This window comes from Paraburkholderia sp. J10-1, assembly GCF_905220165.1.
Classification (GTDB): Bacteria; Pseudomonadota; Gammaproteobacteria; order Burkholderiales; family Burkholderiaceae; genus Paraburkholderia.
Window position 1 is genome coordinate 57672 of the sequence record NZ_CAJMYW010000004.1, and the last position, 112601, is coordinate 170272.

Annotated in this window: 103 protein-coding genes, 2 tRNA genes and 2 pseudogenes (2 of these 107 cut by a window edge); 54 read left to right on the forward strand and 53 right to left on the reverse strand. The window is 64.9% G+C overall.

Going from position 1 to position 112601, the window contains the following annotated elements:
- From U5A65_RS15390 to U5A65_RS15405, 4 genes are all read right to left on the reverse strand, one after another.
- Positions 1 to 720 carry the 5' portion of an ABC transporter ATP-binding protein gene (locus U5A65_RS15390; RefSeq protein WP_321907200.1) on the reverse strand. The gene continues 51 nt to the left of window position 1, outside the view, so the window shows 720 of its 771 coding nt (coding positions 1–720); the start codon lies at positions 718 to 720; its stop codon lies off the left edge, out of view.
- Positions 717 to 1496: an ABC transporter ATP-binding protein gene (locus U5A65_RS15395; protein ID WP_028203291.1), complete on the reverse strand. Its 780-nt coding sequence runs from the start codon at positions 1494 to 1496 to the stop codon at positions 717 to 719. The genes U5A65_RS15390 and U5A65_RS15395 overlap by 4 nt, the downstream gene beginning before the upstream one ends.
- Before the next feature lie 370 nt (positions 1497 to 1866).
- Positions 1867 to 3585, reverse strand: coding sequence for a GMC family oxidoreductase (locus U5A65_RS15400; RefSeq protein ID WP_321934487.1), 1719 nt, complete (start codon positions 3583 to 3585; stop codon positions 1867 to 1869).
- 115 nt (positions 3586 to 3700) lie between these two features.
- On the reverse strand, positions 3701 to 5224 hold the full coding sequence (locus U5A65_RS15405) for a CoA-acylating methylmalonate-semialdehyde dehydrogenase (protein WP_321934486.1): 1524 nt from the start codon (positions 5222 to 5224) through the stop codon (positions 3701 to 3703).
- A gap of 112 nt (positions 5225 to 5336) precedes the next feature.
- Here U5A65_RS15405 and U5A65_RS15410 point away from each other — a divergent pair, with 112 nt between their 5' ends.
- Positions 5337 to 6224: a LysR family transcriptional regulator gene (locus tag U5A65_RS15410; protein ID WP_321934485.1), complete on the forward strand. Its 888-nt coding sequence runs from the start codon at positions 5337 to 5339 to the stop codon at positions 6222 to 6224.
- 214 nt (positions 6225 to 6438) lie between these two features.
- Positions 6439 to 6963, forward strand: a complete 525-nt coding sequence (locus U5A65_RS15415) for a class IV adenylate cyclase (protein WP_201698411.1) — start codon at positions 6439 to 6441, stop codon at positions 6961 to 6963.
- Positions 6964 to 7021: 58 nt separating this feature from the next.
- Here U5A65_RS15415 and U5A65_RS15420 read toward each other — a convergent pair whose 3' ends face one another.
- Entirely contained in the window at positions 7022 to 7513 is a 492-nt protein-coding gene (locus U5A65_RS15420; RefSeq protein ID WP_028203286.1) for an Lrp/AsnC family transcriptional regulator, read from the reverse strand.
- Between the two features lie 141 nt (positions 7514 to 7654).
- On the opposite strand from U5A65_RS15420, the gene phhA reads away from it, so the two are divergent.
- Positions 7655 to 8548 carry a phenylalanine 4-monooxygenase gene (gene phhA, locus U5A65_RS15425; protein ID WP_321946754.1) on the forward strand — a complete coding sequence of 298 codons (894 nt, stop codon included), beginning with the start codon at positions 7655 to 7657 and terminating at the stop codon, positions 8546 to 8548.
- Between the two features lie 201 nt (positions 8549 to 8749).
- Positions 8750 to 9064, forward strand: a pseudogene (locus tag U5A65_RS15430) (4a-hydroxytetrahydrobiopterin dehydratase); the annotation flags it as partial.
- A gap of 103 nt (positions 9065 to 9167) precedes the next feature.
- On the opposite strand, the gene U5A65_RS15435 reads toward U5A65_RS15430, so the two are convergent.
- Positions 9168 to 9398, reverse strand: a complete 231-nt coding sequence (locus tag U5A65_RS15435; protein WP_028203283.1) for a DUF3717 domain-containing protein — start codon at positions 9396 to 9398, stop codon at positions 9168 to 9170.
- A gap of 106 nt (positions 9399 to 9504) precedes the next feature.
- Here U5A65_RS15435 and U5A65_RS15440 point away from each other — a divergent pair, with 106 nt between their 5' ends.
- Both U5A65_RS15440 and U5A65_RS15445 read left to right on the forward strand, forming a co-directional pair.
- Positions 9505 to 10191, forward strand: coding sequence for a response regulator transcription factor (locus U5A65_RS15440; protein WP_027815974.1), 687 nt, complete (start codon positions 9505 to 9507; stop codon positions 10189 to 10191).
- Positions 10192 to 10396: 205 nt separating this feature from the next.
- Positions 10397 to 11965, forward strand: a complete 1569-nt coding sequence (locus U5A65_RS15445; RefSeq protein WP_321907208.1) for a sensor histidine kinase — start codon at positions 10397 to 10399, stop codon at positions 11963 to 11965.
- Between the two features lie 81 nt (positions 11966 to 12046).
- On the opposite strand, the gene U5A65_RS15450 is transcribed toward U5A65_RS15445, so the two are convergent.
- The 7 genes from U5A65_RS15450 to mnmC form a co-directional block, all read right to left on the reverse strand.
- On the reverse strand, positions 12047 to 12553 hold the full coding sequence (locus tag U5A65_RS15450; protein WP_321946755.1) for an SET domain-containing protein: 507 nt from the start codon (positions 12551 to 12553) through the stop codon (positions 12047 to 12049).
- A gap of 302 nt (positions 12554 to 12855) precedes the next feature.
- Positions 12856 to 13968, reverse strand: a complete 1113-nt coding sequence (locus tag U5A65_RS15455; RefSeq protein ID WP_321946756.1) for an NADH:flavin oxidoreductase/NADH oxidase — start codon at positions 13966 to 13968, stop codon at positions 12856 to 12858.
- A gap of 117 nt (positions 13969 to 14085) precedes the next feature.
- Positions 14086 to 14814 carry a glutamine amidotransferase gene (locus U5A65_RS15460; protein WP_321946757.1) on the reverse strand — a complete coding sequence of 243 codons (729 nt, stop codon included), beginning with the start codon at positions 14812 to 14814 and terminating at the stop codon, positions 14086 to 14088.
- 250 nt (positions 14815 to 15064) lie between these two features.
- Positions 15065 to 15703 carry a MarR family winged helix-turn-helix transcriptional regulator gene (locus tag U5A65_RS15465; protein ID WP_321946758.1) on the reverse strand — a complete coding sequence of 213 codons (639 nt, stop codon included), beginning with the start codon at positions 15701 to 15703 and terminating at the stop codon, positions 15065 to 15067.
- Between the two features lie 823 nt (positions 15704 to 16526).
- Positions 16527 to 17642, reverse strand: a complete 1116-nt coding sequence (locus U5A65_RS15470) for a YbdK family carboxylate-amine ligase (protein ID WP_321946759.1) — start codon at positions 17640 to 17642, stop codon at positions 16527 to 16529.
- Between the two features lie 55 nt (positions 17643 to 17697).
- Positions 17698 to 18903: a cation:proton antiporter gene (locus tag U5A65_RS15475; protein WP_321907219.1), complete on the reverse strand. Its 1206-nt coding sequence runs from the start codon at positions 18901 to 18903 to the stop codon at positions 17698 to 17700.
- Between the two features lie 987 nt (positions 18904 to 19890).
- Entirely contained in the window at positions 19891 to 21867 is a 1977-nt protein-coding gene (gene mnmC, locus U5A65_RS15480; RefSeq protein WP_321946760.1) for a bifunctional tRNA (5-methylaminomethyl-2-thiouridine)(34)-methyltransferase MnmD/FAD-dependent 5-carboxymethylaminomethyl-2-thiouridine(34) oxidoreductase MnmC, read from the reverse strand.
- A 463-nt stretch (positions 21868 to 22330) separates the two neighbouring features.
- Here mnmC and U5A65_RS15485 point away from each other — a divergent pair, with 463 nt between their 5' ends.
- Complete coding sequence (locus tag U5A65_RS15485) at positions 22331 to 22609, forward strand: HU family DNA-binding protein (protein WP_027815965.1); 279 nt, start codon at positions 22331 to 22333, stop codon at positions 22607 to 22609.
- Positions 22610 to 22755: 146 nt separating this feature from the next.
- Here the strand turns inward: U5A65_RS15485 and U5A65_RS15490 are convergent, their stop codons facing one another.
- Entirely contained in the window at positions 22756 to 24084 is a 1329-nt protein-coding gene (locus U5A65_RS15490; protein WP_321946761.1) for a GTP-binding protein, read from the reverse strand.
- A 200-nt stretch (positions 24085 to 24284) separates the two neighbouring features.
- Positions 24285 to 24731, reverse strand: coding sequence for a lytic transglycosylase domain-containing protein (locus U5A65_RS15495; protein WP_321934479.1), 447 nt, complete (start codon positions 24729 to 24731; stop codon positions 24285 to 24287).
- 497 nt (positions 24732 to 25228) lie between these two features.
- Here U5A65_RS15495 and gspD point away from each other — a divergent pair, with 497 nt between their 5' ends.
- The 3 genes from gspD to gspF are packed head-to-tail and all read left to right on the forward strand — an operon-like array spanning position 25229 to position 30316.
- Positions 25229 to 27547 (forward strand): type II secretion system secretin GspD, encoded by a 2319-nt coding sequence (gene gspD / locus U5A65_RS15500; RefSeq protein WP_321907226.1) that lies wholly within the window; start codon positions 25229 to 25231, stop codon positions 27545 to 27547.
- A complete protein-coding gene (gspE, locus tag U5A65_RS15505; RefSeq protein WP_321907227.1) occupies positions 27544 to 29040 on the forward strand; it encodes a type II secretion system ATPase GspE in 1497 nt (498 codons plus the stop codon). Before gspD ends, gspE begins: the two co-directional genes overlap by 4 nt.
- Before the next feature lie 58 nt (positions 29041 to 29098).
- Positions 29099 to 30316 carry a type II secretion system inner membrane protein GspF gene (gspF, locus tag U5A65_RS15510; protein WP_321907229.1) on the forward strand — a complete coding sequence of 406 codons (1218 nt, stop codon included), beginning with the start codon at positions 29099 to 29101 and terminating at the stop codon, positions 30314 to 30316.
- 49 nt (positions 30317 to 30365) lie between these two features.
- Here gspF and U5A65_RS15515 read toward each other — a convergent pair whose 3' ends face one another.
- A complete protein-coding gene (locus U5A65_RS15515; protein ID WP_321907231.1) occupies positions 30366 to 30779 on the reverse strand; it encodes a hypothetical protein in 414 nt (137 codons plus the stop codon).
- A 251-nt stretch (positions 30780 to 31030) separates the two neighbouring features.
- Between U5A65_RS15515 and gspG the strand changes: the two genes are divergently transcribed.
- Genes gspG through U5A65_RS15555 form a run of 8 tightly spaced genes read left to right on the forward strand, consistent with a single transcriptional unit; the run spans position 31031 to position 37047 of the window.
- Positions 31031 to 31465, forward strand: coding sequence for a type II secretion system major pseudopilin GspG (gene gspG, locus U5A65_RS15520; RefSeq protein ID WP_321907789.1), 435 nt, complete (start codon positions 31031 to 31033; stop codon positions 31463 to 31465).
- Positions 31466 to 31486: 21 nt separating this feature from the next.
- A complete protein-coding gene (locus U5A65_RS15525; protein WP_321934477.1) occupies positions 31487 to 32020 on the forward strand; it encodes a GspH/FimT family pseudopilin in 534 nt (177 codons plus the stop codon).
- A 13-nt stretch (positions 32021 to 32033) separates the two neighbouring features.
- Positions 32034 to 32462, forward strand: coding sequence for a type II secretion system minor pseudopilin GspI (gene gspI / locus U5A65_RS15530; RefSeq protein WP_321907791.1), 429 nt, complete (start codon positions 32034 to 32036; stop codon positions 32460 to 32462).
- Positions 32440 to 33123: a type II secretion system protein J gene (locus tag U5A65_RS15535; protein WP_321907236.1), complete on the forward strand. Its 684-nt coding sequence runs from the start codon at positions 32440 to 32442 to the stop codon at positions 33121 to 33123. The genes gspI and U5A65_RS15535 overlap by 23 nt, the downstream gene beginning before the upstream one ends.
- Positions 33120 to 34259 (forward strand): type II secretion system minor pseudopilin GspK, encoded by a 1140-nt coding sequence (gene gspK / locus U5A65_RS15540; protein ID WP_321934476.1) that lies wholly within the window; start codon positions 33120 to 33122, stop codon positions 34257 to 34259. The genes U5A65_RS15535 and gspK overlap by 4 nt, the downstream gene beginning before the upstream one ends.
- 34 nt (positions 34260 to 34293) lie before the next feature.
- Complete coding sequence (gspL, locus tag U5A65_RS15545; RefSeq protein WP_321946762.1) at positions 34294 to 35697, forward strand: type II secretion system protein GspL; 1404 nt, start codon at positions 34294 to 34296, stop codon at positions 35695 to 35697.
- On the forward strand, positions 35673 to 36212 hold the full coding sequence (locus tag U5A65_RS15550) for a type II secretion system protein M (RefSeq protein WP_415764944.1): 540 nt from the start codon (positions 35673 to 35675) through the stop codon (positions 36210 to 36212). The genes gspL and U5A65_RS15550 overlap by 25 nt, the downstream gene beginning before the upstream one ends.
- Before the next feature lie 55 nt (positions 36213 to 36267).
- Complete coding sequence (locus U5A65_RS15555) at positions 36268 to 37047, forward strand: type II secretion system protein N (protein ID WP_321946763.1); 780 nt, start codon at positions 36268 to 36270, stop codon at positions 37045 to 37047.
- Between the two features lie 45 nt (positions 37048 to 37092).
- On the opposite strand, the gene U5A65_RS15560 is transcribed toward U5A65_RS15555, so the two are convergent.
- Positions 37093 to 38673 (reverse strand): efflux transporter outer membrane subunit, encoded by a 1581-nt coding sequence (locus tag U5A65_RS15560; protein ID WP_321934473.1) that lies wholly within the window; start codon positions 38671 to 38673, stop codon positions 37093 to 37095.
- Positions 38674 to 38834: 161 nt separating this feature from the next.
- Positions 38835 to 39173 carry a hypothetical protein gene (locus tag U5A65_RS15565; protein WP_321934472.1) on the reverse strand — a complete coding sequence of 113 codons (339 nt, stop codon included), beginning with the start codon at positions 39171 to 39173 and terminating at the stop codon, positions 38835 to 38837.
- A 228-nt stretch (positions 39174 to 39401) separates the two neighbouring features.
- Here U5A65_RS15565 and U5A65_RS15570 point away from each other — a divergent pair, with 228 nt between their 5' ends.
- On the forward strand, positions 39402 to 39926 hold the full coding sequence (locus U5A65_RS15570; protein ID WP_321907244.1) for a MarR family transcriptional regulator: 525 nt from the start codon (positions 39402 to 39404) through the stop codon (positions 39924 to 39926).
- A gap of 147 nt (positions 39927 to 40073) precedes the next feature.
- On the forward strand, positions 40074 to 41630 hold the full coding sequence (locus U5A65_RS15575) for a DHA2 family efflux MFS transporter permease subunit (protein WP_321946764.1): 1557 nt from the start codon (positions 40074 to 40076) through the stop codon (positions 41628 to 41630).
- Between the two features lie 77 nt (positions 41631 to 41707).
- Here U5A65_RS15575 and U5A65_RS15580 read toward each other — a convergent pair whose 3' ends face one another.
- From U5A65_RS15580 to ada, 5 genes are all read right to left on the reverse strand, one after another.
- Positions 41708 to 42427, reverse strand: a complete 720-nt coding sequence (locus tag U5A65_RS15580) for an OmpA family protein (RefSeq protein WP_321907247.1) — start codon at positions 42425 to 42427, stop codon at positions 41708 to 41710.
- A gap of 233 nt (positions 42428 to 42660) precedes the next feature.
- Complete coding sequence (locus U5A65_RS15585) at positions 42661 to 43143, reverse strand: hypothetical protein (protein ID WP_321907249.1); 483 nt, start codon at positions 43141 to 43143, stop codon at positions 42661 to 42663.
- Between the two features lie 243 nt (positions 43144 to 43386).
- Positions 43387 to 45009 carry a glutamate--cysteine ligase gene (gshA, locus tag U5A65_RS15590; RefSeq protein WP_321946765.1) on the reverse strand — a complete coding sequence of 541 codons (1623 nt, stop codon included), beginning with the start codon at positions 45007 to 45009 and terminating at the stop codon, positions 43387 to 43389.
- Between the two features lie 189 nt (positions 45010 to 45198).
- Positions 45199 to 46221: a DNA-3-methyladenine glycosylase family protein gene (locus U5A65_RS15595; RefSeq protein WP_321946871.1), complete on the reverse strand. Its 1023-nt coding sequence runs from the start codon at positions 46219 to 46221 to the stop codon at positions 45199 to 45201.
- A 5-nt stretch (positions 46222 to 46226) separates the two neighbouring features.
- The gene (gene ada, locus U5A65_RS15600; RefSeq protein ID WP_321946766.1) at positions 46227 to 47402 is read right to left on the reverse strand and encodes a bifunctional DNA-binding transcriptional regulator/O6-methylguanine-DNA methyltransferase Ada; all 1176 of its coding nucleotides are present in this window, start codon (positions 47400 to 47402) and stop codon (positions 46227 to 46229) included.
- A 486-nt stretch (positions 47403 to 47888) separates the two neighbouring features.
- Here ada and U5A65_RS15605 point away from each other — a divergent pair, with 486 nt between their 5' ends.
- Positions 47889 to 48299 (forward strand): VOC family protein, encoded by a 411-nt coding sequence (locus U5A65_RS15605; RefSeq protein WP_321907797.1) that lies wholly within the window; start codon positions 47889 to 47891, stop codon positions 48297 to 48299.
- A 19-nt stretch (positions 48300 to 48318) separates the two neighbouring features.
- Here U5A65_RS15605 and U5A65_RS15610 read toward each other — a convergent pair whose 3' ends face one another.
- Positions 48319 to 48873 carry a YaeQ family protein gene (locus U5A65_RS15610; RefSeq protein ID WP_321907254.1) on the reverse strand — a complete coding sequence of 185 codons (555 nt, stop codon included), beginning with the start codon at positions 48871 to 48873 and terminating at the stop codon, positions 48319 to 48321.
- A gap of 316 nt (positions 48874 to 49189) precedes the next feature.
- Positions 49190 to 49531: a surface attachment protein Sap1 gene (sap1, locus tag U5A65_RS15615; RefSeq protein WP_321907255.1), complete on the reverse strand. Its 342-nt coding sequence runs from the start codon at positions 49529 to 49531 to the stop codon at positions 49190 to 49192.
- A gap of 495 nt (positions 49532 to 50026) precedes the next feature.
- Here sap1 and U5A65_RS15620 point away from each other — a divergent pair, with 495 nt between their 5' ends.
- The 4 genes from U5A65_RS15620 (at position 50027) to U5A65_RS15635 (ending at position 51784) form a co-directional block, all read left to right on the forward strand.
- On the forward strand, positions 50027 to 50653 hold the full coding sequence (locus tag U5A65_RS15620) for a LysE family translocator (protein WP_321907257.1): 627 nt from the start codon (positions 50027 to 50029) through the stop codon (positions 50651 to 50653).
- Between the two features lie 187 nt (positions 50654 to 50840).
- Positions 50841 to 51005 carry a hypothetical protein gene (locus tag U5A65_RS15625; protein ID WP_176732878.1) on the forward strand — a complete coding sequence of 55 codons (165 nt, stop codon included), beginning with the start codon at positions 50841 to 50843 and terminating at the stop codon, positions 51003 to 51005.
- Positions 51006 to 51048: 43 nt separating this feature from the next.
- Positions 51049 to 51216 (forward strand): hypothetical protein, encoded by a 168-nt coding sequence (locus U5A65_RS15630; RefSeq protein ID WP_321907260.1) that lies wholly within the window; start codon positions 51049 to 51051, stop codon positions 51214 to 51216.
- Positions 51217 to 51352: 136 nt separating this feature from the next.
- Positions 51353 to 51784, forward strand: coding sequence for an ecotin precursor (locus U5A65_RS15635; protein ID WP_321946767.1), 432 nt, complete (start codon positions 51353 to 51355; stop codon positions 51782 to 51784).
- A 59-nt stretch (positions 51785 to 51843) separates the two neighbouring features.
- Here U5A65_RS15635 and U5A65_RS15640 read toward each other — a convergent pair whose 3' ends face one another.
- The 5 genes from U5A65_RS15640 to mnmE form a co-directional block, all read right to left on the reverse strand.
- On the reverse strand, positions 51844 to 52869 hold the full coding sequence (locus U5A65_RS15640; protein ID WP_415764948.1) for a S1C family serine protease: 1026 nt from the start codon (positions 52867 to 52869) through the stop codon (positions 51844 to 51846).
- 332 nt (positions 52870 to 53201) lie between these two features.
- On the reverse strand, positions 53202 to 53438 hold the full coding sequence (locus tag U5A65_RS15645) for a hypothetical protein (RefSeq protein ID WP_321934468.1): 237 nt from the start codon (positions 53436 to 53438) through the stop codon (positions 53202 to 53204).
- Positions 53439 to 53583: 145 nt separating this feature from the next.
- On the reverse strand, positions 53584 to 53778 hold the full coding sequence (locus tag U5A65_RS15650) for a hypothetical protein (RefSeq protein ID WP_321946768.1): 195 nt from the start codon (positions 53776 to 53778) through the stop codon (positions 53584 to 53586).
- A gap of 423 nt (positions 53779 to 54201) precedes the next feature.
- Positions 54202 to 54513, reverse strand: coding sequence for a DUF4148 domain-containing protein (locus tag U5A65_RS15655; protein WP_321946769.1), 312 nt, complete (start codon positions 54511 to 54513; stop codon positions 54202 to 54204).
- A gap of 151 nt (positions 54514 to 54664) precedes the next feature.
- A complete protein-coding gene (gene mnmE, locus U5A65_RS15660; RefSeq protein ID WP_321946770.1) occupies positions 54665 to 56065 on the reverse strand; it encodes a tRNA uridine-5-carboxymethylaminomethyl(34) synthesis GTPase MnmE in 1401 nt (466 codons plus the stop codon).
- A 365-nt stretch (positions 56066 to 56430) separates the two neighbouring features.
- Between mnmE and U5A65_RS15665 the strand changes: the two genes are divergently transcribed.
- Positions 56431 to 56850: a transcriptional regulator gene (locus U5A65_RS15665; protein ID WP_321907272.1), complete on the forward strand. Its 420-nt coding sequence runs from the start codon at positions 56431 to 56433 to the stop codon at positions 56848 to 56850.
- 135 nt (positions 56851 to 56985) lie between these two features.
- Here the strand turns inward: U5A65_RS15665 and yidC are convergent, their stop codons facing one another.
- The 4 genes and pseudogenes from yidC to rpmH form a co-directional block, all read right to left on the reverse strand.
- Complete coding sequence (gene yidC, locus U5A65_RS15670; RefSeq protein WP_321946771.1) at positions 56986 to 58662, reverse strand: membrane protein insertase YidC; 1677 nt, start codon at positions 58660 to 58662, stop codon at positions 56986 to 56988.
- Positions 58663 to 58692: 30 nt separating this feature from the next.
- Entirely contained in the window at positions 58693 to 58923 is a 231-nt protein-coding gene (yidD, locus tag U5A65_RS15675; RefSeq protein ID WP_091999750.1) for a membrane protein insertion efficiency factor YidD, read from the reverse strand.
- Between the two features lie 203 nt (positions 58924 to 59126).
- Positions 59127 to 59549 (reverse strand): annotated as a pseudogene (rnpA, locus tag U5A65_RS15680) (ribonuclease P protein component); the annotation flags it as partial.
- Positions 59550 to 59640: 91 nt separating this feature from the next.
- Positions 59641 to 59775 (reverse strand): 50S ribosomal protein L34, encoded by a 135-nt coding sequence (gene rpmH / locus U5A65_RS15685; protein ID WP_026120950.1) that lies wholly within the window; start codon positions 59773 to 59775, stop codon positions 59641 to 59643.
- Positions 59776 to 60198: 423 nt separating this feature from the next.
- On the opposite strand from rpmH, the gene dnaA reads away from it, so the two are divergent.
- From dnaA to gyrB, 3 genes are all read left to right on the forward strand, one after another.
- Complete coding sequence (gene dnaA, locus U5A65_RS15690) at positions 60199 to 61767, forward strand: chromosomal replication initiator protein DnaA (protein WP_321934466.1); 1569 nt, start codon at positions 60199 to 60201, stop codon at positions 61765 to 61767.
- A 284-nt stretch (positions 61768 to 62051) separates the two neighbouring features.
- The gene (gene dnaN, locus U5A65_RS15695) at positions 62052 to 63155 is read left to right on the forward strand and encodes a DNA polymerase III subunit beta (protein ID WP_028203240.1); all 1104 of its coding nucleotides are present in this window, start codon (positions 62052 to 62054) and stop codon (positions 63153 to 63155) included.
- Between the two features lie 113 nt (positions 63156 to 63268).
- Positions 63269 to 65740, forward strand: a complete 2472-nt coding sequence (gene gyrB, locus U5A65_RS15700; RefSeq protein WP_321946772.1) for a DNA topoisomerase (ATP-hydrolyzing) subunit B — start codon at positions 63269 to 63271, stop codon at positions 65738 to 65740.
- A gap of 488 nt (positions 65741 to 66228) precedes the next feature.
- Here the strand turns inward: gyrB and U5A65_RS15705 are convergent, their stop codons facing one another.
- The 3 genes from U5A65_RS15705 to adh form a co-directional block, all read right to left on the reverse strand.
- Entirely contained in the window at positions 66229 to 66708 is a 480-nt protein-coding gene (locus U5A65_RS15705; RefSeq protein ID WP_321946773.1) for a GyrI-like domain-containing protein, read from the reverse strand.
- Between the two features lie 104 nt (positions 66709 to 66812).
- On the reverse strand, positions 66813 to 67193 hold the full coding sequence (locus U5A65_RS15710) for a DUF779 domain-containing protein (RefSeq protein ID WP_321946774.1): 381 nt from the start codon (positions 67191 to 67193) through the stop codon (positions 66813 to 66815).
- Between the two features lie 113 nt (positions 67194 to 67306).
- Positions 67307 to 68827: an aldehyde dehydrogenase gene (gene adh / locus U5A65_RS15715; protein WP_321907283.1), complete on the reverse strand. Its 1521-nt coding sequence runs from the start codon at positions 68825 to 68827 to the stop codon at positions 67307 to 67309.
- A gap of 329 nt (positions 68828 to 69156) precedes the next feature.
- Here adh and U5A65_RS15720 point away from each other — a divergent pair, with 329 nt between their 5' ends.
- On the forward strand, positions 69157 to 69351 hold the full coding sequence (locus U5A65_RS15720; RefSeq protein ID WP_069264575.1) for a hypothetical protein: 195 nt from the start codon (positions 69157 to 69159) through the stop codon (positions 69349 to 69351).
- Positions 69352 to 69361: 10 nt separating this feature from the next.
- Here the strand turns inward: U5A65_RS15720 and U5A65_RS15725 are convergent, their stop codons facing one another.
- Positions 69362 to 69682, reverse strand: a complete 321-nt coding sequence (locus U5A65_RS15725; RefSeq protein ID WP_321907286.1) for a hypothetical protein — start codon at positions 69680 to 69682, stop codon at positions 69362 to 69364.
- Between the two features lie 353 nt (positions 69683 to 70035).
- Here U5A65_RS15725 and U5A65_RS15730 point away from each other — a divergent pair, with 353 nt between their 5' ends.
- The gene (locus U5A65_RS15730) at positions 70036 to 70293 is read left to right on the forward strand and encodes a hypothetical protein (RefSeq protein WP_158756626.1); all 258 of its coding nucleotides are present in this window, start codon (positions 70036 to 70038) and stop codon (positions 70291 to 70293) included.
- A gap of 70 nt (positions 70294 to 70363) precedes the next feature.
- On the opposite strand, the gene U5A65_RS15735 is transcribed toward U5A65_RS15730, so the two are convergent.
- Positions 70364 to 70439, reverse strand: a tRNA-Lys gene (locus tag U5A65_RS15735).
- Positions 70440 to 70708: 269 nt separating this feature from the next.
- Here U5A65_RS15735 and U5A65_RS15740 point away from each other — a divergent pair.
- Together U5A65_RS15740 and U5A65_RS15745 are read left to right on the forward strand one after the other, a co-directional pair.
- Positions 70709 to 71113, forward strand: a complete 405-nt coding sequence (locus U5A65_RS15740) for a PaaI family thioesterase (protein WP_321907289.1) — start codon at positions 70709 to 70711, stop codon at positions 71111 to 71113.
- A 48-nt stretch (positions 71114 to 71161) separates the two neighbouring features.
- Positions 71162 to 72040 carry a patatin-like phospholipase family protein gene (locus U5A65_RS15745; protein ID WP_321907290.1) on the forward strand — a complete coding sequence of 293 codons (879 nt, stop codon included), beginning with the start codon at positions 71162 to 71164 and terminating at the stop codon, positions 72038 to 72040.
- Between the two features lie 74 nt (positions 72041 to 72114).
- On the opposite strand, the gene U5A65_RS15750 is transcribed toward U5A65_RS15745, so the two are convergent.
- Positions 72115 to 73128, reverse strand: a complete 1014-nt coding sequence (locus U5A65_RS15750; RefSeq protein ID WP_321907291.1) for a D-2-hydroxyacid dehydrogenase family protein — start codon at positions 73126 to 73128, stop codon at positions 72115 to 72117.
- Between the two features lie 427 nt (positions 73129 to 73555).
- Here U5A65_RS15750 and U5A65_RS15755 point away from each other — a divergent pair, with 427 nt between their 5' ends.
- A complete protein-coding gene (locus U5A65_RS15755) occupies positions 73556 to 75406 on the forward strand; it encodes a phosphoenolpyruvate carboxykinase (GTP) (protein WP_321907293.1) in 1851 nt (616 codons plus the stop codon).
- A 315-nt stretch (positions 75407 to 75721) separates the two neighbouring features.
- Positions 75722 to 76831 carry a LysR family transcriptional regulator gene (locus U5A65_RS15760; RefSeq protein ID WP_321907294.1) on the forward strand — a complete coding sequence of 370 codons (1110 nt, stop codon included), beginning with the start codon at positions 75722 to 75724 and terminating at the stop codon, positions 76829 to 76831.
- Between the two features lie 113 nt (positions 76832 to 76944).
- Here U5A65_RS15760 and U5A65_RS15765 read toward each other — a convergent pair whose 3' ends face one another.
- The 3 genes from U5A65_RS15765 to dprA all read right to left on the reverse strand — a co-directional run bounded on the left by U5A65_RS15765 (position 76945) and on the right by dprA (position 81592).
- Complete coding sequence (locus U5A65_RS15765; protein ID WP_321907295.1) at positions 76945 to 79602, reverse strand: DNA topoisomerase III; 2658 nt, start codon at positions 79600 to 79602, stop codon at positions 76945 to 76947.
- Between the two features lie 268 nt (positions 79603 to 79870).
- Positions 79871 to 80248, reverse strand: coding sequence for a thioredoxin family protein (locus U5A65_RS15770; protein ID WP_321907297.1), 378 nt, complete (start codon positions 80246 to 80248; stop codon positions 79871 to 79873).
- 105 nt (positions 80249 to 80353) lie between these two features.
- Complete coding sequence (dprA, locus tag U5A65_RS15775; RefSeq protein WP_321946775.1) at positions 80354 to 81592, reverse strand: DNA-processing protein DprA; 1239 nt, start codon at positions 81590 to 81592, stop codon at positions 80354 to 80356.
- A gap of 284 nt (positions 81593 to 81876) precedes the next feature.
- Here dprA and def point away from each other — a divergent pair, with 284 nt between their 5' ends.
- The 4 genes from def (at position 81877) to htpX (ending at position 85189) form a co-directional block, all read left to right on the forward strand.
- Positions 81877 to 82380, forward strand: a complete 504-nt coding sequence (gene def, locus U5A65_RS15780) for a peptide deformylase (RefSeq protein WP_321946776.1) — start codon at positions 81877 to 81879, stop codon at positions 82378 to 82380.
- Positions 82381 to 82446: 66 nt separating this feature from the next.
- Positions 82447 to 83442 carry a methionyl-tRNA formyltransferase gene (gene fmt / locus U5A65_RS15785; protein WP_321946777.1) on the forward strand — a complete coding sequence of 332 codons (996 nt, stop codon included), beginning with the start codon at positions 82447 to 82449 and terminating at the stop codon, positions 83440 to 83442.
- A 111-nt stretch (positions 83443 to 83553) separates the two neighbouring features.
- Complete coding sequence (locus tag U5A65_RS15790; RefSeq protein WP_321946778.1) at positions 83554 to 84204, forward strand: LysE family translocator; 651 nt, start codon at positions 83554 to 83556, stop codon at positions 84202 to 84204.
- Positions 84205 to 84334: 130 nt separating this feature from the next.
- The gene (htpX, locus tag U5A65_RS15795) at positions 84335 to 85189 is read left to right on the forward strand and encodes a zinc metalloprotease HtpX (protein WP_321907305.1); all 855 of its coding nucleotides are present in this window, start codon (positions 84335 to 84337) and stop codon (positions 85187 to 85189) included.
- Between the two features lie 47 nt (positions 85190 to 85236).
- On the opposite strand, the gene U5A65_RS15800 is transcribed toward htpX, so the two are convergent.
- On the reverse strand, positions 85237 to 86433 hold the full coding sequence (locus U5A65_RS15800) for a hypothetical protein (RefSeq protein WP_321946779.1): 1197 nt from the start codon (positions 86431 to 86433) through the stop codon (positions 85237 to 85239).
- Between the two features lie 231 nt (positions 86434 to 86664).
- Between U5A65_RS15800 and rsmB the strand changes: the two genes are divergently transcribed.
- The 10 genes from rsmB to U5A65_RS15850 all read left to right on the forward strand — a co-directional run bounded on the left by rsmB (position 86665) and on the right by U5A65_RS15850 (position 96139).
- Positions 86665 to 88200 carry a 16S rRNA (cytosine(967)-C(5))-methyltransferase RsmB gene (gene rsmB, locus U5A65_RS15805; protein ID WP_321946780.1) on the forward strand — a complete coding sequence of 512 codons (1536 nt, stop codon included), beginning with the start codon at positions 86665 to 86667 and terminating at the stop codon, positions 88198 to 88200.
- A complete protein-coding gene (locus tag U5A65_RS15810; protein ID WP_321907311.1) occupies positions 88197 to 88790 on the forward strand; it encodes a DUF4390 domain-containing protein in 594 nt (197 codons plus the stop codon). Before rsmB ends, U5A65_RS15810 begins: the two co-directional genes overlap by 4 nt.
- Complete coding sequence (locus tag U5A65_RS15815) at positions 88780 to 91221, forward strand: PAS domain-containing sensor histidine kinase (protein ID WP_321946781.1); 2442 nt, start codon at positions 88780 to 88782, stop codon at positions 91219 to 91221. Before U5A65_RS15810 ends, U5A65_RS15815 begins: the two co-directional genes overlap by 11 nt.
- Entirely contained in the window at positions 91222 to 91926 is a 705-nt protein-coding gene (esaR, locus tag U5A65_RS15820; RefSeq protein WP_321934452.1) for a response regulator transcription factor EsaR, read from the forward strand.
- Between the two features lie 87 nt (positions 91927 to 92013).
- A tRNA-Phe gene (locus U5A65_RS15825) sits at positions 92014 to 92089 on the forward strand.
- A 269-nt stretch (positions 92090 to 92358) separates the two neighbouring features.
- Positions 92359 to 93090, forward strand: a complete 732-nt coding sequence (queC, locus tag U5A65_RS15830; RefSeq protein WP_321934451.1) for a 7-cyano-7-deazaguanine synthase QueC — start codon at positions 92359 to 92361, stop codon at positions 93088 to 93090.
- A gap of 149 nt (positions 93091 to 93239) precedes the next feature.
- A complete protein-coding gene (gene queE, locus U5A65_RS15835; RefSeq protein ID WP_321907317.1) occupies positions 93240 to 93872 on the forward strand; it encodes a 7-carboxy-7-deazaguanine synthase in 633 nt (210 codons plus the stop codon).
- A gap of 31 nt (positions 93873 to 93903) precedes the next feature.
- Positions 93904 to 94347 (forward strand): 6-carboxytetrahydropterin synthase QueD, encoded by a 444-nt coding sequence (gene queD, locus U5A65_RS15840; protein WP_321946873.1) that lies wholly within the window; start codon positions 93904 to 93906, stop codon positions 94345 to 94347.
- A gap of 248 nt (positions 94348 to 94595) precedes the next feature.
- The gene (locus tag U5A65_RS15845; protein WP_321907319.1) at positions 94596 to 95378 is read left to right on the forward strand and encodes an HpcH/HpaI aldolase family protein; all 783 of its coding nucleotides are present in this window, start codon (positions 94596 to 94598) and stop codon (positions 95376 to 95378) included.
- Positions 95375 to 96139 carry a tetratricopeptide repeat protein gene (locus U5A65_RS15850; RefSeq protein WP_321946782.1) on the forward strand — a complete coding sequence of 255 codons (765 nt, stop codon included), beginning with the start codon at positions 95375 to 95377 and terminating at the stop codon, positions 96137 to 96139. The genes U5A65_RS15845 and U5A65_RS15850 overlap by 4 nt, the downstream gene beginning before the upstream one ends.
- 100 nt (positions 96140 to 96239) lie before the next feature.
- Here the strand turns inward: U5A65_RS15850 and rodA are convergent, their stop codons facing one another.
- From rodA to U5A65_RS15875, 5 genes are all read right to left on the reverse strand, one after another.
- Entirely contained in the window at positions 96240 to 97406 is a 1167-nt protein-coding gene (gene rodA, locus U5A65_RS15855) for a rod shape-determining protein RodA (protein ID WP_158756648.1), read from the reverse strand.
- A gap of 9 nt (positions 97407 to 97415) precedes the next feature.
- Positions 97416 to 99881, reverse strand: a complete 2466-nt coding sequence (gene mrdA / locus U5A65_RS15860; RefSeq protein ID WP_321907323.1) for a penicillin-binding protein 2 — start codon at positions 99879 to 99881, stop codon at positions 97416 to 97418.
- Positions 99882 to 99981: 100 nt separating this feature from the next.
- Complete coding sequence (mreD, locus tag U5A65_RS15865) at positions 99982 to 100494, reverse strand: rod shape-determining protein MreD (protein WP_321907324.1); 513 nt, start codon at positions 100492 to 100494, stop codon at positions 99982 to 99984.
- A complete protein-coding gene (mreC, locus tag U5A65_RS15870; protein ID WP_321907326.1) occupies positions 100494 to 101636 on the reverse strand; it encodes a rod shape-determining protein MreC in 1143 nt (380 codons plus the stop codon). Before mreC ends, mreD begins: the two co-directional genes overlap by 1 nt.
- Positions 101637 to 101827: 191 nt before the next feature.
- A complete protein-coding gene (locus U5A65_RS15875) occupies positions 101828 to 102871 on the reverse strand; it encodes a rod shape-determining protein (RefSeq protein WP_004189550.1) in 1044 nt (347 codons plus the stop codon).
- A 430-nt stretch (positions 102872 to 103301) separates the two neighbouring features.
- Here U5A65_RS15875 and gatC point away from each other — a divergent pair, with 430 nt between their 5' ends.
- The 5 genes from gatC to U5A65_RS15900 all read left to right on the forward strand — a co-directional run bounded on the left by gatC (position 103302) and on the right by U5A65_RS15900 (position 108617).
- Positions 103302 to 103601 carry an Asp-tRNA(Asn)/Glu-tRNA(Gln) amidotransferase subunit GatC gene (gene gatC, locus U5A65_RS15880; RefSeq protein WP_028203206.1) on the forward strand — a complete coding sequence of 100 codons (300 nt, stop codon included), beginning with the start codon at positions 103302 to 103304 and terminating at the stop codon, positions 103599 to 103601.
- Positions 103602 to 103794: 193 nt separating this feature from the next.
- Positions 103795 to 105285 (forward strand): Asp-tRNA(Asn)/Glu-tRNA(Gln) amidotransferase subunit GatA, encoded by a 1491-nt coding sequence (gene gatA, locus U5A65_RS15885; protein ID WP_321907328.1) that lies wholly within the window; start codon positions 103795 to 103797, stop codon positions 105283 to 105285.
- Positions 105286 to 105287: 2 nt separating this feature from the next.
- Complete coding sequence (gene gatB / locus U5A65_RS15890; RefSeq protein WP_321907330.1) at positions 105288 to 106763, forward strand: Asp-tRNA(Asn)/Glu-tRNA(Gln) amidotransferase subunit GatB; 1476 nt, start codon at positions 105288 to 105290, stop codon at positions 106761 to 106763.
- A gap of 142 nt (positions 106764 to 106905) precedes the next feature.
- Positions 106906 to 107742, forward strand: a complete 837-nt coding sequence (locus U5A65_RS15895) for a polyphosphate kinase 2 family protein (protein ID WP_321907332.1) — start codon at positions 106906 to 106908, stop codon at positions 107740 to 107742.
- 95 nt (positions 107743 to 107837) lie between these two features.
- Positions 107838 to 108617 carry an exodeoxyribonuclease III gene (locus tag U5A65_RS15900; protein ID WP_321907334.1) on the forward strand — a complete coding sequence of 260 codons (780 nt, stop codon included), beginning with the start codon at positions 107838 to 107840 and terminating at the stop codon, positions 108615 to 108617.
- Between the two features lie 30 nt (positions 108618 to 108647).
- Here U5A65_RS15900 and U5A65_RS15905 read toward each other — a convergent pair whose 3' ends face one another.
- The 4 genes from U5A65_RS15905 to metX form a co-directional block, all read right to left on the reverse strand.
- The gene (locus U5A65_RS15905; RefSeq protein ID WP_321934447.1) at positions 108648 to 109811 is read right to left on the reverse strand and encodes a M48 family metallopeptidase; all 1164 of its coding nucleotides are present in this window, start codon (positions 109809 to 109811) and stop codon (positions 108648 to 108650) included.
- Positions 109808 to 111214 (reverse strand): AmpG family muropeptide MFS transporter, encoded by a 1407-nt coding sequence (locus U5A65_RS15910; protein WP_321934521.1) that lies wholly within the window; start codon positions 111212 to 111214, stop codon positions 109808 to 109810. The genes U5A65_RS15905 and U5A65_RS15910 overlap by 4 nt, the downstream gene beginning before the upstream one ends.
- Before the next feature lie 81 nt (positions 111215 to 111295).
- Positions 111296 to 111904: a methionine biosynthesis protein MetW gene (gene metW, locus U5A65_RS15915; protein WP_321946783.1), complete on the reverse strand. Its 609-nt coding sequence runs from the start codon at positions 111902 to 111904 to the stop codon at positions 111296 to 111298.
- Positions 111901 to 112601 carry the 3' portion of a homoserine O-succinyltransferase MetX gene (gene metX, locus U5A65_RS15920; RefSeq protein WP_321907337.1) on the reverse strand. Its footprint extends 445 nt past the window's final position, so only the last 701 of its 1146 coding nucleotides appear in the window; its start codon lies beyond the right edge, outside the window — the gene reads right to left on this strand; its stop codon occupies positions 111901 to 111903. The genes metW and metX overlap by 4 nt, the downstream gene beginning before the upstream one ends.

The following is a 112601-nucleotide window of genomic DNA, read 5'->3' on the forward strand; positions in this document are numbered from 1 at the left end:
AGTGCCGAAGTGCTCGACGATGCGCCCGTGCTCCATCACGTAAAAGCGGTCCGCGAGCGGCGCCGCAAAGCGGAAGTTCTGCTCGACCATCACGATCGTGTAGCCGCGCGCCTTCAGGGTGAGGATCATGCGCGCGAGCGTTTGAACGATCACCGGCGCGAGACCTTCGGATATCTCGTCGAGCAGCAGCAGATTCGCGCCCGTGCGCAGAATGCGCGCCACAGCCAGCATCTGCTGTTCGCCGCCGGAAAGCCGCGTGCCCTGACTGTGGCGACGTTCAGCGAGATTGGGGAACATCGCGTAGATCTCGTCGAGCGACATGCCCTCGGCCAGCTTCGCGCCTTTAGCGCCGATATGCGGCGGCAGAAGCAGATTTTCTTCGCACGAAAGGCTCGAGAAAATGCCGCGCTCCTCGGGGCAATAGCCCACGCCGCAGTGTGCGATGCGATACGTCGGCATCTGGACAGTCTCTTGGCCGCCAATGCGGATCGACCCCGTGCGCCGCCCGGTGAGTCCCATGATGGCGCGCAGTGTCGTGGTGCGGCCCGCGCCGTTGCGCCCGAGCAGCGTCACGACCTCGCCGCGCCCAACGGACAGATCCACGCCGTGCAGAATGTGCGATTCGCCGTACCACGCCTGCAGCCCCGCGATCTCCAGCGCCTTCGCGCTATCGGCTGCGCCGGCAGTGGCGGCCGCCTCGCGTTCGGTGACCGTGTTCATGCGTGCGCCCCCGTGAGCGCCGCGTCCGCGCTGCCCATATAGGCTTCGGCGACGAGCGGGTTCTTCGAGACTTCGGCGTAGCTGCCTTCGGCGAGCACCTCGCCGCGCTGGAGCACCGTGATGGTGTCGGAGATGCCGGCAATCACGTTCATGTTGTGCTCGACCATGAGGATCGTGCGGCCACTCGAGACTTTCTTGATCAGCGCCGTCACGCGGTCCACGTCTTCGTGGCCCATGCCCTGGGTCGGTTCGTCGAGCAGCATCAGCTCCGGCTCCATGGCGAGCGTCGTGGCGATTTCCAGCGCGCGCTTGCGGCCGTAGGCCAGCTCGACCGTGGGCACATCGGCGAAATCGGTCAGGCCCACTTGCGTGAGCAGATCCATGGCGCGGTCGTTGAGCTCCGCGAGTGTGCGTTCGCTTTTCCAGAAGTGGTAAGCGGTGCCGAGCGAGCGCTGCAGGCCCACGCGCACGTTCTGGAGCGCCGTGAGGTGAGGAAACACGGCGGAGATCTGAAACGAGCGGATAATGCCGCGCCGCGCGATCTGTGCGGGCCGCTCGTGCGTGATGTCGATGCCGTTGAAGACGATGCGCCCCGCGCTGGGCACGAGGAATTTGGTGAGCAGATTGAAGCAGGTGGTCTTGCCTGCGCCGTTCGGTCCGATCAGCGCATGGATCGAGCCGCGGCATACGCGCAGGTTCACGCCGTTCACGGCCGTAAAGCCCTTGAACTGTTTCGTGAGGTCGCGCGTCTCCAGAATCGTGTCGCCGAGAATCATGTCCCCTTCCGAGCGTGGTAAGGCGTAACACTGCAGACCGTCCGTGACTTGTGGTGCACGGTCAGGCCCGGCGCGGACGGTGCGGCGCGCCTCCCGATGCGCGCAACGCGCGCCTGCCGACTTTCGCGTCATTGTCTCGCCAATGATGCAGCGCAATCATTGGGATTTGCACTTAAGGGAGCATCACAAGGACAGTGAACGCTTAAATCGACAATTGACGACAGTTCGATGAAAATTAGCCGCACGTTAGCCGCACAATCAGCGCAAACCCGCCTCTGACAGACGTACAGAAACACGCGCGCGGAAGCGCTTCCGCGCGCGTCTACTATCGCTGCCGGAACGACGCTATCTTGCGCGCCGCTCCATGCCCTCAGGCGGTCGTCAACGTCGCACCGGCGGCGGCCTCCGTTTGCGCACGTGCACCTTCGCGACGATCGGCGCGCAGCATCTCGGCGGCGCGCTCTGCGATCATCAGCGTCGGCGAATTCGTGTTGCCCGAAGTAATGGTCGGCATGACCGAAGCGTCCACCACACGCAGGCCCTCCACCCCGCGCACGCGCAGGCGCGCGTCGACCACGGCGTCCGGATCGTCGGCGCGGCCCATGCGGCACGTGCCGACCGGGTGAAAGATCGTCGTGCCGACGTTGCCCGCTGCCTCGCGCAGTTGCTCCTCGCTCTGAAATGCGAGCCCGGGCAGGATCTCTTGCGGCTCGTAACGCGCAAGCGCTGCGCTGGCCGCGATGCGCCGCGTCAGCCGTATCGAGTTCGCCGCCACGCGCAGGTCGTGATCGGTCGAAAGATAATTGGGCGCGATGGCGGGCGCTTGCGCCGGGTCCGCCGAAACTGCGTGGATACTGCCGCGCGACGTGGGCCGCAAATTGCACACCGACGCCGTGAACGCATTGAAGCGATGCAACGGCTCGCCGAAGCGGTCGAGCGACAGCGGCTGCACGTGATACTGGAGGTCGGGCCGCGTAAGCGCGGGATCGTTCGGGTCCGACTTCGCGAACGCGCCGAGCTGCGAGGGGGCCATCGACATGGGCCCGCTCTGGAAGAACGCGTACTCCATGCCGATCATCAGCTTGCCCCACCAGTGCGCGGAAAGCGTGTTGAGCGTACGCACGCCGTTCACGCGAAACGCCATGCGCAATTGCAGATGATCCTGCAGGTTCTCGCCCACGCCGCGCAGATCCTGCACCACGCCAATGTCGAGCTGCGCGAGCCGCTGTGCGTCGCCGATGCCGGAAAGCTCGAGCAGTTGCGGCGAATTCACGGCGCCGGCGCTCAGGATGACTTCGCAACGCGCGCGCGCCACGTAATCCACATCGCCGCGATACTCCACGCCCACGCAGCGCTTGCCTTCGAAAATCACGCGCTGAGTGAGCGCGCCGGTCACGACCGTCAGGTTGGGTCGCTTCATCGCCGCGCGCAGGAACGCCTTCGACGCGTTCCAGCGCACGCCGCGCTTCTGGTTCACTTCGAAATAGCCCACGCCGCTGTTGTCGCCGCGATTGAAGTCGTCGGTGGCGGCAATGCCCTGCTCCTGCGCCGCGTGCGCGAACGATTCGAGAATCTGCCACTTCAGGCGCTGCTTCTCCACTCGCCATTGGCCGCCCGCGCCGTGAAACTCGCTCGCGCCGCCGTGATGATCTTCGCTGCGGCGGAACACAGGTAGCACACTGTCCCACGACCAGCCGGAGTCGCCCGTCTCGCGCGCCCAGTTGTCGTAGTCTTCGCGCTGACCGCGCATGTAGATCATGCCGTTGATCGACGACGAGCCGCCCAGCACACGCCCGCGCGGATACGAAAGCGCGCGTCCGTTGAGGCCTTTTTCGGCGGCGGTCTTGTAGAGCCAGTCGGTGCGCGGATTGCCGATGCAATACAGGTAGCCGACGGGAATGTGGATCCAGTGATAGTCGTCCGTGCCGCCCGCTTCGATGAGCAGCACGGAAACGTCGGCGTCTTCGGTCAGGCGGTTGGCGAGCACGCAGCCCGCTGTGCCCGCGCCAACGATCACATAGTCGAATTCGCCTTCGAGGCGGCGCGCGGGCGCGCCGCGTGCTCCTTGAGCTTCACTCGGTGCAGGCATGTTGTGTCTCCAGCCACTACGTTTTCTTGGTGTTGTGATTTTCGAACTGCGATTGCGGCGCCGGGCGGCACAGAATACTTCGTCATGCTTGATAAACCACCCGGCTCCTGCCCACCTATTTCGCCACCGGCATCGTGAACTCCGCGCCCTTGGCGATGCTGTCAGGCCAGCGCTGCATGATGCTCTTGTAGCGCGTGTAAAAGCGCACGCCTTCCTCGCCATAAGCATGGTGGTCGCCGAACAGCGAACGCTTCCAGCCGCCGAACGAATGCCACGCCATCGGCACCGGAATCGGCACATTGATGCCCACCATGCCCACCTTGATCTGGCGCGAGAACGCGCGCGCGACGCCGCCGTCCGAGGTGTAGCACGACACGCCGTTGGCGAACTCGTGCGCATTGATCAACTCGACGGCGCTCGCGAAATCGGGCACGCGCACGACCGAAAGCACCGGGCCAAAGATCTCTTCCTTGTAGATCGTCATATTGGTCTTCACATCGTCGAACAGCGTGCCACCGAGGAAGAAGCCGTCCTCATGGCCGTCCACCTTGTGGCCGCGCCCGTCCACCACGAGCCTCGCGCCCGCCGCCACGCCCGCCTCGATATAGCCCTGCACCTTCGCGCGATGCACGCCCGTGACAAGTGGGCCCATTTCCGAGGCGCCGTCCATGCCGCTGCCGATCTGCAGCGCCTTCACGCGCGGCGTGAGGCGCTCGACGAGTTCGTCCGCGATATGGCCCACGGCCACCGCCACCGAAATCGCCATGCAGCGCTCGCCGGCCGACCCGTATGCCGCGCCGATCAGGGCGTCGACGGCCTGGTCGAGATCGGCGTCCGGCATCACGACGAGGTGATTCTTCGCGCCGCCCAGCGCCTGCACGCGCTTGCCGTGCTTCGTGCCTTCCGTGTAGATGTACTCGGCGATCGGCGTCGAGCCGACGAACGACAGCGCCGTGACCTCGGGATGCACGAGCAGCGCGTCCACGGCCACCTTGTCGCCGTGCACGACGTTGAACACGCCGTCGGGCAAACCCGCTTCCTTGAGCAGTTCGGCAAGGCGCACGGAAGCCGAGGGATCGCGCTCCGAAGGCTTGAGCACGAACGTGTTGCCGCACGCGAGCGCGATGGGGAACATCCAGCACGGCACCATCATCGGGAAATTGAACGGCGTGATGCCCGCCACGACGCCAAGCGGCTGGCGCAGATTCCAGTTGTCGATGCCGCCGCCGATCTGGTCGGTAAAGTCAGTCTTCAGCAGGTTGGGAATGCCGCACGCGAATTCGACCACCTCGATGCCGCGCATCACCTCGCCCTTCGCATCTGAGAACACCTTGCCGTGTTCGCGCGTGATCAGTTCGGCGAGTTCGTCGTGATGCTGGTCGAGCAGATCCTTGAACTTGAAGAGAATGCGTGCGCGCTTGATGGGCGCCATCTCCGCCCACTCGGGAAACGCCGCGGCCGCGGCAGCGACGGCCGCGTCCACTTCGGCCACCGTGGCAAGCGGCACGCGCGCGCTCACCTTGCCAAACGCCGGATTGAATACGTTGCCGTAACGCTCGCTCGTGCCGTCCAGCGGCTTGCCGTTGACGAAGTGCGTGAGCGTACGCACGCCTGCATCGCTCTGATGTGTCTCGCCCATGTCTGTGCCTCTTCTGTCGTGAAGCCTCGATCCAGCTAGCGTAATCGGCAGGCCGGGGCGCGATCCAATGATTAATGCTCAACAGCGATATAAGGCGGTTTAATATCAGGATATGGACCTGACCTTGCTCCGAGCGTTCGTCACGGTCGCGCGCGAGGGCAACCTCACGCGCGCGGCCACCCACCTGCATCTCACGCAGCCGGCCGTGAGCCTGCAGATCAAGCATTTGCAGGAGGCCCTTGGCGTCGCGCTCTTCACGCGCACCTCGCACGGCCTCGCGCTCACGCGTGACGGCCAGGCACTGCTGCCGCATGCCGAACGTGCGCTCGCCGCCGCCGGCGACGTGCAGCGCGCCGCTGCCGCGCTGCGGCACGAGGTGCGCGGGCGCTTGCGCATCGGCACCATTCTCGATCCGGCGTTCCTGCGTCTGGGCGGCTTTCTGCGTCAACTCGTCGAAACCTGGCCGCAGATCGAAACGGCGCTGCGCCACGGCATGTCCGGCTGGGTGCTCGACCAGGTGCGCTCGCGCGAACTCGACGTCGGCTACTACATCGGCCAGCCCGCGCCCGACCCCGACATGTTCCATGTCATCACGCTCACACGCTTTCAGTACCGCGTGCTCGCGCCCGCGGGCTGGAAGGACCGCGTGAAGGACGCGCGGGACTGGCGCGCGCTCGCCGCGCTGCCGTGGATCTGGACGCCGCCCGCCTCCGCGCACAATCGCCTGCTCACCACGCTGTTCGAGGCCGCGAATGCGAAACCCGTGAAGGTGGCCGAGGTGGACCAGGAGCCGTCGATGCTCGATCTCGTGAAGTCGGGCGTGGGGCTCACACTCGCGCGCGATTCCACGGCTCTCGCCGAAGCGCACGCGCACGGGCTCACCATCGTCGAAGGCGTGGCGGTGCCCACGGAACTCACCTTTATCACGCTCGCCGCGCGACGCGACGAGCCGACCATTGCGGCGGCGCTCAAGTCGATCGAAACGCAATGGGCGATATGAGCCGCGCTCATGAAGATGCGCGTGCGCCGGTCATGTCCGACGCGAGCGCCGCACGAGCCGCGTAACAGCGCTGTCACACAAGTTTTGATAGATTGGGAATTCGCTCCGCGTTTTCGGCACGCCTGCCGGCGTGCTCACCCTGCGCGGCGCGTTTCCAGCCTCTCCGATCGTTCCGCTTGTTCCCCTTGTTCCCTTCGTTCGACAGGAGCCTTGCATGGCCCGCAACATCGAAATCAAAGCCCGCGCCCGTCAATTCGACGCCCTGCGCGAGCGCGCTTCCCAGCTCGCATCCGATGCGCCCCTGATCTTTCGCCAGCAGGACTTCTTCTACGATGTACCGCGCGGCCGCCTGAAGCTGCGCCAGTTCGACGACGGCACGCCGCCCGAGCTGATCTTTTATCAGCGCGACGATCGCGACGGCCCGAAGGCCTCGTACTACACGCGCAGCCCTGTGACCAATGCCGAGGCCATGCACTCGCTGCTCGCCACGGCGCTCACCACGCGCGGCATCGTCTCGAAGGAGCGCCACGTGTATCTGGCGGGCCGCACGCGCATCCATCTGGACCGCGTGGACGGCCTGGGCGACTTCGTCGAACTGGAAGTGGTGCTCGGCCCCGAGGACGACGAGCAAGGCGGCGAAGCCGAGGCGCACGCGGTGTTCGCGAAGCTCGGCGTGGACGAAAGCGATCTCGTCGCGGTGGCTTACGTCGATCTGCTCAATACGGCAAGTGCGGCCTGATCGGTTTAATCAGCAAACGGGCCCTTGCGGCCCTTATCCACCCTTTGCGGCCCTACGCTCACGCAGCCGGCGCGCCCGGCTCCAGATGACCCAGCGGCAGCGGCCCGTTGCGCTTGAACGTGGTGAGCACGATGTTCGAGCGCACGCTGTCCACGCCGGGCACGCGCATGAGCTTCTTCATGACGAAGGTCGAAAGCGCGTTCAGATCGGGCGCGACGATACGCAGCAAATAGTCGGCGTCACCCACCACGGCATGACATTCGAGCACTTCGGGCAGCACGTCGATCTGCTGCTGGAACTGCTCGATGATCGAATCCCCGTGATGCTTGAGCTTCAGGCTCGTGAACGCGGTCACGCCCAGCCCGAGCTTTTCGGGCCGCAGCACCACGCGATAGCCGTCGATCACCCCCGAGGCCTCGAGACGCTGCAGCCGCCTGCCGATCTGCGAGGGCGAGAGCGGCACCTGCTCGCCAAGCTGCTGGTGCGTAGCGCGGCCAAAGCGCTGCAGCACGTCGAGGAGCGCCAGATCGAAATGATCGAGTTCGAGCATGAATGAAATCCGCATTGATTGACTTGATAACGCTCGATTATTGCATATCAGAGACTAATCTCGTTCAATACGCGCACATGCCGCGCGCCATCCGCTCTAGACTTGCACAACAGCAAGCCTTTTTAGTGGAGCGTTACGAACATGGCCGCCGCCACCGCGAAACTGCAGGAGCAGTTCGACGCGGGTCTCACCACCCGTCCCGATTTCACGATAGACCAGCCGCTCGAGCGCTATGGTGCGGCCGATCACGCCGTATGGGACCAGCTCTACCGGCGTCAGCACGCGCTGCTCGAAGGCCGCGCCTGCGAGGCGTTCCTTGAAGGCGCCACGCGCATCGGCCTGAACGTTTCCCACGTTCCTTCCTTCGAGCAGGTGAGCGAGCGTCTGATGGCGGCAACCGGATGGCGCATCGTGGCGGTGCCGGGCCTCGTGCCGGATCGCATCTTCTTCGAGCACCTTGCGAACCGTCGCTTTCCCGTCACCTGGTGGATGCGCCGTCCCGATCAGCTCGACTATCTGCAGGAACCCGACTGTTTCCATGACCTGTTCGGCCATGTGCCGCTGCTCACCGACCCCACTTTCGCCGATGCGATTCACGCCTATGGCCGCGCGGCGCTTGCCGTCGAGGAGCGCGCGCTGCCGTTGCTCGCGCGGCTCTACTGGTACACGGTGGAGTTCGGTTTGATGCGCGACGCGAGCGCGCCAGACGGCGTGAAGATCTACGGCGCCGGCATCGTGTCGAGCAAGGGCGAGACGCTCTACAGCGTGGAAAGCGCGGCGCCGAACCGGCTGGCGTTCGACCTCGACCGCGTGCTGCGCACGCGCTATCGCATCGACACGTTCCAGAAAACCTACTTCGTGATCGACTCGCTCGCCCAGCTATTCGAAGCGCTGGGTGCGGGCATTGCGTCGCGCCTCGCCGACCCGGCGGCGCTCATCGCGTCGCAGCCTCACGCGGCGGGCGACGTGCTGCACAGCGACACGATCATCACGCGCGGCACGGGCGAAGGCTGGCTCGATGACGGCGATGTCTGAGCGCAAGGCGGCCGGGCAGCGCGACCAGTAGACGCAACTCCCAGCCAACGCCGACGCAAGATCGGACGCAATACGGGACGCAACTGCGCTTTGCGCCGCAACATGCGCACGTTCCTTGACCGGGCCGCTCGCACACGCGTCCCATTAGTGAAAAAATGGCTGATCGGCTAACGGCGCACGCCAGGCCCCAAGCTCAACACAGGTGCAACGATGATCAACCGACTCACATCCGAAGAGCGCGCATCGCAACTCGCCGACCTGCGCGGCTGGCAGGCCGTCGCCGGCCGCGACGCGATCCAGCGCCACTTCCGCTTCGCCGACTTCAATGAAGCATTCGGCTTCATGACGCGCGTGGCCATCAAGGCGCAGGAAATGAACCACCACCCCGAGTGGTTCAATGTGTACAACCGCGTCGAAATCACGCTCTCCACCCACGAAGCCGACGGCCTCACCTCACGCGACATCGAACTCGCGCGCTTCATCGACTCGATCGCGCCTGGACCGCTCAGCGCATAAGCAGCAGTACCAAGCATGGGTACGCTGTGCGCACGGCGAGTGCACACAACGCGCGCGCAGCGTGCCGTGAAAGCATAATGCAGGGTAGCGGGCCTTCAAACCTTCAGCTTTGAAGGCTATTCTTGATGGATACGTAAGACTCCCAGGCAGCGCGGGCAATCGGGTCTAAACGTTCCGGTGATATGGCGTTCTGACGCTGTACAATCAGCAGCGCATAAGGCTTGGAGAGCGCACTCGCCTCCTGGCACAACGCGAGTTCGTCGCCAATCGAAGGCGAGCGGTTGCGCCAGAAGTTGATCGCGGCTTCGAGTTCGGTGATCGAAATATCGGACATGTGGATCGTGATCGCGCAACCGTCGGGCTATGCCGTAATGTCAGCAAGCGACGCTTCGCGAACTGCGTGCCTGAACGCTAAAACCCATTGTACTTGAGCGAATCCCATGCGACTCCTTCTGATCGAAGACGACCGCCCTATCGCACGCGGTATCCAGTCCAGCCTCGAACAAGCCGGCTTCACGGTCGACATGGTCCACGACGGCATCTTCGCCGAACAGGCCCTCACGCAGAATCGCCATGAACTCGTGATCCTCGATCTCGGCCTGCCGGGCATCGACGGCATGACGCTGCTTTCGCGCTTTCGCCAAAGCAACCGGCACACGCCCGTTATCGTGCTCACCGCGCGCGACGAACTGAACGACCGCGTCCAGGGCCTGAATTCCGGCGCCGACGACTACATGCTCAAGCCGTTCGAGCCGGCCGAGCTCGAAGCGCGCATTCGCGCCGTGATGCGCCGCAGCGGCCCGCACGGCGACGTGCCGCGCCCCGAAGTGTCGCTCGGCGGCGTGCGCCTGTCGGGCGTCGATCGCCGCATCTTCAACGACGACAAGCCGCTCGAACTCTCGCCGCGCGAGTTCGCCGTGCTCGAAATGCTGCTGCTGCGTCACGGCCGCGTGGTGAGCAAGGCGCAACTGCAGGACCACCTCACGCACTTCGGCGGCGACCTCGGCGACACCGCGATCGAAGTCTACGTGCACCGCGTGCGCAAGAAGCTCGAGAACTGCCGCGTCGAAATCGTCACGGTGCGCGGCTTCGGCTATCTGCTGCAGGAAATCCGCCAGGCAGCCTGATTCGCCTCGCTTCCTGAGCCAGCCAACGGCGGCGGATCACTCCGCCGCCGTTTGCGCTTGATGGCCCGTCACTGGCACGTCAGTGGCACGCGAATGCCCCATCGATGGGACTTCAGCCGCCGCGCCCGCGGCCCGCGTACAATGGATCGGTCCCGTGCGGCGCACGCCGCCGCACCCACGATCCATCATTCGCCCCGAAGCCATCATGTCCTCACCTGCCGCAACGAGTCTGCGGCGCACGCTGCTAAGGCGCCTGGCCGCCCCGCTTTCGCTGCTCGCGCTGATGAGCGGCCTGATCGCCTATTGGCTCGCCTGGCAGTACACGCAGCACGTAGTGGACCGCTCGCTCGCCGACCTCGCCACGGCCATTTCCCGGCAGATCCAGATCGCCGGCGACGATGCCCCCAATACCGTCCCGCCGCTAGCGCAGGCGATGTTCTCCGACCCCGTCGAGCATCTCATCTATCGCATCAGCAACGGCGAAACGGAAATCGCGGGCGACCACGATCTGCCGCTGCAGGGCACTAACGTGCGCCGCATGCACTACGCGTACGTGTTCGAAACGATCTACAAAGGCGTGACCGTGCGCGTCGCCCAGGTGCGCGTGCCGCAAACACACGGTAATCCGATCGTCGTGGAAGTCGGTCAGCCTGTGCATCATCGCTTTCGCATCGCGGCCGAATTTCTCGTCGCGATCATGATGCCGTTGCTGCTGCTGCTGCTTGCCGGCTGGGTCATCGTGTGGCGCGTCGTCAACCAGCAGCTCAACCCGCTCACCGCGCTCGCCGACTCGCTGAACCGCCAGACGCACACGTCGCTCGAGCCCGTGGACGAGACCTATGTGCCCGTCGAGATCCGTCCGCTCACCGGCGCACTCAACGCGCTGCTCGGCCGCCTGAAGACCGCGCTCGACGCGCAGCGCAAATTCATCGCCGACGCGGCCCACCAGCTGCGCACGCCGCTCACCGCGGTGAAGCTGCATGCCGAGCAGGCCGTGAACGCGCGCGAGCCGCAAAAGGTCAGCGACGCCGTGCGCGAGTTGCGTGCGGCCGCCGATCGCGCGGTGCGTCTGTCCAATCAGCTGCTCTCGCTCGCGCGCGCGGAGCCGGGCGAGCAAGCTGCGCGTTTCGTCGATATCGACATGGCCGCGCTCGCGTTCGAGACCGGCGCCGAATGGGTGCCGCGCGCGCTGGCGAATCACGTCGACCTCGGTTTCCAGCGCCTCGACGACCCCGAGAACGACACGCCGTTGATGGTGCGCGGCAACCCCGTGCTGCTGCACGAGGTCATCGCGAATCTGCTCGACAACGCGCTCAAATATTTGCCGCCTGCGCGGCTGGAAGGCGGTCGCATCACCGTGACTGTTTCGCAGTCCTCCGTTGACGGCACGCCGATGGCCGAGATCGTCGTGGAAGACAACGGCAGCGGCGTGCCCGCTTTGCAACAAGCGGATCTCTTCAAGCGCTTCTTCCGAGGCGACGCTCAAAGCGAGAACGGCGTGGACGGCGGCGCGGGCCTCGGTCTTGCGATCGTTCACGACATCATGGCGCTGCATCGCGGCAGCGTGCATTACGAAGATGCACCGGAAGGCGGTGCGCGCTTCATCGTGCGCGTGCCGCTCGCGACTGTCCGAACGCCGGTACGCACGGACGCCAAAGACAAGCGGGACAGCAAGGAAGGCAGCGCCGCTGAAACCGTGCAGCGCGAGGCGGTCAAGTCAGACGAACCGCCGCGCGAGAAGAAACCGGCTCATCAGGCGAGCATCGATCTCTAACGCTGCGCCTGCCACGAAAACGACAAGGGCCGCTCTCATGCGGCCCTTGTGCTTCATGCGACGCGACGCGCGTTGCGCCGCTTACTTCTTCTTTTTGCCCTTGCCCTTCGAGGTTTTCGCGCCCTTCGCAGACTTGTCGTCGTCGGGCGGCGCGAGCATCGTGCCGCGGCATTTACGGGCGCCGCAACGGCATTCGTATTCGCGCTTGAGCTTCTTCGTCTGCTTTGCGTCGATCACGAGACCGTAGTCGTAGAAGAGTTCCTCGCCCTCTGCGATATCGCGCAGCGCGTGAATATAAACGTGTCCTTCGATTTCCTCGGCTTCGCAGTTCGGCGCGCACGAATGATTGATCCAGCGCGCGCTGTTGCCCTTCACCTTGCCGTCGATCACGTCGCCGTCGTCGAGCGCGAAATAGAACGTGTGATTCGGTTCGTCAGGATTATGCGGATGACGCCGCAGCGCTTCCTTCCAGGAGATGCGCTCGCCCTTGTATTCGATCAGTCGTTCGCCGGTCGCAATGGGGACCGCCGCAAACACGCCCTTGCCGTGCACGCCCGACTGGCGCACGACGATCCTGCGTTCACTCATTGAATGAATCCTTGTGAAGTACTGGGGGAGACTGTCCCGGTCATGACAGGCGGCTTGGAACACATCCTCGCGCGCGCCGCCTGCGGCTCTCTCATGAAGCCGTGCCCGACGGTCTGCCTGGCCTTGCATCGGCCCTTGCATCAAACTTCGCGTCCTGCCTCGCCGCGGTCCGTACGCAAACGCGGCGCCGATTGGGCGCCGCGCTCATGCGACGCCCGGCGCGCCACAGACGGCATCGTACACGCTCGCGCCTCTTTCGTTCAACCCATATGCGCCGTGAGACAAGCGCCGCGCGCAGCGTATCAGCGCTGGCCGAGCGTTGTCTCGCCGAACAGCTTCTTCAACTCGCGCGGCTGCGAGCGCCAGTATTGCGGCGGCGCGTTCACGCTCGCTCCGAGTTGTGCCGCGGCGTGCCACGGCCAGCGCGGATCGTAGAGCATCGCGCGCGCCATCGCGATCATGTCGGCTTCGCCGTCTTCGACGATCTGGTTGGCCTGCAAGGCGTCGGTGATGAGGCCCACCGCAATCGTCGTCATGCCGGTTTCGGCCTTCACCTTGCGTGCGAACGGCACTTGATAGCCAGGTTCGAGCGGAATCTTTTGCAGCGGTGACACACCGCCCGACGACACGTCGATCCAGTCCGCGCCGCGTGCCTTGAGCGCTTGCGCGAAGACGACCGTGTCCTCGGGCGTCCAGCCGCCTTCAACCCAGTCCGTTGCCGAAACGCGCACGCCGATCGGGCGATTGGCGGGAAATTCGGCGCGCACGGCGTCGAACACTTCGAGCGGAAAACGCATGCGGTTCTCGCGCGAGCCGCCGTACTCGTCGCTGCGCTGGTTCGCGATCGGCGAGAGGAACTGGTGCAGCAAATAGCCGTGCGCCGCGTGTACCTCGAGCGCGTCGATACCAAGACGCGCAGCGCGGCGCGCCGTGGCCACGAACGCATCGCGCACGCGATTCAGACCCGCGACGTCGAGTGCGAGCGGCGGCGCCTCGCCCTCCTTGTGCGCGAGCGCCGAAGGCGCGTGCGGCAGCCACCCGCCTTCGGCAACCGGAATCAGTTGGCCGCCCTCCCAGGGCACATGGCTCGACGCCTTGCGCCCCGCGTGCGAGATCTGCATGGCGATGCGGATCGGCGAATGGCGGCGGATAGCGGCGATAACGGGCTCGAGCGCGGCTTCGGTCACGTCATCCCAGAGGCCGAGATCGCCCGGCGTGATACGGCCGTCGGGTTCGACGGACGTCGCTTCGATGCAAAGCATCGCGGCGCCCGACAACGCCAGGTGGCCGAGATGGATCATGTGCCAGTCGTTGGCCTCGCCACGCTCGGCGGAGTACTGGCACATCGGTGAAACGACGATGCGATTGGCGAGCGTCACGCCACGCAGTTCGAGCGGAGTGAAGAGCTTGCTCATGGGAGGTCCACGGACGAATGGCAGAAGCGTCCGAGAATAGCACGCGCTTTTTTCGCGCGTTCGACAGGAAACACAGCGTGCGCGACGTGCGCCCGCGCGAGAAGGATCAGGTCGGGTTCAAGGTTGGCGCGCGGCCATGCGGGCGTCTACGGCATCCAGCCATTCGCCGAACATGCGGCTCGCCTGCGCTTCGAGCGTCGGCCCGTGGCGCGCCGTGTCATCGCGCAGCGCGTTCACGTCCACGCCCGCGGTGGCGATTTCGGCCGCGTTTCCGATCAGCCAGGGCTCGAAGCGGTCGGCGCGCACTTCGGGATGGCATTGCAGCCCGAGCACATGGTTGCCCCACGAAAACGCCTGGTTCTCGCACAGCGGCGTGGAAGCGAGACGCGTCGCGCCCTGCGGGAGATCGAAGGTATCGCCATGCCAATGCAGCATGGAGGTGAGCGCGCCGTCGAGGTGCTGCAGCGGCGAGGCGCGGCCCGCGTCGGTGAGCGTGAGCGGCGTCCAGCCGATTTCGGGCTGCGGCCCGGCATACACGCGCGCACCGAGCACGCGAGCAATGAGTTGCGCGCCGAGGCAGATGCCGAGCGTGGGCAGACCGGCCGCGACGCGCTTTTCGATCATCGCGGCAAGGGGACCGAGGGTGGGATAGCGTGCGTCGTCGCACGCATTGATCGGGCCGCCGAGCACGACCATGAGCGACGCCGACAAGGGATTGAGCGCGCCAACGCGGGCGAAGCCGACGTCGACGTAGCGCACGGGGCGTCCACGGTCGCCGAGCACGCGCTCGAAGCTGCCGAGGTCCTCGAAATAGACATGGCGCACAGCCAATACTTCGCGATTCATCGGCAGATTCCCGGGTCGGCTGTGGACGGCTTGCACGTTAGCGCTTATGTACGGCGCGTGTGAACGTTTGCGCCTGCGGTCGTGACAAAAACGTGTGGCAAATACTTGCGAGAACTACACAAATTACCACGCACACAATACCGGCACGCAATCGACATTGCGGCGCTTTGCATTACCGTAAATTACATGTATGACGCGCGCAGGCGTTAACGCGCGCCGCCCGCTTTGGGGCGGCGGCGCAGCTTTCGCCTTAAACCGCGAAGATCTTCCAGTTTTTCTTCTGGGTCGTCACGTCGGCCTGGTCGTAGACCGAGCAATCGAGACGCAGATCGGTATCAGCCATATCGATGTTCAGAAGCTGGCAGTGATGCGGCGTCTTCTTCGGGTTCTTGCTCGGCTCGAAATGCGAGCAGGTCAGGCACATGCGGTGTTGCGGGCTGGTTTCCTGCGCTTCGAGCAGATAAACCGTCTTCAGCAGCGTGCGATAAAGCGTGGACTGTTCGTCCGCCTTCAGCGTGCCGACCGCCTTCGAGAGGAAGTCAGGCCACTGCGAGGCCTTCTTCGCCGCCGTGCGGCCGCGCGAGGTCAGACGCACCGCGAGTGCGCGGCCGTCGTCGAGCGCGCGACGCTTTTCGACAAGCCCCTTGGTTTCGAGCGTGCTCACCGCATCGCTCGTGGTAGCGGCCGTGAGGGCCGTTTCACGTGCGATCTCGCCGAGGCGCATCGGCCCCTTACGCTGCATCAGCAGCACGAGAATTTCGCCCTGGGTAGGCGTGAGTCCTGCCCCTTCGGCCCAGTCCCACGCCTGGCTCCGCATAGCCGTGCTAAGTCGCAGCAGGCTATGGGTCACCCGCCCGGCTGCCTGCTCTCCGTATACGCCTTCGCTCATAGTCTTTCGCTGGTTATTTGGCAGCTTGCGCTGCATCGTCAGCCGCCGCTTTGACCGACGGCCTGTGGGAACGCTGGCGCCCGGTTCCCGAGCGCCGCACCATCTCAAAAAAACCTGCTACGCGCACGCCAAGGTGTACGTAGCACTGTCATTTTTCTTGCCGCAGACCCCGAAAACATCCTTCAAGTTCCGATGCCAGTGCAGCAAACCGACATTCTATGCGAGAGCGGCAAATCGCACAGCTAACTTATCCAACGCGAATTGTGGATAACCCGTTGATAAGCACGCTATTGCTATGTGCACAGGTTCTTGACCGCTCGCAATCGTCGCTGCATGACCCATGCAGGTTATCGCGGATTTCTGTCTCAAACGCAACAGGAATCTGCCCGATTGTGGCTAACCAATCATTACGTAGTCCATTGAGTTTGCAGGGAAATCGAAGGTTACCCACAGCGGTGTGGGGCCATTTGTCCATGAATATGGACCATGTCGGGACCCAGGTCAAAAAAATAAGAACCCCCAGGTACCTTGAAGCCGGCAAAAAAAATTTTCTCCACCTCGAAAAAAGTGGCGCGCGGAACCAACGCGACCCGTTTTTGGCGTGCTTATCGGCCGGTTTTTGTCCGCTCCCCTTACCTCGCTTTTTACCCGCTTCTTACCCGCGTCTTACCTGCTTCTCACCTGTTTCCCAGCCCCGAAAGCACGAAGGGCAGCCCGAAAGCTGCCCTTGCATCCTGCTTTGCCTGCGCGGAGCGCTTCTGGCACCCCGCGAAAATCGGTCAGTGGTCCTGTGCGTCCGCCGGCTCCCCTTTTTTGATTCCGGTCAGGCGCGCCAGCGCAGGCACTGTTGCCGGACGGCTTCGTGCAGCGACTTTTCCTCGGCCACCACGCTACGCAGCCAGGTGGCGTCGTTGTTCTGCGCGCGGGCGATCGTGCCGATTTCGGTGAGCGCGCGCGTCGAGCCGAGCGCCTCGCCATGCGGCGCGATCCGGTCCAGCGTTTCGAGAATGTCTTCGGAAATCGTGCGCCGCTCGCCCGTCTGCGGATTCACGCAGGTGCCCGCGAGACCAAAACGGCATGCCTGGAAGCGGTTGAACGTGTACACGAGATAGTCGTCCTCGAGCGGCGCGATCGGCCGGTCGGTGAGCAAATGGCGTGCGAGCGTCTGGATGTAGCAGGCGATCGCGGCGGCGCGCTCCACCGAAAGCGGCGTGTCCATCACGCGCACCTCGATCGTGCCGAAACCGGGTTTCGGGCGGATGTCCCAGTAAAAGTCTTTCATGCTGTTGACAACGCCCGTGTGCACCATTTTCGAGAAGTACTCCTTGAACTCCTCCCAGCTCAGCACGAACGGCGCGCGGCCCGACAGCGGAAACGCGAACACGGAATTCAGTCGTGCCGAATGAAATCCGGTGTCCACGCCCTGCACGTAGGGCGACGACGCCGAGAGCGCGATGAAATGCGGAATGAAGCGCGAAAGGGAGTGCAGCAGGAAAAGCGCGCTGTCCGCGTCCGGGCAGCCGATATGCACGTGCTGGCCGAACACCGTGAACTGCTTCGCGAGGTAGCCGTACAACTCGGAAAGATACTGAAAGCGCGGGGTATCGACGATGCGCCGGTCGCTCCATTGCTGGAAGGCGTGTGTGCCGCCGCCGCACAGACCAACATTGAGACGATCGGCCGCGGTGACGAGCACGTCGCGAATCTTGCGCAGATCGGCCACGGCCTGCTCGTGATTCGTGCAGATCCCGGTGGAAAGCTCAATCATGCTTTCGGTGATTTCGGGCGTGATGTTGCCCGGAATCTCCTGATCTTTGACGAGGCGCATGAGGTCGCTACCCGCCTTGGTCAGATCGTAGTCATGCGTGTTGACGATCTGCATTTCGAGTTCGATGCCGAACGTGAACGGCTTCGAATCGACAAATGTTTCGAGTGACATGGCGTCCCCTATCAGGGCGTCGCGCGCAAGCCGCCGGCCGCGCGCGACGCGAGTTTCATGCTTCGCCGCGTTCGCCGACGAGGGCAAGCGCGCGATAGACCAGCCAGGGTCCGAAAAGCTGCAGCACGACGATCGAGCAAAGAATGATCGCGCGCAGGCGCGGATCGAACGTCGGATAAAGCTCGTAGGTGTCCTCGACGAGCAGCAGCGCGAGCGCCGACATTGGCGTCAAGGCAATGCCGAGCGCGATACCCTGCTTCCAGTGCAGCCCGCTCGGTTTGGCGAACATCAGCACGCCGACGAGCTTGGCCACGAGGCGCGCGACGATCAGCCCCGCCGCGGCCGCGCCGCCCACGAGAATGTCGTGCCACTCGAAGGTCGTGAGCGTGAGCACGAACAGAATCACCGTCAGCAGCCATCCGGCCGTGCCGAAATGCTGCGGCCACAGTTGCGGGCGCGGCTCCAGATTCTTCACGATGATGCCGGCGGCAAGCAGGCTCAGGATCGTCGAAAGCTTGAGCAGGTGCGCCATGGCGATCGCCAGCAGCACGAGACCGAAGAGCGCGACAAACGAGTGCTCGTCCTGCGGACTCAACCGCCGGTAAAACAGCGTGCACGCACGGGCGAGCACGAACGCGAGAACCAGCGAGCCGATCAGCAGATAGAGCGGCTGGAGGATCGTCGCGAACACGTTGCCGTAGATTTCCTGGTGCAGCCAGCTTGACGCGAGCTTTTCCACGATCACCGCATACATGCTGTTGAGCGCCGTGAGCGTGAGCAAGCGCTGCGTGACCTGGCCTTCCGCCCGCAACTCGGTCTTGAGCTGGATCACCATGCCAGGCGACGTCGCCATGGAGATCGCGGCCACGACGAGCGCGATCATCGTCGGCACGGAAAGGAACAGCAGCACTCCAAGCACGAGCACGAAGGTCAGCGAGGCCTCGGCGAGACTCGAAAGGATGAGCCAGGGGTTGCGGCGAATCCAGCGCAAGTCGAGCCGGCTGCCCAGTTCGAACAGCAGGAGACCGAGTGCAACGTCGAGCAGCGGCCTCGCGGACGTACCGACATTGGCGTCGACCACGCCAAACCCGGCCGACCCGGCAATGAGCCCGATCACCCCATAGCCCGAGATCCGCGGCAAGCGCCACGCCCGATAGCAAAGCTCGCCGCACAAACCGGCGGCGAGCAGCGCGAGCCCGGCCCAGAAAATACCGTCGAGCGGCAACGGCCAGGCGGGAAAAAACGAAAACGCCGACTTCATCGTGGTGGCTTCTCCTTGGCAACGACATCTTGCGTGGGAACGAATCCGGCTGTCCGACGTTAGATCGACATGCGGCTGACATTCCGGCAGACCGCAGGCAAACCGCGTGCCGCACGAGGCGAACGACACCTCTACTCGCCGTCTGGTGCGTGCCTGCTCTGCGCCTCGCGCGGTTCGCGCCCGCCGATGCAGCCGGCAGGGTCAACGATCTGACGACATGGCGAACTGGCGCGAATTAGCGCTTCCTGCGGCGAGTGCGGGCAAACAGTGCGGCAAACGCGATGGCAAACGCAATGGCGAACGCTACGGCAAAGCAGTGCGCCGGCACATAACGGTGCGGCGAACAGCCGGTACGGGCGCCTTGCGTGTGGTGTGGCTGCGCCCGCGTTGGATGAACGAACGCTGCCGTCTTCCCTGAGCACTCAGATTCAGGATGAGGGGCAACCGTTCCTTGGAAGCGTCAACCGTCTGATGCGGCATGTGACGCGGAAAGAACGGCGATTGTGCCATAGCTTTTTTGCAATTGTCCCCCGCTCTCCGAAAGCATCGACAAAGACGGTAATAGCGTCCGTATTGTGCGCTTTTAGCGGCGTATGCGGAAAAAATGACCGCGTCGGCAGGCGGCATTCGTCGGGGGTTTCACGCTCTGGTTGGGTCGTGCTTGCCGGTAGCGGTGGCGTTAGCTTCGGGTTTACGGTTTACCGTATGTATACGTAGTAGAAGTTAACAAGGGCCTGGGTTTCCTGTGGATAACCCAGGTTTACCGAAAGGAATCCGTGAGTTGGCGCTCGCACAACCGCGCGCAAAGTGTGTGCGGTCCGCGAGCGCTTCGAAGAACAACTTTTTGGCCTGGAACGGGACGTGCCGAGTTACCCCGTTTACGTCCACACCGGTTCCACACTCCATTCGCCGGCAATTCGCGCGGTTATCCACAGATTCGCGTGGATAACGTGGGCCCCCTTTTCCACCCTGTTCCGTGCGGCGCGCTCAAAGACTGCGCTGGCGCAAGGCACGCTGGAGAAAGCGCGCCGGATCCAGCTGGTCGGCAAGTTCGCGCTCCAGTGGCCACGGCTCGCCTTCGAGCTGCGACGCGATCAGCTCCGCTCCCAGCCCCGCCCACACGAGTCCGCGCGAGCCGAACGCGTACGCGCCATAAAGGCCGCTTGCGCGCGGCAGGTCGAGCGGCCACGCGCCGGCCAGACGCTGCGCGTCGCGGCGGGCGGCTTCTTCGTCGGCGAGCGGGCCGAGCATCGGCATGCGGTCGCTGGTCACGCAGCGAAACGCCACGCGGCCGGCGAAATCGCGCTCGCCTTGTGCAGCCGCAAGCTCCGGGAGCATGTGCGCGACGCGTTCGATATTCTCGACGTGGCCGGCGGCGCGCAGCGCGTCGTCGGCGTCGTCGACTTCGTACGTGGCGCCGGCGAGCGTCACGCCGCCGTCGAGCGGCACCGCATAGCCTTCGCCGATCACGGGCACGCGCAGGTTCGCGAGCGGGCTGGGGTCGACGAGCGTGAGCTGGCCACGCACGATGCGCGTGGGCGCATAGGCGAGCGCCGCGGCCCGCGAGGCATCCTGAGCGTTGGCGAAGATCACCGCGGCCGCCTGGGCGACGAGCCGTCCGGTGTCGTCGAACACCTGCCATTCGTCGGATTCTCGATCGCCTGCGCGAGCGATGTGACCGATACGCACACCGAAACGTGTTTCGACCTGGGCGCCTGGCAACGCGGCGGCGAAAGCGCATTGCGCGCGGCAAAGCGATGCCGGATCGATCGCGCCGCCTTGCGGATAGAACCACCCGCCCTGATTGAGCGCGACGCCGGCCAACGCCTGCGCTTGCTCGCGCGTGACGGCCCTCACGTATTCTTCGGGATAGCCGAACGAATCCAGGGCGGCGGCGACGGCGCGCGATTCGTCGTCGGTGGCGAGGTGGAGCAAGCCGGCGTGCGAGCGCAGCGGCGCATGGCCAGCGGCTTCGAGCGCGGCCCAGCGTTGCAGCGCGTAGAGAAACCCCGCGCGCGTGATGCGTGACGCGCTGCTGTCGTCACGGGAAATCAGCGGATGAAACACGCCGGCCGGATTGCCCGATGCTTCGAGCGCGGGCGCGGCGTTGCGTTCGATGAGCGTCACGCGCCAGCCGCGCACGGCCAGCCGCTCGACGAGCGCGCAGCCGGCGAGTCCCGCTCCCACGACAACGGCGTGCCGCTCGCGCAGCGCAAGCGGCAGCGGCGGCTCATAGCGGCGCACGCGCCAGCGCGGCGCGAAGCGCCCGACCAGCATCGCCCACTTGCCGTTGAAGCCTGGCACCTTGCGGTATTCGAAGCCGCTTTGCTCGAGCGCGCGCTTCACCTCCCCGGAACTGCTCCACGTCGCGAAGGTGGCGTCCTCGCCGGCAATGCGTGCAAGCGCCTTGAAAATGGCGGGAGACCAGAGCTCGGGATTCTTCGAAGGGGCGAAGCCGTCGAGGTAGATCGCATCGGCGCGCATCCACATTTTGGGAAATACCTCGAGCGCATCGCCGAAAACGAGCGTGAGCGTGACGCGTCCGCCGTCGAATTCCAGGCGGTGCGTGCCGGGCACGAGCATCGGCCAGGCGTTCACGAGTTCGCGCGCGAGCGGCGCTTCGCGTGCGTGCGCAACGACTGCGTCGAGTGCGCGTTGCAGGTCGTTGCGCGCGAACGGATGTTTTTCCACCGAGACGAAATGCAGGCGTTCGCAGCGCGCCGGATCGTCGCGCCATGCCGCCCACGTGGCGAGAAAGTTCACGCCCATGCCGAAGCCGGTTTCGACCACGGTGAAGATCCGCCGGTTTTGCCAGCGCTGTGGCAACGCGTTGCCGTTCAGAAAGACGGCTTGGGCCTGCGCGAATGCGCCTCCGGTGCTGTGATAGATGTCGCCATAGACAGGCGAAAACGGCATGCCGTCTTCCCGAAAAACGAGCGTGGCGGGTGTCAGGGTGGCGGTCATGAGGAACGCGAAGCCAGAGATGAGGAAGAAACGAGAACGGAGCGAGGCTGGAAAAAGCGTGTGGCGAAGCCTGGTCGCATCGCCGCAAACGCTTGCCAGGCAGGCGTTTGCGCGCATGCTGCGTTGGCGCGGCGCAACGCGTGCGCCGGCAAAAACGCCGCAGCCGGAGGGATTTGCGGGGGTGGATACCCTTAAAACGTCTGCAAGCCCCAAAAAACCGGCATATCCTGCGCGAAATCTTCGAAACCCTTGTCGTTATTGGGTTTGCGCTGCGCTATCATAGCAAGCGCCGCCCAGGGAAGCGGCAGCACGGACGTTGCGGCAGCAGACACACGCTAGCCGCCGCAACGCGAAAACGCCGGGGTGCTCCGGGTCCGTCGCTGCTCGACGGCGCGGCACGCGTCCGTATAATCGGCGCGTTCGCGCTGTTCGTGTCAACCTAAACACAGAAAGGAACTTCTCAATGAATAAACAGGAACTGATCGACGCCGTCGCAGCACAGACGGGCGCTAGCAAGGCACAAACCGGCGAGACGCTGGACACGCTCCTCGAAGTGGTCAAGAAGGCTGTGTCGAAGGGTGACGCGGTCCAGCTGATCGGCTTCGGCAGCTTCGGTTCGGGCAAGCGCGCAGCCCGTACGGGCCGTAACCCGAAGACCGGCGAAACCATCAAGATTCCCGCAGCCAAGACCGTCAAGTTCACGGCTGGCAAGGCGTTCAAGGACGCCGTCAACAAGCGCTAAGGTATTGCCGCTTTAAGTTGACACCCGCCCCTGGCGGGTTTTTTTTCGCCTGCGCGGTTCACGCGGCGCGGGCGAAAAAGCAAACGGCGCCGCAATCATGCGGCGCCGTTGTTCATTGAGCGCGTCGCTCTCGTGACTCGGGACGACTAGGGGCGATGGACGATTTCGCCGTGATCGCCGTGATCATGATCGTGGTCATCGTCGTCCAGCTCCCACGACGGGAACGGGTCGGCGTAGTGCAGCCAAGCTTCGGGGCCTGCTGCGTACTCCGCATCGGTGAGAAGGCAAGCATCGAGCTTTGCGCGCCAGGCTTCGGGCTCGAGATCCACACCGATCATCACCAGTTCCTGGCGACGGTCGCCGACGCTCGGGTCGTCGAGATCGCCCTGCCAGTCGGCGGCGATTTCCTGTTCGAGTTCGGCGTCCTGCGGCCATTCCTCGCGCGGCAGTGCCGCCCACCACGTGCCGGCCGGACCGTGGCGGCACACGCCGCCTGCCTGCGAGAGCGTGCCCGTCACGTCGTTACGCGTGGCGAGCCAGAAGAAGCCCTTCGAGCGCAGTACGCCCTTCCACTCCTGGTTAAGCAGCGCCCAGAAGCGCTCGGGATGAAACGGACGGCGCGCGCGGTAAACGAAGTTGCTGATGCCGTACTCGTCCGCGTCGCTGCGCGGCGCATGCGTGTGCGCCGGATCGTGGCAATGCGCCGGGTCGTCGCAATGGTCATGGTCGTGCAGCGACGCGAGCCAGCCCGGCGCGCTCGACGCCGCATCGAAATCGAAGCGGCCGGTATTGATGACCTCCTCGAGCGGCACATCGCCGAAGCGGCTCACCACCTGCACGGCGCGCGGATTGATGCGCGCGAGAATGTGCTGCAGGCGCGCCAGTTCGTCGCCGCTCACGAGGTCGGCCTTGTTGAGCACGAGCACGTCGCAGAACTCCACCTGATCGACGAGCAGTTCCACGATCGCGCGGTCGTCTTGCTCGCTCGCCGCCACGCCCCGCTCAGCGAGCTGGTCGGCGCTCGCGTAGTCGCGCAGGAAGTTGAATGCGTCGACGACCGTGACCATCGTGTCGAGGCGCGCGAACGCGTCGAGCGCGACGCCGTCCTCGCCCGCGAACGTGAAGGTTTCCGCGATCGGCATGGGCTCGGCCACGCCGGTCGATTCGATCACGATGGCGTCGAAGCGCTGGCCGGCGCGTGCCGGGTCGGCGAGGCGCTGGATCTCGGTGAGCAGGTCGTCGCGCAGCGTGCAGCAAATGCAGCCGTTCGACATTTCGACCACGCGCTCTTCCACGCGCGAGAGCGCCGAGGCGTCGCGCACGAGCGCGGCGTCGATGTTGACGGAGGCGAGGTCGTTGACGATCACCGCCACGCGCAGGCCCGCGCGGTTCGAAAGGATATGGTTGAGCAGCGTGGTCTTGCCCGCGCCCAGAAAACCCGAGAGCACGGTGACGGGCAGTGGCGGCTGGTTCATCGCAGTTGGGGTGCAGAAAGTGAGTCGGGAGGTCCGCCGCGCGAAAGGATCGAAATCCTCGTAAGGGTGCGGCGCCAGCCAGCATTTTGCACCATGCACGCGAGAGGCGCAGGCGCACGCGTGCCGCCGCTTTCAGGGCGCGAGCAGGCGGTACGCGCGCAAGCGAGCTACTGCACGGCTACGGGATGACTACGGGATGACTACTGCATGAGATGCCACTTGCGCAGAATGTCGGCGATTTGCTGCGCGTACTGGTCGCGCAGCGTTGGCGTTTCGGAATGGTATGCGCCAACGGCGGCCCACGTGTTGCCGTACTTGTTCATCTTCTGGCGCAGATGCCACGCGGCGATATAGACGTTCTTGCACGGCTCCATGAGCGTGCTTTGCGAGATGCCGTACTGCGAGAGCACGGGCAGATGCACCGAATTGATCTGCATGACGCCGTAATCGATCGAACCGTTCGCATTCCTGTGTACCGCGTCGGGCCGGTTGTGCGACTCCTGCCAGGCGATGGCGCGCAGGATCAGCGGATTGACCTTCTGGTAGCGCGCGGCCTCGTCGAAACAGTCCGCATGCGCGAGCGTGCCGGCGCTCGCGGTGACGAGCACCACAGCGGCGGCAAGCGTAGCGGACCAGATGTTTTGCATGGCGACTCGCGCGGAAGCTGACAAAAGGGCAAACGAAGAGGCGAACGTTGCTGCCTGAAGGATGACGCAATCTCTCGCTGGCCGCCCTGTTTTCTGGCGAACAATGCGGGAATTCCCACATAAAGAAGGCGGGAAAGTGCGTTGGCCATCGTTCGGGCCGCTCGTATGATACCGGTCACCGATGACGCGTCAAGCTGGCCGCACGGACAAGACGCCCGCATGCTTACAAATAGCTTGGGATTGAAGGCTGGCGCGGCTCGGGGATTAGAAGAATTCCCCGGAGACCCATTTTTTGTGACAAATTCGACATGAAAAACTGCTACTGTTCCATCTTTTGTTGACTAACGGACGTCCGGGCTGAGGAGAGCCGGCGCCGGCACTAGTCGGAAGTTAGTCAGAAAAGCACAGGCGAGTCGGCCCCACAGCCGTACGTCGAGGACGAATAGCCGCGCGCGTCTGCCGCTGGCTTCGATAAGACACCCATGAGAAGAAATCGTATGGCTTTGCGTCGCGTCGCCACGGCGCTGCTCGTGAGCGGACTCATTACCGCACAGCTTGCCTATGCGCAGGTCACGCTCAATTTCGTCAACGCCGACATCGACCAGGTGGCGAAGGCAATTGGCGCCGCCACCGGCAAAACCATCATCGTCGACCCCCGCGTGAAGGGGCAGCTCAATCTCGTCTCCGAGAATCCCGTACCCGAGGACCAGGCCCTCAAGACCCTGCAGTCGGCGCTGCGCATGCAAGGCTTCGCGCTCGTGCAGGATCACGGCGTACTGAAGGTCGTGCCGGAAGCCGACGCCAAGCTGCAGGGCGTGCCGACTTATGTCGGCAATGCGCCTACCGCGCGTGGCGATCAGGTGGTGACCCAGGTGTTCACGCTGCGGCACGAGTCGGCGAACAACCTGCTGCCCGTGCTGCGCCCGCTCATCTCGCCGAACAACACGATTGCCGCCTACCCGGGCAACAACACGCTGATCGTGACCGACTATGCGGACAACGTGCGCCGCATCGCTTCGATCATCGCGGGTGTGGACTCGGCCGCCGGCCAGCAGGTGCAGGTCGTGCCGCTGCACAACGCCAATGCGCTCGACATCGCGCCGCAAATCGCGAAGATGCTCGACCCCGGCGCGATCGGCGCCACGGACCCGTCGCTGAAGGTTTCGGTTGTCGCCGACCCGCGCACCAACTCGCTGATGCTGCGCGCCTCGAACGCGCAGCGCTTGGCCTCCGCCGTCCAGCTCTCGAAGCAGCTCGACGCGCCGACCAGCATGCCCGGCAACATTCACGTCGTCCCGCTGCGCAACGCCGACGCCACGCAGCTCGCCAAGACGCTGCGCGGCATGCTCGGCAAGGGCGGCAACGATACGTCGTCGTCGGGCAATGCGAACGGCTTCAACCAGAGCGGCAACAGCGGCGGCGGCAGCACGTCGACGGGCACCTCCGGCACGCCGCCGCTGCCGTCGAGTTCGCTCGGCGGCGGCACGTCGTCGGGCAGCTCGCTCGGGGGCAGTTCATACGGCAGCAGCGGCGGCAGCAACGAAGCGCCGTTCCTCGGCGGCGACAAGGACAAGGGCGACGACAATCAGCCGGGCGGCATGATCCAGGCAGACCCGGCGACGAACTCGCTGATCATCACGGCGCCGGACGCGGTGTACCGCAATCTGCGCTCCGTCATCAACCAGCTCGATGCGCGCCGCGCACAGGTCTACATCGAGGCGCTGATCGTCGAGCTGAACTCGACGACCAACGCCAACCTGGGCATTCAGTGGCAGGTCGCGAGCGGCAATGTGTACGCAGGCACCAATCTGGCCACCGGCAGCGGCAACAGCATTGTCAACCTGACGGCGCAAGCGGCAGCGGACGCCACCACGGGCGGTCTCGCCAGCGCGCTCGCGGGTCAGAGCCTGCAGCAGGGCCTGAATGTGGGCTGGATCAAGAACATCTTCGGCGTGCAGGGGCTTGGCGCATTGCTGCAGGCGCTCTCGCAAACGGCCGACGCGAACGTGCTGTCTACGCCTAACCTCATCACGCTCGACAACCAGGAAGCGAAGATCGTCGTGGGTACGAACGTGCCGATCCAGACGGGTTCCTATTCGAACCTGACGAGCGGTACGGCGAGCACGGCGTTCAACACCTTCGACCGTGTGGACGTCGGCTTGACGCTGCACATCAAGCCGCAGATCACCGACGGCGGCATCCTCAAGCTGCAGCTCTACACGGAAGACTCGGCGATCGTGACGGGCACAACCAACGCGACGACCAATCCGGCCGGCCCCGAGTTCACCAAGCGTTCGATCCAGTCGACCGTGCTGGCCGACAACGGCGAAATCATAGTGCTCGGCGGCCTGATGCAGGACAACTACCAGGTCGCCAACAGCAAGGTGCCGCTGCTCGGCGACATTCCGTGGATCGGCCAGTTGTTCCGCTCGGAAAACAAGACGCGCGAGAAGACGAACCTGATGGTGTTCCTGCGTCCGGTGATCATCAACGATCGCGACACGGCGCAAGCGGTCACGTCGAACCGCTACGACTATATCCAGGGCGTGACGGGCGCATATAAGTCCGACAACAACCTGATCAAGGATAAGGACGACCCGGTCGTGCCGCCGATGCCGCTCGGCCCGAGCCAGGGCGGATCGGCGCTGAACCTGTTCGATCTCGACCAGATGCGGCGTCAGCAGGCGGTGGGCGTGCAGCCCGCGAAGCCGGCCAGCGCCGTGCAGATGCAGCCAGCCGAACCGGTGCAAACCATGCCCGTGGAAACCACGCCGGTGCAACAGGCGGCGCCTGCCACGACGCGGGTGCAGCCGTGAGCACGCCTCACGCGCCTGCGGCCACCAGCGGGGCGGACCGCGAGCCGCCCTCGCCGCTCGCCGCGCGCCTCGTGCCGTACGGCTTCGCGCGCAGCGGTCAGATTCTCGTGGCCCAGCAGCGCGCAGAAGGCCTCGAAGTGTGGATCAGCGAGCGCACGTCGCAGGCCGCCATCGCCGAAGTCGCGCGCAACTTCGGCGCGTTCGCGCTCGTGCGCGTGCCGGCCGACGAACTCGCGCAGGCCATCAATCAGGCTTACGCGCGCCAGGACGGCAGCGCCGCGCAGGTGGTGGGCGAAGTGGAAGGCGAAGTCGATCTCTCGCGCCTCATGCAGGACATTCCCGAAGTGGAAGACCTGCTGGAGTCCGAAGACGACGCGCCGATCATCCGCATGATCAACGCGCTCCTCACGCAGGCCGCGCGCGAGCAGGCATCGGACATTCACATCGAGCCGTTCGAGAATGCCTCGGTGGTGCGCTTTCGCGTGGACGGCACGCTGCGCGATGTCGTGCGCCCGAAGAAGGCGCTGCATGGCGCGCTCATCTCGCGTATCAAGATCATGGCGCAGCTCGACATCGCCGAGAAACGCCTGCCGCAGGACGGCCGCATCACGCTGCGCGTGGGCGGGCGTCCGGTGGACGTGCGCGTCTCCACGCTGCCCACGGGTCACGGCGAGCGCGCGGTGCTGCGTCTGCTCGAAAAAGACGCGCAGCGCCTGAACCTCGAAGCGCTCGGCATGGCGAGCGACACGCTCGGCAAGTTCGACCAGCTGATCGCGAAGCCGCACGGCATCGTGCTCGTGACCGGCCCGACGGGCTCGGGCAAGACGACCACGCTCTACGCATCGATGTCGCGGCTCGAAACGGCCACGACCAACATCATGACTGTGGAAGACCCGATCGAGTACGACCTCTCGGGCATCGGGCAGACCCAGGTGAACGAGCGCATCGGCATGACGTTCGCGCGCGCGTTGCGCTCGATCCTGCGCCAGGACCCGGACATCATCATGATCGGTGAAATACGCGACCTCGAAACCGCGCAGATCGCCGTGCAGGCCTCGCTCACGGGCCACCTCGTGCTCGCCACGCTGCACACCAACGACGCCGCTTCGGCGGTGACGCGTTTGACCGACATGGGTGTCGAGCCGTATCTGCTCGCCTCCTCCCTGCTCGGCGTGCTCGCGCAGCGCCTCGTGCGCCAGCTCTGCCCCGTGTGCAAAGAAGAGCGCGTGGAAGACGACGGCAGAAAGCGCTGGCATCCGGTGGGCTGCGATCGCTGCGGTCATTCGGGCTACTCGGGGCGGCGCGGCGTGTACGAACTGCTGCTCATCGACGAGCCGATTCGCGCGCTCATCCACCGCAATGCCGCCGATGCGGAGATCTTCGAGGCCGGCCGCGCGCAAGGCATGCGCACGCTGCGCGAAGACGGCGAGCGCTGGATCGACGCGGGCAGGACTTCGCTCGAAGAAGTATTGCGCGTGACGGGCGGCGCATGATGGGCCGCAAGATGAACCACCAGATGGACGCTCATTAAAAGCGAGGGCGATCAGCAACATGCCGGCATTTCGCTTCGAAGCCATCGACGCCACGGGCAAAGCGCAAAAAGGCGTGCTCGACGCGGACAGCGCGCGCGGCGCGCGCGCGCTGCTGCGCGGCCAGGGTCTCACGCCGCTCGTGGTCGAAGCCGCCGCGAGCCGCACGCGCGGCGCGCGAGCGCAGCGGCTCGCGCTCGGGCGCAAGCTCTCGCAGCGCGAGCAGGCCATCCTCACGCGCCAGCTCGCCAGTCTGCTGGTAGCGGGCTTGCCGCTCGGCGAGGCGCTTGCGGTGCTCACCGAGCAGTCCGAGCGCGACTACATCCGGGAACTGATGGCGGCCATTCGCGCCGAGGTGCTCGGCGGCCATTCGCTTGCCAGCGCGCTCGAGCAGCATCCGCGCGACTTCCCGGACATCTACCGCGCGCTCGTGGCCGCGGGCGAACACACCGGCAAGCTCGGCATCGTGCTTTCGCGTCTGGCCGACTACATCGAGCAGCGCAACGCGCTCAAGCAGAAGATCGTGCTCGCCTTCACGTACCCGACGATCGTCACGATCATCGCGTTCGGCATCGTCACGTTCCTGTTGAGTTATGTGGTGCCGCAAGTGGTGAACGTGTTTGCGAGCACCAAGCAGCAACTGCCCTTCCTCACCGTCGTGATGATGGCGCTTTCGGGCTTTGTGCGGCAGTGGTGGTGGGCAGTGCTGATCGCCGTGGCCGTGGTGGCGTGGATCGTGCGCGCGACCTTGCGCAGGCCTGGCCCGCGTCTCGCGTTCGACCGCTGGATGCTCACTGCGCCGCTCGCGGGCAAGCTCGTGCGCGGCTACAACACCGTGCGCTTCGCGAGCACGCTCGGCATTCTCTCCGCCGCGGGCGTGCCGATCCTGCGCGCGCTGCAGGCGGCCGGAGAGACGCTTTCGAACAAGGCGATGCGCACGAACATCGACGAAGCCATCGTGCGTGTACGCGAAGGCACGTCGCTTTCTCGCGCGCTGGGCAATACGAAGACGTTTCCGCCCGTGCTCGTGCACCTGATCCGCTCGGGTGAGGCGACCGGCGACGTGACGACCATGCTCGACCGCGCAGCCGAAGGTGAAGCGCGCGAACTGGAGCGGCGCACGATGTTCCTCACGAGCCTGCTCGAACCGCTCCTGATTCTGGCGATGGGGGGCGTGGTGCTCGTGATCGTGCTAGCGGTGATGCTGCCGATCATCGAGCTGAACAACCTTGTGCAGTAAGGCGTACGAACTGCGCGAGACGCCCGGCAAGAAGCCCGGCGCGCGCAACTCAGCGCACGTAGATGGTGGGACCGGCTGCGTTGGGCGGCAGGAAGATTTCGGAGTGCACGCCGTGGCGGTCGATGACGATCGAGCGGGGGCGCACTTCGAAGAGTTTCGAGTTCTGGTCGATCGGGCCGCCGAGCGAGATGGCTCGCGGGGGTTCGCCGCCGACGCTCACGATGGCCGCCGCGCCCTGCGCGAGCGCGAGGATGCCGAACAGGTGAATGTCCTGCACCGGGTTGCGTTCGAGCCTGCCGCCGAACAGCGTGCCGGCCTGATCGAGCGAGACCGGCGGCTGGGCGGCGGCGGCCTGCACCGGCGCCGCGCGGTTCGTGGCGAGGGTGATCGTCCACCACGTGGCCGTGGCGCAGAACACCGCAAACGCGGCGAGGGAAAGAAGGCGGATTTGCAGTGGGTTCATGAGCCCATTGTACGAAGGTTTATGGAATTTTTGATGTACGCGTTTGCCATGCCCGCGAGGCGTCGGAAAGGCGTCATCGTGTGACATTACAATGACCCGTCATGCGAGCGAGGGACCCGCCGGTTCAAGCGGCGGGTTCGATTGCAGGCAGGACGAAGCGCGGCGCACAAGTGCACCGCAACCCTATCTAGCGAGAGAGGAAAGAACTCATGTCCATGTGGGCGAAATTGTGCACCAAGCGCCGTGCCGAAATGGAAGTCACGCGCGCGCGCCGCCAAGGCGGCTTCACGCTCATCGAAATCATGGTCGTGATCGCGATTCTCGGCATTCTTGCCGCGTTGATCGTGCCGAAGATCATGAGTCGTCCCGATGAAGCGCGCCGCGTCGCCGCGCGCCAGGACATCGGCACGATCATGCAGGCAATGAAGCTCTATCGCCTCGACAACGGCCGCTATCCGACCCAGGACCAGGGGCTGCAGGCGCTCGTGCAAAAGCCGACCACCGACCCCGTGCCGAACAACTGGAAAGACGGCGGCTATCTGGAGCGCCTGCCCAATGACCCATGGGGCAGTGCGTACCAGTACCTGAACCCGGGCGTGCACGGCGAGATCGACGTATTCAGCTATGGCGCCGACGGCAAACCCGGCGGCGAAGGCAACGACGCCGACGTCGGGTCCTGGCAATAAGTCATCCGCCACGCAGCATCCATGCAAACGAGCCGCCCTTCCCCTTGCGGGGACCGCCGATCGTCACGCACCTCGCGCGCGTCACGCGCGGGTACGCGTGCGCGCGCGGCGGGCTTCACGCTGCTCGAGATGCTCGTGGTGCTGCTGATCGCGGGGATTCTCATCTCGCTCGCTTCGCTCACGCTCACGCGCAATCCGCGCACCGACCTGAATGAAGAAGCGCAGCGGCTCGCGCTCCTGTTCGAGTCGGCGGGCGACGAGGCGCAGGTGCGCGCGCGCGCCATTGCATGGCAGCCACTCGCGGGCGGCTTCCGCTTCGATGTGCACACGGAAGACGGCTGGCGTCCGCTGCGCGACGATCTGCTCGGACCGCGCCAATGGGAAGGCGGCGTGACCGGCGTGGCGATCACCTACCCCGGCGGCAACGACACGCAGGCAAACCGGCTCATCTTCGGCACGGAGGCCGTGGACGTGCCGGTGCAGGTCACGCTCTTTTCGGCCGCCGGCAGCGCGACGATCGTCGGCACCGGCACTGGCCGCTTCGAGGTGCGCTGAGATGCGGTTCTCGATGCGTGGGGGAAAGCGCGGCCACGGCGCTCGCCTGGATCGACAGCGTGGTCCGGTGCGCGAGCGCGGCTTCACGATGATCGAAGTATTGGTTGCGCTCGCAATCATCGCGATTGCGCTGGCCGCTTCGTTGCGCGCCGTGGGCAGCCTCGCCGCGAGCGAAGCCGACCTGCACGACCGCCTGCTTGCGGGCTGGAGTGCGGACAACACGCTTGCGCAACTGCGTCTCGTGCATGCGTGGCCGGACCTTGGCGAGAGCAGTTTCGACTGCTCGCAGGGCAATCTGCGGCTGACTTGCACGCAGCACGTCGCGGCGACGCCCAACCCCGTTTTTCGGCGCGTGGAGGTGTCGGTTGCGACGCCCGGCCGCTCCGGCAATCTCGCGCAACTCGTCACGGTGCTCGCCAATGAGACGAACCGCTCGTTGTGACCGCGTGCGCGTCGCCTCGTCAGCGCGCGGCTTCACGCTGATCGAGCTGCTCGTTGCGATCGCCATCATGGCCGTCGTGGCCATCCTCTCGTGGCGCGGCCTCGACGAGATCGTGCGCGGGCGCGAGACCATCACGCGCTCGATGGCGCAGGAGCGCGTGTTCGCGCAGATGTTCGACCAGATGCGCATCGACTTGCGCGAAGCCGCCTCCGACGACGAAGCGGGCGGCGTCGCTATCTCGCTCGACGGCGGCGCGCTGCAGATCGTGCGCGCGTTCGCGATGCCGCCGGGCGCGGCGCCCCGCCTGCAAGTGGTGCGTTACCGCGTGTCGGGCGGCCAGGTGGTGCGCTATGCGTCGCCGCCTCTCGCCGATCTCGGAGCGTTACGGCGTGCGCTGCGCGGCGGCGAAGGCGACAACTGGGGCGCGTTGCCGATGATGAGCGGCGTGGACGTTATCAACGCGCGCCTGTACGTGCCGAAGACGGGCTGGACCGCGAACATGCAGGACGTGCGCTCGCAGGTCACGGGCAACAACAACGATCTCAAGGTGCCGCAACTCGGCAACGCGCCGCTGCCGCGCGCGGTGACGGGGGTGCAGGTGAGCGTGGGCTCGCATGCGCTCCAGCAGCCGGTGACCCGCGTGTTTCTGGTGGGGGAATGACGTTGCGCACACAACGAACCTCCGCACGGCACACCCGGCAAGGTAGACGATCCAGCCGTTCCACGCGCGCACGGCGCGGGGCGGCCATCATCAGCGCGCTGCTCGTCGTCGCGCTTTCGGCGATCATCGTCTCGGGCATGTTGTGGCGCCAGCAGGTGCAGTTGCGGCGCATCGAGAATCAACGTCTGCTCGCGCAGGCGCAATGGATCTCGCGCGCCTCGCTCGACTGGACGCGCCTCGTGCTGCGCTCCGAAGCGGACACGTCGGCGGGCATTACGTATCTCGGCGGCGCGTGGGGCGTGCCGCTCGCGCGAACGCGGCTGTCCGACTTTCTCGGCCAGATCGGCGAAGCGCACGCGCAACAGGGCGCGGACACCTGGCTTTCGGGTTCGATAGAAGACGCCCAGGCGCGCTTCAATCTGCGCAATCTCGTGGCGACCAGCGCGCCGGGCTCGTTGCAGCTGAACGTGACGGAGATCGAGGCATTCGCGCGCCTGTTGCAGATTCTCGGCCTCGACCAGTCGCTTGCGAAGAACACTGCGGTGTACCTGCGCTCAGGGCTTGCCTACTCGGCAACGCGCTTCCAGACGCAAACCACCACGACGAACACCGGTTCGCAAACCGAGGTGCTCGCAGGGGGCGGGACGACTGGCGGCGGCAACTACACCGACAACCCCGGCCTCTCGGAGTCCGACAACGACAGCGGCGTCGCCCCGCTCATGATGACGAGCGTCGATTCGCTGCTCGACGTGCCCGGCTTCACGGCCGACGCCGTTGCGCGGCTGCGCCCGTTCGTGACGATCCTGCCCACCGTGACGCCCGTGAACATGAACACGGCGAGCGCAGAGGTGATCGCTTCCGTCGTGACGGGCATGAGCCTTTCGAACGCGCAGGCCCTCGTCGCGCATCGCCAGAGCGTGTTTTTCCGCAACGTGAGCGACGTGCAACTCGCGCTCGAAGGCGTGGGAGTGAAGCAAGTCTCGATCGACACCACGCAAATCGACGTCAACACGAGTTACTTTCTGGTACATGGGCGCGTGCAGCACGAGCGCGCCGAGGTGGACCGCACGACGCTTGTCTGGCGCGATCCGCTCACCCATACGACGCGCATCGTGCGCGTTAGCGACGAACCATGAATCCGTCCCCGACCAACATCGAAAAGAGGTGCGTTTGAGCACGCTGATCGTTCTCATGCCGCCCCGCGACCCGGCGGTCCACTCGCAGGAATGGCAGCTGCCGGAACTGCCGTTCGTGCTGCTCGACAAGACGGGCAACACGCAACGCGCGGGCCGTTCGGCGCTCGGGCTGTTGCCGAAGGCCTCGACCACCATTCTGCTGATCGCCGCGCGCGACCTGCTCATGCTCGCCGCCACCGTGCCGCCGCTCAGGGGGCCGCGGCTGCGTCAGGCGCTGCCGAACGTGGTCGAGGATCATCTGATCCAGGATGCACAGACCTGCCATCTCGCACTCGACCCAAAGCGCCTGGCCGATGGCCGCCAGGTCGTGGCCGCCATCGATCGGGGCTGGTTCCGTTTTCTCCTGGAAGGCTTCACCGCCGCAGGGCACCGCAATCTGCGCGCGGTGCCAGTGGCGCGCTGCCTGCCTGCTGCGCAGGCGGTGGAGGCTGTGGAGTCGGTGGAGGTGGCCCAAGAGGCTCGAGCCGCTGTGCCTGCCGGGCGCGCGGAGCCGGGTGGCACGTCCGATGCCGCGGCTCCCGCCGCGCCTGTGATCGAACCCGTGACGGCATGCGTGCTCGGCCATGTCGTCGCGACCGCCCCCGCGCTGCTACCCGGCGTTGCGCCGGAGCCCGCGGCCGCCACGTCGGAAGCGCCGCTCGAACTCGCGATCGTGCGCGGCGTGCTCGCCGACGGCTTCGCAGTGCCCGCCGCGAGCGTGGCCGCCACCGTCACGGCGCTCGCCGGCGGCGCGCCGGTTTCGGGCTACGTCCTCACCAACCTGCCGGGCGAGCCCGCGAGCGCGGCCGCACGCGCGTCGCTGGCCGCCGCGTTGCCGGGCGCGCAGACGCTCACGTTCGAGGCGCTCGCGCGGCGCGCGCTTGCCTGCCGCTTCGACCTCTGCCAGTTCGAGTTCGCCTCGCAGCCGTGGCGGCTCGATCGCGCGACGCTGCGCCGTCTGCGCGTGCCGATCGGGCTCGTGGCCGCGTCGCTCGTCGTCGCGGTCGTCGGCGCGAATATCGAGTGGCTCATGATGGCGCGCCAGCGCGACGCCATCAGCGCGCAGATGACCGAGCTGCTCCTCAACGCGTTCCCGAAGACGACCGTCGTGCTCGACCCCGCGGGACAAATGGCGCGGCAGTTGCAGCAGTTGCGCCTCGCCGCGGGCGAACCCTCGCGCGACGACTTCCTCGCGCTCTCCGACGGCCTCGCGCGCGCGCTCGGTCCGGTGCCCGCGAACGGCATCGCGGCACTCGACTATCACGACCGGCGTCTGGACGTGACCTTCAAGCCAGGCGTCAACGTCGACACCGATCTCGCGAAACGCCTCGCGGGCAACGGCCTTGCGGGCACGGTGGATGCCAGCACGGGCAAATGGACCATCAGGAGCGCATCGTGAAGACAACGGCTATGAGCGGCGCCTGGGCCGAGGCCTGGGCGACCTTCTGGGAAGCGCGCACCACGCGCGAAAAGGCGCTGCTCACGTGGGGTGGCGCGGTGCTTGCGCTGGCGATCGGCTGGTCGGTACTGTGGCAGCCGGCCGCCGACGGCCGCGCGCGCCTGCGCGAGAGCCTGCCCGGCATGCAGCGCCAGCTCGCGCAGATGACGGCCGAGGCCGACGAGGCGCGCTCGCTTGCGGGGGCTGCTGCGAGCGTGGCGCCGGGCGGCCAGGCGCTCAAGGACGCGGTCACTGCTTCGCTTGCCGATCACGCGCTCACGGGGGCGCAGATTCAGTTGATCGGCACGACGGTGCAGGTGCAGATGAAGAATGCGTCGTTTCCGGCGTGGGCCGCGTGGCTCGACGACGTGCGCAAGCAGTTCAAGGTGCAGGTGGTCGAGGCGCACATCACCGCGCTGAAGACCGATGGTCAGGTCGACTTGACGGCCTCGCTGCAACCGGCGAATACGCACTAAAAAGAAAAAGCGCGCATTGACCAGCGCGCACTGAGAATCGCCGGAGAAACAAGCAATGAGTTACTGGATGCGGCGCTTGCGCGCCGTGTTGCCCTGGCTGATCGTGGGCCTGCTGTCGAGCGCAGCCGTGTTGCTCGCCCGCCTGCCCGCGGCCTGGATCGCGCCGCAGTTCGCGTGCGCGACTCAGGGGCACGTGAATCTGATCGATCCGGAAGGCTCGCTCTGGCACGGCTCCGCCACGTTGATGCTCGCCGCGGGCCAGGACGCGCGCGGCGCGACGCTGCTGCCGGGTCGCATTGTGTGGCGCACGGCGTTCTGGCCGCTTTTCGTCGCGCGTGTGCGCATGGAAATGCTGCAGACCGAGGCGATGCCCGACGCCGTTACCGTGGATGCGACGTTGCGCGGCGCGAACGTGAGCGCGGGCACGATTGCCGTGCCGGCCTCGCTGCTAGCGGGTCTCGGCGCGCCCTTCAACACGCTCGATCTGGACGGCAAGGTGCGGCTTGCGTGGAGCCCGTGGCGCGTGTTCGGCACGGATGCGTTCGGACGGCTGACCGTGTCGCTCGCCGACATGAGTTCGCGCGTTTCGCTCGTGAAGCCTCTCGGCACGTATCAGGTCGTGTTGCAGGCGCAAGGGGCGACGTCGACGCTCGATCTCTCGACGCAAAAAGGCCCGCTCATGCTCGAGGGACGCGGCTCGTTCTCGCGCGCGTTCGCCTCGTTCCAGGGCACCGCGAGCGCGGCGCCGGATCAGCGCGACAACCTGGCAGGCCTCTTGAATCTGCTGGGCCGCCCGATCGGGCCGGGAACCGTCGCGCTGACCTTCATGCGCTGACGTTCGCGGCTTGAGCGTGCGCCCGCCTGAGCGGGCGCGTACGCATTACTGCGGCTGGGCGGCCGCAACCGCCGGCGCGGACGCTGCTGAAGCCGCGACCGGCGCGGCCACGCTGCCCGTCTCGCGATCCATCTGCGCAGCATCCCAGCCGCCGCCCAGCGCCTTCACGAGCCCCACCGACGACACCATGCGCTGCCCGCCGAGGCTCACGAGCTTTTGCTGCGCGGTGAAGGCCGTGGCCTGCGCGGAAAGCACGTTCTGGAAATCGGTTGTGCCGGCTTTGTATTCGTTCGTGACGATCGAGAGTGCATGCTGCGCCGAATCCACCGCCTGCTGCTGCACGACGATTTCTTGCCCCAGGATGCGCTGCGAAGCGAGGTTGTCCTCCACGTCCTGGAACGCGGCCAGCACGGTTTGCCGGTAGGTGGCCACCTGCTGATCGTAGGCGGCGCGCGCGGCCTCGGTCTGCGCTTTACGCAGCCCGGCGTCGAAGATCGTGCCAGCAAGCGACGGCCCGAGGGTCCAGAAGCGCGACGGCAACTGCAGCAACTGTGACATCACCGAGCTTTCAAAACCGCCGCTTGCGGAAAGCGTGAGCGTCGGGAAGTACGCCGCGATGGCGACGCCGATCTGCTCATTGGCGGAGGCCGCCTTGCGCTCTGCCGAGGCGATGTCGGGCCTGCGCTCGAGCAACGCAGACGGCATGGCGAGCGGCACCGTGGGCGGCGTGGCGGTGAGCGGCGACGGCGGGATCGAGAACGTGGAGGCGGGCTGGCCGACCAGCACGGCGATCGCGTGCTCGTCCTGCGCGCGCGCCACGCCGTTGTCGATTGCCGAAGCCTGGGCAGACTGCAATTGCGTTTGCGCCTGGATCACATCGGCGCGGCCCGCCACGCCCTGGGCATACTGATTTTGCGTGAGCTGCAGCGACTTCTGGTACGCCACAACCGTGTCGTCGAGCAGCTTCTGCTGCGCGTCGAGCGAGCGCAACGTGAAGTAAGTCTGCGCAAGCGTGGCCTGCGCCGATAGACGCGCGTTTGCGAGATCGGCGGCGGCGCCCTGCTGGCTTGCCTCCTGCGAGCTGACGGTGCGGCTCACCTTGCCCCAGAGGTCGGGTTCCCAGGTGGCGTCGAGCCCCAGGCTGACGTTGTTGTTGATGGTGCCGCTCGACAAGCCGCCGCTCGAGTTGGCTACGCGCGTGGGCGTGTACGAGCGTGTGCCCGAGAACGTACCGCTGATCACCGGAAAGTACGCTGCGCGTGCCTCGCCCACGAGCGCACGCGCCTGGCGATACGCGGCAGCGTATTGCGCAACGGTCTGATTGCTGGTGTTGAGCTGGTCCATCAGCGCATTGAGCTGCGCATCGTCGTAGATCAGCCACCAGGCGCCGCGGTCGGCGGTATCGGCGGGTTGCGCGACCTTCCATCCCTCGGGCGCTTCCTTGAACGAAGCGGGTACGGCGGCGCTGGGCCGGTGATAGTCGGGGCCGACTGCGCAGCCTGCCAACTGGAACGCGAGCGCGGCGGCTGCGCACAGCGCCAACGTGGAAAGCGACGTGGGCGCGCGGCGCGCCAAGGACCCGGCGGATCCCGTGGAGGCGCCGGGGCGGACGAAACGGCAATGCATGCAAGGATTCCTGTCGATGCAACCGGCGCGCAGTCGGGCGGCCGGGCGCGCACGGGGTTGTCGCGTTGCGGCAATGGTAGCGTACGCGCGAGTGATTACACGGAATCCGAAAGCTTACGCGTTGGAAGGGTTGGCGGGTGTTACGGCGTGCGACGCGCAGGTTACGCGTCGTTACGGCGGCGCTTCGGTGCGCGGCAGGCGAGCTGGGTGCCTGCGCACGCGGGTGCGGCACTCGCCGCTGTCGCCGCTGTTGCCTTCGCGGGCGTGGCCGGCACGACCGCCCCCGCCGCTGCGGGTTCTTGCCGCGTGCGCCGACGCTGCGCCCACACCACGGCCACAACCGCGATCGAGCCGCCCGGCAGCGCAAACATGGCCGCGTACAACGCGAGCTTGCGCGAGCGCGCCCACCACGAACCCGCGCTAGCCTTCGTGAAAGCCAGGCGGGCGGTGTCGGTGACGGAACGGCCAAGGCCGCCAAGCGCGTTGATCAGGTAAAGCATGATGCCCAAACGGGTGAACGTAGAAGAATGAAACTGGTTGCCTGTCATAATATTGACTATGCAACCAAATCACAACATACTTTGCAGCGCATCAATGCAACTGTTGTTTTTACGCGCCGATCACTGCGGCAGAGACGGTTGCGGTGCGCTACGAGATTTATCTGCCTGAGCAGCGAAGTAACCCGTTATAATTCGCTCGTTTTTTGAGAGGCTGCAAAGCGAACTGCGATGAGCGACGGTCCTTTCGTCCCGACAAGGCTGGGCGTCGAGCCAAGTCTCGGCTATTTCCTCTCGACTGCGCGCAATGTGCTGGCCGGGCGCATCGACCGGGCGGTTGCGCCGCTCGGGCTCACATCGTCGCAAATCGGTGTGATTCTTTTATTGTGGTTCGAGCGCGCCAGCACGCCGAACGAGATGTCGCGCGCGCTCTCGTACGACACCGGCTCCATGACGCGCATGCTCGACAGGCTGGAGAAGAAGGGCTTTCTCGAGCGGCGGCGCAGCCAGGCGGATCGCCGGGTCGTGGAGCTGGCACTGACGGATCAGGGGCGCACGGCGGCGCAGCAATTGCCCGACCTGATCGCCGCGGAGATGTCCGAGCAGTTGCGCGGCTTCGCACCCGAAGAAGTCGCGACGCTCGTCCATTTGCTGCAGCGCTTCATCGCGAATGACGGTTCGACCACGCCGCTATGCGCATCGACGAACGACAGCGGTAAAGACGCGCAAGCGCCGACGCAGGAACGCGGCGACTAGCAACGTTGTACGACGCGCCGCAGTGCAGCATTGGGTGTAGTTTGATCCAATCACTGTCTGGGCAGAAAATGCACAGACACGGAATAGCAAGCCGGTGTGCGCTGCGCTTCGGGTGCAGAACCGGCCGACCCAACAAGGACACGCAACATGGCAGCTCCCTCCGCGGTGCCCGCGCAGGCCGGACCCGCACCGTTTTCCGGCGGCACGCTCGCGCTCCTCACGGTCGGGCTCGCGCTCGGGACCTTCATGGAGGTGCTGGACACCTCGATCGCCAACGTGGCGGTGCCGACCATCTCGGGCAACCTGGGGGTCGCCAACAGCGAAGGCACGTGGGTCATCTCGTCGTATTCGGTTGCCTCGGCGATTGCCGTGCCGCTCACCGGATGGCTCGCGCGCCGCGTGGGCGAAGTCCGCCTTTTCACGATCTCCGTGCTGCTGTTCACGCTGGCCTCGGCCGCGTGCGGCTTTGCGACGAACTTCGAGACGCTCATTGCATTCCGTCTCGTGCAAGGGCTCGTTTCCGGGCCGATGGTCCCGCTGTCGCAGACCATCCTCATGCGCTCCTACCCGCCTGCCAAACGCGGGCTCGCGCTCGGGCTCTGGGCGATGACCGTGATCGTCGCGCCTATCTTCGGACCGGTCATGGGCGGCTGGATCACCGACAACTACACGTGGCCGTGGATCTTCTACATCAACGTGCCGATTGGCCTGTTCTCGGGCATCTGTGCCTACTTGCTGCTGCGCGGACGCGAGACGAAGACGACGAAGCAGCGCATCGACGCCGTGGGCCTCGCGCTGCTCGTGATCGGCGTGTCGTGCCTGCAGATGATGCTCGACCTCGGCAAGGACCGCGACTGGTTCAACTCAACGTTCATCGTCACGCTCGCGATCATCGCGGTGGTTGCGCTCGCGTTCATGCTTGTGTGGGAGGCGACGGAAAAGGAGCCCGTGGTCGATCTATCGCTCTTTCGCGACCGCAATTTCGCGCTCGGCGCGATGATCATCTCGTTCGGCTTCATGGCGTTCTTCGGCTCGGTGGTGATCTTCCCGCTCTGGCTGCAAACAGTCATGGGCTATACCGCGGGCCTCGCGGGTCTGGCCACCGCGCCGGTGGGCCTGCTCGCGCTCGTGCTTTCGCCGCTCATCGGACGCAACATGCATCGGCTCGATCTGCGCATGGTCGCGAGCTTCGCATTCGTCGTGTTCGCGCTCGTTTCGCTCTGGAACTCGACGTTCACACTCGATGTGCCGTTCAATCACGTGATCCTGCCGCGTCTCGTGCAGGGTATCGGCGTGGCCTGCTTCTTCGTGCCGATGACGACCATCACGCTTTCGAGCGTTCCTGACGAGCGGCTCGCGAGCGCCTCGGGCCTTTCGAACTTTCTACGCACGCTTTCGGGCGCGATCGGCACGGCGGTGAGCACGACGTTCTGGGAAGACGCGGCGATTTATCACCATGCCGTGCTCTCGGAATCGGTGAGCCAGTATTCGCCGAACACCATCGCCTACAAGGACGCGCTCGCCAGCCTGGGTTTTGCAGGCCAAAGCCTGACCGCCAAGCTCAACGACGTCGTGACGACGCAGGGCTACATGATGGCCACCAACGACTTCTTCCGCATCTCCTGTGCGATGTTTGTCGTGCTGGCCCTGCTGGTGTGGGTGACGAAGCCGAAAAAAGGCGCGGGACCGGCAATGGGTCATTGACGGTCCCACGAAAGGCCGCCCGCACGAAGCTGCGGGCAACTGGGTGCGCGTTGCGCGCGGCGTTACCGACGCCCCATTTATTGACGCTGCGTAATGCCGCTCGTTTCGATCTCGACGCGACGGTTCTTCGCGCGGCCCTCAGGCGTGGCGTTCGACGCGACCGGCTTCGCGAAGCCGTAGCCGTGCACTTCGTACTGGCTCGCGTGCAGGCCGTGCGACTGCAGATAGTTGCGCACCGTCTGCGCGCGGCGCAGCGAGAGGCGGTCGTTATAAGCCTTCGAGCCGACCGAGTCGGTGTAGCCGCTGATCACGATTGCGCCGATGTTCACATTGCTGCTTTCCTGGATGAACTGGTCGAGCGTCTGCTTGCCGCCGGGCAGCAGATCGGCCTTGTCGAACGCGAAGTTGGCGTCGGCATTGAGCGTGATCGTGCGCGGCTGGACCTGCGGAGCCGGAGGCGGCGTTTCGACGACCGGCGCCGGCGGCGGGGCCGGCGGCTGCGGCGTCTGACAGATGAACGTGATTTCGCGCGGATCGTCTTCCGGCTTGAACCCGGCAGCGGCGCGGTCCACCGACGAGACGCGCAGCGGCGTCTTGGTGCCGCAGACCTCGTTGACCTTCGCCATGCAGGTCTTGGAGCTTTCGAGCAAGCCGAGACACTGCACGCGGTACGCCTGTGAGCCGTTGGCCAGGGTGACGACGTCGAGATTGTGGGTGGGACCTGAGGCGGTAGTGCAGCCTGCGGCGGCGACGATTACGGCAGCCGCGGCACTGGTGGACAGAAGGCGCAGTTTCATTGTCGATTCGAGTTGTGGATGAGGATGAACGGCCCAGACCACGCAGGCCGAAGCCAGCCCAAGATACGGGCTCCCCAATCCCTCGCTCAATCAGACAATGCCTAAATCCGCAATAGACGCCATTCGAAAGTCATCGTCGTGAAGCGACCGCTCTGAGCGCGCGCCAGCGCTGCCTACGCCTCGCGCGACCAGAGCCATATGCAGCGATCGACACAGAGGTCAATGCGCAGAGGTCAATGCGCGCTCGAAGCCGGCTCGGCCACCGCCGCGCCAGTCACGCCGGCCGTGTCGCCGCCTGCGCCGGTGGTCGTGTCGCCGGGAATGGGCGCGTCGACGCCCGTGCGCACGTACTGCTTGAACGCCGCGCCCGCCGACCACGGGTTGGGCTTGCAGCCGAGCGAGCTGTCGCAGTGCGCGGCGAAGCCGATCGTGGCCGTGCCGTCGGGGTTGGCCGACTTCGTGATTTCATAGGCGAGCAGGCGCCGGCCGCCGCCCGGGCCCGAGGTCTGGATCAGCGTGTCGGTCACGGTCTGCACTTCGTACTTCGAATGACTGCGCACCCAGCCCTCTGCGCGTTGCCACCAGAGATCGCATTCCGCCTTGTTCGAGCAGGTGAGCGGCGCGGTCGCGATCTGCATGACGTCGGGATCGACCTGCCCGCGCGACGCGCAGGCCGCAGCCGTTGCGCACAGCAGGATCGCAAGCGTTCGTTTCATGGTGTGGATTCCTCCCGGAGTGAGCCGCATGGCGCGCGACCCGTGCATTTTTGGTGTTTTCAGTATCACTCGCCCGGCGCGCCCGTCGTCCGCGCAGGCCGGTAATGCGGCGCCTACCCTGGTTGGACCGCATCTGCACGCTGGTGTTGCGAGCAAATGCGGTGCCCGAGGCAAACTGCGAGGGGATGGCTACGCCGCAACGGCGCACTGGCTTGCCGCTCGAACGCGGCCTCGACGCTCTACTCAGACGCTGAAGCGATTGAGCGTATATGCGCGATACGCGGCGACGAACGCGTCGAACGATCCGACTTCGTCGCGCTCGAGTTGCGCCTGCTCCGCGAGCGATTCGCGCGCTAGCGTTTCGAACTCAGCCGTGACTGCCGTGTCGAGCGGATGCGCGAGGAATTGCGCGGCGTGACGCTCGCTTTGTGCGAGTGCGAATTGCAGGAAGGACTGCTTGTTATCGCGCATGGTTTGCAGCACGCGCGCCGAAGGCGTGAGCGACGGGTCGGCCAGCTTCACGCGTTGTGCCGCGAGCGAGCGGGTATGCTCGTCGCTGCCGTGCGCCGCGTCGAGCACGGCGGCTGCGTGGCCGATTTTCTCGAACAGCTCCTGCGCCCACTCGTGCAGCGAGACGTCCTTGTTCTCGCGCTTGAGCGCGAGACCCGGGCGGCGCCCTTCTTTCGTTACGAGGCCAAAGTTTTCATTCGATTCGGCGTAAGCGTCGGCAGGCAGGAGCGGGCTTTCGTCCAGTGCGCACGCGAGCAGGTAGGCGTCGAGAAACCGTGCGGTTTCGAGTGAAATGCCGATGGGTTCGAACGGATCGATGTCCATGCAGCGTACCTCGACGTACTGCACGCCACGCGCGGCGAGCGCATGCAGCGGCCGCTCGCCCGGATGCGTCACGCGCTTGGGGCGAATCGTCGAGTAGAACTCGTTCTCGATCTGCAGCACGTTCGTGTTGATCTGCACCCATTCGCCGTCGCGATGCGTGCCGATCGCCTCGTAAGGCGGATACGGCTGGCTCACGGCTTGCGCGAGCGCGTCGAGGTAGCCTGCCAGCGTGTCGTAGTCGGCGCGCAAGGCGGACTGGCCCGTCGTGTTCGAGTAGCCGAGATCGCTCATGCGCAGGCTCGTTGCGTACGGCAGATAGAGCGTGTCGGCGTCGAACGCTTCGAGCTTGTGCTCGCGGCCGCGCAGGAAGCGCGCGTCGAGCGCGGGCGAAGCGCCGAACAGATACATGAGCAGCCAGTTCGTGCGGCGGAAATTGCGGATCAGCGCGAGGTAGCGCTCGGACTGATAGTCGGTGAGCGACGCCGTGGACTGATGATGCGCGTGCAGCACGCGCCACACTTCGTCGCTCAGCGAGTAGTTGTAGTGGATGCCGGCGATGCACTGCATGGTGCGGCCGTAGCGCAGCGCAAGACCCATGCGATACACGTACTTCAGGCGGCCGATGTTCGAGCTGCCGTAGCGCGCGATGGGAATGCCGTCGTCGGTGTCGGGCAAGAGGCCCGGCATCGATTCGTTCCAGAGCATTTCGCCGTCACGCGCAAGCACGGCGTAGACGTAGCGATGCAACTCGTCGAGCTTCGCGAGCGTGATCGACGCATCGGTCTCGGCAGGCGTGATGATCTCGATCAACGCTTCCGAATAGTCGGTGGTCAGCGACGGATGCGTGAGCGCCGAACCGAGCGCCGCGGCGTGCGGCGTCATGGCGAGGCGGCCGTCGCGCGTTACGCGCAGGCTTTCCTTCTCGATGCCGCGCAGACCGCGCGTGAGCGCGCCGCGATGTGGCCCGTCGCCCAGCACGGAAAGGCGCTGTGCGAGAACGTCGTTCGTGCGTGTTGAGATCGTGTCTGACATTGAGGCAAGTCGGGCTCGGGCCGGCTGCGCGGTGCTGCGAGCGCTCGCCGGCCGGGATTCTTTTCGGTAGCGGGCACTTTAACATCTCGCCGAAAGACCTGCTTGGGCCTGCCTCGGTTGGGGTTTTGACCCGCCGGCACGCGCTTCCCCGGGGGCGGCGCCCGGTCCCTTGCCCTTCCTTGCCTCGCCCTAGCCGCCGCGCGCCGCACCCGCTCGATCGGCGATTTCGTTCCACAAATGCATGGCGGCGTACGCGCGCCAAGGGCGCCATGTGTCGGTGCGGGTGCGCTGTTGGGTCGCGCGCACGAGCGCCGGATCGCGCGCCGCGATGGCCTGCATCAGCACGAGATCGGTCGCGGGCCACGCGTTTGCGTCGCGCCACGCGCGCATTGCGACGTATTCCACGGTCCACGGCCCGATGCCAGGCAACGCGAGCAGCGCGGCGCGCATCGCGTCGAGGTCGGCGGCCTCTGGCGCGATAGTGTCGATTTGTCTGTTTTGGCGCTTGGTGCGCGGCTTTTCCTGATCTTTTTCTGCTTTCTCTGCGTAGGCGCGTTCGATTTTCACCACACCGCTCGCCACGGCCTGCGCGAAGCCCTGCAGCGCGGCCACGCGCTTGCCCGGCATGCCGATGCCCGCAAGATCGGCGGCGGCGAGCGCAGCGGGCGTGGGAAAGCGCCACGCTGTGCGCGCGTGCGCGTGGCCGTCGATGCGCTTGCCCACGCGTTCGACGAGGCGCCCGACAATGGTCGTGGCCGCTTTCACGCTGACTTGCTGCCCGACGATCGCGCGCACCACGAGTTCGAAGCCCGACCACGCGCCGGGTACGCGAAGCCCCGGCACGGCCGCGACGAGCGGCGCAAGCCATGGATCGCAGCTCAGATGCGCGGCGACTGCAGCAGGATCGGCGTGCACGTCGAACATGCGTGAGAGCGGCGCGGCAAGCGCCGCCGCGTGTGCGCTGACGGGCCCATCGACCTGCACGACGAGGCAATGCTTGCGCGCGTGACGGCGTACGGCGAGCGTGCCGCTCGCGCCGTTGAAGTCGATCGCGCGCAGCCACGCGCCGTCCTCCACCGCTTCGACGCCCGGCGTTGCGCGGCCGCTGAAAAAGCGCAGGGCGCGCGGCCAGTCGTAGGGCGCGCGAAACGGCAGTTCGAGTGTGGCGCTCGGTGTCTGCGACTCGGTTTGTGCTTCGGGTTGTGGGGCGATGACACTCAAGCAGCGGTCTCCGGTGTTTTGGCGCGGTTCGAGGTCGAACGGTTGTCTTTCGCGCTTTTTGTTGATCGCGTGGTTCCCTGCGATGTACGGATCTCGCCGGCGCGCGATTCAGCGTCGATCAGCGCCGCCTTGCGCTCGAGCCCCCAGCGATAACCCGCGAGCGAGCCGCCCTTCTGCACGACGCGATGGCACGGAATCGCCAGCGCCACCGGATTCGACGCGCACGCGCTAGCCACGGCCCGCACCGCGCGCGGTGCGCCGAGCGTTTCGGCGATCTGCGTGTAGCTGCGCGTCTCGCCGTAGGGAATGCGCTGGAGCGCGTCCCACACGCGCTGCTGGAACGCCGTCGCGGCAATGTCGAGCGGCAGATCGAAACGCTCGCGCCGGCCATGCAGATACGCGTCGATCTGCGCGGCGAACGGCGCGACCGTGGCCTTGTCCTCAATGCACTGCGCGTTCGCGAAATCGGCCGTGAGCGCGGCGGTGAGCGTCGTGGCATCGTCGCCGAACGCAATCCGGCAAATGCCCTTTGCCGTTGCCGCGATCAGCACGAAGCCGATCGGTGTGGGCGTGGCGGCGTAGTGAATCGTCAATCCCGCGCCCTTGCGGCGATACGCGGAAGGCGCCATGCCCAGCTCGCCCGGCACGCTGTGATAGAGCCGCGACGACGAGCCGAAGCCGGCGTCGGCGCTTGCGCGCGTGACGTCGGCGCCCTCGCCCAGCGCGTCGCGCAGCACGGCCCCGCGGCGCGCCGCCTGATATTGGCGCGGCGAGACGCCCAGCACGCGCTTGAAGAGGCGCTGCAGATGAAATGGGCTCAAATGCACGGCTTCGCCCAACTGCGCGAGCGTGAGCCGTTCTTGCGGGTCGGCGTCGAGCGCCGCACAGGCGCGCCGCACGATTTCCAGCTCGCGCGGCAGGCCGCCCGGGCGGCAGCGCTTGCATTCGCGATAGCCAGCGGCGCGTGCGTCGTCGGCCTCGACGAAGAATTCGATGTTCTCGCGCCGCGGCAGCCGCGACGCGCACGACGGGCGGCAGAACACGCCGGTCGTGCGCACGGCGTAGAAGAATGCGCCGTCGGCGCGGGCGTCGCGCGACGTGACGGCTTGCCAGCGGTCGGTGTCGTTCGTCCACTCGCGCGCTGGCGTGTCCTTGGCTTTTGCAGGTTTCATCGCTGGTTTCATTTCAGGGACGGCGCTCATTTGAGGGCTCCTCGTGGTGCCTGTCTGTATGCCCCCACTCTAGCTTCGCGTACGGACGATAGCGCGCCGGATCTTGCGCTGTCATTGCGGTCGGCATGGGCCATGAGCGTGCCCTTGCCGGGTACTTATCTGGCACTTTTATGGCCCTCGGTGAATCCCTGGTGGCGCGTTGCCGATTCCCGTGCGACAAAATAGTAACTTTGCGGGTTTTCCCTTAAAAAGTTGTTGCATCGCGTCAGCCGACTCGGTATAGTGGTTCCTGTCTCCTCCATGTCTCCTCCTGATATGGATTAAGCCCGCTCACAGCAGCGGGCTTTTTTTCGTCCAGCGTTTCCCCTCCCTCGCCCGCTATTCTCCGCCGATTGCCGTTCGCGAGGCCCGCTGCCATGCGCGCATTCTGCGCAGCCCTGCGTCCACAGGTTCATCATGGAAGCCCTGCACGACCTCGAGGACGCCATGCGGATAAAGATTCGTGAGATCGACCACGTCGTCATTCGAACAGCCGATCTGGCCGCCATGACGCGTTTCTATTGCGAAGTGCTCGGCTGCGAGCCGGAGCGTGAGCAGCGCGATCTCGGGCTCACGCAGTTGCGCGCAGGACGCTCGCTCATCGACCTCGTGACGATCGGCGGTCCGCTCGACCGGGGCGCCGGCGCGCCGCCTGCTGGCGCAAGCGGCAACATGGATCATCTCTGTTTGCGTGTGGAGCCGTTCGATGCCGAGGCGCTCACGTCACATCTGGCGCAGCATGGTGCGCGCCCCGGCAATGCCGTCGAGCGCTATGGGGCGGAGGGTTTGGGGCCGTCGCTGTATCTGTTCGACCCGGAAGGCAACATGGTGGAACTCAAGGGGCCGCCGCACGCCTGAACGCGCGCGCAGCCGGCTTTCACACGTTTTCGGGGGCCTTGAACACGCTCCATTCGACCGCCACGGGCTCGGCGCTCGTATTGCCGATCCAGGCCGCGCCGTCCTGCACCGTGCATTGCAGGCGCATGGTGCGCTCGGCCAGCGCGCCAAGCGACGCGGCAACGCCCTCGCCCAGCGACCAGACCGTGACGTTGCGCAGGCGCTCGACCTTGTTGCGCACGCCTTGCCACCAGATGTCGGAGGTCCGCCCGCCGTAGGCGATCACGATGACCTCGTCCGCGCGGCCGCTTGCCTTGGCAATACGGCGTTCGTCGGGCTGGCCCACCTCGATCCACGTTTCGATCGCGCCCGTGTAGTCCTTGCACCAGAGGTCGGGTTCGTCCGTATCGGAGAGGCCTTTGCAGAACTCGAGCCGCTCGCCCGCAAAGAGCGCAAACGCGGCGATGCGGACCATCATGCGGTCGTCGGTTTCGGAAGGATGGCGCGCGATCGTGAGCGCATGGTCGGCGTAATAGTGCCGGTCCATGTCCGCGATCTGCAGTTCTGCCTTGTAGATGGTTGATTTGAGTGCCATACCGAATTCCGGGCGCGCGAAAGCCGCACATGATAGCGAAGTTTCAAGCAAGCGACGTGCCGGTCGAGTCGACATGCAGCGTGTGTCGAACGCGACGACGCAATGCGGATGGTCTGAGGAGAACGTGACGGGGGTTTGACAGCGGCGCGCGACGCGTTGGATCACGTCACGGCAGCGTGCCCCTCAATCACGATGGCCCGGCGCACGTGCGTCGGGCCACCTTGCGAGGGGCGCGTTGACACTTCACGAATATCTTCCGGGTGCGACTCGCACGCTTCGCGGGTGAGCGCAATCTCCGGCAGATGGGGATGCGAGCTTATTGCTTGATGAAGCGGTCGCTGGTCCAGAGACCTTGCTCATCGGCGTTCGCCGCGTTGACGAATTCGACGTCATGACCCACCACCTGTACGACGCGGAACGACTGGTTGTCGGGCGTGGACAGACACTGGAATCCGGTGAAGTACTCCTGCATCTGCTGACGCTCGCCGGCCTGCTCGTGCTGCGCGACGGCGTCGAGCTTGTCCTTCGAGAGGCAGCCATAGGAACCCGGCTTGAGCTGCACCGTTTGCTGCGGCTTCACGCCGACATCCTGAGCCTGAACCGCAAAGGCGCAAGCAAAGCTGGCCGCCACGGCGGCGATACCGGATAGCATTTTCATGTTTGCCTCCTGCGGGATTTTAGTCAGGTTAGCTATGTATTTAACTCTCATGCCGGACCCGCGTCTTTAAACATAGAAAACGGTTGAAAGACTGCAAGACCGACTTGTGTGCGCTTGCAACAGGCGTGGATGCTTGCAGCATGAAGTCGAGCGGCGCGATGGCATTCGGCTCGACGTCAAAGGGCGTCAAGCCGCACTCCGAAGCGTTGATTACAAGGCACCGTGCCTTATCCAACAAGCCGCAGCTGGTTATAGCCGGGATAGGACAATCGAACCGGCTTTGATTTAAGCGGTTTAGTAGACGCTTGAATGCGTAATGACGCGGCGCACCCAAAGTCGCCTGAGCGCCAATTGCTAGCGGGCGCATTAATGGATTGGCGACAGAATAAAATCGATGCCAGGGCGCGCCTGAAGCTATCGAAAAAAGGTCGCACGCCCTGCTTGCGTACCGCAAAAGTTCGTGGATAAATCGGGCTTCCCAACGGAGGAACCCCCATGACTTTCGCTCACTGGCTGCCGTTCGCGATTGCGTCGGCCATTCTCGTTGCCATTCCCGGCCCCACCGTGCTGCTGGTCGTTTCCTACGCGCTCGGTCACGGCCGACGCTACGCGCTCGCCACCACGGCTGGCGTTGCGCTCGGCGACTTCACGGCGATGACCGCGTCCATGCTCGGGCTTGGCGTGGTCCTGGCAGCCTCCGCCACGCTGTTCTCGGTGCTGAAATGGGTGGGCGCGGCCTATCTGATCTACCTCGGCGTGAAGCTCTGGCGCGCGCCGGTTGGCGAAGGCGCCGCGCCGGACACGTCCGAGACGCGCACTGGCCGCATCTTCGCGCACGCGTATGCGGTCACCGCGCTCAACCCGAAGAGCATCATTTTCTTCGTCGCCTTCGTGCCGCAGTTCATCGACCCGCATGCGGCCATGACGCCGCAGATCGTCGTGTTCGAGGCCACGTTCCTCGTGCTCGCAACGCTCAACGCCGTCTTCTACGCACTGCTCGCAGCGGCCGCGCGCAAGGTCGTGCGCAGCCCGCGCGTGCAGCGCGCGATCAATCGCACCGGCGGCACGCTGCTCATCGGCGCTGGGCTCTTTGCCGCCGCGTGGAGAAAGTCGGCGGCATAACGGCCTCCTTTTTTGGCGCGATTGCGGCCGTGACGCGGGCCAGGTTTGGAGGCCCGCGAACCGGGCACGCAGGCTGCTCAGGCTGGCTTGTGATGGTTGGCGAACATTGTTTTGCGCACTGGATGTGCAAACTGTCGCGTCCCGGCTACAATGCAGTTGCAAACCGCTTGACAACCAGGAGGTTATCGTGATCGAACACGTAATACTGGGCGCGTTTCTGGTGATTCCCCTCGTCATTGTCGTCTTCCTGTTTTCCGACGAAATTCTCGAGGAGCATCGACAGCGCGTGGAAGCGGGCGACGGACACCATATGGACTGGCGTCATCCGTTGCGCAGCCTTTTGCATCACTGAGCGGGCGTACGCATCGCGCGGATGAACGCGCCGAAGCCTATGGGTGGCACTCGTGGAATTCGAGTTCTCCTGGATGGCGTACTTCGTCGCATTGTTCGTGCTGATGGTGCTATCCATCGCGCTCACCCTTCTCTGTCCGTCTGCTGGGCAGCGCGGTAGCACACCGCGCTCGCAGGAGGCCGACGCGCACGACGGCGAGCACGCACGCTGACGGGACTCGCTCCCGGCCAGCGCGCGCTGCCAGGCCACATCTTCCCGTAATTCGGCGTTACCACTTGCAGCACCTGTATCCAGTATTCGGGCTGACAATCGGCCGCATGTTTTCAAAGGTTCTCAGGGAGAACGACATGCGAAAGATGGCGGCCGTTTTGGTGCTGGCGGGGTGTGCGGTGGCGGCAGGCCCCGCGAGCGCGCACGATCACGGCGGTGATGTGGTGGGTGCGCTGGTGGGCGGTGCGTTGATTGGCGCCGCGGTCGGCGCCGTGCTGAACAGCGGCCCGGCGGTGGTGTACCCGGCTCAGCCGGCCTATGTGCAGCCCGCGCCAGTGTATGCGCAGCCCGCGCCAGTGTATGCGCAGCCCGCGCCAGTGTATGCGCAGCCCGCGCCGGTCTATGCCGCCGTTCCGGCCGGCGCGGCATGCTACGACCAGTATTCGGGCCGCTATGTACCCTGCGCGCCGGCGCAACCCGCGCCGCCTCCGCCGCAATACGACGACGGCTACGTGCAGTCCGGCTATGGACAACAGCCGGTTTATGCGCAGCCCGGCGGCGGCTGGTAATTCAGGCAGCGGCGCGTGTACCAAGGCGCGCCGCGCTTCACGCGGATCGTTGCCTGCGCTTAGCCCGTTTGCTCGACGGGCGTGACCCTCAGGTCAAGCCGCTGCGTCAAGCGGATCACACCGATATCCACGGCGCGATCAATGCGCGAAACGTCGAAGAGACGCTGCAGCGTGTCGATGCCGTCCACGGGCAGGCCGTCGATCGTCACGATCGTGTCGTCCACGCGCAGGCCGCCGAGCGCGGCTGGACTGCCCTTGACGATCTCCATCACCCGCACGCCGGTCGTTGCGCTCAGGTCAAAATAGCGCTGCACCCTGCGCGCGATCGGCACCGTGGTGCCGGCAATGCCGATATAGGCCCGGCGCACCCGGCCGTGCGCGAAGAGCTGCGTGATGACCCACTTTGCCGTGTCGATGGCCGTGGCGAAGCAAATGGCCTGCGCACCCGGAATGATCGCCGTATTCACGCCAATCACCTGTCCCGCCGAATCGATCAGCGGTCCACCCGAGTTGCCCGGATTGAGCGCGGCATCGGTCTGGATTACGTCGTAGATCATGCGGCCGGACTCGGAGCGTAGCGAGCGGCCGAGAGCCGACACGACGCCCGTCGTCACCGTTTGCGCGAGGCCCAGCGGGCTGCCCACGGCGATCGCGATCTGTCCGACGCGCAGGCCCGCCGAATCGCCCAGCTGCGCATGCGGCAGCGCCTCTGGCGCGCCGATGCGCAACACGGCGAGGTCTGTGCTCGGGTCGTCGCCGACCAGGTCTGCACTCTGCGTCGAGCCGTCCGCGAGCGTGACGCTGAGCTTGCTTGCTCCGTGCACCACGTGGCTATTCGTCAGCAAGTAGCCGTCCGGGGTGAACAGGAAGCCCGAGCCGCTGCCGCCGCGTGCGGGCGCTTGGCCCGATGCGCGCCGCTCGACAGCAATGTGCGCGACGGCCGGCTGCACGCGCTCCAGCGCGCCGATCACAGTGCGCGAATAGGCGTCGAGGAGCGCGCCGTCGTCGATGCCCGCACGCTGGCCCGCGCCGTCGGGAGGGACGCCGCGAGCCAGATCGTCAATGAAGGAAGGTCGTCTGCCCACGATTCTCAATCTCCGAAAAAAGTGGGCTGTACATGCAGGGGGCGCGCGGCGTTTTCAAGAGCGCGAGCCGGACCCGTCAAAAGGTTAAGGATTGTTAAATCGGGGCGCAAACCGTTGCTGTGCAAGGGGCTGGCCGCGAGAATGGTGAGGCGGCGACAACCCCTCGGCGGCGCGTAGGATGCCTAATGGCAAGCTCTTGACCGCGGCCCCTGCCGCGGTCTTTTTTGTGCCTGCCGTCCCGGAAAAGAAAAAAGCCCGCTTGCGCGGGCTAATCCATGCTCGGGTGACATGGCGAGGTTAAGCGGGGCGAAGCAAAGTCGTGAACCGACGAGTCATGCGGCCAGCGCCTCTCGTGCCTTCGTGCCGAAGGCAGCCTGGCGCGTTTCGAGCTCGAGCATGAGCGCGTCGACCGCCCGGAACTGGGATGGCGTGATCTGGGCGCGGTCGAGCAACGCGGAGAGGCGCTCGTACCAATAATCGAATGAAAAGACGGCCGGTGTCGTGCCAGCGGATAACGAGGGCGCCATTGCGCGCGTGATGTGCGCGATCTCGTCGTCGATGAATCTCATGGTTGCCCCCGTGTGCCGGCCCAGCGTCTTGTAAAAGCGTGTCTCGCCACTTTAGTTCGGCGGTGGCGCGTGTACAGCTATCACATCGGATAGGTCAAGTTCAGAGATCAGACATCAACCTTTCAAGGGCCTTGTTATGGTCCCCTTAATGTCGCCAGCCGTGGCCGTAATAGCCGCCCACGCCAACCCCGATATCCACCGAAGGCGCCGCATAGTAGCCCGGCGCATAACCGTAGCCATAGGCTGGCGCAGGCGCGTACGCGTATGGCGGCGCCACCACACAACCCGTGAGGCCAGCCGACAAGGCAACCAGAGCCATTGCGCAGAAGAGTGTTTTCATAGTCGTTCTCCTATGGCACCGATTGTCGACGAGGCACGCCGGGGCAATGGTTTGGAAAAGCAACGATGTGTGTCCACAAATTACAGCCGCCCGCAATGGACGCCGTGGTTTGATGGGGGAAGAGAGTCGTGTTGGCGAGCGGAAGAGACGGGGCGCGCCCGTTAAAGAATCGATTGTCAGTGAATCGCCAAATGAATCGCACTACGAAGTAAATGACGTTGCAGTTAGCTCGTAGTGCGCAAAGGAGAGGCTGAACAAGCGTTGCTTATGAGCGCGTCGCCAGGTTGCCTGACGGTCGCCGGAAAAAGCGCCCAGGCCGTGAGGCCCGAGCGAAGCCGTCGAGTCAACGACGGCGGAGGTATTCATTCAGGTATGCGAAGTGATTGCCGTGGATCATGCAAGCGTCTTAGCGGTATTGCTGTGTTACGGATGGTTATACATTGCGTTCCAGTCGGACTTGGGCACCGCCGGGCGGCCCGCATCCGAGTTGCCTGCTGCCGCGCCGCCATAGCCGCTCGTTGCGCCGTTCGCGGCGGACACCTTGGCTTCGGCGGCGAGAAGGTCGTCGGGGTAGTGCGGGTCGGCCCCTGCGCCCGGACGCCAGCCTGCCTTCTCGAGCTGCACGAGCTCGGCGCGCACCTGGGCGCGGGTAATGGGCGCATTCGACTGCGCGAACGATGCCACCGGCACGACGAGGGCAACGGCAACGGCTACGGTCTGGATCAGGGACTTCATGCTAACTACCTCCTTTGGCTTTTGGTTCGGCGCGACAACATGTCTGCATCCGATGAGCGAAAGTCTAGGAGGATTGCCGCCGAGGGTTAACCCTCGTGTTTCGAAGGGATTGTTCCAGGCGGCGGAAGAATGGGTGGGGCGCGATGCGGGGTTACTTCCCGATACAAAACCGGCTGAAGATCACACCCAGCAGGTCATCGGACGTGAATTCACCGGTGATCGAATTCAGCGACTCCTGCGCGAGGCGCAGCTCTTCGGCGAACAGATCGAGCAATTGCGAATTCTGGTCGGCGTGCGCCGCCGCATGCGCGAGATGCTCGCGCGCAGCGCGCAGCGCGATGAGATGCCGCTCGCGTGCGAGATAGACGCTCTGCGCGTCCGCCTGCCAGCCTGCAATGCGCAGCAGCTCCGCGCGCAGCAGCCCGATGCCGTCGCCCTGTTTCGCCGAAAGACGCAACTCGCAGACTTCACTACCGCTAACCGCGCGACGCATCGCCACTTCGGGCGCTACGCCCGTCAGGTCGGTCTTGTTGAGCACGCGGACGACCGGCACACCGGCAGGAAAGCGCGCGGCGATCGCCTCGTCTTCGGCGTTCATGCCCGTGCGCGCATCGAGCAGATGCAGCACCACATCCGCGCGGCCGATTTCGCTCCACGTGCGCTCGATGCCGATCTTCTCGACCTCGTCCTCGGTGTCGCGCAAACCTGCTGTGTCGATCACATGCAGCGGAATGCCTTCGACCTGGATGGTTTGGGAAATCTTGTCGCGCGTCGTGCCGGCAACGGGCGTCACGATCGCGAGTTCTGCGCCTGCCAGCGCGTTCAGCAGCGACGACTTGCCCACGTTGGGCTGTCCCGCGAGCACGACGGAAAGTCCTTCGCGCAGCAAAGCACCCTGGCGCGCCTCGGAGAGCACGTGGTCGAGTTGTGCGCGAATGCGCGTGAGCTTGCCACGCGCGTCGGCAGCCTCGAGGAAGTCGATCTCCTCTTCGGGGAAATCGAGCGTCGCCTCAACGAGCATGCGCAACGTGACGACGTCGTCCACGAGCGCGTGGATGTCACGCGAGAATGCGCCGTCGAGCGAGCGGCCGGCCGAGCGCGCGGCCGCTTCCGTACTCGCCTCGATCAGGTCGGCCACGGCTTCCGCCTGGGCCAGATCGAGTTTGTCGTTGAGGAACGCGCGCCGCGTGAATTCGCCAGGCTCGGCGAGGCGTAGTCCGAACTCGCGGCCGGCTTCGATACAGCGCTGCAAAACGAGCTGCAGCACGATCGGGCCGCCGTGCCCCTGCAGTTCGAGCACATGCTCGCCAGTGTACGAATGCGGCGCGGGAAAGGACAACGCGATACCGCGATCGAGCACGGTGCCAGCGCCGTCGAGGAAGGGCACGTAGCTCGCATGGCGCGCAACCAGGTTCTGGCCGGTGAGGGCCTGCATCAACGCTGCGGTCGCCGCCGCGCCCGCGCGGCCGGCCGAAACCCGCACGACGCCGATCCCGCCGCGTCCGGGCGCAGTTGCGATGGCGACGATGGGATCGGTATCGGTGGCGAGCATGATGGGTGTGGACCGTGGAGCAGGGCTGAAATCAGGACTAAGTGCGGGGACCGACTACGGTCGCGTGAGCACTCTCAAAACGCGAGGCATTGTAACGCGCCAGACAAAGCGCTTTCCGGCTGGGCAGCTAGCCGAGACTTCTCTGTTTTTATCTTGAATTAGATAAGATTGATCTCAACAAATTCTGTCAGAATTTGGATAACTGGAGCGGCAGAAGCCACCAATGCCATGCGCATAAGGGAATTTGCGAGGATCTCGACCGAAATCATAAGGCCGTCAGAAGCAGGCGAATTATCCCTTAATTACGCTAAATATAGCCTAACTGGTTGTCATCTTCGCCGATTTCGGGCTGCACAATCTGGCCCATGCCGACATCCGACGAAAAAGCCGCCTTTGCCGAACGTCTCAAGTTCGCCATGAAGCGCGCGCCCGAAAAACTGCGCGGCAGTACCGACCTGGCTAACCGGTTCAACCTGCGCCATCACGGCGAGCATCCGGTTTCGCCGCAAACCGCTCACAAGTGGCTCAGCGGCCGCACGATACCCACGCACGACAAACTGGAGACGCTGGCGAAGTGGTTCGACGTGGATATTCACTGGCTGCACTATGGTCCGCCGGGCAACTCGGGTTCGACCGTGCCGCGGCCCCGCAAGCCTGACGACAAGTATCCGGTTTCCGAGGAAACGCTCGAACTGGCCTCGAAGATCGAGTCGCTCAGCGCCCATCACCGCTATCTCGTGCAGGAACTGGTCGCCCAATTTTATGGCGACGCGGAGAAGAACTAACGCGCGAGCACGAACGCTGCGCTTTGCGGCGTCAAGGAAACGGCAATCCACTCAAGCAAAAAGCCGTCCGGTTCACACCGGACGGCTTTTTTTCGAGCCTTGATTCAAGTGGCGGCGTCACCGCCGCCACTGCACTCAGGCTGCCTTCTTCTTGTTTTTGCCCATCATGCGCGTGATGTAGTACTGCTGCGCGATCGAGAGCACGTTGTTCACGACGTAGTACAGCACGAGGCCCGCCGGGAAGAAGAAGAACATGACCGAGAACGCGATCGGCATGAACATCATCATCTTGGCCTGGACGGGGTCCGGCGGCGTCGGGTTCAGCTTCGTCTGCACGAACATCGAGACGGCCATCAGCACCGGCAGGATGAAGAACGGGTCTTGCTGCGAAAGGTCGTGAATCCAGAGAATCCACGGCGCGCCGCGCATTTCCACCGACGAGAGCAGCACCCAGTACAGCGAGATGAACACCGGAATCTGGATCACCACCGGCAGACAGCCGCCGAACGGATTCACCTTCTCGGTCTTGTAGAGCTCCATGAGCGCCGCATTCATCTTCTGCGGGTCGCTCTTGAAGCGCTCGCGCAGCGCCTGCATGCGCGGCGTGATTTCCTTCATGCGCGCCATCGACTTGTAGCTGGCGGCGGAGAGCGGGAAGAACACGGCCTTGATGAGCAGCGTGAGCAACACGATCGACCAGCCCCAGTTGCCCACGTAGCTGTGGATCTTCTCGAGCAGCCAGAAGAGCGGCTTGGCGATGATCGTCACCCAGCCGTAGTCCTTCACGAGTTCCAGACCCGGTGCGATGCCTTCGAGCATGCGCTCTTCCTGCGGGCCCGCGAAGAGGCGCGCCTGCACGTTGTCCGTCGCACCCGGTGCGATCGTGCCGAGCGGCTGCTTCACACCCACGCGGTAGAGCGAGTTGTCGAACTTCTCGACGTAGATGCTGCGCTTGGCGCCTTGCTGCGGAATCCACGCGGTCGCGAAGTAGTGCTGCACCATCGCGATCCAGCCGTTGTCGGCCTGGGTCACGAAGTCAGCCTTGTTCTTGTCGATGTCGCCGAACGTGATCTTCTGGAAGTGATGCTCGTTCGAGTACACCGCCGGGCCGATGAAGGTATGCGAGAAGCGCGGCGTTTCGACCGGCTCGCTGTCACGCACGATTTCCATGTACAGCGTCGGCGAAACCGGCGCGCCGCTCACGTTCTGCACCTTCCAGTCCACGCCGATCACGTAGCTGCCGCGCGTGAACGTGTAGGTCTTGGTGACCTTCACGCCGCCTTTCTCGGGCGACTGAAGCGCGATCTGGAAGGAGTTGGCGTCGCCGGTCAGCTCGCGCGGGCCGTCGACTGCCGTGAACACGTCGTTGTGGTTCGGGAAGTCGCCGCCGAGCAGGCCCGTGCGTGCCAGGTACGTGTGGTCGTTCGTGTGGTCGAACAGCGTGATGTACTGGTCCGGACCCTTGCCGTCGGCGCTTTCCTTCACGAGCGACAGCTTCACGAGCGAACCGCCGCGCGTGTCGATCACGCCGTCGTAGACGTCGGTGCGGAAATGGACGAGCTGGGCTGCAACTGCAGCCGGCTGGGCGGTGTTCGTCGGCGCCTGGCCCTCGGCGGCCGCGGCCGCCGGCAGGTCGGACGCGCCGTTGGCGGCGCTAGCGGGCGCGGGGCCGCCGGCGGCGGTTTGCGTCTGCGTTTGCGTCGCGTTCGGGAAGAACATCGACTGGCGTCCATGGTCGCGCTGCCAGTTGTCGTACAGCATGACAGCTGACATGAAGAAGATGACCCATAGGACGGTGCGTTTGATATCCATGCGTTGTCTCAGTGTCGATGGAATGGCGCGTCAGCGCTTTTTCGGAGATACAGGCGGGACGAGATCGATGCCGCCCGCCGAAAACGGATGGCAGCGGCACAGCCGCCGCGCGGCGAGGTAAGTCCCGCGCGCGGCGCCATGATACTGGATTGCCTCGCGCGCGTAATCCGAACAGGAAGGATAAAAACGGCACCGGCTGCCGAGGAGGGGACTCACGGCAAGCTTGTAGAAACGCAGCAGTGCGATCAATACCGTTTGCATGGCGTTGCGGCCTGACTGCGCCGCGCTCGATGACGAACCACGTGCCGCTTGCGCGGCGTCTACGTCGGATAAGCCGGACTCGCGCGCCCCGCTCATGATGTGCGGGAACTGCCGTGGTCCGGCGGCGGAACGCTACCGGCCTGGGCACGCGCCGGCTCCTCCGCTGGTTGCCCACTTGGTGCCGCGGCCTGCGCCGCGCAAGGGGTGCGCGCAGATGTCGCAGGCGTAGCACTGCCACGCCGCGTGACTTCGCGCGCGGCCTTTTCGAGCAGCGTCTCAATCTCGCCGCGGCACAAAGCTTTGAGCCCCGGCGAAGACGCGCCCGGCAGCGCCTTGCGGTCGAACTTCGTATGCAGGCGCAGCAGCAGGTCGAAACCTTCGAACTGCGCACGGCGCACACGAAACGCTTCGCGGGCAATCCGTCGCACCAGGTTGCGCGTTACCGCGCGCGGTGCGTACTTCTTGCCGATCACGAGTCCGAGCCGCGCCTCGTTGCCGGTGGGCCGGCCGTACACGACGAAGTGTTCGGTGCGGCGCCAGGGGCGCAAACGAAAAACGGATGAGAACTCATCCGTTTTCAGTAGCCTTGCGGCTTTCGGAAAAGCGGCTTGCGTTCGCGACGGCATGACGCCCCGATCAGTTACCAGGTTCGTCCTGTTCGCCGTGCTCGCGAGCGGGCCGCTACCCGTGATTTCGCTGATAGCGATGCTGCCCGACTTAGACGGCGAGGCGCTTGCGACCCTTCGCACGGCGTGCGTTGATCACTTTGCGGCCACCAGCGGTCTTCATGCGCACGCGGAAACCGTGGGTACGCTTGCGACGGGTAACGGAAGGTTGGAAAGTACGTTTCATGTTGCTCTCACTGTTGAGTTTTGACCGCGGCGAGCATCGCGGAAAAAGGCAATGGCCGGTGGTACTAGGGATTGGTTTTCGAGGAACCCGCTATTTAAGCCGGTTTTTCGTTGGCCGTCAATAGGTTAGGCGATCGAACCTTTTCAAGCCACCGCATCGCACCTGTAGTGACTGCTGTAAGGGAACGAACGAACGTGCGTTGATCCGTCCCTGTGGATAACTTCCTGGCGAGGGGATTTCGGCGTTAGAATCTCGCCTATCCCAAGAATCCTGCATGCCGCTCCGGCCCGCCTGCTTGCCGCAAGACCCTTGCCGCGCGGGCTTCCGGAGCAATTGCCGTCGCCTCGTCAGGGCCTCGTCGCGTGTGTGCGACAAGAGCGGAGCGACTGCAACGCATGCAAACAAAACGACCACAGCAACTCGATGAACGAATTCTGGCAACACTGTTCCGCACTACTGGAGCGTGAGCTAACGCCCCAGCAGTACGTGACGTGGATTAAACCGTTGGCCCCGGTTGCCTTCGATGCTGCGGCGAACACGCTGCAGATAGCCGCTCCCAACCGCTTCAAGCTCGACTGGGTCAAGAGCCAGTTCTCGGGCCGGATCACCGATCTGGCACGCGACTTCTGGCAGACCCCGGTCGACGTGCAGTTCGTCCTCGACCCGAAGGCGGGCATGCGCGCGCCTCACGTCGCGCCCGCTGCCGCACCGCGTGCGCCTCTGGCCAGTGCGCCTGCATCGGCTGTCGCCGCCGCCGCGCCGCAACCGGCCGCCGTCACTGGCGGTACGGGCCTCGCCGGCATGGTGCAAGCCGCGTCGGCCGCCGTCGCGCAGGCTAGCGCTGAAGACGCCGCCGATCTCGATCTGCCCAGCCTCGACGCCAACGAAGCCGCCGCCGGCCGCCGTACCTGGCGTCCGGGCCAGGGCGCGGCCGCGGCTGCCTCGAACGGCGAACCCGACCCGACCTACGAGCGCTCGAAGCTCAACCCGGTGCTCACGTTCGACAACTTCGTGACGGGTAAGGCGAACCAGCTCGCACGCGCCGCCGCCATTCAGGTGGCCGACAACCCGGGCATCTCGTACAACCCGCTGTTCCTGTACGGCGGCGTAGGCCTTGGCAAGACCCACTTGATCCACGCGATCGGCAACCAGCTGCTGCTCGACAAGCCGGGTGCGCGCATCCGCTACATCCACGCCGAACAGTATGTGTCCGACGTGGTGAAGGCCTACCAGCGCAAGGCGTTCGACGACTTCAAGCGTTACTACCACTCGCTCGACCTGCTGCTGATCGACGATATTCAGTTCTTCTCGGGCAAGTCGCGCACGCAGGAAGAGTTCTTCTACGCGTTCGAGGCGCTCGTCGCCAACAAGGCGCAGGTGATCATCACGAGCGATACGTATCCGAAGGAAATCTCGGGTATCGACGACCGTCTGATCTCGCGCTTCGACTCGGGCCTGACCGTGGCGATCGAGCCGCCCGAGCTGGAAATGCGCGTGGCCATTCTGATGCGCAAGGCGCAGTCGGAAGGCGTGAGCCTGAACGAGGACGTGGCGTTCTTCGTCGCGAAGCATCTGCGCTCGAACGTGCGCGAACTCGAAGGCGCGCTGCGCAAGATCCTCGCGTACTCGAAGTTCCACGGCCGCGAGATCTCGATCGAGCTGACCAAGGAAGCGCTCAAGGACCTGCTGACGGTTCAGAACCGCCAGATTTCTGTCGAAAACATCCAGAAGACGGTGGCTGACTTCTACAGCATCAAGGTCGCCGACATGTATTCGAAGAAGCGCCCGGCCAATATCGCGCGCCCGCGCCAGATCGCCATGTATCTGGCCAAGGAGCTGACGCAGAAGAGCCTGCCGGAAATTGGCGAGCTGTTCGGCGGCCGCGATCACACCACGGTGCTGCACGCCGTGCGCAAGATCGCCGACGAACGCACCAAGGACGCTCAGCTCAATCACGAGCTGCACGTGCTCGAGCAGACGCTGAAGGGGTAACACGCAGACAAGCAGCACCTGAACGGCGGGGCGGACGGTCGCATCCCGAGGGTTTGCCCTGTTTATTTCGCGGATCGCCCCCAATTTAGGGAAGTGGTCCGTTTTCAGGCACAATATGGGTTTAACCGCCCGGCGGTCCGGGGCGGGAAACACGCCGCGGCCTGTGCTGCATCAACCGTCTGAGCGGCGCCGAAGCCGCCGCCCACACATGCGATTCGTGGGGTCGCGTCGGCAAAACCGGCGCCAGGCGGGCGCGCAGACCGTCACATCAACGAAGGAACTCTATGCAACTGGTCAAGACCGAACGCGATAACCTGCTGAGGCCGCTGCAAACGGTGAGCGGCATTGTCGAACGCCGCCACACGTTGCCGATCCTCGCCAATCTGCTGATCACCAAAACCGGTTCCGACGTCTCGTTCCTGTCGACCGACCTCGAGTTGCAGATCACCACGACCGCCGACTTCGGCGTAGGCAACGACCAGGTGGCCACGACGGTCGCCGCGCGCAAGCTGCTCGACATCCTGCGCGCCATGCCCGACGGCCAGGTCACGCTCACGCTCGCCGACAAGCGCCTCACGGTGCAGTCGGGCAAGAGCCGCTTCGCCTTGCAAACGCTCGCCGCGGACGAGTTCCCCACGGTGGCGCAGGCCAAGGACTTCGGCGCGAACCTCGCGGTGCCGCAGAAAACGTTCCGCCAGTTGCTCGGCATGGTGTATTTCGCCATGGCGCAGCAGGACATCCGCTACTACCTGAACGGCATGCTGCTCGTCGTGGACGGCGACCAGCTCATGGCGGTCGCAACCGACGGCCACCGCCTCGCGTTCTCGTCGATGAAGATCGAAGGCTCGTTCGCGCGCCAGGAAGTCATCATCCCGCGCAAGACCATTCTCGAACTGCAGCGCCTGCTCGAAGACATCGACGACGTGCTGAAGATCGACATCGGTTCGACGCAGGTGAAGTTCACGTTCGGCCAGGTCGAACTGGTTTCGAAGCTCGTGGAGGGCAAGTTCCCCGACTTCCAGCGCGTGATCCCGAAGGCGCACAAGAACACCTTCCAGATCGGCCGCGAAGAACTGCAGCGCTCGCTGCAGCGCGCGGCGATTCTCACGTCCGACAAGTTCAAGGGCGTGCGCTGCATCATCGAGCCTGGCCAGCTCAAGATCATGTCGACCAACGCCGACCAGGAAGAGGCGCAGGAAGAACTGGAAATCGCCTACCAGGGCGACACCATCGACATCGGGTTCAACGTCACGTATCTGCTCGACGTCCTCGCGAACCTGAAGGTCGACACGCTGGAAGTGAGCCTCGGCGACGCCAGCTCCAGCGCGCTCATCACGATTCCCGAGAACGAGGAATTCAAGTACGTGGTGATGCCGATGCGCATCTAAAAAGCGCGACAGAAGAAGAACACCAGGGGGCGCTGCGCCCCTTTGGCGTTTTTATGGCTTTTTGAAAAAGTCTCGAGCAGTAACACAGGCAGTACGCAGAACCGGAAAATTCCATGACTGATACGAACAACTCGCAACCCGACAACAGCTACGGCGCCTCGTCGATCCAGATCCTCGAAGGTCTGGAGGCAGTGCGCAAGCGGCCCGGGATGTACATCGGCGACACGTCGGACGGCACCGGTCTGCACCATCTCGTCTTCGAAGTGCTGGACAACTCGATCGACGAAGCCCTCGCCGGCTACTGTAACGACATCCACGTGGTGATTCACGCGGACAACTCCATCTCGATCACCGATAACGGCCGCGGCATTCCCACGGACGTGAAGATGGACGACAAGCACGATCCGAAGCGCAGCGCCGCCGAAATCGTGATGACCGAGCTGCACGCGGGCGGCAAGTTCGACCAGAACAGCTACAAGGTCTCGGGCGGCCTGCACGGCGTGGGCGTGTCGTGCGTGAACGCACTCTCGAGCTTTCTGCGTCTGACCGTGCGCCGGGACGGCAAGAAGCACTTCATGGAATTTCACCGTGGCGTGCCGCAGAACCGCGTGCTCGAAGAGCGTGACGGCCACACGGTCTCGCCCATGCAACTGCTTGGCGACACCGAAAATCGTGGCACCGAAGTGCACTTCATGGCCGACGAAACCATCTTCGGCAGCGTGGAGTACCACTACGACATTCTCGCCAAGCGTATTCGCGAACTCTCGTTCCTGAACAACGGCGTGCGCATTCGCCTGACCGACCAACGCTCGGGCAAGGAAGACGATTTCGCCTTCGGTGGCGGCGTGAAGGGCTTTGTCGAGTACATCAACAAGGCGAAGACCGTCCTGCACCCGAACATCTTCTACGTGCAAAGCGAGAAGGACGGCGTGGGCGTCGAAGTGGCGATGCAGTGGAACGACAGCTACAACGAAAGCGTGCTGTGCTTCACGAACAACATCCCGCAGCGCGACGGCGGCACGCACTTGACCGGCCTGCGCGCGGCGATGACGCGCGTGATCAACAAGTACATCGCCGACAACGAAATCGCGAAGAAGGCCAAGGTCGAAACCTCCGGCGACGACATGCGCGAAGGGTTGTCGTGCGTGCTTTCCGTGAAGGTGCCGGAGCCGAAGTTCAGCTCGCAGACGAAGGACAAGCTGGTTTCCTCGGAAGTGCGCGCGCCGGTCGAAGATGTCGTGGCGAAGGCGCTCGAAGAGTTTCTGCTCGAAACGCCGAACGACGCGAAGACCATTTGCAGCAAGATCGTCGACGCCGCACGCGCACGCGACGCCGCGCGCAAGGCGCGCGAGATGACGCGCCGCAAGGGCGTGCTCGACGGCGTGGGCCTGCCGGGCAAGCTCGCGGACTGCCAGGAGAAAGATCCGGCGAAGTCGGAAGTCTATATCGTCGAGGGCGACTCGGCAGGCGGCTCGGCCAAGCAAGGCCGTGACCGCAAGTTCCAGGCAATCCTGCCGCTGCGCGGCAAGGTGCTGAACGTCGAAAAGGCCCGCTACGACAAGCTGCTGTCTTCCGAGCAGATCGTCACGCTGATCACCGCGCTGGGCTGCGGTATCGGCAAGGACGATTACAACCTCGACAAGCTGCGTTATCACCGCATCATCATCATGACCGACGCGGACGTGGACGGCGCGCACATCCGCACGCTGCTGCTCACGTTCTTCTATCGCCAGATGCCCGAGATGATCGAGCGCGGCTACGTGTATATTGCACAGCCGCCGCTGTACAAGCTGAAGGCGGGCAAGGACGAGCGCTATCTCAAGGACGATTCGGAGCTGAATGCGCATATGCTGCGTCTCGCGCTGCAGGGCTCGGAGCTCGTGCCGAACGAAGGCGCAACGCCAATCTCCGGTGACGCGCTTGGCGAGCTAGCACGCTCGTATCAGCTTGCACGCGGCGTGGTGGATCGTCTCTCGCGTCTGTACGACGAGCGCGCGCTCGAAGCAATCATGGACGGCGTGGCGATCGATTTGTCGAGTGAAGAATCGACCGAGGCTTCGGCGCGTGCACTCGAAGCGCAACTGCGCGACGATCCGCTCAAGCCGGAAGTGAGCGTGGTGCCGATGTACGACCAGGTGCGCGAGCAACGTTCGCTGCGCGTGGAGCGTCGCCATCACGGCAACGTGAAGGTCTCAGTGATCGACGAGGAGTTCCAGCTCACCGCCGACTATCAGCAGCTCGTGAACACGGCCAATACGTTCAAGGGCTTGATCGGCAAGAACGCCGTGATCAAGCGAGGCGAACGCAGCATGGCCGTGAACGACTTCAAGAGCGCGATGAAGTGGCTGATCGCCGATGCCGAGCGCAACGTGTCGAAGCAGCGCTATAAGGGGCTTGGCGAGATGAACCCCGGGCAGCTCTGGGAAACGACGATGGATCCGACTGTGCGACGTTTGCTGCGCGTGCAGATCGAGGACGCGATCGCCGCCGATGGCATCTTTACGACGCTCATGGGTGACGATGTCGAGCCGCGCCGTGCGTTCATTGAAAGCAATGCGCTGCGGGCGGGGAATATCGACGTTTGATCGTCCGATGCTGCCATTGAAAAGCAAACGCCCGGGGAACCGGGCGTTTTTATTTGATGCCGCAGTTCGTGCCGCAAAGCCCACCGCGATGCGATGAAAGCGCCCCGGGAGGCGCTATTTTTTTGTCTGGAAGACAGCAAGAACTCGCGCCCGGAAGTATCCACAGCCCTCAGCGGATAACCCTCGGAAAACCCCAGGAAATCACTGTGCATGAATCGGGGATAACTTCGGCAGCGCAAAAAATGTGGAAAAGTTGCCAGCAGCTGCCTGGCGTTGTCCCGTTAACACCCGCAAGGTTATGTTTTTTCCACAGCCTTGTTTACTCAATGGTTTTCCACGGTTATCCACAGAATACCCAGGGCCTTGTTAACTATTACTACGTTTACGTATACATACGTTATTAAAACCTTAGAACCCTCGCATCGGAAACGACGATGCCGCCGTAAACCGTCCCGGCGGCATCGTCCTTACCCTGCAAATCGCACGGCTCAAGCCAGCGGGATATAAAGCTCCGTCTTCAGGTCCTCCGGCGCCGCCTCGTCAGGCGTATTCAGATAAACCTCGAACGAAGGCGCCGAAAAGTCCGGCTTGCGCCCGAGCTTCTGCAAGCCTTCGTTGTAAAGCCACATCCACGCTTGCTGCAGCCCCTCATACGGCCCCTTGTGAAGCACCATCGCGTGTTCGCCGCCACGCAGCTGAACCTTCTCGACAGGCGCCAGGATCTCCACATCGGTTTCTTGCCCCAGATGCAGTGCCGCTTTCGAGCGCAGCTTCGATTCTTCGACCGTCTTGGGATCGTCGTAAAAGATGCCAACCATCTTCGAACCGGACGTGCGCACGTTGCGCTCGCCAAGCCATTGCGCGAGCGTGTAGAACGCGTCGCTGATCTTCATGTACGGACCCACGTGGCTGACGGCGAGCAGATCCGTTGGCTCGAGGGTGAGGAGCTTCACGTCGCGGTTTTGCATGATGGCGTCTCCAGGTGCACTGGCCACGCGAATGCGCGGCTGCATGCGCCCGAAGATAGCACCGTGCTCCGGTAGACGCCCTCGGCGTGCCGAGGACTCGAGCGTCACAAACTCACACGTGTTACCGGATGCGCCTCGAGCCACGCGTTCTCTTCGTCGTCGTAGAGCCGCGAGCGCGTGAGAAAGCGCAGGCCCGTGGGTCGTTCGAGCGAAAACATGCCGCCGTTGCCTGGCACGGCGTCGATGATGAGCTGGGTGTGCTGCCAGTACTCAAACTGCGCCTCCGTCATATAGAACGGCATCCTGCCGATTTCTCCCAACTGCACGTCGGCATTGCCGACCATGAACTCGCCGACGGGAAAGCACATGGGCGCGCTGCCGTCGCAGCAGCCGCCCGACTGGTGAAAGAGCACCGGGCCATGTTCGCGCGTTAGCTGCTCGATCAGCGCGAGTGCGGCCGGCGTGGCGGTAACACGTTCGACCATCTCGTGACGCTCCTCTCAAAGTGCAACGAAGCAGGCCCAAGCAGGCGTCGCGCGCAGTGGCGGCTTCCGGGCCGCAAAAACACCGCGCGCGACGCGCAGGGCACGCAGTGGGATCAGAAGAACCCGAGCGGCTGCTCGCTATAGCTCACGAGCAGGTTCTTCGTTTGCTGGTAGTGGTCGAGCATCATCTTGTGGTTCTCGCGCCCGATGCCCGATTGCTTGTAGCCGCCAAATGCCGCGTGCGCCGGATACGCGTGGTAGCAGTTGGTCCACACACGCCCCGCCTGGATCGCGCGGCCGAAGCGGTAGGCACGCGTACCGTCGCGCGTCCACACACCCGCGCCGAGGCCGTAGAGCGTGTCGTTGGCGATTTCCAGCGCTTCTTCTTCAGTCTTGAAGGTCGTGACGGACACGACGGGCCCAAAGATTTCCTCCTGGAAGATGCGCATCTTGTTGTGGCCGCGGAAGACGGTGGGCTTCACGTAGTAGCCGTCGCCGAGTTCGCCGGTGAGTGTGTTGCGCTCGCCGCCAATCAGGCATTGCGCGCCTTCCTGCTTCCCGAGGTCGATATACGAGAGGATCTTCTCGAGCTGCTCCTGTGAGGCCTGTGCGCCGATCATCGTCTTCGTATCGAGCGGGTGGCCTTGCTGGATCGCCGCCACGCGCTTGAGCGCGCGCTCCATGAAGCGGTCATAGATCTTTTCGTCGATGAGCACGCGCGACGGGCACGTGCACACTTCGCCCTGGTTGAGCGCGAACATCGCGAAGCCTTCGAGCGCCTTGTCGAAGTAGCTGTCGTCGTGGTCGAGCACGTCGGCGAAGAAGATGTTCGGGCTCTTGCCGCCCAGCTCCAGCGTCACCGGAATGATGTTCTGGCTCGCGTACTGCATGATGAGGCGGCCCGTGGTGGTTTCGCCGGTAAAGGCGATCTTCGCGATGCGCTTGTTCGAAGCGAGCGGCTTGCCGGCTTCGAGACCGAAGCCGTTCACCACGTTGAGCACGCCGGCCGGCAGCAGGTCCTGGATCAATTCGGTCAGCACGAGAAACGAAGCGGGCGTCTGCTCGGCGGGCTTGAGCACCACGCAGTTGCCGGCCGCGAGAGCGGGCGCGAGCTTCCACGCGGCCATGAGGATCGGGAAGTTCCACGGAATGATCTGGCCGACCACGCCGAGCGGCTCATGGAAGTGATACGCAACCGTGTCGTGGTCGATCTCGGAGATGCCGCCTTCCTGCGCACGCACACAGCCCGCGAAATAGCGGAAGTGGTCCGCGGCGAGCGGAATATCGGCGGCGAGCGTTTCACGCAGCGGCTTGCCGTTATCGATGGTCTCGGCCACGGCGAGCTTGTGGAGGTTCTGCTCGATGCGATCGGCGATGCGGTTCAGAATATTGGCGCGGTCGGTGGGCGAGGTCTTGCCCCATGCGGCTTTCGCTTTGTGTGCGGCGTCGAGTGCGAGTTCGACGTCGGCCTCGCGCGAGCGCGGAATGGACGTGAACGCGTGACCCGTGATGGGCGAGATGTCGTCGAAATACTCGCCGCCGAGCGGCGCCACCCACTCGCCGCCGATGAAGTTGCCATACTGCTTCTTGTACGGGAATTCGGTGGTCAGGAATTGCATGTCCGCGTGATTCATCTCCGTGCTCCTCTGTGTTCTCGATCTCGATATGGACGGGCGCAGCGAGGCCGCGCTACCGCGGGACGCTAACGCGAGAACCATGCCAGCGCGGCGGCGCAGCCGCGTCGCGCCATGCGGTAGCGGCTCGGCGCACGCGTACCCTGAAAATGCGTGATCTGCGGGCCATGCAGGCAATCGGCGGATTGCGTCAGCCCGGAACAGAGGGGCATTCAACTGCTCAAGAAGTGAACAGCCGGGAAGCGCAATATCGACGGGAGTTGGAGATTTGCGGCGCGCGGGCCGCACTTGAGGTAGGCTTTGCACCCGTAACAGTCAGGAGAGTCTGCATGTCGAGTACATTCGTTTGCCGCAACCAGTCGTGCGGCACCCCGTGGGAACAGAGCGAGGTCGTGATCAAGAACGAAGGGCAGGGGCCCTTGTTCCGGTGTCCGCTGTGCGGTGCCCGCAACTACCTTGAGCAGTTCGAAGACGACGATGGCAACGTCGTCTATGAGCAGGTGGACGGCAAGCCCTTCCTCTGAGCGCTGGCGGCTAGAGGATCTGCGTCGCGAGCGTGATGCCGAAGAAGAAGCCGCCAACCAGGCCAAGCGCACGGCCGACCAGTAGCTGGTTCAGATCCTCGTCCAGCATCATGGGGTCGCGCCGGTCGCGCAGCACCGTTTTCAGCAGCAAGGGGCGGATCAGGAGTGCGCAAGCGGCGATCACGACCGGCACTGCAAGGCGGATAGCCAGGCTGACGTGCTTCTCGGGCGGAATATCCAGCCAGACCAGGAGCAGGACCAGAAGCGTTGTGACGAGCGCACCGATGATTGCGCCTGCCACGAGCCGGTCGACAGGATGACCGTGCATCATGATTTACCTCGTTGGAACAGTTGACCTGACTATGATCAGCATTTAGTCAGAAAATCCCTATAGGAAGAGTCCGAAAGTGAGATAGGCTATTCGGGATCAAATCATTCGGATTCCGAAGTTTCTTGCCGCCGATGCCGTTGCGGACCCGGCAAATGTGGAAAGCGAATGGGCGGCTTGCGGGCGAACGAAGAAGCGTGAGAGCCGGGCGGCGAGGCGCCGGTTTCAGCGGCTACCATCCCCAATTTAGTCGGACGATTTGTTACCTATCCATACGGGTAGGCTGGCGAGCGCCCCGGAGCGTCCTACAGTACTTCATACGATAAGAAACCACGGCAGGACCAACGGGGAAAGCCATGACATTCGTCGAACAGGAAATCGCGCACATCGCGCGCGTGATGCCGCCGTCGCTGGCCGGCGATTTCGAGATGCCGGTGATGGGGGTCGCCTACTGGCGCAAGCGTCTGCACGCGCTTCTCAAGCAGAACCACCTGACTCACGTTCAGCTTTCGACCGTCGACACGCTGCTTCGCCAGCTCGACGGCTTCGAGGCGCTCAGCCGCTGGCTGCCGCGTCCGAAGCAGGCGTCGCGTCACGTGAGGCGGGTGAAGTAGCCCAAGAAAGTGCCCGGGGAGAAATGCAAAAAGCCCGATCGCAAGGATCGGGCTTTTTGACTGAATTGGCTGGTGGGGCGTGAGTGACTCGAACACTCGACCTACGGATTAAGAGTCCGCTGCTCTACCAACTGAGCTAACGCCCCCAACAGAAAAAAGATTATGCAGGACTTTTTGGGACTTGGCAAGACCTTTTCGCAAAATTCCTGAGAATAGTGTGTCGACGCGGCGCAAGCCCTGTCTGCGTGTGCGTTTGCGCCGTCACCGCCGGGGCCGTGCTGTCCCGGTATGATGTCGCCACCCCTGGCGTCAAACCAGGTCTCAAGCCAGTCGCTGTGCGCCGCCTGTTCACCGAGCTTGGCTGGTTGGCTGTAATCGGCCGCAATCGTCGCACGGCAATCCACAAAGGCAAACGATGGACGACAACGCAATCGACGCGCTGCTGGAGCGCGTACTGGCCCCGTGGGTGCGCGCGCTCGGGATGAAGCCCGTCGAGGTCTCCGAAGAGAGCGCCACCTTGCGCCTGCCGTTTTCGGGCGAGCTGCGCCACTCGGGCGGCGTGATCTGCGGTCAGGTTTTCATGGCGGCGGCGGATACGGCCATGATCGTCGCGATCACGGCCGCGCTCGGCGGCTTCAAGCCCATGACGACCGTTGCGCTGAACACGAACTTCATGCGCGCGGTGCGCAAGGGCGACGTGCTCGTCACAGCTCGCGTGCTGCGCATGGGCCGCAATCTGGTGTTCGGTGAAATAGAACTCTACGACGAAGATGGCCGGATGGCGGTTCACGCGACCTCGACTTACGCGCTGCTCGATTAAGCTTGGCGCTTCCGATCGTTTTCGGTCGCTTCGAAGGACGTAGAAGGCATGTTCGATCAGGTGGTTTTCGCCGGCGGCGGCAATCGCTGCTGGTGGCAGGCAGGGTTCTGGGACATCGTCCAGCCCGAGCTGCGCATTCGCCCGCGCGTCATTACGGGCATTTCGGCGGGCGCGGCCACCGCGTGCATGCTCTACACGCGCGACGCCGACTGGGTCATGCGCTATTACGAGGAAGCGCTGCGCCACAACAAGCGCAACGCCTACTGGGGCAATCTGCTGCGCGGCGAATCGGTGTTCCCGCATTACCGCATTTATCGGCAGGCGCTGCTCGACATCTACGGCGAGCCGTTCACGCAGCTCCAGAACGCGCCTGAGATCCGCATCGGCGTGTCGCATGTGCCGCGCTGGCTCGGCGCGCGCAGCGCCGTGGCGGCGGGTCTCATCGCGTACAACATCGAAAAGCACATTCGCAAGACGCTGCATCCCACGCTCGGGCGCAAGCTCGGGTTTCATCCGGAGTTCGTGACGGCGCAGGAATGCGCGAGCGTGGAGGATCTGGCTGATCTCATCCTGCAGTCGTCGTGCACGCCGCCGTTCACGCCGGTGCTGCGGCGCGACGGCCGTCCGGTGCTCGACGGCGGCATGGTCGACAACGTGCCGGTCGGCGCGCTCGACGAGACGCCCGGCCGTGTGCTGGTGATGGTGACGCGGCTTTATCCGCGTCCGCAGATGTTCGTGGTGCGGCACCAGGCGGCGCAGGGCGTGCAGCAGCGCCTGTACGTGCAGCCATCGGCGAAGGTGCCGATCTCGAGCTGGGACTACACGAGCCCGCAGCAGATGCAGCACGCCTACAACCTCGGCCGCGTGGACGGCGAGCGTTTCCTCACGCGTTTGCCAGACGTCATGGAATCGGCCGCGCACGCCTGAGCGCACGCGGCCGGATCAAAAGCAGCCGGAAAGATGCAGGAAGGGCGGCGCGCGCCGCCCGCGTGCGGTCGCGCTTACTTGCGGCGGCCGCCTTGCAGCGCTTCGGGGTTCGCGACGTTTGCGTGGTCGCCCGCATCGAACGCGAGGATGTTGCGGAACGCCGCGCCGAAGTACAGCTCGTAGCTCTCGCGCTCCACATAGCCGATGTGCGGCGTGCAGATCACGTTTTCCATGCGCAGCAGGCTGTAGCCCTGCAGGATCGGCTCGCTTTCGTACACGTCGATCGCGACCATGCCCGGCCGGTTTTGCGAGAGCGCGCCGAGCAGCGCGTTTTCTTCCATCAGCTCCGCGCGGCTCGTGTTGACGAGCAGCGACGTGGGCTTCATGCGCAGCAGGTCTTCCTGCTTCACGATCCCGCGAGTGTCATCGTGCAGGCGTAGATGTAGCGACAGCACGTCGCTCTCTTCGAAAATCGCCTCGCGGCTTGCGGCGGCTTCGTAGCCGTCGGCGCGCGCCGCTTCGAGCGAATGCTCGCGGCCCCACACCAGCACGCGCATGCCAAAGGCCTTGCCGTAGCCGGCCACGAGACGGCCGATCTTGCCGTAGCCCCAGATGCCGAGCGTCTGGCCGCGCATCACCGTGCCGAGGCCAAAGTTGGGCGGCATGGCCGACGTCTTGAGGCCCGACTGTTGCCATGCGCCCTGCTTGAGGTTGGCGACGTACTGCGGAATGCGCCGTTGCGCGGCCATGATGAGCGCCCACGTGAGTTCGGCGGGCGCGACGGGCGAGCCGGTGCCTTCAAGGACGGCGATGCCGCGCTCGGTGCAGGCGGGGATGTCGATGTGCGGACCGGCCTTGCCCGTCTGGCTGATCATGCGCAGATGCGGGAGCTTGTCCAGCAGTTGCGAGGTGATGCGGGTGCGTTCGCGAATCAGAACGAGCGCGTCGACTTCGGCGAGACGGCTGGCGAGCTGGCCGAGGCCTCGCACCGTGTTGTTGAAAACCTTGACCTCGTGGTCGGCGAGCAATTGAAAGCAGTCGAGCTTGCGGACGGCGTCCTGGTAGTCGTCAAGGATGGCAATTTTCATGGCGGCGGGTTGTTTTGCGTGTTTTGTATCGCGCCATGCGTGGCGCGACTTCGGTGTTCATCTGGTGGTTATCCCACTATGCAGCGCCGCGAAGGCTGGTATGAATATGGGGAGCCTTCACGTCGCTCGCCGCGTGCAGCATCGGGCATTGCAATTGCACCACCTCAAGGCTACGCACGCAGGATTTTTGACGCGGCAATCAGCCGCGAATTTGCAACTTTTAACAGCTTGTCGGGCTCCGATGCAAGCCGCTTTACAGACGGTTTCGAACCCCAGGCTAAAGGACCTTGACGACCTGCCCAACTGCGCGGACCGATTCGCATGTTGATCTGCCATCAACATCCGGTTCGCATGAGTTGCGCCTCTCGCGTGCAGCGTCTACAAGGGCCGATCCCCTTTTTACAGCCCTAAAAATGGAGACAGCTCGATGAACCATCCCGATTACCAAGCCCAGGCCGCCGCGCAGGTGCCCGCCTGGGTCCGGCACCGGAAATTGATCGATTGGGTGCATAAAATCGCTGCGCATACCCAGCCGGACCACATTGTCTGGTGCGACGGTTCGCAGGAGGAATACGACCGCCTGTGTGCGCAGATGGTCGAGGCGGGCACGATGCGCCGCCTCAATCCGCTCAAGCGCCCGAATTCGTATCTCGCCTGCTCCGATCCCTCGGACGTCGCGCGCGTGGAAGACCGCACCTTCATTTGCTCGCCCAACAAGGAAGACGTCGGCCCCACCAACAACTGGGTCGCGCCTGCAGAAATGCGCACGACGCTCGACGGCCTGTTCGCGGGCTCGATGCGCGGCCGCACGATGTACGTCGTGCCGTTCTCGATGGGCCCGCTCGGCTCGCCTATTGCGCATATCGGCGTGGAGCTTTCCGATAGTCCCTACGTGGCCGTGAACATGCGCATCATGACGCGCATGGGCCGCGCGGTGTACGACGTGCTCGGCGAAGACGGCGCGTTCGTGCCGTGCGTGCACAGCGTGGGCGCGCCGCTCGCGGCGGGCGAGAAGGACGTGCCGTGGCCGTGCAACCAGACGAAGTACATCGTCCACTTTCCGGAAACGCGCGAGATCTGGAGCTATGGCTCGGGTTACGGCGGCAATGCGCTGCTCGGCAAGAAATGCTTCGCGCTGCGCATCGCCTCGACGATGGGCCGTGACGAAGGCTGGCTCGCCGAACACATGCTGATTCTCGGCGTGCGCTCGCCGGAAGGCCGCAAGTACCACGTCGCGGCGGCGTTCCCTTCGGCGTGCGGCAAGACGAACTTCGCCATGCTGATTCCGCCGCCTGCCATGAACGGCTGGGAAATCACCACGATCGGCGACGATATCGCGTGGATCAAGCCCGGCGCCGACGGCCGCCTCTATGCGATCAATCCGGAGGCGGGTTACTTCGGCGTGGCGCCGGGCACCGGTGAAAAGACCAACTTCAACGCCATGGCGACGCTCAAGGAGAACGTGATCTTCACGAACGTCGCACTCACCGACGACGGCGACGTCTGGTGGGAAGGCATGACCGACGAGCCGCCCGCACACGCAATCGACTGGATGGGCAACGACTGGACGCCTGCCATCGGCAAGGAAACCGGCCGTAAGGCCGCGCATCCGAACGCACGCTTCACGGCGCCGGCTTCCCAGTGCCCGTCGATCGATCCCGAATGGGAGAACCCGAAAGGCGTGGCCATCGACGCGTTCATCTTTGGCGGCCGCCGCTCGACCACGGTGCCGCTCGTGACCGAGGCGCGCGACTGGACCGAGGGCGTCTACATGGCCGCGACCATGGGCTCGGAAACCACGGCCGCTGCGGCGGGGCAGCAGGGCGTGGTGCGCCGCGATCCTTTCGCGATGCTGCCGTTCTGCGGCTACAACATGGCCGAGTATTTCGGCCATTGGCTCGACGTGGGCGAGCGCCTCGCCACGACCGGCGCGACGCTGCCGCGCATTTTCTGCGTGAACTGGTTCCGCAAGGGGCCGGATGGCAAGTTCGTGTGGCCGGGCTTCGGCGAGAACATGCGCGTGCTCGAATGGATGGTGCGCCGTATCGAAGGCAAGGCCACGGGCGACGAGCACGCATTCGGCGTGTCGCCGCGCTACGGCGATCTCGACTGGAGCGGTCTGAACTTCACGCAGGCGCAGTTCGAACAGGTGATCTCAGTGGACGCCAACGACTGGCGTGCCGAACTCGCGCTGCACGCCGAGCTGTTCGACAAACTCGCTCATGGTTTGCCGGAAGTGTTGAAGGACGCTCGCAAGACGCTGGAAGCACGCCTCTAATCATGTGACGTGAGCGCTCACTAACTGAGTGGCCGCCTTCGGGCGGCCATTTCTATTTCCGGGGTCGAATGCATTGGTGCAGTGCAGAGGCCCGTCTGTTCGGCATCTGACTGGTTATCTCGCTGCGATGCGCAAAATTGTTTCGTTCGAGGTAACAATTGGACCTCTGTTAATGCATTTTGGGGCGCAGTCGCAGAATTCGTAAAGAAAATAAGGGCTTCGGAGGCAACTTCTGCACGATTTCTGCTGTCGTAGGAGAATTCGCGGTTTCCTCCGCTGATTAACAGCGGGGTAGTAACAGGCAGGAGTTGTCTCATGGATCATTTGCAGTCGATGCGAGTATTCGTCAAAGTGGCCGACCTCGGCAGTTTCGCCCGGGCCGCCTCCGCGATGGATATCTCCAACGCGGTTGCGACGCGGCACGTTGCCGACCTCGAAGGTCGGCTCGGCACGCGTTTGCTCAATCGCACGACCCGCAGTCTCTCCCTGACCGAATCGGGTCAGGTCTATCTCGAGCGCGCCCGCCAGATTCTCGATGAGCTCGAGGATGTCGAACAGATGGTCGTCGCGCGCAATCACGAACCCGTCGGCACGCTGCGTATCGTCGCGCCGGTCGTTTTCGGGCTCCACAATCTCGCTCCGGTGCTGCAGACGTACACGCAGCGTTATCCGCAAGTCATTCCCGACGTCACGCTGGTCGACCGTCAGGTGGATCTCGTCGAAGAAGGTTTCGATCTGGGCGTCGTGACCGCGCGCCAGATGCGTAGCGCGAGCATTGTCACGCGACGCCTCACGACCGGCTGCATGACGGTATGCGCGACGCCGGCGTACCTCGAAAAGCACGGTACGCCCACGCGCCCCGAGCACCTCATGGAGCACCCGAGCCTCTCGCTGCCCTCCGAGTACTGGGGCGACGAGCGCGTCTTCACGGGGCCTGAAGGCGAAGTCCGCGTGCGCCCGACCAATGTGATCGTGGCGAACAACACCGAGATGCTGCGCCAGTTCGCGCTGCTCGGCATGGGCATTGCGATCCTGCCGAGCTACCTGATTGGCCGCGACATGACGCGCGGGCGTCTCGTGCGGCTGCTTGGCGACTATCGTCTGCCGCAGGTGGAAATCAACGTCGCGTATCCGAGCCGCCGTCACCTGCCGGCCAAGGTGCGCACGTTCATCGACCACCTTGTCGAGCACTTCAGCCAGACGCCGAACAGCCAGCTTGGCGAGCAGTGGGTCAAGGACGGCCTTGCGCGCCCGGCCGTGGCGGGTCGCAATGGCGTGGCGAGCGACGACTACGACGGCGCGCAGCCCGTGCCGGGTGGGAGCCTGCACGACGGCGAGCACAACGGCGTGGAAGCCGATCGCGCACCGAAGGCGGCGCGCGCTTCGGCGGCGCGTACGCGGACGTCGGCGATCTCGCCGCTATAAGCTCGATATCGCCGGTCATCGGGCGATAAAAAAGGCGCAGCTTCGTGAGAAGCTGCGCCTTTTTGTTTGGCTGCGCCTTGGTCGAGGGCGGCCCCGGCCCTTGAACGGATCGCTTAGGAGCCCGTCTTGCGCGCCGGCGTCTTGCGGGCAGCCGTCTTGCGTGCCGGTGCGGCTTTGGCGGCCGCCGTTTTGCGTGCGGGCTTGGCCTTGCCTTCTTCTGCCGAATCCGCCGCGTCGTTCGCGGCATCGTCCTTAGCCTCAGCCGATGCGGCCGACTTCTTCGCGGCCGTCTTGGCCGCCGTCTTCGCGCTCGGCTCCTTCTTCTCGAACTCGAAGCCGATCTTGCCATCCGGCTGTTTGACGAGGAAAGCCTTGAAGTTGCGGCCCGTACGCGACGACTTGAAGTTGGTCAGCAAGTCGGTCCGGCCTTCGGCCAGCAGCTTCGCCATCTGGTCACGCGTGATTTCCTGCTGGAGGATCACCTTGCCCGAGCGGAAGTCGCAGGTCTTCGGATTCGCAACCGAGTGCTCGCACACATAGCTCATGCCGTGCTCGAACACGTGACCCTTGCACTTCGGGCAGGCACCCACCGGCTCCTGCTGCGAGAAGTCGGGCGCTTCGCCATCTTCGGTCCCCTGGTCCTGGCCGAAATCGAACTCGAGCTTGTAGTTCTTGATTTCGTCGTCGAACGAGAGCTTGAGGATGGCCGAGAACGGCCGGCCCATCTTGCTGCGGAAGCCCGAGAGCGGGCCGATCGTCTTGTTCTGCAGCAGCTCTTCCACTTCGGGGATTTCGAACTGGCGGCCACCCGGAATCTTCGAGATCGAGAACTCGCACTTCGTGCATGCGAAACGGCGATAGTTTTCCTTCACCTGGCCGCCGCAATTCGGGCACGGCGTGGTCAACGTCGCGTAGTCGCCGGGGATCGTGTCCGAGTCGTATTCCTTCGCGCGCTTCACGATGGTCTGCGTCATGCGGGCGATTTCCTGCATGAACGCGTCGCGCGGCAGCTTGCCGCGCTCCATCTGCGAAAGCTTGTACTCCCATTCGCCGGTGAGTTCCGGCGCGGTGAGTTCTTCCACGCCCAAGCCGCGCAGCAGTGTCATGAGCTGGAACGCCTTGGCCGTGGGAATCAGCTCTCGCCCTTCGCGCACGAGATACTTTTCGCCCAGCAGACCTTCGATGATGGCCGCGCGCGTGGCCGGCGTGCCAAGACCCTTGGCGGCCATGGCCTCGCGCAGCTCTTCGTCGTCCACGAGCTTGCCCGCGCCTTCCATCGCCGAAAGCAGCGTCGCTTCGTTGTAGCGCGCAGGTGGCTTGGTCACGAGTTGATGCGCTGCGATCTTGTCGGTCTTGACCTTCTCGTCCTTCTTCACCGGCACGAGGTTGGCGTCGTCGCCGGCCGCGTCGCGGCCATAGACCTGCAGCCAGCCCGGCTCGACCAGCACCTTGCCTTCAGTCTTGAAGTGATGACCGGCGACTTCGGTAATGCGCGTGGTGACGCGATATTCCGCGGCCGGGAAGAACACGGCGAGGAAGCGCTTCACCACGAGGTCGTAGAGCTTCTGCTCAGGCTCGGAAAGCGACTTCGGCGCCTGCAGCGTGGGGATGATGGCGAAGTGATCGCTGATCTTCGAGTTGTCGAAAATGCGCTTGTTCGGCTTCACCCAGCCCTTGTCGAGCACCTGCTTGGCGTGCGGCAGGTAGTTGTTGCTCTCCTTGAGCATCTCGAGCGTTTCTTTCACGGTGCCGAGGTAGTCCTCGGGCAGCGCGCGCGAATCGGTACGCGGGTAAGTGAGCACCTTGTGCTTTTCGTACAGCGCCTGGGCAAGACCCAGCGTGTTCTTGGCCGAAAAGCCGAAGCGGCCGTTGGCTTCGCGCTGCAGGCTCGTCAGGTCGAAGAGCGCGGGCGAGAGCTGCGTGGACGGCTTCGATTCTTCGGTGACCGTGCCTTCACGGCCGTGGCAGGCCGCGACGATGGTTTCGGCGGCCGGCAGGCTCCAGAGGCGCGAGTCGCGCTTTTCCGGATCGAACTCGTCCTTCTTGAATTTCGGGTCGTACCAGCGGCCTTCGTAGAAGCCGCCCGCACAGACGAACTCCGCGCGCACTTCCCAATAGTCGCGCGGAATGAAGCGGCGGATTTTCTCTTCACGTTCGACGACGATCGACAACGTTGGTGTCTGAACGCGGCCAACTGTCGTGAGGAAGAAGCCGCCGCCCTTGCTGTTGAAGGCGGTCATCGCGCGCGTGCCGTTGATGCCGACGAGCCAGTCGGCTTCCGAGCGGCAGCGGGCGGCGTCGGCAAGCGGCTGCATGTCGTGGTCGCTGCGCAGGTTCGCGAAACCGTCGCGAATCGCCTGCGGCGTCATCGACTGGAGCCACAAGCGCTGGACCGGCTGCTTCGCCTTCGCGTGCTGGGCGATGAGGCGGAAGATCAGCTCGCCCTCGCGCCCCGCGTCGCAGGCGTTGATGAGCTGCGTGACATCCTTGCGCTTCATCAGCTTGTTGAGCACCTTGAGCCGCGATTCGCTCTTGGCGATCGGGTTCAGGTCGAAGTGCGGCGGGATCACGGGCAGGTGGGCGAAGCTCCACTTGCCGCGCTTGACCTCGTATTCCTCGGGCGCTGCGATTTCCAGCAGATGGCCGACCGCCGACGAGAGCACGTAGTCGTCGCTCTCGTAGTACTCGTCATGCTTGGTAAAACCGCCCAGAGCGCGCGCGATGTCGTTCGCGACGGATGGCTTCTCGGCGATGATCAGAGCTTTGGACATGACTGGTTGCTTGTGGGTGTATCCGGTTGGCGCCCCGGGGCCGATGCCGCCTGAATGGGCGCTTGGGCGCGATGCCCTGCGTTGCCGCCCCGCTCGGGGGGCCGTTCTCGACCGCTTTATAGCACATGGCGCGGCGGCGTCGATTTTTGCGTCATCTCTTGACGACACCTGCGCACGCGCCAGGGCGCCCAATCATAAGGGCGCGCCTGGTCGTGCGGCAAGCGGGGCGTCTGATCGGGGTCAGATGTTGGGTGCGCTCAAACGGCGCTCAAACGGCGCTCAGGGCGGGGCGCAGCTTGGGCGCGTCGGCCACGCCCGGTAGCGCCCTGAGGTCCGAGAGCATGCGCTCGACCACGGCGGCATGCGGCAGGACCGTGCCGAAAAAGCGCGTGGCGTGGCCGTCTTCGATCAGGATCGTCGGGAAGTTCTCGACGTCGAGATCGTCGAAGCGGTCGGCATGAGTTTCGATGTCGATGTACGCGAAGCAGACATCGGGATGCGCATCGGCGATACGGTCGAACGTGGCCCGGTAGTCGCGGCACGTCCCGCACCACTGCGCGCACAGGCACGCGACGAACAGCGTGTCCTGATTGCTGACGCGCTCTGCGATCTTGTCGGCGTCGGTGTCGAGGTCTAGCGCGGGCATGGTCGTTCCTTGCGTTCTCTTATATATAGAGCGGGGTATTTGGCGCGAATGTATCACGGCGGCGCGCGGGCGGTGATGCTCCCTCAATCCACAGCATGAGCCGGCTCAGTTCTCGCGACTGGCCCGCACGAACCAGCCGCCGGGCAGGGCGTCGAGTTGCCCCGCGAGTTCGAGTTGCAGCAGCGTGCCTTGCAGCACCGCTTCAGCCATGTCGGTGCGTTGGGCAAGGATTTCAACCGTGGCTGGCGCGTGTCCGAGCGCGTGGAGCAGGCGCCGGGCCTCGGCCCCCAAGCTGGCGGGTGGTTTTCGTGCGCCCGCGCGCGGACGTTCGAGCGGCAGCGGCAGAGTCTCACCCGTGTTGCGCCGTGGGCGATCGAACGGAACCGAGACTTTCTGGCGGCGCGGCTCACGCCGTGACGCGAGCGCGCGCCCGGCACCAGAGGGTTGCCCGATGTTCAGCGCATCGAGCACTTCCTCGGGCGATTCGACCAGCTGCGCGCCCTGCTTGATGAGCCCGTGGCAGCCGCGCGTGAGCGGCGCGTGAATCGAGCCGGGCAGCGCGAATACGTCGCGCCCCATCTCGTTGGCGAGCCTTGCCGTGATGAGCGAGCCCGAACGTTGCGCGGCCTCGATCACCACGACGCCCTCCACGAGCGCGGCAATCACGCGATTGCGCTGCGGAAAGTTCGCGGAACGCGCCGGAGTGCCGAGCGGCCATTCGGAGACGAGCGCGCCGTGCGAGGCGATCTCCGTGGCGAGCGGATGATGGGCCGGGGGGTAGACGAGATCAGCGCCTGTGCCGATCACGGCGACGGTGCCGCCATGCTCGTGGAGCGCGCCGCGATGCGCGGCGCCGTCCACGCCGAGCGCGAGCCCCGAGACGACCGTGAGACCCGCCGCGGCGAGTGTGCGCGCGAAGCGCGCTGCGTCGTCGATGGCCTGCGGCGTGGCGCTGCGGCTGCCCACCACGGCTACTGCGCGCGCGTGAAGCAGCTCGAGCCGGCCCTTTGCGTAGAGCAGCGGCGGTGGATCGGGCATGTCGAGCAGGCGAGGCGGATAGGCCGGGTCGGCGAGCGTGACGAGCGCGTTGCCAGGCGCCGCGCGCCAGGCCTGCAGCGCTTCTAGCTGTGCTGCGAAATCCGGGCGGGGCCCGGCCAGTGCGGCGTGCGCGGCTTGTGCTCCAGCCACTGCGGCGAGTGCGGCGAACGGCTGGGCCAGCACGTTTTGAGGCAGGCCGAACGCGCCGAGCAGCGCACGCAGCGCAACGGGCCTCAGGCCAGGCGCGAGGGCGAGGCGCAGCCAGGCGGCCAGTTCCTCGGGAGACAGCGGCAAGGTCGTCGGCATTGCGTTCCCCGGGCGCGGACGGTTTGCCGCACCTCGTGATAAAATTTTCACCATCCGAAATACACCGTGGCGTCTTTACCCGTGGCACTGCGCGCACGCCTTCTGGCGCGGCGCACTCGCACGGGCGAGCGCGCGTTCAACGTTGAATTGCGGCCGTTTCGTCCGAATATGTGTGCATATCCTCCGTATCCGGCATGGGACCCGCAAGCTGGCCGAATGGCCAGGCCGCGCATCGTTCCCTGTTCCTGGCTTTTTCAGGCGCCCAACGAGAAACCCGTCAAATCATGGCTCTACTGAACATTCTTCATTACCCGGACAAGCGTCTGCACAAGGTCGCGAAGCCGGTCGAGGTGGTCAACGACCGCATCCGCAAACTGGTCGCCGACATGGCCGAAACGATGTACGCCGCGCCGGGCGTCGGCCTCGCGGCCACCCAGGTCGACGTGCACGAGCGCGTCGTGGTGATCGACGTGTCCGACGCGCACGACGAGCTGCGCGTGTTCATCAACCCGGAAATCATCTGGTCGAGCGCGGAGCGTGAAGTGCATGAGGAAGGCTGTCTTTCCGTGCCGGGCATCTACGACGAAGTCGAGCGCGCGGAAAAGGTGCGCGTGCGCGCGACGAACGAAAAGGGCGAGACCTACGAGGTGGACTGTGAAGGGCTGCTCGCGGTCTGCATCCAGCACGAAATGGATCACCTGATGGGCAAGGTGTTCGTCGAATACCTTTCTTCGCTCAAGCAAACGCGCATCCGCAGCAAGATGAAGAAGCTCGAACGCGCGATGTAATCGCGATTTGATTGCGTTACGTCGCGCCGTCTCTTTCTTCATCAACCAGCCACGCACCGAGCGCCCATGAGCCACACCCTTCGCGTTATCTTCGCCGGCACGCCGGAATTCGCCGCCGCGGCGCTCGCTGCGATTCACGAAGCGGGCTTTGCCGTGCCGCTCGTCCTCACCCAGCCGGACCGTCCCGCGGGCCGTGGCATGAAGCTCCAGGCAAGCCCGGTCAAGCGCTACGCGCAGGAGCACGGCATCGCCGTTGCCCAGCCGCCGTCGCTGCGCCGCACGGGCAAGTATCCGGAGGAAGCGGCCGCAGCGCTGGAGCTGCTGCGCGCCACGCCGCACGACGTGATGGTGGTCGCAGCCTACGGGCTGCTGCTGCCGCAGGAAGTGCTGGACATCCCGCCGCGCGGCTGCATCAACATTCATGGGTCTATCCTGCCGCGCTGGCGCGGCGCCGCGCCGATTCACCGCGCGATCGAAGCCGGCGACGACGAGACCGGCATCACGCTCATGCAGATGGACGCGGGGCTCGACACCGGCCCGATGATCTCCGAGGTGCGCACGCCGATCGCGCCGGGCGACACCACGGCGACGCTGCACGACCGCCTGGCGCAACTCGGCGCGAAGCTGATCGTGGATGGGCTCATCGCACTCGAGCGCGACGGCGCGCTGTCCAGCACGCCGCAGCCGGCAGAGGGCGCGACTTACGCCGAAAAGATCGGCAAGCAGGAAGCGGCGCTCGACTGGCGCCGGCCGGCCGTGGCGCTCGCGCGCCAGATTCGCGCGTTCGACCCGTTCCCGGGCGGCGCCGCCACGCTGGACGGCGCGCAACTGAAGCTGTGGGCCGGCGAGCCTGTGGAGCATTCGGCCAGCGCGAGCGCCGAGCCGGGCGAGATTCTCGATGTGAGCCCGGCGGGCGTGGTGGTGGCCTGCGGCGAGGGCGCGCTGCGCCTCACGCAGCTGCAAAAGCCGGGCGGCAAGCGCCTGCCCGCGCGCGAATTCCTGGCCGGCATGCCGCTTGTTGCGGGCCAGCGTTTCCAGTTGCCCGAGGCCCCGGCGGCCTGAACCCGGGCTCGCTCCAGCGCCCGAAAATGGCCGTTAGGCCAAACGCCGCGCGGTTACCAGCGCGCTAGAATCAATGGCGTTTGAAGCGTGTGTTTCGATTTTGAGGTTGTCATGTTCGGCATCACCCATTTCGGTTTTTTCCTCGTCGCCGTGTTTCTCCTGAACGTGACGCCGGGGCCCGATACGGCCTATATCGTCGGCCGCAGCGTGGCGCAGGGGCGCGGCGCGGGCCTTGTCTCCGCACTGGGTATCTCGGCGGGCTGCTGCGTGCACACGCTCGCGTGTGCGTTCGGTTTGACGGCGCTGCTGGCGGCATCGGCCACGGCGTTTACGGTCATCAAGATCGTCGGCGCGATCTATCTCGTGTACCTGGGCGTGCGGCTCGTCCTCACGAAACACGACGTCAAGACGGCCGAAGGCGCCGCGCAAGCCACGCCGCCTGCCGCTGCCGCGCGGCCGCTGCGCCAGCTCTTCATTTCGGGTTTCTGCACCAACGTGCTCAACCCGAAGGTGGTGCTGTTCTTCGTTTCGTTCTTCCCGCAGTTCGTCACGACGGGAACTGAGCACAAGGCGCTCGCTTTCCTGACGCTCGGTGCCGTGTTCGTGCTGATGAGCACGGTCTGGAACGGCTTTGTCGCGTGGGTGGCGGGCAGTGTTACGCGGCGTTTTTCGGGCAAGGCTGGCGTGAAGAAGTGGCTCGACCGTACAGTCGGCTCGGCGTTCGTCGGCCTGGGCCTGAAGCTCGCGACGGCCACGCGCTGAGATTGAATTTTTCGCATCTGCCCATATCTAACAAATCGCTTACAATGCGCTCGCCCGCATATGGCTGACTGGCTGGCGGCGGGCGTTCAACGATCGATTGGATCCCCTGGTGGGTGAAGGAGCACAGCACATGTTCAACTGGGTCAAAACCGCGATGTTGATGGCCGCGATTACGGCCCTTTTCATCGTGATTGGCGGGCTGATCGGCGGGCATCGCGGGATGATGCTGGCGCTGTTCTTCGCGCTCGCCATGAACTTCTTCTCGTACTGGTATTCGGACAAGATGGTCCTGCGCATGTACAACGCGCAGGAAGTCGACGAGACCACGGCGCCGCAGTTCTATCGCATGGTCCGCGATCTGGCCACGCGTGCGGGCTTGCCGATGCCGCGCGTCTACCTCATCAACGAAGACGCGCCCAACGCCTTCGCTACCGGCCGCAACCCCGAGCACGCGGCGGTCGCGGCAACCACGGGTATCCTGCGCGTGCTGTCCGAGCGCGAAATGCGCGGTGTCATGGCGCACGAGCTGGCGCACGTGAAGCACCGCGACATTCTGATCTCTACGATTTCGGCCACCATGGCCGGCGCGATCTCGGCGCTCGCCAACTTTGCGATGATCTTCGGAGGGCGCGACGAAAACGGTCGTCCGGCGAACCCCATCGCGAGCATTGCGGTGGCGCTGCTCGCACCGATCGCGGGCGCGCTGATCCAGATGGCGATTTCGCGTGCGCGCGAGTTCGAAGCGGACCGTGGCGGCGCCGAGATTTCCGGCGATCCGCAGGCGCTCGCCTCGGCGCTCGACAAGATCCATCGCTATGCGCAGGGCATTCCGTTCCCGGCGGCCGAACAGCATCCGGCCACGGCGCAGATGATGATCATGAATCCGCTTTCGGGCGGCGGCTTGCAGAACCTCTTCAGCACGCACCCGTCCACGGAAGAGCGCATTCGCCGGTTGATGGAGATGGCCGCGGGCGGCAGACGCTAGTGCGCCAGGCAGTCACAAAAAACGCCTCTTCGGAGGCGTTTTTTTATTCAGCCCGTCGCCGCGGCGTCGCCGTCTACGTGTCGCATCTCTGTTCGAGCCGAAACCCGCAGTGTCCGTTGACGCAAGGAAACCACGAAGAACACGAAGTAGACGCCAACGAACCAGGACACATCGAGCGCGTAGTACACGTGTCCAAACTTGACGACGACCCACGCGGCGATGAACGCCAACGGTACGGCATAGAAGAACACGCGATCCATCCGGTTATCGCGGGTGCTGCTCTGGAATAGCGAAACGTAGCAGCACGCGAAAAACGGCGCGATGTCGTATTCCTTCATTCTTGGATTCAGCGCGAGACAGAATGCGAGGGCATAGAACAGCCGGCCAGGTAGGTTGGCGTTTTCGAGAACCATGAGTCGCCGCCCGCGCAACGGGTTGACCGCGTACACGAATAGCGCGACGACAACCCCTTCGTAGAACAGCACGTCCTCCAGCGTCGACAGCGTGCGGACGTGCTGTTCGAGTATCCCGAACAGCACGAGCCCGGAATCGTTCTGGGCGAGCATCTGCCAGCGCAGCAGGGTTTCGAAGTCGGTCCACAGACGCGGTTCCAGCACGAGCTGCGCGATGGTTGCGAGCGCAACACACAAAGGCACGGCGAAGAAATAGCGCATGCCCTTGGGGATAAAAAAGAACACGAGGGCGTACGTCAGAAAGTAGATCTTGATGGAGGCGAAAAGGGCGATGAAAAACGCCAGCGCGCAATACTTCGCTGTCGCGCTAACGCTCGGCTGCGAGGTGTGCTGCGAACTACGCGGCGGTGCGTCCCCGGAAGCCGAATAAAAAAGCGCAATGATCAGCAAGTGACCGAAGATCGCGAAGTTTCCTGTCAGCATGCCTCCTACACCCGCGCCGCCGGTCAGAAAACCCAGCGCACCCGCGACGACGAAATCCGCATGCCTGGCGCTCCAGGCGAGACAGATCAGCGACGCCAAAACGAACGCCAGATAGAGCCAGTGAAACGGAATGCGCGAGAAGAGGTTCAGGAAGATGGGCGGATACACGAACGGAAATCCGTGCGGGATATACGGATTCGCACCGCGCTTGAACTGGTCCAGCGCGTACGCGTACACCTTGTAGTCCCAGAAAGGCGCGAACAGCTTTCCCCGCCCCTGCTGGTACACGGAAAAGAGCGCAACGAAGGCCAGGAACGCGAAGTCGTGTTTCTTCCCGAGTGGTTTCATGATGGCCGCGACGAAGCTTAAGGAGGCGTTTTCTGTCGCCATCATGCGGCGGGCCATTAGTCGGCATCCGCCAATATGTATCCAGACGAATTCATCGCCGCCGCCCTGCGCGCGCGGTGCGCCCAACCCGAATCGAACAGGGCAGGCAGTGTTGCGCGCTCGCCACGCTACAATGGCTCGCTTGTGCATCATTGACGCCGCGATTCACCGCGGCCCGCATCCGGTTTCTTCATGACAGCCAGCCCATCCCGGCGACCCAGCAAGCCGTCTCACGGCAAAAAGAGTTCCGCATCGTCTGCGCGCCAGGGCGCGGCGCCGGCACGCAGCCACGCTGTGCACCTGGCCCCCGATTCGCTCGGCTTCGCGCTCGACCAGGCTGCGCACGCGGTCGGCGCGGTGCGCGCCGGTGCGGCGCTGCCCGCCGCGCTTGCGAGCGCCTTCGCCGCCTTGCCCGCCGACTTCTCGCCGCAGGCTCGCGGCGCCGTGCAGGACGTCGCGTATCGCACGATGCGGCGCCTGGGCATGGTCGACTGGCTGATCCGGCAGCGCGTGAGCAAGGCGCCCGCGCCGCACGTTGCGAATCTGCTCGCCTGCTCGCTGGCGTTGCTCGTGGAAGACGAGGCGAGCGCCGCCTACACGCCGTTTACGGTCGTCGATCAGGCCGTGCGCGCCGTGGGCGCGCGCCGCGAGATCGCCTTCGCGAAGGGGCTCGTCAATGCAGTGCTGCGCGGCTTTCTGCGCGAGCGCGACACGGCGCTGGCCGCCGCTCAGGCCGATGAAACCGCGCAGTGGAACTATCCGCGCTGGTGGATCGACGCGGTCCGCGCCGCGTGGCCCACGCAGTGGCAGGCAATTCTCACCGCTGGCAACACGCAAGGCCCGCTCACGCTGCGCGTGAACGCGCGCCGCTCGAGCGCCGCCGAATACGTCCAGCGGCTCGCCGCCGAAAACATCGCCGCCACGCAGATCGGCGAACACGCCGTGCGTCTCGCCGCGCCGCTGCCGGTGGATCGCATTCCCGGCTTCATGGCGGGCGACGTGTCCGTGCAGGACGCCGGCGCACAGGTGGCCGCGCAAATTCTCGGCGTGCGCGACGGCATGCGCGTGCTCGACGCGTGCGCGGCGCCCGGCGGCAAGAGCGGTCATCTGCTCGAACTCGCCGACATCGATCTGATCGCGCTGGAGAGCGATGCCACACGCGCCGCGCGTATCGGCGAGAACTTCGCGCGCCTTGGCTTCGCGCAAGACGATCCCGCACATCCGGCGCGCCACGCAAGGATCGTGGTCGGCGACGCGGGCAATCCCGCCGCGTGGCACGACGGCGAGCTGTTCGATCGCATCCTCGCCGACGTGCCGTGCTCGGCCTCTGGCATCGTGCGCCGCCATCCGGACATCCGCTGGCTGCGCCGCGAGAGCGACATCGCGGCGCTGGCCGCCGAGCAGCGCCGCATCGTCGATGCGCTGTGGCCGCTCGTGAAGCCGGGCGGCGAGCTGCTCTACGTGACCTGCTCGATCTTCCCCGAGGAAGGCGAAGCGCAGGCGCGCTGGTTTGAAAGCACCCATGCGGATGCGGTACGATTGGACGCCCCGGGGCAACTGCTGCCCGAGGCGCTCGGCGCGCCGGCCCGGGGGCCGGGACGCGGCGCAGCCAAAGAGGCACGGCACGATGCCGATGCAAAGGCCGAAGTGACGGCAACCGGCTGCCCCGCTCCCGATCGCACCGCAGATCACGACGGATTCTTCTACGCGCGCTTTCAGAAACGGTGACCATCAAACGCTTCTTCCCGCTGCGGTTCGCGGCCCTGATCTGGCTGGTGCTCGCCGTCGTCGGCTTCGTGGCCGCAACGCCGGCGCGTGCCGACTCGATCGCGGTGCAGCGCGCGTCGCTCCAGGCCGACAGCAACGGCTGGAGCCTCGACGCCCGCTTCGACTTCGACCTCAACAGCAGCCTGGAAGACGCGGTCAACAAGGGCATTCCGCTCTACTTCACCACCGACTTCGAGCTCACGCGCGCGCGCTGGTACTGGTTCGACGAACAGCCGGTGAGCGTTTCGCAAAGCATTCGCCTGTCGTTCCAGCCGCTCACGCGCGAGTACCGCGTCTCGAGCGGCGGCCTGCAGCTCGGCTTCTCGTCGCTCGCGGAAGCGCTCGCGGTCATCAAGCACGTCACTTCGTGGCACGTGATCGACCCCAAAGACGTGCATGCCGGCGAAACGTACACGGCCTCGGTGCGCATGCAGCTCGACGTCGCGCTGATGCCCAAGCCGTTCCAGATCGACGCCGTGAACAACCGCGACTGGAACCTCGCTTCCGACTGGAAGCGCTTTAACTTCACGGTGACCGAACGTGCTAAATAAAGTGCGCCGCGCCACCAGCTTCAGCAGCGTCGTCGTCAAGCTGCTCGTTTCCACCGTCGCGTTCACCGCGACGCTGCTGCTCGTCCTGCTCGCCGCGGCGAGCGCGAACACCGAGTTCTTCGACCGCTACTACGGCTGGCTCTACGCGGCCAATATCGTCGTCGCGCTGATCTTCCTGTCGGTGGTCACGGCGCTGATGATCGTGATCGTCGTGCGCTTGAGGCGCGGCAAGTTCGGCACGCGCCTGCTGGCCAAGCTCGCGTTCTTCTTCGCGCTCGTGGGCGTGGTGCCGGGCGGCATCATCTATATCGTTTCGTATCAGTTCGTCTCGCGCTCGATCGAGTCCTGGTTCGACGTGAACGTGGAAACCGCGCTCACGGCAGGCCTGAATCTCGGGCGCGGCATGCTCGACGCCTCGCTGTCCGATCTGCAAACCAAGGGCCGTCTGATGGCCGAGCAGATCGCGAGCGGCGACGCCGCGGGCACGACGCTCACGCTGCTGCGCGCGCGCGACCAGTTCGGCGTGCAGGACGCGATGATCGTCGAGCCGGTGCGCAGCATGTCGGGCGCTGCGCCGGAAATGCACGTGGTGGCGCAGGCGTCGAGCAACTTCTCGTCGCTCATGCCCGCCGATATGCCCACCTCGCTGATGATCGATCAGGCGCGCGGGCGCGGCTATGCGGCGATCGAAGGCGAAGTGGACGGTGACCCGCATCAGCTTGGCTCGAAAGGCGCGCTGCGCTTGCGCGTGGTCACGCGCATTCCCGATGCGAACACAACGGATCTGCAGCCGGTCGAGCGCTTCCTGCAACTGGAGCAACCGGTGCCGGCCGCGCTCGCGCGTAACGCCGACGCCGTGCAGCGCGCGTATCGCGAATATCAGGAGAAGGCGCTCGGCCGCACCGGCCTGCGCAAGATGTATATCGGCACGCTCACGCTGGCGCTCTTTCTCGCCACGTTCGTCGCGATGATGCTGGCGCTCGCGCTCGGCAACCAGCTTGCGAGACCGCTCTTCCTGCTCGCGCAGGGCACGAAGGAAGTGACCGAGGGCGACTACACACCGAAGCGCGAGATCAAGTCGCGCGACGAACTGGGCTTTCTCACCCAGTCGTTCAATGCGATGACGCGCCAGCTTTCCGAAGCGCGCCAGGCCGTGGAGAAGAACCGCATCGCGCTCGAGCATTCGAAGGCGTATCTCGAGAGCATTCTCGCGAACCTCACGGCGGGCGTGTTCGTGTTCGACCGGCAGTTCCGCCTCACGACGGCGAATCCCGGCGCGGAGCGCATCTTCCGTCAGCCGTTCCAGACGCAGCTCGGCGTCGCGCTCGACCATATCGGCGCGCTCACCGAGTTCGGCGCAATGGTGCGCAAGGCCTTCGCCGACCAGGAAGCTTCACGCACGGACCGCGAAGGCGACGATCAAGATCGCGGGCACTGGCAGCAGCAGTTCTCCGTGCCGATTCCGGGCGAGACCGATCCGCTCACGCTGCTCGTGCGCGGCGCGCGCCTCGTGTCCGATACGGGCCGCGACGCCGGCGACATGCAAACCTCGGGCTACGTCGTGGTGTTCGACGACATCTCCGACGTGATCTCGGCGCAGCGCTCGGTGGCGTGGGGCGAAGTCGCGCGGCGTCTTGCGCACGAGATCAAGAATCCGCTCACGCCGATCCAGCTCTCGGCCGAACGCCTGCAGATGAAGCTCTCCGACAAGCTCGCGCCAACCGACGCCGAAGTGCTCAAGCGCGGCGCGACCACCATTGTCAATCAGGTCGCGGCGATGAAGCAGATGGTCGACAACTTCCGCGATTACGCGCGCACGCCGCCTGCGGTGCTCGCGAACCTGCAGCTCAATGAACTCGTGAGCGAAGTGCTCACGCTCTACGGTGCGGGAGAAGGCAAGAGCGCGATCAAGGTCGAGCTCTCCGACTTGCCGGTCATACGGGGCGACGCCACGCAGTTGCGCCAGGTGATCCACAACCTGCTGCAAAACGCGCAGGACGCCGTGGCCGACACGCAGAATCCTCACGTGACGCTCGAGACCCGCGCCGTAGAATACGGAGACCCCGACGCGCAAGGCCGCACGCACGTGGCGGTGCGTCTCACGGTTTCGGACAACGGCCCGGGCTTCCCGGCGCGCATCCTCACGCGCGCGTTCGAACCCTATGTGACGACCAAGGCCAAAGGAACAGGACTCGGGCTTGCGATGGTCAAGAAGATCGTCGACGAGCACGGCGCGCGCATCGACATCCGCAATCGAATGAAAGCGGGCGATGTGATCGAGGGCGCGCAGATCTCGATTCTCTTTCTCCAGTTGGCAGACGACATCCCCCCGGATGCCGCCACGCCAGGTCCCGGCCGAGCCGTGACGGGGCAGGCGCGTGCCGACGCGGAGCAGGGATCAAAAGCAACAGTGCAGACAAGGGCAGCGTAAATGGCAACCATCCTGGTGGTAGATGATGAAATGGGCATCCGGGAATTGCTCTCGGAGATCCTCAGCGACGAAGGGCACGTCGTGGAGCTTGCGGAAGATGCGCAGCAGGCGCGCGACTTCCGGCAGCGCCAGGTGCCGGACCTCGTGCTGCTCGATATCTGGATGCCGGACACCGACGGCGTGACGCTGCTCAAGGAATGGGCCGCGCAGGGGCATCTCACGATGCCGGTCATCATGATGTCGGGGCACGCGACGATCGACACGGCGGTCGAGGCGACGAAAATCGGCGCGCTCAACTTCCTCGAAAAGCCGATCGCGCTGCAAAAGCTGTTGAAGGCGGTCGAGCAGGGGCTCGCGCGCGGCACGGCGGCGCCGGTCGCGCCGGCCACGGCGGCGGCAGCGGGGAAATCGGCGGCGGGCGGCCCGGCGGTCGTGGCATCGGCGGCGGCATTGCCGGTGCTGGGCGCCGACGGCGTGCATGGCATGCAGGCGGGCACGACGGCCACGCAAACGGCTTCGATCTCGTTCGACATTCCGCTGCGCGACGCGCGCGACGCGTTCGAGCGCGCGTACTTCGAGTACCACCTCGCGCGCGAGAACGGCAGCATGACGCGTGTGGCCGAAAAAACGGGGCTTGAGCGCACGCACCTGTATCGCAAGCTCAAGCAGCTCGGCGTGGATCTCGGCAAGAGCAAGGGCGAGTGAGGGCCCGAGCGGCGTGGCCCGGCTAACGAATTTCGCGAAAGCACTTGGCAAACGCGGAATAGATCGCTATACTCTTCTTTCTTCGTTGGCCCGGTAGCTCAGTTGGTAGAGCAGCGGATTGAAAATCCGCGTGTCGATGGTTCGATTCCGTCCCAGGCCACCAGAATGCAGCCCCAGGAGATCGTTCGATTCCTGGGGCTTTTTCGTTGTGCGCGCGTTGGGTTCATTGTCTTGCGGTTCGAATTCCCGACGTCGACGGTATCCAGGGTATAAGGGTGCGCCAATGCCCGTGCTGGGACCCCGGCCTATACTGCATGAGCCGGCGCGGGGTTGTCCCTGCCGGTCCGCCCGGACGCATCGAGCAACGCAGGCAAGCAGCGCTGGCAAGCAACGAAAGCATTCGCGCGGAAACCTCATACACGGAGTTTCACGGTGACTCGAACTGAAGCCAAGGGCGCGCTCGTACTGTTTTCCGGCGGCCAGGATTCGGCCACGTGCCTCGCATGGGCGCTCGACCGCTACGAGAGCGTCGAGACGCTCGGCTTCGATTATGGCCAGCGTCATCGCGTCGAACTGGAGTGCCGCGAAGGCTTTCGCGCGGCGATCGCCAGCACGTTCCCCGAGTGGGGCAAGCGTCTCGGCGACGATCACATGATCGATCTTTCGGTGCTCGGCTCGATCAGCGACACGGCCATGACGCGCGAGATCGAGATCGAAACGGCGGCGAGCGGCTTGCCGAACACCTTTGTGCCGGGCCGCAACCTGATGTTCATGCAGATCGCCGCGGCGATCGCGTATCGTCGCGGGCTCAAGGTGCTCGTGGGCGGGATGTGCGAGACCGACTTCTCGGGCTACCCCGACTGCCGCGACGACACCATGAAGGCGCTGCAAGTGACGCTCAATCTCGGCATGGACACGCGTTTCGTGCTGGAAACACCGCTCATGTGGCTCGACAAGGCCGACACGTGGCGCCTTGCCGAAAAGCTGGGTGGCGAAGCGCTGGTGGACATGGTGCGCGTGGAAACGCACACCTGCTACGTGGGCGAGCGCGCCGAGCTTCACCCATGGGGCTTCGGCTGCGGCGAGTGCCCGGCGTGCAAGCTGCGCAAGCGCGGGTATGAAGCGTATCTCGCTGGCGAGAACGTGACGGAAGCACCGGTCTGAGCGTAGGGCTCGGGCCGCGCACGACTTTCGCAGTGAAAATGCTCAGGGCCGCGCACGGGCGGCGCACCCTGCCAGCACGTTGAACACGCGCCCGAGACCAACCGGCTTTGTACGCGCGCTGCGCGCATGAGCCAGAACCAGGCTGCACCATGACTTACGCGGTAAAGGAAATTTTCTACACGTTGCAGGGCGAGGGCGCGAACGCCGGGCGTCCGGCCGTGTTCTGCCGGTTCGCCGGCTGCAATCTCTGGTCGGGCCGCGAGGAGGATCGCGAGGAAGCCGTTTGCCGCTTCTGCGACACCGACTTCGTCGGCACCGATGGCGAGAACGGCGGCAAATTCCGCACGCCTGAAGAACTCGTCGCGAAGATCGCATCGCTGTGGCCTGAAGGTGAAGGCAACCGCTTCGTGGTCTGCACGGGCGGCGAGCCCATGCTGCAGATCGACCCGCCGTTCGTCGACGCGCTGCACGCGGCCGGCTTCGAGATCGCGATCGAAACGAACGGCTCGCTGCCGGTGCTCGACACCATCGACTGGATCTGCGTGAGCCCGAAGGCCGACGCGCCGCTCGTCGTCACGAAGGGCAACGAGCTGAAGGTCGTCGTGCCGCAGGAAAACCAGCGCCTCGCCGAGTACGCGAAGCTCGATTTCGAGTATTTTCTCGTGCAGCCCATGGACGGCCCGTCGCGCGACCTGAACACGAAGCTCGCTATCGACTGGTGCAAGCGCCATCCGCAGTGGCGCCTGTCGATGCAGACCCACAAATACCTGAACATTCCCTGATTCACGCGAATTTTTCTGAAGAAGCGCCGTGCTGACGATCACCCGAAAACTCGAATTCGACGCGGGCCACCGCATCCCCGACCACCGCAGCCAGTGCCGTAACCTGCACGGCCATCGTTACGTGCTCGAAATCACGCTGGAAGGCGACCTCGTTGAAACCGAAGGCGCGCCCGACCGCGGCATGGTGATGGACTTCGCCGACGTGAAGTCGCTCGCGAACCAGCATCTCGTCGATCTGTGGGATCACGCGTTCCTCGTTTTTTCGGGCGACACGCAGGTGCGCTGCTTTCTCGAAACGCTGCCGGGCCACAAGACGGTCGTGATCGACCGCATTCCGACCGTGGAGAACCTCGCGGCCATCGCGTTCGATATTCTCGCGAACGTGTACGACGCGCACTACGGCGTGAACCTGCGCCTGCACAAGCTGCGCCTGTACGAGACGCCGAACTGCTGGGCCGAAGTCACGCGCAACTGACGCCCGCCAGTTCCGCCTAAGCCGCCTCACCGGCGGTCTCACCCTCGCTCCGACGACCCGCGCAAGGCGGGTTTTCCGCGCCGTCCGGCAAGTTTTTGTCGCGGTATGATCATTGCCGCAAGGCCTGCGCATCCCCGCGTGCGGCCCGACAAACACATAACGGAGCGAGACCTGCCGGCTGCTGCGCTGCCGGGCGACACACCGCCCGCGCCTCGCGCGCGCCCCGCAGCCTCGCCGGGAGCACGGCGATGAGCACCTTCACCAATCCCCTCAAGGAACGCCTCAAGGAGGCGGAGCCGCTATTCGGTCTATGGCTTTCGATGGGCAGCGAAACCGCTGCCGAGGCGCTCGCGCACGCCGGTTTCGACTGGCTATTGATCGACATGGAGCACACCCCGAACGACAGCGGCGACACGATCGCCCAACTGCGCGCCATTGCCGCCGCGCATATGCCCACCGAGCCCGTGGTGCGTGTGCCCGACAGCGAGCCGTGGCTCGTGAAGCATGTGCTCGACGCGGGCGCGCGCACGGTGATGTTCCCCAATGTGGCCTCGGCTGAAGAGGCCGCGCGCGCCGTGAGCCTCACGCAGTACCCCGACGCGAGCACCCCCGGCGGCCAGCGCGGCGTGGCGGGTGTGGTGCGCGCGGCGGCCTACGGCATGCGGCGCGATTATCTCCAGGGCGCGAACGCGCAGATCGCGACGATCGTGCAGATCGAATCGGCTGCGGCGCTGGCCGAAGTCGAGAAGATCGCGAAGGTGCCGGGCGTCGACTGTCTGTTCGTGGGGCCTGCCGATCTTGCGGCGAGCCTGGGCCATCTCGGCGACTCGAAGCATCCCGACGTGCTCGCCGCGATGCGGCGCATTGTGGCCGCCGCACGCGACGCGGGGGTGGCTGCGGGCATTTTCGCCATGGATCCGGCTGGCGCGAAGCAGTATCGCGAGATGGGTTTCAGCTTCATCGCTCTTGCCGCCGACGTGATCTGGCTCGTGCGCGCGACGCGCCAGGCGCTCCAGGAGGCGAGATCATGAGGCGTCCGGAAGCCCTTTTTGAGCGGCTGCTTGCGCGGTTTTTTGCGCCGCGTTTTGGACGCGCGGCGCGCGCGGTCGCCATCGGCTGTCTGGCGGGCGCAGCGCTCGGCGTGAGCGGCTTCGCCGCAGCGGCCGACGGCGCTAGCGCCACGCCTGGCGCCGAATCCGATCCGCAAACGGCCAACGCCGTTGCCGACTACAACGCGGGCAATCTGAGCGCGGCGCGCGCCGAGTTCCAGGCGGCGGCCGAGCGCGGCAACCGGCTGGCGGAGTTCAACTACGCGATGATGCTGGTGAACGGCGAAGGCGGCGCCGCCGACGTGGGCGAGGGCCGCAAGTGGCTGCGCAAGGCGGCGGACGCAAACATGTCGCACGCGCAGTATGTGTACGGGAAGATGTACGACGACGGCGACTTCGTCGAGCGCGATCCGGTCCAGGCGCACCAGTGGTTCCTCAAGGCGGCGAAGCAGGGCCATGTGCAGGCGGAGCTAGCGCTTGCGAATCAGTACCTGGACGGGCGCGGGACCACGCGCGACAACAAGCAGGCGTTCTACTGGTACAAGAAGGCCGCCGAGGGTGGCGACATGACGGCGCAATACGTGACCGGCTCGTTCTACGAGCGCGGCGGCGACGGCGTGCCGAAGAACCTCAACGTCGCGCGCGCGTACTATGCGGCGGCGGCCGCGCAGGGCGATCCCGTCGCGCGACTGAAGTATCAGCAGTTGAGCGCGCAACTGATGAAGTCGGCGCCCACGCAATAAGCACTCAAAAATCGCACGCTGAAACGACAACGCGCCGGACTCTGCCGGCGCGTTGTCATTTGGCGCATCGAAAACGCGGGCGAGGCGGCCCGCTGCACCACTAACTCTGCATCAACCGCTTCTGGCGTCCCACGCTCATGATGAGCCCGATCGCCACGCCGAGTGTCGTGAGCGCCGTGCCGCCATAGCTCATGAACGGCAGCGGCACGCCCACCACGGGCAGGATGCCGCTCACCATGCCGATGTTGACGAACGCGTAGGTGAAGAACGCCATCGTGAGCGATCCGGCCAGTAATCGCCCGAAGAGCGTCGCGCCATTTGCGGCGATATAGAGCCCGCGCGCGATCAGACACATATAGAGCGTGAGCAGCACGAGGCCGCCCGCCATGCCGAACTCTTCGGAGAAGACCGCGAAGATGAAGTCGGTGTGCTTTTCGGGGATGAATTCCAGATGCGACTGCGTACCCTTCAACCAGCCCTTGCCGAGCGGGCCGCCCGAGCCAATCGCGATCACCGCCTGGATGGTGTGGAAGCCCTTGCCGAGCGGATCGGACGTCGGGTCGAGCAGCGTGCAGATGCGGTGCTTCTGGTAGTCGTGCATGAGCGGCCAGTTCACCTGCGGCTGGCAGATCTTGTCCTGGAACGCGGCGATCGAGGCCACCGCGATCACGCCTGCGATCAGCACCGGCACGATCAGCTTGAACGAGAGCCCCGCGAAATAGATGACGAAGAGGCCCGACGCGAACACGAGCACGGCGGTGCCGAGATCGGGCTGCTTGGCGATCAGGCCGACCGGCACGAGCAGAATCACGAAACCGACGACGAAGTCGTACCAGCGCATCACGCCTTCGCGGCGCTGGTAGTACCACGCGAGCATGAGCGGCGTGGCGATCTTGAGGATTTCCGAGGGCTGAATCACCACACCCACGTTGATCCAGCGCTTCGCGCCCTTGCGCGTGAGGCCGAATAGCGCCACGGCAATCAGTAGCGCGATGCCGAAGGTATAGATCGGCACGGCGAAGCGCATGAGCGTATTGGGCGGCACATTGGCGAGCGCCCACATCAGCACGAAGGTGAGCATGATGTTGCGCAGCTGGTCTTCCACGCGGCCCGGCACGTCGAGGCTCGCGCTGTACAGCGTGACGATGCCCACGCACAGCAGCAGGAACACGGTGAGCGCGAGCGGGCGGTCGAAGCCGAGAAACATTTTGCGCAGCGTGTCGAGCACGGCGCGCTTGTCGATCTTGTCGAGCTGGAAGAAAGGCATGGTGACTCCTTACTCGTCGATGCCGCCCGTTGCGGGCTTGGGCGGCGGTGCGAGCGTGGCCGCGTCGCTCGCGCTGGCGGGGCGGCGCGGGCGATGGGGGCCAGGGCCGAAGTGGCGGGGCACGGAGGCGGGCGCGGGGCGGGCGGCGCCCATGCCGTCCGCGCTGGCGGTGCCGCCGTTCACGGCGTCGGTTGCAGAGGGCGCATCGGGGCTGACGTTCTGGCTGGGCTTGCGCGTCTTGCCGGCTGTGCTGCTGGCGGGCATGGGCCGCGCCGCTGCGCCGGCGGCCGAAGCCGGACCCGCAGCGGCCGCGCCCGAGGCTTCAGAGGCAGCCGCTGCAGCCGCTGCAGCCGAAGCCGCCTCGGCCGCCGATGCCGCGCCGGGAATCGGCAACGGCGTGAAACCGGCGGCGACCCGCACAGGCTGGACGACGGGCGTCGCGGGCGTGCCCGGCGCCGCGCCGGATGCCGCGCCGGACGCTGCAGCAGACGCAGCCTCGGGCGGCGCGCCGATCACCGGCGCGGATGCATCCTCCGTGGCCGAAGCCGCCGCAGCCACGGCCGCCTGCTGGACGCCCGGCTTCAGGCGGTCGACGAGATAGTAGTCGAGCACGCGGCGCGCGATCGGGCCTGCGGCCTGTGCGCCCCAGCCGCCGTTTTCGACGATCAGGGCGAGCGCGATCTGCGGCTTTTCGGCCGGTGCGAACGCGATGAAGAGCGCGTGGTCGCGCAGGTTTTCGGCCAGCGCATGCGCCTTGTACTTGCCGCCTTGCAGCGAAAACACCTGCGCCGTGCCGGTCTTGCCCGCCGACGTGTAGGGCGCGTTGCGGAAGACCTGGAACGCGGTGCCCGACTGGTTCATCGTCACGTTTTCCATGCCGCGCTTCACGACGTCGATGTCGGCCTGGCTCACGTTCAGGCGGCCGCTTTGGCTCGGCACCGTGAGACGCTCCTGCTTCGTGATCGGATTCTCGATCTCCTTCACGAGGTGGGGCTTCATGAGCACGCCGTTGTCGGCGAGCGTGGCCGTGGCGTGCGCGAGCTGCAGGATCGTGAACGAGTTGTAGCCCTGGCCGATGCCCAGACTGATCGTCTCGCCCTCGTACCACCTCTGCTGCTCGGGCTTGCGATACGCCTTGCGCTTCCATTCGGTGGAGGGCAGGATGCCGCGCGCCTCGCCCGCGATATCGATACCGGTGAGCTGGCCGAAGCCGAGCGGCTTCATGAAGTTCGCGATGTTGTCCACGCCCAGGTCGTGCGCGAGCATGAAGAAGTAGGTGTCGTTCGACACCATGATCGCGCGGTTCATGTCGACCCAGCCCTGGCCCGAGCGCACGTCGTTGTTGAAGCGGTGGCCGCCGAACATGTAGTAGCCGGGGTCCGAGAAGCCCCACTGCGGCGTGCGCTTGTGCAGCGTGAGCGCGGCGAGCGCCATGAACGGCTTGTAGGTCGAGCCCGGCGGATAGGTGCCGTGCAGCGGGCGGTTCAGCAGCGGGTGATCGGGCGAGTTGTTGAGCTCGTCCCAGGTCTGCTGGTCGATGCCGTCCACGAACGAGTTCGGGTCGAAGCTCGGCGCGGAGACGAACGCGAGAATGTCGCCGGTGGAAGGCTCGATCGCGACGAGCGCGCCGCGTTTGCCCGCGAAAGCCTGCTCCGCCACCTGCTGCAGGGCGATGTCGATCGAAAGCACGAGGTTGTTGCCAGGCGTTGCCTGGGTGCGCGAAAGCGTGCGCACGGGGCGGCCGCCCGCCGTCACTTCCACTTCCTCGAAGCCGGTCAGGCCGTGCAGCTCGGTTTCGTAGCTCTGCTCGACGCCGATCTTGCCGATGTAGTCGGTGCCGTTGTAGTTGTTCGCGTCGAGACGCGGATCGTAGTGCTCCTGATCGTTGTCGTTCTGGTCGCTGGCGTCGTCGATGCGCTCCTGATCGCGCTGCGAAATACGGCCGATATAGCCGATCACGTGCGCGGCCGTCGGACCGAGCGGGTATTGGCGGAACAGGCGCGCGCGCACTTCCACGCCGGGGAAGCGGAAGCGCTGGGCAGTGAAGCGCGCGACCTCGTCGTCGGTCAGGCGCGTGCGGATCGGCAGGCTCTCGAAATTCTTCGAGTCTTCGAGCAGCTTCTTGAAGCGGCGGCGGTCGCGCGCATCGATCGGGATCACGGTCGACAGCTGGTCGATCGTGTTGTCGAGCGTGTCGGTGAGCTTCGAGGGCGTGATTTCGAGCGTGTACGCGGAGTAGTTCTTCGCGAGCACGACGCCGTTGCGGTCCGTGATGATGCCGCGGTTCGGCACGATCGGCGCAACGGAAATGCGGTTTTCGTCCGCCTGCAGCGAGTATTTGCTGTGGTTCCAGACCTGCAGGTAGAGGAAGCGGAACGCGATCAGCCCGAAGCAGACGAACACGAACAGCCCCGCCGCCGCGACGCGCAGGCGGAACTTCGTGAGCTGCTGCTGGGTGTCCTTGAATTCGGTCATGCTGTCAGACCCAGGCCCCACTGTTCCATGCGCGAGGAACGGCGGGCCGGGGTGCGTAAGAGGTAGTCAAGCGAGTCGTCCAGCGGCGAGCGCGCGCCGCTCAAATGGGCCGGGTGTCGTCGGGATCGACGGGGCGGCGCTGCGGCAGGAGCAGCAGCACGCTCGCGACCGGCCAGAGGAGGGCCTCGACGAAGCCGCTGATGAGGTAACCCCAGCCGGGAAACGACGCGCCCATCAGCAGGCGGATCACGAACGGCACGACTTGCGCGCCGACCAGCATGGGCGTGACGGCGAACATTTGCAGGCCGATCGACATCCACAGCACGCGGCGGTGAATGGTGATCGCGCCATACGAAAGCAACGTGTACGCGAGCGCGTGCTCGCCGAGCAGGTTCGCGTTGTGGACGTCCATGAGGAGCCCGAGGAAGAACGCGACGCCCATGCCGACCTTGCGCGGCTGGTGAATGTTCCAGAACAGCAGCACGAGCACGACGAAATCCGGCACGCCGGGCATCTTGCCCCAAGGCAGCAGGTTCAGCAGGAACGCCGCCGCAAGGCTGAAAACGATGAAGTACGGATTGACCGGCTGGAGAATGTATTGCGGACGCGGCATCAATGGCCCCCTTGCTCAACGGCCTTCGCTGCCTCTTCCCGCAGGCTCTCCTTGGGCCTTTTCTCGGGCTGTTTCTTATCCGCCGGCTTCTTGTCGGCGGTGGGTGCGTTTGCTGCGGGCTTTGCCTGCTGCGCGGGGGCGGCCGGCGCCGCGGCGCCCGACGCGCCTGCCGCCGCGGCAGGCTTCGCCTTCGCGTCGTCGGCTTTCTTGTCGGCCTTCTTGTCTGCGGCCTTGGCGGGCTTCTTCTTCGCGTCCTTCGCCTCGGCGGCTGCCGCGGCTTCTTCGGCGATGATCGGGTTGGGCGGCACCTGCGGGACATAGTGCAGCACGAGCACCTGGCGCGCCCCGCGCACCGCGGCGAGCGGCAGGCAGACCACGCGGGCGAATGCCGTATCGGCCTGCTTGTCCACGCGCAGCACCTTCGCGACCGGCAGCCCTTGCGGATACACGCCGTCGAGCCCGCTCGTCACGAGTTCGTCGCCCACTTGCAGATCGGCGCTGATCGGCACGAAGCGCAGGTCGAGCAGGTCGCCCTTCGCCGTGCCGTAGATCACGCTGCGCAGGCCCGTGCGCACGACTTCGACCGGCACGGCCTGGTCTTTGTCGGTGACGAGCGTGACTTCGGATTGCATGGGGAACACGCGCGTGACCTGGCCGATCACGCCGTCTTCGCTCAATACCGGCGAGCCGTTCTGGATACCCTGCTGCGAACCGCCGCCGATCACGACCTTCTGCGTGAACGGGTCGCGCGTGTCGTACTGGATGTCGGCAGGCGTGGTTTGCGCGCCAATGCGCTGCGAGAGCTGCAGCAGCGCGCGCAGGTGCGCGTTTTCGGCTGCGAGCGAAGCGGCCGCGTTGGCCTGCTGCGAAAGCTGGAGATTGCGCACGTGCAGCTGCGTATTCTCGGTGCGCAGCGAGGAACTCGTCACGGCCAGATCGGCGGCGCCCATAAAGAAGTCGCGCGGCACGAGGGCCGCGCGTTGCAGCGGGTACAGGCCCGCGCCGAGCACGCCGCGCACGATCTCGAGCGTCTTGAAGCGCGCGTCTGAGACGAGGAGCGCGAGCGACAGCACGACGAAGAAGATCAGCCGTGCGAGTGCCGATGGGCCCTGTTTAAAGAGGGGCGGCGGACTGTATTCCATGGTCGGCGCCGGGGGCGTGTGCGGTTCGGTGAAACAGAGGGTGTAACGGAGGGCGCAACGAAGTGTGAAACATCGGCGCCCCGAAGGCCGCCCCGTTGCGGGCCCCGTGGCGGCGCGCGCGCCGCCACGCCATCAGTGGCGCAGCGACGCCGAAACCGCGCCGCGGGCGAGCGCAGCGGTGCGCGGCGCGCTTACTCGTACGAGAAGATGCTGCCAAGCTTGTCCATGCGCTCGAGCGCCATGCCCGAGCCGCGCACCACACAGGTGAGCGGGTCTTCGGCCACGAGCACCGGCAGACCGGTTTCTTCGGCGAGCAGGCGATCCAGGTCGCGCAGCAGCGCGCCGCCGCCCGTGAGCATCATGCCGCGCTCGGCGATGTCGGCGCCCAGTTCCGGCGGCGTTTGTTCGAGCGCGATCTTCACCGACGAGACGATCTGGTTCAGCGGGTCGGTGAGCGCTTCGAGAATTTCGTTGCTCGAAATCGTGAAGCTGCGCGGAATGCCTTCCGACAGGTTGCGGCCCTTCACTTCCATTTCCTTGACTTCGGAACCCGGGAAGGCCGAACCGATTTCCTTCTTGATGGCTTCGGCGGTTTGTTCGCCGATCAGCATGCCGTAGTTGCGGCGGATGTAGTTGACGATCGCTTCGTCGAACTTGTCGCCGCCCACGCGCACCGAGCCCTTGTAGACGATGCCGCCGAGCGAGATCACACCCACTTCGGTCGTGCCGCCGCCGATGTCGACGACCATCGAGCCCGTGGCTTCCGAAACCGGCAGGCCTGCGCCGATTGCGGCGGCCATCGGCTCTTCGATCAGGTAGACCTGCGAGGCGCCCGCGCCGTGCGCGGCTTCCTTGATCGCGCGGCGCTCGACCTGGGTCGAGCCGCACGGCACGCAGATGATGATGCGCGGCGACGGCGAGAACATGCGCGACTCGTGCGCCGTCTTGATGAACTGCTTGATCATCTGCTCGGTGACGGTGAAGTCGGCGATCACGCCGTCCTTCATCGGGCGGATGGCTTCGATGTTGCCCGGGACCTTGCCGAGCATCTGCTTGGCTTCCTTGCCGACTGCCTGAATCGTCTTCTTGCCGTTCGGGCCGCCTTCCTGGCGAATGGAGACGACCGAGGGTTCGTCGAGGACGATGCCCTTGCCGCGCATGTAGATCAGGGTGTTGGCGGTGCCGAGGTCGATCGCCAGGTCGTTGGAGAAGTAGCTACGCAGAAAACCGAACATTCAAAAATCCTGTCTCGCTTGTGGCCGACCTTCCAGCTTCGTGGGCGAGGGCGGCAGCGGATAAATTAACAGCCTCAGGGCGTCGTGCTCCGCCGCGAGAGCACTCCGGCATCGCTGCGGAGGGCGTCGCAAGGGGCGCCACGAGGGGCCTGAAACTGCGGGGATGGTTACCGGAGGCAGCCAGGCTGCACCGCCCGTTTGATCTTGTCTGGCCGCATTGTGCTGCGGTCAGAACTGAAAGGCGGATGCAAGGCGGTCCGGGTTTGGGTCGAACGCGTAATGATACCTTATAATTTTGCCTGTTTTGCAGGATCCGGAAGGCAGTTTTTGACCTCATCGAAGCTTTCCTCCAGAGCCGGATCCGGCGCGATAAACCGCTGTTGCAGCACCGAATTTCCGCACTGCCGCAGCTTCTTTTTCCGGTGACCGCATGGCCCTGACCCTGAACGATGTGAAGCGCATCGCGCATCTTGCGCGCCTCGAACTGGCCGACGCCGAAGCCGGCAATACGCTCGAACGCCTGAACGACTTCTTCGGCCTCGTCGAGCAGATGCAGGCCGTGGACACGACTGGCATTGCGCCGCTCGCCCACCCGATCGAGCAGATCGAGGATGTTGCGCTGCGCCTGCGCGAGGACGCCGTGACCGAAATCGTCGATCGCGAAGCGCTCCAACGTCCCGCGCCCGCGGTGCAGGACGGACTTTACCTCGTACCGCGCGTGATTGAGTAAACGCGCAGCATTTTTTCGCCATTTTCGAATTCCTACGAGTCATCAGAACAGTTCGAAAAGGCACGGACGCCCGAGTTTTCGCGGGTTTTCCGAGAAGCGGCCCGCACGTTTGTCAACGTCCGTCGAGCCGCTTTTCGGACGGCGCAACGATCTGATTTCGACCACGCCGTGACGTTCTTCCAGGAATCACGCAATGCATGACAAAAGCTTGACCGAACTGCGCGCCGCGCTGGCTGCGAAGGAGTGCTCCGCAGTCGAGCTGGCCCAGCATTTTCTGGGCCGGATTGAGGCGCATCAAGACCTGAACGCTTTCGTCGACGTCAATCCCGAATTGACGCTCGCCCAGGCCAAAGCCGCCGACGCGCTGCTGCACTCGGGCCACGCGGGTCCGCTCGCGGGCATTCCGCTCGCGCACAAGGACGTGTTCGTCACGCGCGGCTGGCGCTCGACCGCCGGCTCGAAGATGCTCGCAAACTACGTGAGCCCGTTCGACGCGACTGTCGTCGAGCGGCTCGAGCGCGCGGGCATGGTCTGCCTCGGCAAGACCAACATGGACGAATTCGCGATGGGCTCGTCCAACGAGAACTCGCATTTCGGCGCCGTGAAGAACCCGTGGGACACCAAGGCCGTGCCGGGCGGCTCGTCGGGCGGTTCCGCCGCGGCCGTCGCCGCGCGCCTCGCGCCCGCCGCCACCGGCACCGACACCGGCGGCTCGATTCGCCAGCCGGCGTCGTTCACGGGCGTGACGGGCATCAAGCCCACGTACGGCCGCGTGTCGCGCTACGGCATGATCGCGTTCGCCTCGTCGCTCGACCAGGGCGGCCCGTTCGCGCAGAACGCCACCGATTGCGCGCTGCTCCTGAACGCCATGGGCGGTTTCGACGAGCGCGACTCCACGAGCCTCACGCACGAGCACGAGGACTACACGCGCTTCATCGGCCAGACGTGGAGCGCCGGCGCGAGCGCCGACAAGCCGCTCGCGGGCCTGCGCATCGGCCTGCCAAAGGAATATTTCGGCGCGGGCCTCGCCGACGACGTGCGCGCCGCCATCGACGCCGCGCTCAAGACGTACGAGTCGCTCGGTGCGACGCTCGTGGAAGTCACGCTGCCGAAGACCGAGCTGTCGATTCCCGTGTATTACGTGATCGCTCCGGCGGAAGCCTCGTCGAACCTCTCGCGCTTCGACGGCGTGCGTTTCGGCCACCGTGCGGCCGAATATCGCGATCTGCTCGACATGTACAAGAAGTCGCGCGCCGAGGGCTTCGGCCCTGAGGTGAAACGCCGCATTCTGGTGGGCACCTACGTGCTTTCGCACGGCTACTACGACGCGTACTACCTGCAGGCGCAGAAAATCCGCCGCATCATTGCGCAAGATTTCCAGGAAGCGTTCAAGCAGTGCGACGTGATCATGGGTCCGGTGGCCCCGAGCGTGGCATGGGACCTCGGCGCGAAGGGCGACGATCCGCTGCAGATGTACCTCGCGGACATCTACACGCTTTCCACGAGCCTCGCGGGCCTGCCCGGCATGAGCGTGCCGTGCGGCTTCGGCGCGGGTGCGAACGCGCAGCGACCCGTCGGTCTGCAGATCGTCGGCAACTATTTCAACGAGGCCCGCATGCTGCAGGTCGCCGACGCTTTCCAGCGCGCGACCGACTGGCATCGCAAGGCGCCGGCAGGGGTGTGAACATGGCAACACAGTGGGAAGTCGTTATCGGTCTCGAAACGCACGCGCAATTGTCGACGGCGTCGAAGATCTTCTCGGGCGCATCGACGCAGTTCGGCGCCGCGCCCAACACGCAGGCCTGCCCCGTCGATCTCGCGCTGCCGGGCGTGCTGCCGGTCATGAACCGCGGCGCCGTTGAGCGCGCGATCCAGTTCGGCCTCGCGATCGGCTCGACGATCGCGCCGCGCAGCATCTTCGCGCGCAAGAACTACTTCTATCCGGATCTGCCGAAGGGCTATCAGATCAGCCAGTACGAGATTCCGGTCGTGCAGGGCGGTCAAATTACCATCCAGGTGCCGGCCAACGAAAAGGCAGGCACCGAGGCGTACGAGAAGACCGTCAATCTCACGCGCGCCCACCTGGAAGAAGACGCGGGCAAGTCGCTGCACGAGGACTTCGCGGGCATGACGGGCATCGACCTGAACCGCGCGGGCACGCCGCTGCTCGAAATCGTTACGGAACCCGAAATGCGCAGCGCGGCGGAAGCTGTGGCCTACGCGAAGTCGCTGCACACGCTCGTCGTGTGGCTCGGCATTTGCGACGGCAACATGCAGGAGGGCTCGTTCCGTTGCGACGCGAACGTCTCCGTGCGCCCGGTCGGCCAGAAGGAATTCGGCACGCGCGCCGAGATCAAGAACCTGAACTCGTTCCGCTTCCTCGAGGAAGCCATCCAGTACGAAGTGCGCCGCCAGATCGAGCTGATCGAAGACGGCGGCACGGTGGTGCAGGAAACGCGCCTCTACGATCCGGACAAGCGCGAGACGCGTTCGATGCGCAGCAAGGAAGACGCGCACGATTACCGCTATTTCCCCGACCCCGACCTCATGCCGCTCGTGATCGACGCAGCGTGGGTCGAGCGCGTGAAGGGCGGGATGCCCGAGCTGCCCGCGACGATGCAAACGCGCTTCGTCGAACAGTACGGTGTGACGCCGTATGACGCGAACGTGCTCACGTCGAGCAAGGCGATGGCGGTGTATTTCGAAGCCGTTGTCGCGAAGGCCGGCGCCGCGCAGGCCAAGGCCGCCGCCAACTGGCTGATGGGCGAAGTCTCGTCGCAGCTCAATCGCGAAGGCCTCGACATCGAAGCCTCGCCGGTCTCGGCTGCGCAGTTCGCCGTGCTGCTTGCGCGCATCGCCGACGGCACGATCTCGAACAAGATCGCCAAGGAAGTGTTCCAGGCGATGTGGGACGAGAAGGCAGCAGACGAAGGCGCCGCCGACCGCATCATCGAAGCGAAGGGCCTCAAGCAGATTTCGGATACCGGCGCGCTCGAAGCGATCATCGACGAGGTGCTCGCGGCGAACCAGAAGTCGGTGGAAGAATTCCGCGCCGGCAAGGAAAAGGCCTTCAACGCGCTGATCGGCCAGGCCATGAAGGCGACGAAGGGCAAGGCGAATCCGCAGCAGGTCAACGAACTGCTGAAGAAGAAGCTGGGCTGAGTCTGGGTGCGGCCCGCCTGATTCGGGCATGCTAGCGAGGCGGCGTCGTGCGTAGCAGTGCGGCGCCGCCTTGCCGCTTCAGGCGCGCGCAAGGGCACTAAGCTGTTTTGCCATCTGTATTCACGAGAGAGGAGAACAACGCATGTCCAAGGTCCCGAGTCTCGACGATTACCGCGTGCCGTACTTCGGCGACAAGAAGGCGCCGACGTTCTCGCTCAGCGCGCTCGACCCCGCCGCGAAGCCGTTTTCGAGCGGCAGCAAGGACGGCGACCGCGATCGTCTCTCTGAAGTCGGCAAGCAGCTCGACGTGCTGCAGGAGCGTTTGCACGCCCAGCGCCACCAGCGCGTGCTGCTCGTGCTGCAAGGCATGGACACGAGCGGCAAGGACGGCACGATCCGCGGCGTATTCCGCGAGGTCGACCCGCTCGGCCTGCGCATCGTGCCGTTTCGCGCGCCCACGCCGATCGAGGCCGCGCACGACTTTCTCTGGCGCGTGCACATGCAGGTGCCCGCTTCGGGGGAACTCGCGATCTTCAACCGCAGCCACTACGAAGACGTGCTCGTGCCGCGCGTGATCGGCCAGATCGACTCGGCCGAATGCGAGCGCCGTTACCGCCAGATCCGCGATTTCGAGGCGCTGCTGGCCGAGAGCGGCACGTCGATCATCAAGTGCATGCTGCATATCTCGAAGGACGAACAGAAGAGCCGCATCCAGGCGCGTATCGACGATCCGACCAAGCACTGGAAGTTCGACGTATCGGATCTCGAAGCGCGCAAGCACTGGGACGCCTACCAGGCCTCGTACCAGGACGCGCTCGCGGCCACGTCCACGGAATACGCGCCGTGGTTCGTGATTCCCGCCGATTCGAAGACGCATCGCAACGTCATGGTGGGCGAGTTGCTGCTGCGCCTGATGGAAAGCCTGAAGCTCGAATTCCCGCCGGCCAAGGCCGAGCTCAAGGGTGTCAAGATCGACTGAGCCCGATCGAATCCCCTCGCGCGGCGCAGTTCGGCGCGGCGCGAGAAAACGTAAAAACAGCGTAAAAGCAGCGCAAAACCAAGAGGAAAGAAGACATGTTGCGTGTGATCACCGCGAATCTGAACGGCATCCGCTCGGCGGCGAAGAAGGGCTTTTTCGAATGGTTCGGCGAACAGAAGGCCGACGTGCTCTGCGTGCAGGAAATCAAGTGCTCGCAGGACGACATGACGCCCGAGTTTCTCGCGCCGCATGACTTCACGGGCTACTTCCAGCATGCGGTGAAGAAGGGCTATAGCGGCGCGGGCGTCTACTCGCGCCACGAGCCCGACGACGTCATCATCGGCTTTGGCAGCGAAGAGTTCGACCCGGAAGGGCGCTATGTGGAAACGCGCTACGGCAATCTCTCGGTGATTTCGGTGTACGTACCTTCAGGCTCGAGCGGCGAAGAACGCCAGGCCGCGAAGTACCGCTTCATGGACGAATTCATGCCGCATCTCGCGGAACTCAAGCGCGAGCGCGAAGTGATCGTGTGCGGCGACGTGAACATCGTCCACAAGGAAATCGACATCAAGAACTGGAAGGGCAACCAGAAGAACTCCGGTTGCCTGCCCGAAGAACGCGCATGGCTCACAAGCCTCTTCGACGATGTGGGCTACGTGGACGTGTTCCGCACGCTCGACCCGCGCCCCGAGCAATACACGTGGTGGAGCAACCGCGGCCAGGCGTATGCGAAGAACGTAGGGTGGCGTATCGATTATCAGATCGCGACGCCCGGCATTGCGCACAAGGCGAAGAACACGTCGATCTTCAGGGACATCAAGTTCAGCGACCACGCGCCGCTGACCATCGACTACGACTACAAGGTCAAGCGCTGACGCTCACCCCGGCGCGCCGAAGTACCGCTTTCAGGGCGCCGAAACCACCTTGCGCTTCTGCACGGCCGGGATGCCTTGGTAGTCGGGCAACTCGGCGAGCGGCTTGCCGATCGCCTTCGCATAGAGCGGCATCATGTCGGCGAGGCGCTTGGCAATATCGGCGCGCCGCGCCGGCGTGTACGGATGCACGTAGATGAAGCCCTGATCGCGGTCGGCGCGCGTCGCCGCCGCGAGCTTGTCCCAGAGCGTGAGCGCCGCGCGCGGATCGAAGCCCGCACGCGAGGCGATATCGCTGCCGATCACGTCGGCTTCGGTTTCGTCGGCGCGGCCATAGTGCATCTCCACGAGCTGCGAGCCGATGCCGAGCGGAAACACCCCGAGATCCGCGAGCCCGAAGAGTTGCGGCACGCTGCCCGATTCGATTTGCGCGGCTTGCTGCTCGCCCAGGCGCTCGCGCACGTGCTCGCGCACCGCATGCGCGATCTCGTGGCCGAGCAGCATGCCGAACTCGTTGTCGTTGAGCTTCACGCGGTCGAGCAGGCCGCCGTACACGACGATCTTGCCGCCCGGCAGCGCGTACATGCGAATGTCGTTCGAGCGGATCACCGCCACTTCCCACTTCCAGTTCTTGACGCGATCGCTCCACTTCAGCGCGTAAGGCGCGAGCCGGTCGACGAACGCGCGCACGCGCTGGACGTGCGGATCGCTTTCGGCATAGAGGCGGTTCGAATGGGCCGCGCCGCGCACGATCTCGTTGAATTCCGCAGTGGCCTGCGCTTCGAGCATCGGTGAGGGAATCAGGTTGCGGTACACCGCGGCATTGCCGAATCGCACCACGCGGCCGGTGTTCGGCACACCGGGGGAGAGGGTGCCCTGCGTCGCGTTCGCATTCGCATTCGCAGTGCTGTTTGCTGCGTTGTTTCCCGCGCTGTTCACCGCGCTGTTCACCGTACCGTTTGCGTTACTCGTTGGATTGACTGCGCCGTTGCTTGCACTCGCGGCGCTGCCCGTTGGCGGCGTTGCGGCGTTGCCCGGCACGGCCGCCGGGGCGCTCGTGGCGCCCGGGCTGTCGGCAGCCCACGCATGCCATGCGCCGAGGGCCGGCCAGGCCGCGGCAAGGGCCATCGCGAGCGCGCGCACACCGCGGCGCTGCGGCGCGCGCTGGCGTTGCACGGCGGTCTCATGCGTGCTCACGACCGGACTCTCCACGGGGCAATACGAATGAGCAGGAGCATACCCGGTACCGCGAGCACCGTGCAGACGATGAAATAGTCGAACCAGCCGATTCGCGCGACCACGTAGCCGCTCGCGGCGGAGGCGAGCGTACGCGGCACGGAGGCGAGACTCGTAAAGAGTGCGAACTGCGTGGCGGTGTAACGCGGATCGGTCGTGCTTGCGATATAGGCAGTGAACGCGGCGAGCGTGAGGCCTGTCGCAAAGGTCTCGAAACCATACACGAGCGCGAGCGCTACCGCGCGCGGGTCGAGTGTGAATTGCACGTTCGCGCCGAAGAGACCTGCTGCCCACGAGACCGCGTGGCTCACGGCGATCACCGCATCGTAGATCGCCGCGAGCGAGGGCGAGCCTGCGCCGAGCTGCGCGAGCCACGCGAAGCCGAGCGTCGAAATCATCTGCAGGAAACCGAAGATCCAGAGCCCGCGCCCAATGCCGATCTTCACCAGCGCCACGCCGCCGATAATGCCGCCCGCGAGGCTCGCGCCAAACGCGGTCATCTTGGCGATCACGCCGATCTCGGTGCGCGAATAGCCGATGTCGAGGAAGAACGATGTGGACAGCGTGGTCGCCATCGTGTCGCCAAGCTTGTAGAGGAAGATGAAGGCGAGCACGAACAAGGCTGCGGCGAGGCCGTCGCGGTGCACGAACTCGGCGAACGGCTGCACGATCGCTTCACGCAGGTTCTTCGGCGGCGCGCCATGCACTTCGGGCTCTTTCACCACGAGCGTCATGATCATGCCGGGAATCATGAACGCCGCCGTGACCACGAACACGGTGCTCCACGGCAGGTGGTCGGAGAGGATCAGCGCGAGCGAGCCCGGCACGAGCGCCGCGATCTTGTACGCGTTCACATGTACTGCGTTGCCGAGACCCTGCTGCGTGTCGGTGAGCAGTTCGCGCCGGTAGGCGTCGATGGAGATGTCCTGGCTCGCGCCGAAGAACGCCACGAGCGCGGTGAGCGCGGCCACGGTCCAGATCGAATCTTTCGGCGAAACGTAGCCAAGTGTGCCGATGGCGAGCGCCACGAGAATTTGCGTGACGAGCATCCAGCCGCGCCGCCGCCCCGGGCGCCAGCCCGGCAGGCGCGGCACGTAGCGGTCCATGAGCGGCGCCCAGACGAACTTCCAGGTGTACGGGAACTGGATCAGCGCGAAGAGGCCGATCTCCTTGAGATTGACGCCTTCGGAGCGCAGCCACGCCTGCACCAGATAGACGAGCGTGAAGAGCGGTAGCCCGGAGGTAAAGCCGAGGAACACGCAGATCAGCATGTGCGTATTCAGATACGCACGCCAGCCGGGGTGGGATTCGTGAGCGGCGAGGTGATCGTTGCGGGCGGGTGCCTCGTGGGGCGGATTCTGCATGTCGTCGTTAGCGGCGGCGGTGTTGGGTGCGGTCACTGATGGACCGGTCGGTCAGAAAAACACACGACGCCGCGCACGGCGTCATTTTTTTCTCACGCGATAGACCGCAAGACTACCACGCCAGTTCACACCCCAACGCACGGTCTGACCCCCATGCAGCACGGCGCGGTCGAGAATTTCGATGCCCACCTCGGGCGCGAGCGCCTCGAAGTCCTTCACCGTGAGAACACGCACGTTCGGCGTGTTATGCCACTGGTAGGGCAGCGACTTCGAAACCGGCATGCGTCCGCGCAGCACCGAAAGCCGGTGCGGCCAGTAACCGAAGTTCGGGAACGAGACGATGCACTCCTTGCCCACGCGCGCCGTCTCGCGCAGGATGGCCGCCGTCTGGTGAATGGTCTGCAGCGTTTGCGAGAGGATCGCGAAGTCGAAGCTCGCGTCTTCGAACAGACGCAGGCCGTCTTCCAGGTTCTGCTGGATCACGTTGATGCCGTTCTTCACCGAAGCGAGCACGCCCGCGTCGTTGATCTCGATGCCGTAGCCCGTGCATTCCAGCTCTTCGGTGAGGAGCGAGAGCAGCGAGCCGTCGCCGCAGCCGAGGTCGAGCACCTTCGCGCGCGGTTCGATCCAGCGCGCGATGGTGCGAAAGTCGGGACGGGCGGAAAGACTGTCGAAAGCGGTCTGGTTCATGCGCCCACCTCAGCAGCAATGCGTTCGTAGTAAGCGCGCACCACATTGTGATAGCGCGCGTCGTCGAGCAGGAAGGCGTCGTGGCCGTGCGGCGCGTCGATTTCCGCGTAGGTCACCTGGCGCTTGTGATCGAGCAGCGCCTTCACGAGTTCGCGCGAGCGCGCGGGCGCGAAACGCCAGTCGGTCGCGAAGCTCGCCACGAGGTACTTCGCCTTCGTGTGCGCGAGCGCGCGCGTGAGGTCGCCGTCATACGCCTTGGCCGGGTCGAAGTAGTCGAGCGCGCGCGTGATCAGCAGGTAGGTGTTGGCGTCGAAGTAGTCGGCGAACTTGTCGCCCTGATAGCGCAGGTACGACTCCACTTCGAATTCCACGTCGAAGTTGAAGTTGTATTCGTCGACGGCGCCTTCCGCGCGGCGCAGCGCGCGGCCGAATTTTTCGGCCATGTCGTCGTCGGACAGATAGGTGATGTGGCCGATCATGCGCGCCACGCGCAGGCCGCGGCGCGGCTTCACGTTGTGCGCGTAGTAGTCGCCGCCGTGGAAGTCGGGGTCCGAGAGGATGGCAGAGCGCGCGACCTCGTTGAACGCGATGTTCTGCGCCGAGAGCTTGGGCGTGGACGCGACCACGATGCAGTGGCCCAGGCGCTCCGGATAGCGCAGGCTCCATGCAAGCGCCTGCATGCCGCCCAGGCTGCCGC

What these genes read in the sequence shown, in the direction of transcription:
- U5A65_RS15395 (WP_028203291.1), bottom strand. Translation starts at nt 1,496, where the DNA reads ATGATTCTCGGCGACACGATTCTGGAGACGCGCGACCTCACGAAACAG.
- U5A65_RS15400 (WP_321934487.1), bottom strand. Translation starts at nt 3,585, where the DNA reads ATGCCTGCACCGAGTGAAGCTCAAGGAGCACGCGGCGCGCCCGCGCGC.
- U5A65_RS15405 (WP_321934486.1), bottom strand. Translation starts at nt 5,224, where the DNA reads ATGGGCGAGACACATCAGAGCGATGCAGGCGTGCGTACGCTCACGCAC.
- U5A65_RS15410 (WP_321934485.1), top strand. Translation starts at nt 5,337, where the DNA reads ATGGACCTGACCTTGCTCCGAGCGTTCGTCACGGTCGCGCGCGAGGGC.
- U5A65_RS15415 (WP_201698411.1), top strand. Translation starts at nt 6,439, where the DNA reads ATGGCCCGCAACATCGAAATCAAAGCCCGCGCCCGTCAATTCGACGCC.
- U5A65_RS15420 (WP_028203286.1), bottom strand. Translation starts at nt 7,513, where the DNA reads ATGCTCGAACTCGATCATTTCGATCTGGCGCTCCTCGACGTGCTGCAG.
- phhA (WP_321946754.1), top strand. Translation starts at nt 7,655, where the DNA reads ATGGCCGCCGCCACCGCGAAACTGCAGGAGCAGTTCGACGCGGGTCTC.
- U5A65_RS15435 (WP_028203283.1), bottom strand. Translation starts at nt 9,398, where the DNA reads ATGTCCGATATTTCGATCACCGAACTCGAAGCCGCGATCAACTTCTGG.
- U5A65_RS15440 (WP_027815974.1), top strand. Translation starts at nt 9,505, where the DNA reads ATGCGACTCCTTCTGATCGAAGACGACCGCCCTATCGCACGCGGTATC.
- U5A65_RS15445 (WP_321907208.1), top strand. Translation starts at nt 10,397, where the DNA reads ATGTCCTCACCTGCCGCAACGAGTCTGCGGCGCACGCTGCTAAGGCGC.
- U5A65_RS15450 (WP_321946755.1), bottom strand. Translation starts at nt 12,553, where the DNA reads ATGAGTGAACGCAGGATCGTCGTGCGCCAGTCGGGCGTGCACGGCAAG.
- U5A65_RS15455 (WP_321946756.1), bottom strand. Translation starts at nt 13,968, where the DNA reads ATGAGCAAGCTCTTCACTCCGCTCGAACTGCGTGGCGTGACGCTCGCC.
- U5A65_RS15460 (WP_321946757.1), bottom strand. Translation starts at nt 14,814, where the DNA reads ATGAATCGCGAAGTATTGGCTGTGCGCCATGTCTATTTCGAGGACCTC.
- U5A65_RS15465 (WP_321946758.1), bottom strand. Translation starts at nt 15,703, where the DNA reads ATGAGCGAAGGCGTATACGGAGAGCAGGCAGCCGGGCGGGTGACCCAT.
- U5A65_RS15470 (WP_321946759.1), bottom strand. Translation starts at nt 17,642, where the DNA reads ATGTCACTCGAAACATTTGTCGATTCGAAGCCGTTCACGTTCGGCATC.
- U5A65_RS15475 (WP_321907219.1), bottom strand. Translation starts at nt 18,903, where the DNA reads ATGAAGTCGGCGTTTTCGTTTTTTCCCGCCTGGCCGTTGCCGCTCGAC.
- mnmC (WP_321946760.1), bottom strand. Translation starts at nt 21,867, where the DNA reads ATGACCGCCACCCTGACACCCGCCACGCTCGTTTTTCGGGAAGACGGC.
- U5A65_RS15485 (WP_027815965.1), top strand. Translation starts at nt 22,331, where the DNA reads ATGAATAAACAGGAACTGATCGACGCCGTCGCAGCACAGACGGGCGCT.
- U5A65_RS15490 (WP_321946761.1), bottom strand. Translation starts at nt 24,084, where the DNA reads ATGAACCAGCCGCCACTGCCCGTCACCGTGCTCTCGGGTTTTCTGGGC.
- U5A65_RS15495 (WP_321934479.1), bottom strand. Translation starts at nt 24,731, where the DNA reads ATGCAAAACATCTGGTCCGCTACGCTTGCCGCCGCTGTGGTGCTCGTC.
- gspD (WP_321907226.1), top strand. Translation starts at nt 25,229, where the DNA reads ATGGCTTTGCGTCGCGTCGCCACGGCGCTGCTCGTGAGCGGACTCATT.
- gspF (WP_321907229.1), top strand. Translation starts at nt 29,099, where the DNA reads ATGCCGGCATTTCGCTTCGAAGCCATCGACGCCACGGGCAAAGCGCAA.
- U5A65_RS15515 (WP_321907231.1), bottom strand. Translation starts at nt 30,779, where the DNA reads ATGAACCCACTGCAAATCCGCCTTCTTTCCCTCGCCGCGTTTGCGGTG.
- gspG (WP_321907789.1), top strand. Translation starts at nt 31,031, where the DNA reads ATGGAAGTCACGCGCGCGCGCCGCCAAGGCGGCTTCACGCTCATCGAA.
- U5A65_RS15525 (WP_321934477.1), top strand. Translation starts at nt 31,487, where the DNA reads ATGCAAACGAGCCGCCCTTCCCCTTGCGGGGACCGCCGATCGTCACGC.
- gspI (WP_321907791.1), top strand. Translation starts at nt 32,034, where the DNA reads ATGCGTGGGGGAAAGCGCGGCCACGGCGCTCGCCTGGATCGACAGCGT.
- U5A65_RS15535 (WP_321907236.1), top strand. Translation starts at nt 32,440, where the DNA reads ATGAGACGAACCGCTCGTTGTGACCGCGTGCGCGTCGCCTCGTCAGCG.
- gspK (WP_321934476.1), top strand. Translation starts at nt 33,120, where the DNA reads ATGACGTTGCGCACACAACGAACCTCCGCACGGCACACCCGGCAAGGT.
- U5A65_RS15550 (WP_415764944.1), top strand. Translation starts at nt 35,673, where the DNA reads ATGGACCATCAGGAGCGCATCGTGAAGACAACGGCTATGAGCGGCGCC.
- U5A65_RS15555 (WP_321946763.1), top strand. Translation starts at nt 36,268, where the DNA reads ATGAGTTACTGGATGCGGCGCTTGCGCGCCGTGTTGCCCTGGCTGATC.
- U5A65_RS15560 (WP_321934473.1), bottom strand. Translation starts at nt 38,673, where the DNA reads ATGCATTGCCGTTTCGTCCGCCCCGGCGCCTCCACGGGATCCGCCGGG.
- U5A65_RS15565 (WP_321934472.1), bottom strand. Translation starts at nt 39,173, where the DNA reads ATGCTTTACCTGATCAACGCGCTTGGCGGCCTTGGCCGTTCCGTCACC.
- U5A65_RS15570 (WP_321907244.1), top strand. Translation starts at nt 39,402, where the DNA reads ATGAGCGACGGTCCTTTCGTCCCGACAAGGCTGGGCGTCGAGCCAAGT.
- U5A65_RS15575 (WP_321946764.1), top strand. Translation starts at nt 40,074, where the DNA reads ATGGCAGCTCCCTCCGCGGTGCCCGCGCAGGCCGGACCCGCACCGTTT.
- U5A65_RS15580 (WP_321907247.1), bottom strand. Translation starts at nt 42,427, where the DNA reads ATGAAACTGCGCCTTCTGTCCACCAGTGCCGCGGCTGCCGTAATCGTC.
- U5A65_RS15585 (WP_321907249.1), bottom strand. Translation starts at nt 43,143, where the DNA reads ATGAAACGAACGCTTGCGATCCTGCTGTGCGCAACGGCTGCGGCCTGC.
- gshA (WP_321946765.1), bottom strand. Translation starts at nt 45,009, where the DNA reads ATGTCAGACACGATCTCAACACGCACGAACGACGTTCTCGCACAGCGC.
- ada (WP_321946766.1), bottom strand. Translation starts at nt 47,402, where the DNA reads ATGAAACCTGCAAAAGCCAAGGACACGCCAGCGCGCGAGTGGACGAAC.
- U5A65_RS15605 (WP_321907797.1), top strand. Translation starts at nt 47,889, where the DNA reads ATGCGGATAAAGATTCGTGAGATCGACCACGTCGTCATTCGAACAGCC.
- U5A65_RS15610 (WP_321907254.1), bottom strand. Translation starts at nt 48,873, where the DNA reads ATGGCACTCAAATCAACCATCTACAAGGCAGAACTGCAGATCGCGGAC.
- sap1 (WP_321907255.1), bottom strand. Translation starts at nt 49,531, where the DNA reads ATGAAAATGCTATCCGGTATCGCCGCCGTGGCGGCCAGCTTTGCTTGC.
- U5A65_RS15620 (WP_321907257.1), top strand. Translation starts at nt 50,027, where the DNA reads ATGACTTTCGCTCACTGGCTGCCGTTCGCGATTGCGTCGGCCATTCTC.
- U5A65_RS15635 (WP_321946767.1), top strand. Translation starts at nt 51,353, where the DNA reads ATGCGAAAGATGGCGGCCGTTTTGGTGCTGGCGGGGTGTGCGGTGGCG.
- U5A65_RS15645 (WP_321934468.1), bottom strand. Translation starts at nt 53,438, where the DNA reads ATGAGATTCATCGACGACGAGATCGCGCACATCACGCGCGCAATGGCG.
- U5A65_RS15650 (WP_321946768.1), bottom strand. Translation starts at nt 53,778, where the DNA reads ATGAAAACACTCTTCTGCGCAATGGCTCTGGTTGCCTTGTCGGCTGGC.
- U5A65_RS15655 (WP_321946769.1), bottom strand. Translation starts at nt 54,513, where the DNA reads ATGAAGTCCCTGATCCAGACCGTAGCCGTTGCCGTTGCCCTCGTCGTG.
- mnmE (WP_321946770.1), bottom strand. Translation starts at nt 56,065, where the DNA reads ATGCTCGCCACCGATACCGATCCCATCGTCGCCATCGCAACTGCGCCC.
- U5A65_RS15665 (WP_321907272.1), top strand. Translation starts at nt 56,431, where the DNA reads ATGCCGACATCCGACGAAAAAGCCGCCTTTGCCGAACGTCTCAAGTTC.
- yidC (WP_321946771.1), bottom strand. Translation starts at nt 58,662, where the DNA reads ATGGATATCAAACGCACCGTCCTATGGGTCATCTTCTTCATGTCAGCT.
- yidD (WP_091999750.1), bottom strand. Translation starts at nt 58,923, where the DNA reads ATGCAAACGGTATTGATCGCACTGCTGCGTTTCTACAAGCTTGCCGTG.
- rpmH (WP_026120950.1), bottom strand. Translation starts at nt 59,775, where the DNA reads ATGAAACGTACTTTCCAACCTTCCGTTACCCGTCGCAAGCGTACCCAC.
- dnaA (WP_321934466.1), top strand. Translation starts at nt 60,199, where the DNA reads ATGAACGAATTCTGGCAACACTGTTCCGCACTACTGGAGCGTGAGCTA.
- dnaN (WP_028203240.1), top strand. Translation starts at nt 62,052, where the DNA reads ATGCAACTGGTCAAGACCGAACGCGATAACCTGCTGAGGCCGCTGCAA.
- gyrB (WP_321946772.1), top strand. Translation starts at nt 63,269, where the DNA reads ATGACTGATACGAACAACTCGCAACCCGACAACAGCTACGGCGCCTCG.
- U5A65_RS15705 (WP_321946773.1), bottom strand. Translation starts at nt 66,708, where the DNA reads ATGCAAAACCGCGACGTGAAGCTCCTCACCCTCGAGCCAACGGATCTG.
- U5A65_RS15710 (WP_321946774.1), bottom strand. Translation starts at nt 67,193, where the DNA reads ATGGTCGAACGTGTTACCGCCACGCCGGCCGCACTCGCGCTGATCGAG.
- adh (WP_321907283.1), bottom strand. Translation starts at nt 68,827, where the DNA reads ATGAATCACGCGGACATGCAATTCCTGACCACCGAATTCCCGTACAAG.
- U5A65_RS15720 (WP_069264575.1), top strand. Translation starts at nt 69,157, where the DNA reads ATGTCGAGTACATTCGTTTGCCGCAACCAGTCGTGCGGCACCCCGTGG.
- U5A65_RS15725 (WP_321907286.1), bottom strand. Translation starts at nt 69,682, where the DNA reads ATGATGCACGGTCATCCTGTCGACCGGCTCGTGGCAGGCGCAATCATC.
- U5A65_RS15730 (WP_158756626.1), top strand. Translation starts at nt 70,036, where the DNA reads ATGACATTCGTCGAACAGGAAATCGCGCACATCGCGCGCGTGATGCCG.
- U5A65_RS15740 (WP_321907289.1), top strand. Translation starts at nt 70,709, where the DNA reads ATGGACGACAACGCAATCGACGCGCTGCTGGAGCGCGTACTGGCCCCG.
- U5A65_RS15745 (WP_321907290.1), top strand. Translation starts at nt 71,162, where the DNA reads ATGTTCGATCAGGTGGTTTTCGCCGGCGGCGGCAATCGCTGCTGGTGG.
- U5A65_RS15750 (WP_321907291.1), bottom strand. Translation starts at nt 73,128, where the DNA reads ATGAAAATTGCCATCCTTGACGACTACCAGGACGCCGTCCGCAAGCTC.
- U5A65_RS15755 (WP_321907293.1), top strand. Translation starts at nt 73,556, where the DNA reads ATGAACCATCCCGATTACCAAGCCCAGGCCGCCGCGCAGGTGCCCGCC.
- U5A65_RS15760 (WP_321907294.1), top strand. Translation starts at nt 75,722, where the DNA reads ATGGATCATTTGCAGTCGATGCGAGTATTCGTCAAAGTGGCCGACCTC.
- U5A65_RS15765 (WP_321907295.1), bottom strand. Translation starts at nt 79,602, where the DNA reads ATGTCCAAAGCTCTGATCATCGCCGAGAAGCCATCCGTCGCGAACGAC.
- U5A65_RS15770 (WP_321907297.1), bottom strand. Translation starts at nt 80,248, where the DNA reads ATGCCCGCGCTAGACCTCGACACCGACGCCGACAAGATCGCAGAGCGC.
- dprA (WP_321946775.1), bottom strand. Translation starts at nt 81,592, where the DNA reads ATGCCGACGACCTTGCCGCTGTCTCCCGAGGAACTGGCCGCCTGGCTG.
- def (WP_321946776.1), top strand. Translation starts at nt 81,877, where the DNA reads ATGGCTCTACTGAACATTCTTCATTACCCGGACAAGCGTCTGCACAAG.
- fmt (WP_321946777.1), top strand. Translation starts at nt 82,447, where the DNA reads ATGAGCCACACCCTTCGCGTTATCTTCGCCGGCACGCCGGAATTCGCC.
- U5A65_RS15790 (WP_321946778.1), top strand. Translation starts at nt 83,554, where the DNA reads ATGTTCGGCATCACCCATTTCGGTTTTTTCCTCGTCGCCGTGTTTCTC.
- htpX (WP_321907305.1), top strand. Translation starts at nt 84,335, where the DNA reads ATGTTCAACTGGGTCAAAACCGCGATGTTGATGGCCGCGATTACGGCC.
- U5A65_RS15800 (WP_321946779.1), bottom strand. Translation starts at nt 86,433, where the DNA reads ATGAAACCACTCGGGAAGAAACACGACTTCGCGTTCCTGGCCTTCGTT.
- rsmB (WP_321946780.1), top strand. Translation starts at nt 86,665, where the DNA reads ATGACAGCCAGCCCATCCCGGCGACCCAGCAAGCCGTCTCACGGCAAA.
- esaR (WP_321934452.1), top strand. Translation starts at nt 91,222, where the DNA reads ATGGCAACCATCCTGGTGGTAGATGATGAAATGGGCATCCGGGAATTG.
- queE (WP_321907317.1), top strand. Translation starts at nt 93,240, where the DNA reads ATGACTTACGCGGTAAAGGAAATTTTCTACACGTTGCAGGGCGAGGGC.
- U5A65_RS15845 (WP_321907319.1), top strand. Translation starts at nt 94,596, where the DNA reads ATGAGCACCTTCACCAATCCCCTCAAGGAACGCCTCAAGGAGGCGGAG.
- U5A65_RS15850 (WP_321946782.1), top strand. Translation starts at nt 95,375, where the DNA reads ATGAGGCGTCCGGAAGCCCTTTTTGAGCGGCTGCTTGCGCGGTTTTTT.
- rodA (WP_158756648.1), bottom strand. Translation starts at nt 97,406, where the DNA reads ATGCCTTTCTTCCAGCTCGACAAGATCGACAAGCGCGCCGTGCTCGAC.
- mrdA (WP_321907323.1), bottom strand. Translation starts at nt 99,881, where the DNA reads ATGACCGAATTCAAGGACACCCAGCAGCAGCTCACGAAGTTCCGCCTG.
- mreD (WP_321907324.1), bottom strand. Translation starts at nt 100,494, where the DNA reads ATGCCGCGTCCGCAATACATTCTCCAGCCGGTCAATCCGTACTTCATC.
- mreC (WP_321907326.1), bottom strand. Translation starts at nt 101,636, where the DNA reads ATGGAATACAGTCCGCCGCCCCTCTTTAAACAGGGCCCATCGGCACTC.
- U5A65_RS15875 (WP_004189550.1), bottom strand. Translation starts at nt 102,871, where the DNA reads ATGTTCGGTTTTCTGCGTAGCTACTTCTCCAACGACCTGGCGATCGAC.
- gatC (WP_028203206.1), top strand. Translation starts at nt 103,302, where the DNA reads ATGGCCCTGACCCTGAACGATGTGAAGCGCATCGCGCATCTTGCGCGC.
- gatA (WP_321907328.1), top strand. Translation starts at nt 103,795, where the DNA reads ATGCATGACAAAAGCTTGACCGAACTGCGCGCCGCGCTGGCTGCGAAG.
- gatB (WP_321907330.1), top strand. Translation starts at nt 105,288, where the DNA reads ATGGCAACACAGTGGGAAGTCGTTATCGGTCTCGAAACGCACGCGCAA.
- U5A65_RS15895 (WP_321907332.1), top strand. Translation starts at nt 106,906, where the DNA reads ATGTCCAAGGTCCCGAGTCTCGACGATTACCGCGTGCCGTACTTCGGC.
- U5A65_RS15900 (WP_321907334.1), top strand. Translation starts at nt 107,838, where the DNA reads ATGTTGCGTGTGATCACCGCGAATCTGAACGGCATCCGCTCGGCGGCG.
- U5A65_RS15910 (WP_321934521.1), bottom strand. Translation starts at nt 111,214, where the DNA reads ATGCAGAATCCGCCCCACGAGGCACCCGCCCGCAACGATCACCTCGCC.
- metW (WP_321946783.1), bottom strand. Translation starts at nt 111,904, where the DNA reads ATGAACCAGACCGCTTTCGACAGTCTTTCCGCCCGTCCCGACTTTCGC.